Below are 113,026 nucleotides of genomic sequence, written 5' to 3' on the forward strand. Positions count from 1 at the left end.
CCGGGGTGAGTTCGAGGGCGATCTGTTCGAATTGCTGCCAGAAATGTCCTGCGTCAACGCCGGTACCGGGGAGAATCCGGTCGTTGATCAGCGCGTGCAAACGAGCGTCGACCTGCAGGCGGCCGGCCTGGATACGATCAGTCATGGGGAAGATCCTGTGTATCTGTAAAAACGCCGCCCGGACTCGATCGAGTGGGGCGGCGTGATGGAACAGTTCAATTACCTAGCCTGCTGCGAAGGGGAGAACCGGCGCTTGATCCGGTTCACACTCTATCCAGCCCTTCGCGGCATGCGGCTTAGTGGAACTGTTCTTCTTCGGTCGAACCGGTCAGCGCGGTCACGGAAGACTTGCCACCCTGAATGACGGTGGTGATGTCGTCGAAGTAACCGGTGCCCACTTCCTGCTGGTGCGACACGAAGGTGTAGCCGCGCTCGCGTGCTGCGAATTCTGGCTCCTGCACCTTTTCCACGTAGGCGGACATGCCGCGTGCCACGTAGTCTTGTGCCAGATCGAACATGTTGTACCACATGTTGTGGATACCAGCCAAAGTGATGAACTGGTACTTGTAGCCCATGGCACCCAGTTCGCGCTGGAACTTGGCGATGGTTGCATCGTCCAAGTTCTTCTTCCAGTTGAAGGACGGCGAGCAGTTGTAGGCCAGCAGCTTACCCGGATGCTTGGCGTGCACGGCTTCGGCGAACTTCTTGGCAAAAGCCAGATCCGGCGTACCGGTTTCGCACCACACCAGATCAGCGTAGTCAGCGTAGGCAATCGCGCGGCTGATGGCTTGCTCCAGACCCTTCTTGGTCTTGTAGAAGCCTTCGGCAGTACGTTCGCCAGTCAGGAACGGCTTGTCGTTTTCGTCATAGTCGCTGGTCAGCAGATCAGCTGCTTCAGCATCGGTACGGGCGATCACCAGAGTCGGCACGCCATAAACGTCGGCAGCCATACGTGCGGCAATCAGCTTTTGCACGGCTTCCTGAGTCGGCACCAGCACCTTGCCGCCCATGTGACCGCACTTCTTCACGGAAGCCAGTTGGTCTTCGAAGTGAACGCCACCGGCACCGGCGCGGATCATGGACTTCATCAGTTCGTAGGCGTTCAGCACACCACCGAAACCGGCTTCAGCATCGGCCACGATCGGCGCGAAGTAATCGACAAAGCCTTGATCGCCACGCTCGACACCCTTGGAGTGCTGAATTTCGTCAGCGCGGGTGAAAGCATTGTTGATGCGTTCCACGACCTTCGGCACCGAATCCACTGGGTACAGGGATTGGTCCGGGTACATGGCGGAGTATTCATTGTTGTCAGCGGCAACTTGCCAGCCGGACAGATAGATGGCCTTCACGCCAGCCTTGACCTGCTGCATGGCCTGACCACCGGTCAGCGCGCCCAGACAGTTCACGTAAGGCTCGTTATTCACCAGATTCCACAGCTTTTCGGCACCACGGCGGGCCAGGCTGTATTCGTTTTGCACCGAACCACGCAGACGTTCGACATCAGCGGCAGTGTAGCCGCGCTTGATGCCCTTCCAGCGGGGATTGGTGTCCCAGTCATGTTGCAGTGCAGCGATACGTTGTTCACGAGTCGACATGAGTGATTACCTCTAGCTTGCTTGGACGATGACCGCCATAGGCGGGTCGATACCGTCGGTGGGGAAGATGCACGGCGCTCTCGAACCTATTGATTCGAAAGTAAGAAGAGGGTGTCCGTACTGGATCCTGACGGACGAGATCCACTGGGTTGCGATCATGGGTACCTTCGCTTGCCAGTCCGTGGTTGCGTGAATCCATTATTCGCCAATTTTGTTTGCGATGCAGCAAAAAATTCAAACAAGCGTACGATTCAAACATTAAATGCGAGAAAGTGTTGTAGTCGTACAACTTTCGCTTACGATTTTTCAATATTTATCTTTTGCAATCATGGTGTTGTGATTGTTGTCCGGTCGGTGAGCGTGAAGGGGGGCTTGAAAGCCTGAAAGACCATCCCCACTTCATGGCAATCGACTAACGGAGGTTGCCATGCAACACGACAGCCAAGCAGATCAAAATATCAACGAAACCAATCTGAATGCCGATGCATCCGCCGCAGCAGATACACCTGAAGCGCAGATTGCAGAACTCGAAGCACGTCTGGCCGAAGCGCAGGCGGCTGTAATGTACGCTCGTGCGGAGGCCGAAAACATCCGTAAGCGTGCTCAGGACGATGTCGCCGCCGCACACAAATACGCAGTGGGCAAGTTCGCCAGCGAATTGCTGATTGTGAAGGATTGCCTGGAAATGGCGCTGAAGGACAACAGCTCCGTCGAAAACATCAAGATGGGCGTGGACATGACCCTGCGCAATCTGGGCAATGCTTTCGAGAAATTCCAGATCAAGGAAATCTCCCCGGCCGCAGGCGAAAAGCTTGATCCGAACAAGCATCAGGCCATGCGTACCGAAGTGGCGGACCAGGAGCCGAATACGGTGGTCAGCGTGATGCAGAAGGGTTATGTGATTGCAGAGCGTGTGTTGCGTCCGGCCATGGTGGTGGTGGCAAAGGCAGCTGAATAAAGCCTGATATTGCCACTTGAAACGTTAAAACGTATCCCCACTTTCAAGTCAAGGTTAATTGAAGCAGCTGGTGTAAGACTGGCTGGATCAGCAAGAAAACAGTAAAGGAATAGAGATCATGGGCAAGATTATCGGTATTGACCTGGGTACAACCAACAGCTGCGTGGCCGTGCTGGAAGGCGGAAACGTGAAGGTGATCGAGAACGCCGAAGGCGCTCGCACCACCCCGTCCATCATTGCATACACCGACGACGAAATTCTGGTTGGCGCACCGGCCAAGCGTCAGGCTGTGACCAATCCGAAGAACACCCTGTACGCAGTGAAGCGCCTGATCGGCCGCAAGTTCGAAGAGAAGGAAGTGCAGAAGGACATCGATCTGATGCCTTACGCCATCTCCAAGGCTGACAACGGCGATGCATGGGTAGAAGTGCGCGGCAAGAAGATGGCCCCGCCGCAAATCTCTGCAGAGGTGCTGCGCAAGATGAAGAAGACTGCCGAAGACTATCTCGGCGAAGAAGTGACCGAAGCCGTGATTACCGTACCGGCCTACTTCAATGACAGCCAGCGTCAAGCCACCAAGGATGCAGGCCGCATCGCTGGTCTGGAAGTGAAGCGTATCATCAACGAACCGACCGCTGCTGCTCTGGCCTTCGGCATGGACAAGCAAGAGAAGGGTGACCGCAAGATCGCCGTGTACGATCTGGGCGGTGGTACCTTCGATATCTCCATCATCGAAATCGCCGATGTCGATGGCGACATGCAGTTCGAAGTGCTGGCCACCAACGGTGACACCTTCCTGGGTGGTGAAGACTTCGACCAGCGTCTGATCGACTACATCGTGACCGAATTCAAGAAGGAGCAGGGCGTCGATCTGAAGAACGACGTGATGGCTCTGCAACGTCTGAAGGAAGCCGCTGAAAAGGCCAAGATCGAGCTGTCCTCCAGCCAGCAGACCGAAATCAATCTGCCATACGTGACCATGGATGCAACCGGTCCGAAGCATCTGGCCATGAAGATTACCCGCGCCAAGTTTGAAAGCCTGGTGGATGATCTGGTCGAGCGTTCCATCGAGCCGTGCCGCATCGCCATCAAGGATGCAGGCCTCAAGGTCAGCGATATCGATGATGTGATTCTGGTCGGCGGTCAGACCCGTATGCCGAAGGTCATCGACAAGGTGAAGGAATTCTTCGGCAAGGATCCGCGTCGTGACGTGAATCCGGACGAAGCCGTGGCCGTGGGCGCTGCGATTCAGGGTTCTGTGCTGTCGGGCGATCGTACCGACGTGCTGCTGCTGGACGTGTCGCCGCTGTCGCTGGGTATCGAAACCATGGGCGGTGTGATGACCAAGCTGATCCAGAAGAACACCACGATTCCGACCAAGGCATCGCAAGTGTTCTCGACCGCCGAAGACAACCAGAGCGCCGTGACCATTCACGTGCTGCAAGGCGAGCGTGAGCGTGCATCGGCCAACAAGAGCCTGGGCCAGTTCAATCTGGAAGGCATCCCGACTGCACCGCGCGGCACCCCGCAGATCGAAGTTGAATTCAACATCGATGCCAACGGTATCCTGCACGTGTCTGCCAAGGACAAGGCAACCGGCAAGGCTAACAACATCACCATCAAGGCGAACTCGGGTCTCTCCGAAGAAGAAATCCAGCGCATGGTGAAGGATGCTGAAGCCAATGCCGAAGAAGACAAGAAGCTGACCGAACTGGTGAATGCCCGCAATCAGCTGGAAGGCCTGATCCACTCGGTGAAGAAGACTGTATCCGAGCATGGCGACAAGGTGACTGCCGACGAAAAGGCCGCCATCGAAAAGGCACTGGTCGATGCTGAAAGCGTCGTAAAGAGCGAAGACAAGGCCGAGATCGAAGCCAAGTCCGAAGCCCTGATGTCCGCCTCGCACAAGCTGGCTGAAAAGCTGTACGCCGAACAGGGTGCAGCAGGCGCAGCCGGTGGCGCGCACGAAGCCGCAGGCGCCAAGGATGACGGCAATGTGGTGGATGCCGAGTTCACCGAGGTGAAGGACGAGAAGAAGTAATTCTCCCGGCCAGACAGGCGCAGCGCTGCCATGCCTTTGAGCATGGCCTCGCCTGCGCCTTTTTGCCTTAAGGAACAGAAATGGCAAAGAAAGATTTTTACGAGATTCTCGGTGTCAATCGCGATGCAAGCGATGAGGACATCAAGAAGGCGTATCGCAAGCTGGCGATGAAGTATCACCCGGACCGCAATCCGGATAGCAAGGATGCCGAAGACAAATTCAAGGAGGCCAAGGAGGCCTACGAGATTCTGTCAGATAGCCAGAAGCGCGCTGCATACGATCAGTACGGCCACGCAGGCGTGGATCCGCAGGCCGGCATGGGCGGTGGTCAGGGTTTTGGTGGCTTTGGCGATGCGTTTGGCGATATTTTTGGCGACATCTTCGGTGGTGGCGGTCGTGGTGGCCAGCGTTCCAATGTGTATCGCGGCTCCGATCTGCGCTACAACCTGGAAATTTCGCTGGAAGAAGCAGCGCGCGGTACCGAAAAGCAGATCCGCATCCCCACGCATGAAGAATGCGATACCTGTCATGGTACGGGCGCCAAGCCAGGTACCGAACCCAAGACCTGTGGCACCTGTCATGGTCAGGGCCAAGTGCGTGTCAGCATGGGCCCGTTTGCGATGGCACAGACCTGCCCGACCTGTCACGGCAAGGGCAAGGTCATCAGCGATCCATGCCGCCCGTGTAACGGCCAGGGACGCGTCAAAACCAACAAGACGCTGTCGGTGAAGATTCCGGCTGGCGTGGACGAAGGCGATCGCATCCGTCTGTCTGGCGAAGGCGAGCACGGCACCAATGGTGGTCCGGCAGGTGACCTGTATGTGGTCATGCACATCAAGGCGCACACGGTATTCGAGCGGGAAGGCAACGATCTGCATTGCGAAATGCCGATTAGCTTTGCCACGGCGGCACTCGGTGGCGAGATCAAGATCCCGACACTGGATGGTGCAGCCTCGCTGAAGATTCCGGCCGAGACACAATCCGGTCAGGTCTTCCGCCTGCGTGGCAAGGGGATCAAGGGAGTCCGCAGCGCGGTCACTGGCGATCTGATGTGTCATGTGGTGGTGGAAACGCCGGTGAAGCTCACCGAGCGCCAAAAGGAACTGCTGCGCGAGTTTGAAAACATCAGTCAGGAAGATGATGCTAAGCACAATCCGCGCGCCAAGTCCTTTATGGACAAGGTGAAGGACTTCTTTAGCTAATCAGCCGGCTGATGAGTAAGTAAAATACCCCGCAAGCAGTATATGCGGGGTATTTTCATTTGATGCGCATGAAAAAATGCCCTGATCAGAGATCAGGGCATTTGGCATCTACGAGATCAATTCGCAGCGGATTACGCGCGCTTCTTGAATTCGTTGGTGCGGGTGTCGATTTCGATCTTGTCGCCGATTTCCACGAAAGCAGCAACTGGCAGTTCGTAACCGGTACCCACCAGACGGGCAGGCTTCATCACCTTGCCGGAGGTATCGCCACGCACGGCTGGCTCAGTGTATTCCACTTCGCGCACGATGGTGGTCGGCAGTTCCACGGAGATGGCGCGGCCTTCGTAGAAGGTCACGTCGCACACGTCTTCCATACCGTCGATCAGGTAGTTCAGTGTGTCGCCCATATTGTCGGCTTCCACTTCGTACTGATTAAATTCGGTGTCCATGAACACGTACATCGGATCAGCGAAGTAGGAATAGGTGCATTCGCGGCGGTCGAGCACGACAACGTCGAACTTTTCGTCAGCCTTGTACACGGCTTCGGAAGCAGCGCCAGTCAGCAGATTCTTCATCTTCATCTTGACGACAGCTGCATTGCGGCCGGACTTGTTGTATTCGGTCTTCTGGATCACCAGCGGCTGGCCATCCATCATGGCGACGTTGCCGGAGCGCAGTTCTTGTGCGGTCTTCATACTTGAATTCCCTGCAGGAAAATGGGTAAGCGGTTGATAAAACGCAGCATTATAACTTGGAGCGGACAAAGTCCGCCAGATTGCCAGCAAGGTTTCCGATCTGCGCGAGCATGTCTGCCCAGTTTTGTGCAGCATCCGACAGGGCGGATTGATGCGCAAGCATCTGATTCCATGCAGTTCCTGCCTGGCTGGCATCCCCTATGTTCCACGCATGGATAAAGGCTTGCCAGTCTGAAAATGCGGCATCCGCCATGAATGGATAGAGGTGGCGAAGCAAGGAATCCAGTTTGTCGAGATGGGCAAGATCCTCGGTTGGATAGATATGCCAGACAAATGGAAGTGCAGCCCACTGTGCGCGGACGCAGGAATCCTCTCCGCGCACAAAGTTGATATCGCAACCCCACAGCACGCGGTCATACTCGGTTTGCGGCAGAAAGGGCAGGAAGTGCAGTGTCAGTGCCCCGGTCGTGATTGCATCTCCGGGCGAGTATGCGCCGCCAATCGCATGATTGACTGCGTGCCGCGCTTTGCCATCCGCCACTAAGACCGTTGCACCTGATCCTGCAGCGAGGGTCGTCAGCCAGGCGGGCAGAGCAGGATTTTCATAGCAGAAAAGCGATATCAGAAGATCATTTCGCCCCTGCAGCCACGCGTTACGCCAGTGCTGTCTGTCATCACAGTTAAATCGGTTGCGGCGATCTATCAGATCGCCCTCGCAGATCAATCCGCCCGTTTTGCTGGTAAATCCGGGGAAGAAGAAATACTGCGTCAGTGGAAAGCGCGGATGGCGCGAGGGCAGGCCGTGGCAGCCCTCCACCCAGTCTTCTGCTGACAGATATTCAAGATTGATCCACACCGGCGGGGTAGGGCGGGCGGCCATGCGGGCAAGCAGGCTATCCGGTAAGCCGCATGCGAAAGCCTCTATCACCACATCGCCACAGTCAGTCCAGTGGGTGCGCTGGTCATGCCAGTGCTCGATGGTGATCCCTTGCAGGGACTGTCGTGGTGCTAGGGGATCAATGTCCGGTTCCAGCACCTGAAAGCTCGCGAGGTCATCTACAAACAGGCGAATAGAGAACCCGAATTCGCGCTGCAATTGCCGTGCGAGCCGCCACGTCACGCCGATGTCGCCAAAATTATCGACAACCCGGCAAAAAATATCCCAGTTCTGTTTCATCGGACTATCTTAACGTGAGGTGAAGCGGGTGTGTGCTGGATCAATAAAATTGTAGTTTAACTACGAAATAATGGCAGAAGATGTGCAGTTGTATGTACAATGAGCTACGAGATACCTGAGTGTGGCGCATGATTTGCGACACCGAATGCGAATAACAAGAGAGGACATCACCATGCAGCGCAGTACCAAGATTGTTGCGACCCTTGGCCCATCTTCCACCGATGCAGCCGTGCTGGAGAAACTCATTCTGGCGGGTGTCAATGTGGTTCGCCTGAATTTCTCGCATGGCAAGCCGGATGATCATATTGGCCGTGCCGAACTGGTGCGCGAGATTGCCGCCAAGTTCAATCATCCTGTCGCCATCATGGTTGACCTGCAAGGGCCGAAAATTCGGGTCGGTAAGTTTGCCGAGGGCAAAGTGACGCTGGTCAATGGCGCCAACTTTGTCCTCGATGCCGCCTGCGAAATGGGTGATGCCACCCGTGTCGGGCTGGATTACAAGGAGCTGCCGAACGATGTCGAACCGGGCGCGGTGTTGCTGCTGGATGATGGCCGCATTGTGCTGACAGTCGATCGCGTGCTGGGACAGGAGATTCATACCAAGGTTAAAGTCGGCGGTGTGCTGAGCAATAACAAGGGGATCAACAGGCAGGGTGGGGGGTTGTCTGCTCCCGCGCTTACCGCCAAGGACATGGAAGATATCAAGGTGGCCGCCAAGCTGGAAGCGGACTATGTCGCCGTGTCATTCCCCAAGAGCGGTGCCGATATGTATATGGCACGCACGCTGCTGGCAGCGGCCGGTAGCAAGGCTGGTGTCATTGCCAAGATCGAGCGTTGCGAGGCCATTACCAATCTCGAAGAGCTGGTAGAAGCATCCGATGGCATCATGGTGGCGCGTGGTGATCTGGCCGTGGAAGTGGGGGATGCGGCCGTACCAGCACTGCAAAAGCGCATGATCCGCATCGCTCGTGAGAAGAACAAGCTCACGATCACCGCCACGCAGATGATGGAGTCGATGATTTCCAGTCCGGTGCCGACCCGAGCCGAAGTCAGTGACGTAGCCAACGCCGTGCTGGATGGAACGGATGCTGTCATGCTGTCTGCCGAAACGGCTGCCGGACAGTATCCGGTGGAAACCGTCGAGGCGATGGCCCGGGTGTGTCTGGAAGCCGAGAAGTCGTCCGATTACCAGCTTGACCGCGATTTTCTAAATCGTGAGTTTTCACGTGTAGATCAGTCGATTGCGATGGCGGCGCTGTTTACTGCCAACCATTTGCGTGTGAAGGCAATCTGTTCGCTGACGCAAACCGGTGCGACTGCCTTGTGGATGAGCCGCGTGAACTGCGGCGTCCCGATTTATGCCCTCACGCCTGAAGTATCCACCTATCGTAAACTGGCGCTTTATCGCGATGTATTTCCGATGATGCTGTCGCATGACTGCAATCAGCGACAGTTAGTGTCTTCTGCCGAAAAAGCACTGGTTAGCAAGGGACTGCTGGAAAGTGGCGACCTGCTGGTGGTCACGGTTGGCGATACCGTTGGTCAGATGGGCAGCACCAACACCATGAAGATTGTGCGGGTTGCATAAAGTAGTCAATTGACTGAAACCCTTACCCGACAATGGCCTGCGCGAGCGGGCCATTTGTTTTTTTGGCGCTGCATCTGCCTGATCTATAACGAAAACGAGCGTTTGACTTTTAATTGTAACGAAGTCCAATTATCATAGCGCGCTTTTCCCGCAATTTTTGAGGAACCCCCATGCGTAGATGGGAAGAACCCAAGAAGCCCAAGGCACGGATCGAAATCATCCCGATGATTGACGTGATGATGTTCCTGCTGGTGTTTTTTGTGCTGCTGAGTCTGAATGTGATTACCGCACGTGGCGTGAAAACCGCGCTGCCGTCGTCGTCTGCCTCGCAGGACTTGAAGACCCAGGACGTGGCCGTGATTTCACTGGGCAAGGACAACGAACTGCAACTGGCTGGCAAGAATATTGCCATGACCGAGCTGGTTCCTAGCCTCAAGGCTATGGAAAAGCCCGGCCGCAAGCTGGTGCTGATCGTGAACGCCGACAAGACCGTTGAATTCCAGCGTGTGATCGATGTCATGGACGAGCTCAAGGGCAACGGCTACGACTCGATTTCCTTCGCCACCAAGAAGAAGTGATGCATGAGCGTAATCTACCGACATCGTGATGCGATCTCCTTCGTGCCTGGCGCGTTGCTCGCGGCTGCGCTGGTGTTTGGCGGTTTCAAAAACGCCACATCGGTCAAGCCCAAGGAGAAAGATCCGGTTCAGGTGGCCCTGATCAATGAACAGGATATTCCGCCGCCACCTCCGCCGGAAGTGAAACAACCCACGCCGCCGCAACCGCAGGAACAACCGCAACCCACGCCGACACCGGAGCCTGTGCGTACCCCTACGCCGACGCCATCGCCGATTGTGGAGCCGATTCCGACACCGGTGCCACAGCCAGCCAAGCCGGTTGAGGCCAAGCCTGTGGAAGCACCTCCACCTGCTCCCGCACCTGCACCCCGTCCGGTTGCAAATGTGAATGCGGGTGACCAGTATGCCGCGACGCTGCGTCAGTATCTGGAGTCGCACAAGCGCATTCCGACTGGCCGCGAATACAGCTCGCTGCGTCCGGAAGGGCGAGTGGAATACTTTGTGGTGCTGGACCGTGAAGGCAATGTGAAGGACATGGGTATTCTGAACAAGCCAGAAGTTGCTGGTGCGACCCTGCTGGTTCAGGCTGCCAAGGATACGATCAAGCGCGCCAAGTTCCCGCCCTTTCCGGCGGATGCGTGGCCCAATGATCAGACCCACCGCTTTGAAGGCGGTATTAACTACACTGCTCCGGCTGAATGATCAGGCCATCCCTGATCCTGAACGAATTTTGAAAACCTGGTGACCGGATGATCCGGTCGAATTGACAGAGAGACTGACATGAACGTCCAACTGCTGCATGATCTTTCCTTCTACGCCATGTATGTGTGCGCCCTGATCGGCGTCATGGTGATCGTTGAACGACTGATCTTTTTCTTCGTAACCATGAAGCATGCCAAAGAGCTGGAAGCGGTGATGCACCATGATGTGCACAGCCTGGCCGATCTGCCGCAAGAGCTGGTGAACCGTGACTCCGTGCCGGTTGAAGTGCTGCGTGAAATGCTGGAAGTAAAGGCCAAGCTGAGCCGTCGCTCCGATCTGGAAGATATGTCCGACGCGATCTACATCGCTATGAAGGCCAAGCTGCATAGCCGTCTGTGGATTCTGGATACCATCGTGACCGCTGCACCTCTGCTGGGTCTGCTGGGTACGATTCTGGGTATTATCGACACCTTCAAGGTGCTGGCCGCCAACGGCGTGTCTGACACCGCAGGCGTGTCGCAAGGGATTGGTACCGCCCTGTTTGCCACTGCACTGGGTATTGCGATTGCGCTGTTCGGTCTGGTGTTTTTCAACCACTTCCAGGAACGCATCGACCGCATCAACGATCACATCAAGATTCTGTTGCTGCGCGCCGGTATCGGTACTGAGTTCAAGTAAGCCATACTTCTGCGCGGGGCGAGTCCCGTTGCACGAATATGATCTGGAAATGCCCGGCTTGTCCGGGCATTTTGCTTGGGGAAACGGCTACAATCATGGCTTATCCGGAGGAGACACGATATGAGCCTGACCCTGTATACCTATTTTCGATCATCCGCTGCCTGGCGCGTCCGTATTGCCTTGGCCCACAAAGGCCTGTCTTGGGAGGCTGTGCCGGTTCATTTGCTGAAAGACGGCGGCCAGCAGCATGGTGATGCATATAAGTCACTGAATCCACAAGGCTTGGTGCCGGCTCTGGTGACAGAAGCGGGTGATGTGCTGTCGCAGTCACTGGCCATTATCGAGTATCTGGACGAAGCGTACCCGGCGCAGGCTTTGCTGCCTACCGATCCGGTCGCGCGAGCCAAGGTGCGTTCGCTGGCCTTGCAGATTGCAGCCGATATTCACCCTATCAACAACCTGCGCGTGCTGCAGTATTTGAAGCGCGAACTTAGCGCATCGCAAGAACAGGTCGACGCCTGGATCCGTCACTGGGTGGATACCGGATTTGCCACGCTGGAAACGCAGTTGCTTGCTGCAGGTGCAACAAAGTATTGCTACGGTGATCAGCCAAGCTTGGCTGATGCCTGTCTGGTGCCACAGGTATTTAATGCCAGACGCTTTGGTGTGGATATGAGCAAATATCCGGTGATTAGTGCGATTGACGCACATTTGATGACATTGCCTGCCTTTGCAGAGACACAGCCTGCTCGGCAGTCTGATGCCGAATAAAGTGTTCACATCTGGCAAAATGTACTCGTGCAATGCACAAAAAATTGTCACAGGGTATTAGCACAGTTGTAACAATCTGATAGCATGCTTCGTTTTTCCGATTTTCGACAAATTTTGAGAGTGCGAAGCATGCAATTTCGACTGAAACCCGTGGCGCTGATCATTGCAGCGCTGGCCGCCCCCGTGTTTGCGGCTGACGAGACAACCAAGATCGGTGACGTGAACGTTCAGGGCGAAGGCTCTCTGGGCGGTGGCCTGATGGTCAAGGAAGATGCGCCGAAGTCGCGCACCACTGTGACCAAAGAAGCCATTGAAAAGAAGACCCCGACACAGAATCCGTTCCAGCTGCTGAATGGTCAGCCAGGCGTGAACGCGTTCTCGCAAGATCCGAGCGGCCTGTTTGGTGGCTCCATGACTGTACGCGGCCTGAGCTCCGCACAGATGGGCTTTACCGTGAACGGTGCGCCGGTGAATGACTCTGGCAACTTCAATGTCTATCCGCAAGAGTACGTGGATGGCGAAAACCTGGAAGAAATCTTCCTGACCCAGGGCGCCACCGATGCAGAAGCACCGCACATTGGTGCTACCGGCGGTAACATCGGTATCAATAGCCAGTTCCCATCCAGCAAATTCCGCGTGAAGGCTGTACAGACCATGGGTTCCTTTGGTCTGAGCAAGTCCTTTATCCGTCTGGATACCGGCAAGCTGGGCCCGACATCGTCGTACATCTCCTACTCACATGCTGAGAGCAACAAATTCCGCGGCGAAGGTAGCGCAAAGCGCGATCACGTCGATGGCATGACCCTGATCAATCTGGGTGGCGGTAGCCGTCTGTCGGCCAGCATTGTGTACAACAAGGCCATCAACCACTTCTTCCGTTCGCTGACGCAAGCCCAGTTTGCGCAGTACGGCATGACCTACGACTATGACACCACCTTCCCGGGTCGCACTGCGAAGCCGGGCGTGGCTGACAATGAGTCTAGCCTGAAGAATTACTACCAGCTGGCACAAAATCCGTTCGAGAACTATGTTGCTACCGCTAAGGGCAACTTCCAGCTGAACAACTTCACCCGTCTGGATATCGAACCGTACTTCTGGTACGGCTATGGCGGTGGCGCATCGGGTCAGACCGTTGCTGAAAGCACCGTGGGCAAGGATCTGAATGGCGATAAGGACACCAAGGATACCGTCTTGGTATTCAGCAGCACGCTGACCAAGACCTATCGTCCGGGTACAACCGTCAAGGTGAATCTGGATCTGGGTGCTCACCGTGTGGTGGCTGGTCTGTGGTACGAACGTGCCCGTCACTTCCAGACTAATCCGCAAGGTCTGGTGGGTGCTGATGGCAAGCCGGTGGATGTCTGGACACGTGACAACAACGTGACCTACGCCGATGGCCGCCAGTACAACTTCTCGCGTGACTGGATCACCATCACCGAAGTGAAGCAGCCGTTTGTGCAAGATACCTGGAACGTGAATGACCGCCTGCAATTGCAAGGCGCCCTGAAGTATCAGGACATTCAGCGTGATGGTACCAACGCACCGTCGAACAACACCCCGACCGCGTTCACCATTACCAAGAAGTGGTCCGATACCCTGCCGCAACTGAGCGCACGTTACCAACTGGATGACGAATCGCAAGTGTTCGGTAGCGTGGTGAAGAACTTCCGCGCACCAGCCAACTTCGTGCTGTTCGACACTCAGCGTCTGGGTGGTGCCGATCTGCAGCCGGAAACCAACATCAGCAGCGAACTGGGCTACCGCCTGCAAGCTGAAGATGCCAACTTCACTGCAACCTTCTTCCACTACGATTTCAAGAACCGTCAGGTTTCCCGTACCGATCCGGATAACGTGACCCGTACCTACAATGCTGGCAAGGTACAAGGCAACGGTCTGGAGCTGGAAGCGGCTACCAAGCCGGTGAATGGCTGGTCTGCATACGGTTCCGCAGCCTTCCAGGAAATCAAGCTGAAGGACAACTTCTCGACCTTCGCGTGTGCCAAGACCACCTGTACCAAGCCGACCGACATTACTGATATCAGCAAAATTCTGCTTGCCGGTTATGCACAGGTTGATCTGCCAACTGCAGGCAACTACATGGTTGACGCACCGCGCGTGATGGCTTCCCTGGGCGTGAACTGGGAACAAGGCCCGCTGGCGATTGGTGTGGCTGGCAAGTTTACCGGTCGTCGTTATGCCGATCTGATGAATACCGAAGTGGCACCGTCGTTCACCACCGTTTCGCTGAACGCACGCTACAAAGTGGGCAATTTCAGCGTGCTGAAGAACGTGGGCGTGACCTTCAATGCTGAAAACCTCGGCAACGAACACTACCTCGGTCAGATGAACACGGGTGTGACATCGACAAACTACACCGATGCCAAGGGTGTGGTGGTGAAGGGCAATGCCGCTTCCTACTACATCGGCGCACCGCGCTCGTTCAGCGTGAGCGTACGCGGCGAGTTCTAATTCGGTTACAACCTCTCAGGGCTGAGTGGACTAATGGGCTGACCTTCGGGTCAGCCCTTTTTCTTGTCCGTCCAGCAGTGGAAGATACTATTCATCCTCGCCGTATTCCCCGGCACCATAACCTGTCAGGCCCAGCAAAAGTCGAACCAGTTGATAGGCAATCCATGCCTTAACGCGACGCCAGCCACGGTGCATGGCGATACCTTCGGCATTGATATGCACGCTGTCGCAATAGCAGTGCTGGAGAATGTCATCTTCCAGTTCGCGCGCCAGGGCCCCGTGCTGAATCAGTACATTGGCTTCGCGTGCGGTCAGCAAGCTGAATGGATCGATGTTCGATGAGCCTACGGTAAGCCATTGCCGGTCAAATACGGCAGCTTTGGCATGCATGAGTCCAGCCTTGTACTCGAAAACCTGAATGCCTGACGAGCATAACTCGGGATACAAAAAGCGTGCAGCATGGAATATCAGCGCGTGATCGACCCTGCCTTGCAACAGGATAGTAACTGTCACGCCTCGTTGTGCTGCATCCTGCAAGGCGCGCCTGAATGAGCGCCCGGGCAGAAAATAGGCATTGGCAAGGGTAACTGCATGTCGTGCGTGCCGAATTCGCTGCAGGTAGGCGTGTTCGATATCCCGGCGATGACGCACGTTATCCCGGATCAGGAGAGAGGCGGGAACGTGGCCACAGGCCGCCGGTTGTGCGGGTGGGCGAGAGGCTGGCGGGTAGCTCAGTGCTTGAACATACCGTGTGCGTTGCCACTGTTGAGCCGAGCGCTGGCGGATCTCTGCGACAAGTGGCCCCCGAATCTGCACTGCGTAGTCATACCGTGGTGGCCATTCCGGACGATCCAGATCATCAATTATATTGATGCCACCTACAAACGCAGTCAGACCGTCAATGCAGACAATTTTCCGGTGCAGGCGCCGCAAACGCTGTCTGGATACCGACAGTCGCGAAATTTCTGGGCGGAAAAACAGTAATTCAATGCCTTGATGCCGCAAGTGTTCGCGAAAAGCGTCTGATAAGGCTGCTGAGCCAAATCCGTCCAGTAATGCGTGTACACGCACGCCGCGATGCGCGGCCAGAATGAGTGCATCGGTGATGCTCTGACCAGTGCTATCTTCCTGGAAAATATAGGTTTCCAGAAAAATTTCATGACGCGCAAGCGCAATAGCCGACAGCAGTGCCGGAAAGTATTCGGTTCCGGATTTCAGTAGCGTAATGTGATTGCCCGCCGTCAGGGTCATGGCTCATGGATTTCGAATGATGGCACTCAAAGGTATGTGATCCGATAAGCTAGACCACGGACGTCCAGTATGCACCTGTGCACTTTCGACGGCCACCCCGCGCGTGTAGATTCGATCCAGATTCAATACAGGCAGGCGCGCCGGAAAACTGGCGGCCACGCGGCCGTGTAAATACCGGTAGGCATCAGTTAATCCTGCGCCATGCAAGAGCGGCGTGCAGGCCTCCGCTTTCCAGTCGTTGAAATCGCCAGCCACAATCAGCGGCTCATGTTCATCGATATGATCGCCAATAAAGGCGGTGAGGAGTTCGAGTTGTTTGCGGCGGTCTGCGGCTCGTAAATTGAGATGAACACACACGGCGTGCAGCGGCGTGTCCCAGCAGGGAATGTCCAGCGATGCATATAGCAGGCCGCGTCGTTCAAAGCGGTTCAGGCTGATATCGACATTGTCCCAAAACATGATGCGATAGCGCGAAAGCAGGGCATTGCCGTGATGACCCGATCGATATTCTGCATTGCGCCCATAGATGCTATGGTGGTCTGCTGCCAGAAACTCATGTTGTGGTGCGTCGGGCCAGTCGGCATGCTGCCGGGCACGTGTGCGATGCTCGCCCTGTACTTCCTGCAGGAAGATCAGATCTGCATCCAGTTCATGAATAGCGGCGCGAATGGCAGGCAGGCAATGCTCGCGATTAAGCGGCGACATACCCTTGTGGATGTTCATGGTCGCCAGCGTCAGATGCCTGCTCATGGTTCAGCCCTATGCGTGACCTGCTACGGGATGATGAATATCGAATCGTTTGGCCATGTCCGGCAGCATTCTGAGTGCTTCCGCGTTTGACGGCGAAAATACCTTTTCAGCAGCCAGTGCATAGGGCAGCCATTGGTGAGCCTGATGTTCACGCGGACTGAGCACTGGCGTCAATTGTTCCGGTACCAGGAGGCCAAACACATGTTCCGTGTTTTCGGTTACGCCGGGGGCATAGCGGTGCCGCCAGACCTCGTAGATCTCCCAGCGGTTCTCGATGCCCCAATCCTGTAGCTGATATTGCGTTGCATCGATCCCCGTTTCTTCCTGCACTTCCCGAATGGCGGTCTGACGCAGTGATTCATCCGGGTCGATACTGCCGGTGACAGATTGCCAGGCATCGCGATAGTCGGTGCGCTCAATAATCAACGCATCCAGTTCAGGCGTATAGATCACAACCAGTACGGAAACAGGAATCTTGAACGGTTTCATGTGCATGAACGAAAGGAAAGTCTAGGCAAGTGTAGCATTGTCATGGCATCGCTTCATCGGAAGGTATCGAATGTCAGCTTGATGATCAGTGCAACCACCAGTCCGATGAACAACAAGCGGATGATACGTGTGCCACCCTTGAGTGCCAGCCGGGTACCCACCATTGCGCCCCCCATATTGGCCACAGCCATCGGAATGGCAAACTGGTACAACACATGCCCTGCTGGCATAAAGATAATCAGCGCGGCGAGATTGGTGGCTAGATTGACGATTTTAGCGGCACTGGTTGCGCGCAGAAAATCAAATCCGAAAAAGCGAATGAACAGAAAAATCAGGAAACTGCCGGTACCGGGGCCAAAGAAGCCATCGTAAAAGCCAATGGCGCCGCCAATTGAAAGCGCAATCAGCATCTCTTTGCGTCCAATGTGCTGCGGGCGGTGCAAGGCGCCAAAGTCTTTCTTGTGCATTGTGTACAGCAGCATCACGACAAGCAGGCCAAGAACCAGTGGCCGCATCCAGTCTTTGGGAACGCGTCCGGCTATTTCTGCGCCGCCCAGAGAAAAGACAAAGGCGGTGATGGCGGTGGCTATGACCAGTCGCCACGCCATATCCACCTTGCGTGCGTATCGCCATCCGGCAAGTGCTGTACCGAAGACCGATGAGAACTTATTGGTACCCAGCAGGGTGGCTGGCAACTGATTGGGTAAGGTGGCAAACAGGCCGGGAACCTGAATGAGCCCCCCTCCGCCTACCGCCGCGTCAATCAGTCCTGCAGAAAAGGAAAAGGCAATCAGGAGAAGGGTGTCGTTCATGAGGTAGCGGTGAGGTGCGCTCACCGCTACAGCGTTCACTGTCAGGCAGTCGAGCGTGTCATGTCGATAATATGGCTAATCTGGCGACCCACATGGGTGCGCAGACGATCTGTGCTCATCGTGTTGGCGCTGTTCAGGCAGTCGAATTCCAGTCGGTGCATGATGCACAGAACAAGTTCGGCGTCGATTTCTGCCTGTGCAGCGTCGGTCGACAATGGGCGCAGAATACTGGCGATACTGCTGACCAGACGGGCGCGATGCGCTTCCGCCTTGACTCTGAGGGCAGGTTCAAGTCGGTAAAGGTACAGGAAATTCAGCTCGACTGCGATACCTGTGGGGTGCTCAATCGTAATTGAGGTCAGGAAATCGGTCAGGATATCGGTAAAGTTGAGCTTAATTGCCGTACGAACTGACTCGTCATTGAACTGCTGCGGAGCGTATTGGGCCAGATAGTCTGCCATGGCCTTGAACACTCGCTCATGATCAGACTCCACTTGCGCGGTGAAGTGATCAAATGCCTGTTCAATCAGATCGGTCAGGCTCTTGAAAAAGTAGGTTGTCAGGGATAGCGGGACATCGGCTTCGGCAGCGATGACGCGATGGGTAACATTGTGCAGGCCAAGCTTAGCAATCGATACAAGTGCCGCGTCCAGAATGGTTTGGCGGGACTTTTCCCCTTTGGCTCGACGGCGTCGGACTGGCTTCGCGGTAACATGCTCGACCGGGACTTCAATAACAGACGGTTCCACTGTGTGTGCTCACTTCTGGGTAGCTTGAAAAGGCAGGTTGTGCTGTACTGTGTGACTTTAAAAAGTCAAGTTGAATTAAGGGCTCTTATCGGCCATCTTTTTTCGTTTGCCTGTTCAACCCATGCCTGGAGACAACTGTGTCCGGGAGGGTGTCCCTGTTGCGCTTTTTGCAAGTTTCCTTGCGCGCATTGTTTCGTTCACCTATGGTGCCGCCGGGACAAATATAGTGTTTTGTTATATTTTGTTTTTTACGAGCAATATATTAAAAGTTCTGCGCTGTTTTGCGCAAGTCCTCTGTTAGGTGCCGAAGATCGGAATGGCTGACGAGCGGTCTGTCAGCATGATAGAATTCAAAGGTTTTCCATGGTTTGGAAGATGATCAGTGGATTTGTGCAGGGAGACGTATCGTGCCAATTTTTGATTATCAATGCAGCGCTTGCGGTCATCGTGACGAAGTGTTGCAGAAGCTGTCGGATGCGCCCCTCAGCGTCTGTCCCGCCTGTGGCAAGGATGCATATGCAAAATGCCTGTCTGCAGCAGGGTTCCAGCTGAAAGGTTCGGGCTGGTATGCTACTGACTTTAAGGGTGGCTCGACTGCATCGTCCGCCCCTGAGCCTGCTCCGGCTGCGGCGCATGCATGTGGTACTGGTGGCTGTGGCGGGTGTGCGTAGTTCCGACTGAATGACAACGGCCGACTGTGGCAAAATCGCCAAAAGTTGGCCTCACCGGACGTGATGCAACGATGAGAAGATACTTTGTAACGGGTTTACTGATCTGGGTTCCGCTGGGTATTACGCTGTGGGTGATTAGTACACTTGTTCGCACCATGGATAGCATTCTGGTGCTGCTTCCACCGCAATTCCGTCCGGCAGAGTATCTGGGTCTGCATATCCCCGGTCTGGGTGTGGTGTTTGTCCTGCTGGTGGTACTGCTGACAGGTTTGCTGACGGCTAACATCCTTGGGCAGCGTCTGGTGCGATTTTGGGAAGAAGTCCTGAATCGAATTCCAGTCGTGAAATCCATCTACGGTAGCGTCAAGCAGGTGTCGGATACGGTGTTGTCTGATTCTGGTCAGGCATTCCGTAAAGCCCTTCTGGTGCGTTTTCCGCATCAGGATGTGTGGACGGTGGCGTTTCTGACGGGTAGTCCTGCGGCGGAAATTGCGCAGCATCTTGATGCTGAATACGTATCCGTCTATGTGCCGACGACGCCAAATCCGACCTCCGGCTATTTCATGATTGTGCGTCGGAGCGATACCATCGAACTGGAAATCAGTGTCGATGAGGCATTGAAGTACGTGATTTCAATGGGCGTGGTGGCACCAAAGCCATCGAGCCCGGCTAATGCAGTCACACCTGAAAAGTGTGTTAACTGCTGACATTGAATTTGCGCGATGTCCTGCATGCGGGTTGATTGAAGCGTGCGCGACATCGCTTTTGGTTTTGAACAATACATAGAATCTTCACAGGGTCATCCCGATGCGTACCGATTATTGTGGCTTGATTGACAAGCGTTTCCTGTCCCAGACCGTGACTGTCAAAGGTTGGGCTCACCGTCGCCGTGACCATGGTGGCGTGATTTTTATCGATCTGCGCGACCGCGAAGGTCTGGTGCAGGTGGTGATCGATCCGGATACCCCGGAAGCGTTCAAACTCGCTGACAGCGTGCGTTCCGAGTTCGTGCTGTCCATTACTGGTATCGTGCGCGAGCGTCCGGCTGGCACCTCCAACGCTAATCTGATCTCCGGCGAAATCGAAATTCTGGCCAAGGACATCGAAATCCTGAACGCGGCTGCAACGCCACCGTTCCAGATCGACGACGAAAACCTGAGCGAAATGACCCGTCTGCAGCATCGCGTGATTGATCTGCGTCGTCCGGCCATGCAGAAGAATATGCGTCTGCGTTACAAGGTCGCGCTGCTGGTGCGTAATTTCCTGGATAGCCGTGGCTTCATCGACATCGAAACACCGATGCTGACCCGTTCGACACCGGAAGGTGCGCGCGATTATCTGGTGCCGAGCCGTGTGCACGATGGCAGTTTCTTTGCGCTGCCGCAGTCCCCTCAGCTGTTCAAGCAGCTGCTGATGGTGGCGGGCTACGATCGCTACTACCAGATCACCAAGTGCTTCCGTGACGAAGATCTGCGTGCAGACCGTCAGCCTGAATTCACCCAGATCGACGTGGAAACTTCGTTCCTGAACGAAGAAGAAATCATGTCCATCATGGAAGACATGGCTGTTCACGTCTTCAAGGAAGCCATCGGCGTGGATCTGGGCTCCTTCCCGCGCATGCCTTACGACGAAGCCATGTTCTACTACGGCTCTGACAAGCCGGATATGCGTGTGAGCCTTAAGTTCACCGAACTGACTGACGTCATGAAGGATGTGCCGTTCAAGGTGTTCAGCGGCGCCGCAAACATGGAAGGTGGTCGTGTGGTTGGCCTGCGCGTGCCGGGGGGTGCAGCATTCAGCCGTTCCGAAATCGATGCATGGACACAGTTCGTTGCCATTTACGGCGCACGTGGCCTGGCCTGGATCAAGGTCAACGACATCACCAAGCTGAACGAAGAAGGCCTGCAGTCGCCGATCGTCAAGAATCTGACCGACGTCGCACTGAAAGCTATCATCGAACGCACTGGCGCACAGAATGGCGACATCGTGTTCTTTGGTGCCGACAAGACCAAGGTGGTGAACGAAGCCATCGGTGCACTGCGTCTGAAGATCGGTCACGAGAAGGGCGAAGCAGGCGGTTACTTCGTCAAGGAATGGCGTCCGCTGTGGGTGGTCGACTTCCCGATGTTCGAACACGACGAAGAAGACAATCGCTGGGTAGCCTGCCACCATCCGTTCACCTCGCCTAAGGTGGAACACATCGAGTTCCTCAAGACCGATCCGGGCAAGTGCCGTGCGCGCGCCTACGATATGGTGCTGAATGGCTGGGAAATCGGTGGTGGTTCGGTACGTATTCACCGCGCCGACATGCAATCCACGGTGTTCGACGCACTGGGTATTTCCGCCGAAGAAGCACAGAACAAGTTCGGCTTCCTGCTGGAAAACCTGCAATACGGTGCACCGCCCCACGGCGGTCTGGCCTTCGGTCTCGACCGTCTGGTTACACTGATGACCGGTGCCGAGTCGATCCGCGACGTGATTGCCTTCCCGAAGACTCAGCGTGCACAGTGTCTGTTGACCGACGCACCGAATCGTGTCGACGAGAAGCAACTGCGCGAGCTGCACATCCGGCTGCGCAACAATCAGCCGGTTGCCTAAGCCTGCAAGGGTTTAACGGAAAAAGCCAGTCAGCATTGCTGACTGGCTTTTTATTTGTCCTTGGACATCGCAAGGGTGCCGATGGCAAACAGGCACCCTGAAGCGATTACAGTGCGGTCGATGCGGCTTCGACTTCCTCAATCGTCTTGGCAATCGGCTTGCCCAGCACGCGCGCGCCATCCGCTGTTACAAGCACATCATCTTCGATACGAATGCCGCCAAAGTTGCGATAGGCTGCAAAGGCTTCGTAGTTGATGAACTCCTTGAACTTGCCTTCTGCTTGCCAGCGGTCAATCAGCGCCGGGATAAAGTAGATACCCGGCTCAACGGTCACGACCCAGCCTTCGCACAGCGGACGAGCCAGGCGCAAGGACTTGCGGCCGAACAGTGTGCTGCGCTCGAAGCCTTCGCCGTAGCCCACCAGATTTTCACCCAGACCTTCCATATCGTGCACATCCAGACCAATCATATGGCCCAGACCATGCGGGTAGACCAGGCCATGTGCGCCTGCGGCCACGGCTTCTGCACTGTCTCCCTTGTACAGGCCCAGTGCCTTCAGTCCGTCCACAATCACGCGGGCCGACAGATCATACACATCACGGAATGGCACGCCCGGCTTCATCGCGGCGATGGATGCCAGCTGCGAATCCAGCACGGCTTGGTAAACCGGCTTCTGCTGTTCGGTAAAGCGGCCGCCCACCGGAATGGTACGGGTGATATCGCTCGCGTATTTCAAGGGGCTTTCGGCACCGGCATCGTTCACCACCAGATTGCCCGCTTCCAGTGTGTAGCCATGGCCGTGGTTGTGCAGGATGTGGCCATCGCGGCTGAAAATGATCGGGTAGGCGGTTTCGCGGCCTTGCGAATTGGCCAGACCATGCATCAGGCCGACGACTTCCTGTTCACGCACACCGGGCTGGCTGGAGCGCATGGCCAGCATATGCATGCGCCAGGTGATTTCCAGCGCGTTCTCCATTTCGGCGATTTCCAGCGCATCCTTCACGGCACGCAGGTCAACCACTGCCTTGATCAGCGTGGTGGAGGGCGCGTGGGCATCTACTGCGACGTTCAGCAGTGAGGCTAACAGTAGGCGGTTATCAGCGCGGTACTGCGGCAGCGTATGGATGGTGCGTCCGGCTTGTGCGGCGCTTGCCAGCATGCTTTGCAGGGAGGCGAAAGGTTGTACCTGTGTGATGCCAGCGCCTGCAGCACGCTCCACAAGGCTCGGCAGCGGGCCTGTCCACACGATGCTGTCGATGTCGCCATCATCACCAAAAAGCGTTGTGGTGCCCGCGTCGAAATCAATGATTGCAGCCAGATTCGGTGCATCCAAACCAAAGAAGTACAGGAAGCTGGAATCTTGACGGAAATGGTAGATATTGTCCGCGTAGTTCATCGGGCTGTCGGCGTTGCCAAGGAAGAGAGCAATGCCGGTGCCGACGGTTTTGTTCAATGCTTCGCGGCGTTGGGTATAGGTCTGTGCAGGAAACATCGCGTGGTCCTTTACTTGGGGATGCTGAATGATACGTCGATGGCTGCAACAACACACGTTGCAGCGCATCGTGAAAGTGATAGGCACAGCAATTAAAATCTAGATTGCTGTAACTGAATCAGACTGTGTGCGCCTGCTCTGCCTTGGCAACAAATCGATTGCAGGTATGGCGCAGCAGGAAGCAGAGCCCGATGGCAGCTACGGTGAGGCCCGCAACCAGTGCGATCCAGAATCCTTCTGCGGCCATTGGCTTGGCAGGGGCCCATGGCGCCCAGGCGGGCGATCGACCGAGTACATAGCCCAATGGCAGGCACACAGCCCAGAATGCGGTCATATGAATGATCATGGGCGGGCGGGTTACTTTGTAGCCGCGAATCGCACTGGAGGTGGTGACCTGCGTCGCATCTGATAACTGAAAGATCGCCGCGAGAATCAGTAAGGTGGCAGCGCGTTCAGCGACTTGCGAATCAGCGGTATAAAAGCTGGCAATCGGCAGCGCAAACAGTGCAATCAATGAGGCTGAAATCACCGCCCAGATCAAGCCAAGTGATACCCCAGCCCACGCGCGATAACGTGCTTCATGCGGATCACCTTCGCCCATGGATACCCCCACCCGCGTGATCAGGCCAATGCCAAGTGACATCGGCACCATAAATACCAGCGAGGAAAAATTGAGTGCGATCTGGTGCGCAGCCACTTCGCGTGCGCCAAAATCGGCCACCAGCAGCGCCACCAGACTGAAGGCGCTGGCTTCGGCAAAGTAGGTGATGCCAATCGGAAGCCCGATCTTGGTGAGGCCCTTGATCACATGAAAGTGCGGGCCTTCAAAATGCGTGAGCGGCTGTGTCTCACGATATACAGGCGAGCGCATGACATGCACCACCATCGCAATCAGCATCAACCACACGCTGCTGGACGTCGCCACTGCGCAGCCAAGGCCGCCCATGGCAGGTAAGCCAAAGTGCCCGTAAATCAAGGCATAGTTCACCAGCACATTCCAGATCAACGCCAGAATGGACATCACCATCATCGGGCGCGTATGGCCAAGCCCGGCGCTGTAGCCGTACAGCACGCGATAAGCCGTAAATGCGGGCAGTCCCGTACTGATGATATTCACAAAATGCACTGCATCCGCACGCACATCTGCTTCAATCCGCATGCCGGCAAAGGCAAGCGTTGCGGCATTGGTGCAGACCACGCCGATCAATCCGGCAAATACGGCTTTCCATAGGGATTGCCGTACCAGCGACGGAATCTGGTCGAGCGTGCCTGCACCCACATGGTGAGCGACGGAGGGATTAATGGCCATCATCAGACCCATCAGGGTCACGATAATAATGGACCAGATGGAGGTGCCGAGCGATACGGCAGCCAGCGCATTGGCAGAATCGTGCCCGGACATGGCCACGTCGGCTACGCCCATGCCAATTAGCGCGACCTGACCGACTAAAATAGGCCAGGCGAGTTGCCAGAGCGCGGCCATTTCTTTAGGAAAATGGCGGATGGAGTGTTGGTGGTGCATAGCGGGCCGATCAGTTCATCCGTACAAAACCGGATTATCGGATCAAGTCCGCCAATCGTCACCCTTAATGTGCGGTTGCGTTCAGCGCAATCACTGCCTCGATCGCCAGTTTCTGGCCAAATCGTTCGTTCAGCGCCAGTAACTCATTGAGACTCAGGCCGACCAGCGCCAGGCTGCCATCATCGACACGATACAGTTCCGCATCCAGATACAGGGCGAGTTCGCGTACTTTAGCCAGTTCGATCATGGATTCGGGGCCACGACTTTTCAGGCGAGCCCAGTTCTGGCCGACAAAACGGCGTGTCAGGCTGTCTTTGTTCAGAATGGCGTCGCCACGTTGGGCACGAAGGGCAGGGGTGATTTCCAGGCAATCAAACATCGGTGTACTCCTGTTCTAGCGAGGCCCGACGTCGGGCGACGCTTTAGCGGGTTTCGGCCCCATGGCCCGCGCCCCGCAAGTTGTCTTAAATCGGCGCGTGCTGCTGATGGGGTGAACAGGAAAACCTAAAGGGGGCGTTTGGCAGGCAGGTAATAAAAAACCCGCCTCCTTGCGGTGGGCGGGTTATCGGTTCACTAGCAGTGAACCTCCGCTTTAGCCGCATTTATAACGCGCCCGCAAGCTGTTCACTCAAATCGGCGCAATGGACACAATATAATCATCACCGCAGAAGCTGTCAAGCGGGCTGAAATTGTGTCGGCGTGGGAGCAGGGCGCAAGACAGAACTTTTTATCGAATTTTTATACTGAAACATCAGGGAATGCCTTATCCTGCCCTTACTGGCCAATGCGGCCAGAATCAATGGTTGTAGAAATGGGTTTTCCCTGTTGCAGGCTGATGTCACAAATTGGAGCTGGTAGACCAATGAACATATTTTCGCGCATCCTGGCAGTTGAGGACGTGATGTTGGGTGTGGATGTCAAGGACAAGCGTAGCCTCTTTGAACAGGCTGCAGAGCGCTTGAGTAAACAGCATGGGTTAGCCGCAGGCATGATCCTGACGCGCCTGCTGGAACGTGAAAAGCTAGGGTCAACTGGAATCGGGCAAGGTGTCGCCATTCCGCATGCACGGGTGGACGGACTGAAAGAACCACTGGCCATGTATATGCGACCCGTCGCCCCAATCGGGTTCGAGGCGCCGGATCGTCAGCCGGTGCGTGATGTGGTGGTCTTGCTGGCGCCCGAACATGCCAATCGCGATCATCTGCGCATTCTGGCCGAAACAGCCCAGTTGTTCTCCGACCGAAAATTTCGGGAGAAGCTGGATGCGGCAGATTCACCTGAGCATGTGCGACAGCTATTTACAGCTGAGGTCTGAATGCCGTCGCGATTCTGGCGAAGCAAGCAGGTCTGATCCTGATTGCTTCGCGCGCACTCATCTTCCGACTTTCAGTGGCGCCGATTTCGATTTAAACAGCTTAATACCACTTCAAGTCACGTTGCATGATGCTGATCCTCATGACGTTGAGATCAGTATTTGATGCAGGAAATGTAGTAGTACCCGCCAAACCCCATGCGCACACCATTGTATTGCGAGCCAGGCCAAACCTGATTGCAATATTCCGGACCCACCTGCTGGTTACCCCAGATGCTGTAATAACGAGTTTCAGCGGCGGAGGCACTTAACGTACTTGCGAATAACATGCTTGCCAACAGGATTGCTTTTTTCATGCTGTACTCCTGAGTGATCAATCATTGATGAGGACGCATAAGGTTGCGTCAATGAACTCCTGCGCAAGAGTTGATTGATTCTATTGGTATTAATTTGGTAATACAATTTTTGGGAGCTGGTCTGTTGCGGATAGCATGAAGGCTAAGGTCGACTGCATGTATGAGCCGCGTCGATGTGCCGTTCTCCCAAGGCGCGGGGAGCAGCTTGGGCGCTGAATGCGCACTGATGGATCAAGCAGCAGGTGAGGGAGATTATTCCGGTGATCTGGAATCAATAAACAACGTCACCGGCCCATCATTCACCAGTGACACTTTCATATCAGCGCCAAATACCCCTGTAGGCACGGGCTTGCCGAGCGCAGCAGCGAGACTGGCCACAAACTGATCAAATAATGGCTTGGATACGGCACCCGGTGCCGCGCGGCTCCAGGACGGGCGATTGCCCTTTTTGATCGATCCGAACAGGGTGAACTGGCTCACGGCCAGTACCTCGCCGTTTACATCCAGAATCGAGCGGTTCATCACGCCCGCCTCGTCACTGAAAATGCGCAGCTTGATCAGCTTTTGCACCAGCCAGTCGATGTCGGCCTGCGTATCCTCGGCTTCGGCCCCAACGAGCAAAAGCAGCCCCGGGCCGATCTGCCCGGTGACTGCTTCGTCTACTGTCACACTTGCTTCGCTTACGCGCTGCAATAACACTCTCACCAGCGAATTTCCTTTTTATCATTGAGGGCCAGCGCACCGCGCACCACCGCGAAGGCGACCCAGATCCAGGCAACGATGGCGATCAGGATAGCCACGGGAATCCCGATAATCGTCACGCCGAAAATAAATGCCATAAAGGCCGAGATCACACCGGTCCAGAACACCTTCAGCCCCCAGCGGAAGTGGCTTTCCAGCCAGGTGCCGCGTGCATCATCCTGTTTCACATACAGCAGCACCGCAGCCAGGAGGCCGGTCGGCAGCGCGGTTACCAGCGAAATGCCAAGGCCAGCATAGGCGATCAGGGCAATATTGCGCAGCGGGCGTTCTTGATCTTCAGTCAGCAGCAGTTCAGACATGATGTGCTCCTTGGTGTGTGCTTGTTGTTGATGAGCACATCGTATGTCTTGCACTCACGCCCGGCATTCAATGTGAGACTGAATGCAAAAGGTGAGGGATGAACTGCAGCGGGCTGTGATTGGCGTTAACACTCCACAATATTCACCGGCACCTCGATCACATTGATCGCGAGGCCGCCGCGTGCGGTTTCCTTGTACTTCACATGCATGTCGCGGCCGGTGTCGCGCATGGTGCGGATCACGCGGTCGAGCGAGATGAAGTGATTGCCATCACCGCGCAAGGCCATACGGGCAGCATTGATGGCCTTGATCGAGGCCATGGCATTGCGCTCGATACATGGCACCTGCACCAGACCGCCCACCGGATCGCAGGTCAGCCCCAGATTGTGTTCCATGCCGATTTCGGCGGCGTTTTCTACCTGCGCAGGTGTGCCGCCCAGCACTTCGGCCAGTGCACCCGCTGCCATTGAACAAGCCGAGCCGACCTCACCCTGACAGCCCACTTCGGCGCCGGAGATCGAGGCATTGGTCTTGAACAGAATACCGATGGCGCCAGCCGTCAGCAGGAAGCGAACGATGCCATCGTCGTTGGCACCGGCAATGAAGTTGGCGTAGTAATGTAGTACGGCAGGCACAATGCCGGCGGCGCCATTGGTGGGCGCGGTGACCACGCGACCACCACCGGCGTTTTCTTCGTTCACTGCCAGTGCATACAGATTTACCCAGTCCAGCACCGTCAGCGGATCGCGCAGGGCGGCTTCCGGTCGGGACGACAATTGCTTGTGCAGATCAAAGGCGCGGCGCTTCACCTTCATGCCACCCGGCAGAATGCCTTCAGTGCGGCAGCCGCGCTCCACGCAGCGTTTCATCACCGACCAGATTTCCAACAACTGGGTGCGCACTTCGGCTTCGCTGCGCCAGGTCAGCTCGTTTTCCAGCATGATCTGGCTGATGGTTTTACCGTGGCGTTCGCACAGGGCCAGCAATTCGGCAGCGGTTTTGAACGGATGCGGCAGCGACTCTACGGTGGGCGGGGTAAAGCCACCCTGCGCCGCATGTTCGTCCACCACAAAGCCGCCGCCTACCGAGTAATAGGCGCGCTTTGACAGCTCATTACCCTCGGCATCGTAGGCCGCAAAAATCATGCCGTTGGCGTGGTAGGGCAGGGTCTTGCGTTTGTGCAGAATCAGGTGCTCGGACTCGATAAAGTCGATGGGATGCTTGCCCAGTACATTCAGGCGTTTGCCGGTGCGGATGGCATCGACCATGCCCGGCACGGCATCGGTATCCACTAGACGCGGCGATTCGCCCTGAAACCCCAGCAGCACCGCGATATCCGAGCCGTGACCCTTGCCGGTGGCACCGAGCGAACCGTATAGCTCGCCACGCAGCGAGGCCACTTTATTCAGCAGGCCATCATTTTCCAGACGGCGGACAAAAGTACGGGCCGCGCGCATCGGGCCGACGGTATGGGAACTGGAAGGGCCAATGCCGATCTTGAACAGATCAAACACGCTGATCGCCATGAGGGGTCTCCTGAGCCGGTGGGGCTAATGCTGACTTGGGTTATATAAATGCGGGCTGTGCCCGTCTGATGCGGGTGATTATAGGGGTGAAATCTGAAAATCTTGTTGTGCAGTGCGGAATAGATCAGCTTGGCCGGTAGGCGTCGTAGCGCACGCTGTCGCCTTCGTAGGCAAAATCCGGCTTAACACCATCCAGAAACGGCGCATGGCGCGGCCGCTTTACTACCACGCGGTCGCGTGCCAGTGCGCGGGCTGGTGTGAGCAACGCATCAGCATCTTCATCGGGGCCGACCACTTGCTGGAAAGCCTGCATGTCTTTTTTGGAAAGCGCGGATTTTTTGTGCTGATCCGGAAACATCGGGTCGAGGTACACCACTTCTGGCCGTTCGCCTGTCCACTGCGTAAGCACATCGTGCGTTCTGTCGACATGTAAGGTCATGCGTGCGACGATCTCGGCCAGTTCTGCCGATTGCGCCGCCCGCGCCAGACCATCCTCCAGTAGTGCCGCTGCCACGGGCGAGCGCTCAACCATATCCACGCGGCATCCCAGTGAGGCCAGCACAAAGGCATCACGCCCCAGTCCGGCTGTGCCATCCAGCACGTGCGGTGTGTGTCCGCCCTTCAATCCACAGGCCTTGGCCACGCCTTGCCCGCGTCCGCCACCATGCATGCGCCGCCACTGTGCCGCTCCCGAGGCAAAATCTACCCGAACCGGCCCCGGCGCCCCTTTGCCAAAGCTATGAATTGCCAGTCCATCCGTGTCCAGCATCAGCGCTTGTCCGGAATCGGGCAGCGCGGTCAGCACAGCAAAGCCATGACGGGCAGCGATCAACGCAGCAGCATCTTCAAAACCGGGGGCGGGGAACAGCGCAAGGGACATGGTCATCGAGGGCAAAATTCAATGCGGGCATTATCGCATTCAATGCGGGCCTTTGGCAGCGGTATCCGGGATGACGTGGCCCCGCCACATGTGGCGGGAGGGGGCGGGTTGAAGGGATGTCTGTTGTGGGAGTGGTGCATATTTGGAGCGTATCACGGCTAATCAAAAGATGGAGTGATATAGTCCGCGCCAAACGAATAATCAAAATAACTCACACATTCAGCATTTTGCGGAGGAAAAGAATTGAACGAATTGAATAAGCAATCCATCCTATCAATGAGCAAACACGCCCACGACTGGACAGAACACACCTATCAGCAGCATCCTGCCGTACGCGGTGGTGAAGGCTGGGCGGATAAGCAGCGGGTGCTGCTAGCCGATATGGCCCTGCATTTATTGCAAACTGCGCTGCGCGATGGAGAATTATCGGAAGAGATGCTCAAGCGGAATCTCTACGCCATTCTGACCATTTCTGATCAATTTATTGAGGGCCAGGATCTGAAATCCATGGCCGATGCGCTGTACTGATTACTTGGAATAAACATGCTGACGTATAGAAGGTCCACCGAGGCCGATATCGACGCCATGTCGGTGATTCGCCTGCTGGTCAAAGAGAATGTGCTGCGTGATCCCGGCAAGGTGACGCGTGGCATGTATGCCGACTATCTGGATAAGCTGGGACGTGGCTGGGTGTGCGAATCGGATGGCGTGATCATCGGGTTTTCGTATGCAGCCAAAGCCGATGCCTCGATCTGGGCGCTATTTGTCCATCCCGATCACGAAGGCAAGGGCGCAGGTAAGGCGCTGCTCAAACTGGCAACCGACTGGTTGTTTGCCGAAGGGGCTACCAAGGTAACGCTGGGGACGACTGCGAATACGCGTGCAGATTCATTTTATCTGGCGCAGGGCTGGCAGCGTGGCGAGATGCTGAATGCGGTTGAGGTGGGGTTTACGCTGGCACGACCCTGAAGCTGTTGATGTATTGATGATCCATCATTCTCGAGACAAATAGTATGCGCAATCTGGCAATTCCTCTTTGGGCTGCGACCTTATTTTTTCTAGCACCGCTGTGCACTCGCGCAGTGGAAGCTACGACTGCTGTCCGGGTCACGCCGCTGCTTAAGGCTTCATCCACCTGGCACGGTGAAGCCATTCAATACCCACAGGGACAAGCCGAAGTGACGGCCCTGCAGATCGAGATCGCCCCGGGCGGTGAAACAGGCTGGCATCTGCATCCGGTGCCATCCTTCGCCTTTGTGCAACAGGGTGAGCTACAGGTGACCTTGAAGGACGGCACCTTCAAGGTACTGAAGGCAGGAGATGCCTTTGCCGAGGTGGTCAATACCTGGCACAACGGCAAGAACGTGGGTAAGGAGCCGGTGAAACTGCTGGTGCTATATACCGGCGCGGTCGGGGTACCACTGACACGCAAAGCGGATCCGGAGTAGGGTGTGCAAGCGCGCTGGTAAATCGTACCAATTACAGCGTGACGCATGATGAGCGGACAGAACGATACGCCTTGTTGCAGAAGCCCTGCATGCTGATGCCCTGTTAGAACCGATCTGAAAGTCGGCTACTCTATCCGGGTGGTGTCGCGACTAGGGGAATAAGATCGGGGATGAGGGCGCAGCATCTGTGACGGCTTAAAGCAGATTAAAACCAGGCAAGGGGGTCGACATTGCGTAAACTTGCTAGGTTATTGGCGATTCCAACGAATCCTGAGCATATTGGGCTGATTGGAACCTTGATTGCTTTTTACACCCCTCTTGGATGCTGCGCAATATAGTCCCGCAGGACGCTATCCATCCGCGCCTGCCAGCCTTCGCCTGTTGCCTTGAAGTATTCAAGCACTTCAGGGCTGTAGCGAACGGAAACCAGCTGCTTTTTGCTGTCCGATTTCGGACGGCCGCGCAGTGCCTTCAGGGGCACCATGGACTGCAGTTGAGCATCAGTGAGAGGCAATGCATCTGGGTCGGATAATGCGGCGCGGGTGATGGCCTCGTCCTCAGATTCTGAGGGCATGATGATGGGGCGTTTAGCTGTGTTCGACATAATAGGTCACCTCGCGTCTGGTGGCTCGTCGTAAGCTGATGATTCTGCGGACATCTTCCCGATCAACAAATGCCACGTAGTAGACAATGCCGGTATCAGGTGCCAGCGCAATCATCCTGCACTCATCATAGGCGTATCGGTCATCTATCCAGACCAACGCGACATCCCAGTCCAGAGAGGCTGCCAAGGCCAAGGATAAGCCGTGCTTATCCTGGTTGGCGGCATCTTTGGCGGGATCAAACACAAAGTGCATGAATTAATGTAGCTACATTAAATTGAGTTGTCAATTAGCCAATGCGCATGCCCGGCACTGCACCGCTATCGGGCGACAGAATAAACAGCCCTTCGGCCATATCGCCGCTGGCGGCCAGCACCATGCCTTCCGACAGGCCAAATTTCATCTTGCGCGGGGCCAGATTGGCCACCATCACGGTCATGCGGCCGATCAGGTCTTCCGGCTTGTAGGCCGACTTGATACCTGCAAACACGTTACGGGTTTCGCTGCCGATATCCAGTGTCAGTTGCAGCAGTTTGGCTGCGCCTTCTACATGCTTGGCGTCAACGATACGGGCCACGCGCAGGTCGATCTTCGCAAAGTCATCAATGGTGATGGTCGGGGCGACGGGCTCGTAGGTCACGGCCGGTGCGGCTTCGACTTGCGGGGCGAGGGACTGCTTGTTGGCTTCGATCAGGTTTTCAATCATCTTCGGGTCGATACGGGTCATCAGGTGGTTATACGGCTGGATCGTGTGATCCAGCAACAGCGAGCCAGCGTCCTGCCAGGTCAGCGGCGCGACATTGAGGAAGGACTCGATGTCGCCAGCCAGCTTCGGCAGCACAGGCTTCAGGTAAATGGTGAGCAGTCGGAATGCGTTGATCAGAAGCGAGCACGCGCCATGCAGATCAGCTTCGCGGCCTTCCTGCTTGGCCAGTTCCCACGGCTTGACCTGATCCACGTACTGATTTACTTCGTCGGTCAGCGCCATGATGTCGCGCAGCACGCGGCTGTATTCGCGGGCTTCATAGCCGTCTGCCAGGGAAGACGCTGCGGATTGCAGGCGCTCGATCAGTACATTGTCCGGCAGGGATGCAGCCAGCTTGCCATCGAAGCGCTTGGCGATGAAACCGGCGGCGCGGCTGGCGATATTGATGTACTTGCCCACCAGATCAGCATTCACACGGGCCACGAAGTCGGTCAGCGACAGATCGGCATCTTCGATATTGGCGCCCAGTTTGGCGGCGTAGTAGTAGCGCAGCCATTCCGGATTCAGGCCGATATCCAGATAGGAGCGGGCAGTGATGAAGGTGCCGCGCGACTTGGACATCTTCTGGCCGTCCACGGTCAGGAAACCGTTGACGTTGATGGCGGTCGGCGTGCGATGGCCGGAGTATTTCAGGATCGCAGGCCAGAACAGCGCATGGAAATACAGGATGTCCTTGCCGATGAAGTGGTACAGCTCAGCATCGGAATCTGCACCCCAGTAGGCATTGAAATCTTCGCCGATGCGGTCGAAATGATGCTTGGTGGCGGCCATGTAGCCGATTGGCGCATCCAGCCACACGTAGAAATACTTGCCCGGTGCATCCGGAATTTCGAAGCCGAAGTAAGGCGCGTCGCGGCTGATGTCCCAGTCTTGCAGACCGGCTTCAAACCATTCGCCCATCTTGTTGGCGGCTTCGCGCTGCAGGCGGCCCGGTTCGCGGGTCCAGGCGGACAGGAATTCGCCGCACTCCGACAGCTTGAAGAAATAGTGCTCGGACTCACGCAACTCAGGCGTGGCACCGGATACGGCCGAGAACGGGTTCTTCAGTTCGGTTGGGGCATAGGTAGCGCCACAGACTTCACAATTGTCGCCGTACTGATCCTTGGCGCCGCACTTCGGGCATTCGCCCTTCACAAAGCGGTCCGGCAGGAACATCTGCTTTTGCGGATCAAACAGCTGGCTGATGGTTTTCACGGCGATCTTGCCGTCGGCCTTCAGGCGACGGTAGATGTCGGCGGACAGCTGTTTGTTTTCCGGCGAATTGGTGTGATAGTAGTCGTCAAAGCCGATATGGAAACCGGCAAAGTCGGCCACGTGTTCGTCATACATGCGTGCAACAAACGCTTCCGGGGTCATGCCCTGCTTTTCGGCATTGATCATGATCGGGGTGCCGTGGGTATCGTCACCGCACACATAGTGCACAGTGTGGCCACGCATCTTCTGGAAACGCACCCAGATGTCGGCCTGAACATAGCCCACCAGATGGCCGAGGTGAATCGCGCCATTGGCGTAGGGCAGGGCGTTGGTTACCAGGATTTTGCGCGGTGTCGATGCGAGGGTCATGTCGGCACTCTTGGAAGGTTGTCATCAAGCCCGCGATTATAACGGATAGACGCCTGTTCGCGTGCGCCATGACAGGGGGGATCGTGTAATCCGACGAACGCCAATCAATTGCCTGACCGGATTGATCAGGATCAAAGACCGGACGTGCGGCTCAGCGATTGAATATAAAGCTGGTAGAATTCGCCCCTTTGTAATTTTTGGACAGACATACCATGACCGTTCAAGTCGTTGACTATCGCGCCCCGGATGCCGCCGCCCGCTTTGCACAATCCCTGCATGAGACAGGTTTTGGCGTGCTGAAGAACCATCCGGTGGATCAGGCGCTGGTGGAATCCATCTACGCCAACTGGCTGGATTTCTTCAAGAACGGCAACAAAGACGACTTCGCCTTTGACGTTGAAAAGCAGGACGGTTATTTCTCCAGTGCAATTTCCGAAGTGGCCAAGGGTCACACCGTGAAAGACATCAAGGAATACTTCCACATCTATCCGTGGGGACGTATTCCCGATGCACTGCGCGAGCAGATTCTCGATTACTATCAGCGCACCAGCGCCCTGGCCGCAGAGTTGCTGGGCTGGATTGAAGCCGAAGCCCCGGCTGATGTACGCGCCCGTTTCACCGAGCCGCTGCCCAGCATGATCAACAACACCCCGAACACGCTACTGCGTGTACTGCATTACCCGCCGCTGCGTGGTGATGAACCGGAAGGGGCGATTCGTGCGGCTGCGCATGAAGACATCAATCTGATCACTGTTTTGCCTGCCGCCAATGAACCGGGCCTGCAAGTGCTGAACAAGGAAGGTCAGTGGATGGATGTGCCGTGTGATTTCGGTACGCTGGTCATCAATATCGGCGACATGCTGCAGGAAGCCTCGGGCGGCTACTATCCGTCTACCAGCCATCGCGTGATGAACCCGAGTGGCGAAGGCCGTTTCAAGTCGCGGGTGTCGCTGCCGCTGTTCCTGCATCCGCGTGGTGAAGTGGTGCTGAGCGAGCGCTACACCGCGCGCCAGTATCTCGATGAACGTCTACGCGAACTCGGCGTAAAGATGTAAAGTAACGGCGATTCAATCGCCGTTTTTGCTTTTTGGGCTGCCGATTCAGGTGACGCCCCCGTTTCACGCATTCCCGTTTTCAGAAAGAAGGTTACGATGTCGTCCGCCGAGCACATCCTGTCAGTTCTCAATGCAGTGGTCGATCCCGAGATCGGTCGGGACTGGGGTTCACTCAAGGCGTTGCGCGAATTGCGCATGGATGGCGACATTGTGTCCTGCCGGCTGGTGCTGCCTTTCCCGGCGCGTAGCCGCCATGATGCGATGGTGGCCGGTTTGCAGCAGGCGCTGCGCCATTTCAATCCGCAGCTTCAACTCAATGTCATCGTCGAACAGCAGATCGAAGCGCATACCGTACAGCGTGGCCTGACGCCGCTGCCGGGTGTGCGCAATGTAATCGCTGTGGCCAGTGGCAAGGGCGGCGTGGGCAAATCCACCACCGCCGTGAATCTGGCGCTGGCGCTGGCGGCCGAAGGCGCCAAGGTGGGCGTACTGGATGCCGATATCTATGGCCCCTCGCAGCCGCAGATGCTGGGTCTGAACGGGCAAAAGCCGAATTCGCCGGATGGCAAATCCATCGAACCGCTGCTGGCGCACGGCCTGCAAGCGATGAGCATCGGGTTCCTGATCGACGCCGATCAGCCCATGGTGTGGCGTGGCCCGATGGTCACGCAGGCGCTGATGCAATTGCTGAACGATACCAAGTGGCAGGATCTCGACTATCTGGTGGTCGATCTGCCGCCGGGCACAGGCGATATCCAGCTCACGCTGAGCCAGAAAATCCCGGTGACCGGCGCAGTCGTCGTCACCACCCCGCAGGACATCGCCTTGCTGGACGCGCGCAAGGGCATCCGCATGTTCGAAAAAGTGGGCATTCCCATCCTCGGCATCGTCGAAAACATGGCGGTGCACGTGTGCTCCAACTGCGGCCATGCCGAGCCGATCTTCGGTGAAGGCGGCGGCGCAGGCCTGAGCGAGGAATACCACGTTTCGCTGCTCGGCCAGCTCCCGCTGGAAATGCACATCCGCCTTGCAGCAGACAGCGGCGCACCAACCGTCGTCAGCGCGCCGGATTCACTGGCTGCACAGACTTACCGCAAGATCGCCCGCTCTGTGGCCATTAAGGTCAGCGAGCGTGCCAAGGATTTCTCCGCGCGCATGCCGAAGATTGTGATTCGGAATAGTTGATTAACGTTATCAAGCGCCATTTAGGTGAATATTCGAATGGATAGTGTGAAGGAAGTAGTGGGAATTTGCCTTTCCATCGGCTTTATTGTGATGCTTCTTTTGGTGCTAGGGGTGATCGTACGATTTTCGATTATTTCTCCATTGTTGACTCGAGGAGAAAGAAGTCGACTTCGAATCCCAGACGCCGAGGCCGTTGCAAAAGTGGTTGGGCTGCTTCCAAGTGAAGGGCTCGTGAATTTCTATAAAGTGTGGCCCCATCTGCAGAAATCCGAGTTCTATCTCTTAGACCCGAAATCTAGGCAAAAGTGGTTTTTCGGCGCATTCATTCCCTTAGCAGGGATAGATGTGGAAGAATGCATTAAACTAAGCGGAAAGCACGGAATTCCTATCGCAGACGATTTGAACAAGGGAATGTACTTTGAGCAACCGGATGGTGGCATCATTCTTGTTTCCCCCCAATTTGAGGATGGAAGTGCAAGGGTTGCAAACTCTATCCACGAGTTGCAGAACTTCAAGTATTCCGTGCGTTAATGAACATAACGCATTGAGGAGCCCCTCGTGAAGTGTCCATTTTGCGGTTCAACGGATACCCAGGTCGTGGATACGCGCCTGTCGGAAGAGGGCGACAGCATTCGTCGCCGCCGTCGCTGTACCGCCTGCGACAAGCGTTTTACCACCTTCGAGACCGCCGAAGTGCGTGCGCCGCAGGTAGTGAAGCAGAACGGCAATCGTGCCGATTACGATGCCACCAAGATTCGTACCAGCTTTATGCGCGCGCTGCACAAGCGCCCCGTGCCGACGCAGCTGGTGGACGAAGCCATCGAACGCATTAACCAGCGCGTGCTGGCCTCCGGCGAGCGGGAAATTGATTCGCGCCGGCTGGGCGAGATGGTGATGAATGAACTGGCCAAGCTCGACAAGGTGGCGTACATCCGCTTTGCGTCCGTGTATCGCAGCTTCCAGGACGTGGACGATTTCCGCGATGTGATCCGCGAGGTCAGCAAGAATTGATCGCTGCACCCGCTGAATTTACTGCCCAGAATCACCAATTCATGGCGCGCGCGCTGCAACTGGCTGCAGCCGGGCGCCATGTGTCTATTCCCAATCCCAATGTCGGCTGTGTGCTGGTGCGCGATGATGTGATCATTGGCGAGGGCTATACCCAAGCCGATGGTGGTGATCATGCCGAAGTCACGGCGCTGAAAGATTGCCGCAACCGTGGGCTCGACCCTGCGGGGGCCACTGCCTATGTGACGCTGGAACCCTGTGCGCATTATGGCCGCACGCCGCCCTGTGCGCTGGGTCTGATCAACGCCCGTGTTGCCCGCGTGGTGGCTGCGCTGCAAGATCCATTTCCGCAGGTGGCGGGCAAGGGGCTGGCAATGCTGGCTGATGCGGGCATCGCGGTGCAATCCGGCCTGATGCAGGTCGAGGCCCGTCAGACCCTGCGTGGTTTTTTATCGCGCATCGAACGTGGTCGCCCGTGGGTGATGAGCAAGATCGCCGCGAGTCTCGATGGCAAAACGGCGCTGGCCTCCGGCGAGTCAAAATGGATCACCGGCGCAGCGGCACGGCAGGATGTGCAAACCCTGCGCGCGCATGCGGCAGCCATCCTGACGGGTGTGGGGACGATACTGGCCGATGATCCGGCGCTCACTGTGCGCGAATACCGGGGTGATGCGTGGACCTTATCCCGTCAGCCGGTGCGCGTGATTGTCGATTCGCAGTTGCGTACGCCCGCGTCGGCGCGTGTGCTGCGCGAGCCAGGCCAGATCTTGATTGTCGCGGCAGCAAATCATCCCGAACGTGCCGATGCCTTGCGTGCGGCTGGTGCAGAAGTGCTGGTCTTGCCGGATGCGCATGGCCGTGTCGATCTGCCAGCTTTGCTTGCCGAATTGGCTGCACGGCGTCTGGGCGATGTGATGGTGGAGGCCGGCGCGACGCTCAATGGCGCGATGCTGGCGGCAGGGCTAGTGGATGAACTTGTGCTGTATCAGGCACCTGTTCTGCTGGGGAGTGCCGCACGCTCGATGGCGGCGTTCTCGCTGGATACGCTTGCAGACAAGCGCGGGGCACGCTGGGTGGATACCCGGATGGTGGGCGCCGATGTTCGCCACACACTGCTATTTGATGCGACAATTCGATTGTAAATTTTGATTTTCGCACTTGTGTTTTTTGCAGTTTGACCCGACCTAAGGTCAATGGCTGAAAAGCCTTGCATGGCCTACACTGGTTGTACTGACTGGTATTGCGTAGGCACGAACAATCTGGAAGGACGAACATGTTTACTGGCTTGGTTGAAGCAACAGGCACAATTGGCACCGTACAGCCGATTGATGGTCATGGTCTTCGCGTGATGATTGTCACCGAAGATATGGATCTGACCGATGTGCTGATTGGCGAAAGCATTGCGATTGATGGCGCGTGCATGACGGTCATCAGTAAAACCGAGCGTTCGTTCAAGGTCGATGTCTCGGCCGAATCCCTGCGCTGCACGCATGGCCTGGATGATCCGGGTCGCGTGGTGAATCTGGAACGTGCGCTGCGACTGGGCGATCGTCTGGGCGGGCATATGGTGTCCGGCCACGTGGATGGCGTGGGCGAAGTGCGCAAGTTCGAGCAGGTCGGCGACTGCGTCAAGATGGTAGTACAGGGCCCGAAAGCGCTGGCGAAATATCTGGCGACCAAAGGGTCGATTGTGGTGAACGGCGTGTCGCTGACCACCAATCTGGTCAAGAACGTGATGGATCGCTGCGTATTCAGCTGCAATCTGGTGCCGCATACGCTGGAATGCACCAACCTGCGCCTCCTTGAAAAAGGCGCCAAGGTCAACCTGGAAGTGGACATGATCGCGCGCTATGTCGAGCGTCTTATGCAAACCGAAGATGAAGATCTGTTGTAAAGTGCGGGTTTGATGCCGCACTTTTGAGTGGAAGTCGATGACGATTGCAACTGTACCCGAGCTGATCGCTGATCTCGCAGCCGGTAAAATGATTGTCCTGATGGACGATGAAGATCGCGAAAACGAAGGGGATCTGGTCATGTGCGCCGAGCACGTGACCCCTGAAGCGATCAATTTCATGGCCAAGTTTGGCCGTGGCCTGATTTGCCTGACGCTGACCGAAGACCGTTGCCGTCAGCTCAATCTCCCGCTGATGGTGTCCAATAACGGTACACCGCACGGCACCAATTTCACGATGTCCATCGAGGCTGCCGAAGGCGTCTCGACTGGCATTTCGGCAGCAGACCGCGCGCATACCGTGCAAGTAGCCGTGGCGAAAGATGCCCGCCCGCGCGATATCGTGATGCCGGGGCATATCTTCCCGCTGATGGCAAAAGAAGGCGGTGTACTGGCGCGCGCAGGCCATACCGAAGCAGGCTGTGATCTGGCTCGCATGGCGGGTGCGCAACCGGCTTCCGTGATCTGCGAAATCATGAACGACGACGGCAGCATGTCGCGTCTGCCCGAACTGATTCCCTTTGCTGAGCAGCATGGACTCAAGATTGGCACCATTGCCGACCTGATCCAGTACCGCAGCCGGACCGAATCCCTGATCGAACGTGCAGGCGAGCGCACTGTTACCACCCCTGCTGGCGAATTCAAGCTGGTGGCTTTCCGTGAGCCATCGCGTGGTAATACGCATCTGGCACTGGTGCTGGGCGATATTCAGTCCGATCAGGATACGCTGGTGCGGGTGCATGAGCCGCTGAGCGTCATCGACTGGATGGATATGGGCCAGACCCGCCATTCCTGGGGCATCTACCGCAGCCTGGAAGCCATCAAGGCAGCCGGCAGCGGCGTGGTCATTCTCCTGCATCGTCCTGAAGGTGGCGACGATCTGCTCGCGCGTGCCTTGCCCGAGCTGGCACTGAATGTGCCGCAGAAGTGGGATATGCGGACTTACGGCATCGGCGCACAGATGCTGCGCAATCTGGGTGTCCGTCGCATGAAACTGCTGTCGCCCGCCCGCAAGATGCCGAGTATGGCTGGCTTCGGGCTGGAGATTACCGGCTTTGTCGAGCCTGTCTGACCCCTCCCTTCGGTTTTCCTTTGCCCGGTTCCGGCCGGGCAGGTAAATGCGGTTCACCGTTTGCGCGGGCTAAACTGACCAGCCGCTTTGACCGTTCTGGCATAGTCCAGTAAAATCAACCGTTTTGCTCTTTGCCTTACACCCATTGCAAGGATTTATCATGCCGCGTCACGCACACCTCTCCGAAATCGAAACCAATCTGGACGGCAAGGGCCTCCGCATCGGTATCGTGATGAGCCGTTTCAATAGCGATGTGTGCGAAGGCCTGCTGGTCGCCTGCCTCGATGAGCTGAAGCGACTCGGCGTGCGCGATGAAGATCGCTTGCTGACCACCGTGCCGGGCGCACTCGAAGTACCACTGGTGCTGCAAACCATGGCAGCTACCGGCAAGTTTGATGCCCTGATCGCACTCGGTGCCGTCATTCGCGGCGAAACCTATCATTTCGAGCTGGTTTCCAACGAATCTGGTGCGGGTGTCACCCGCGTGACACTGGACAGCAAGCTGCCGATTGCCAATGCCATCCTGACGACCGAAAACGATGATCAGGCGCTGGTGCGCATGCAGGAAAAGGGGGCGGATGCAGCACGCGTGGCGGTAGAAGCAGCCCGTCTGCAAGAAGCACTGAAACAATGGGCGGCCGAACGTGCGTAAGCACGAGCGTATCATTTGAAGAGCAAGCGGAATAACAAGGAAGTGGCCATGACCGACAAAACATCTGCCCCGAAGGATGCCGACAAGGCGCCAAACAAGTCGCCGCGTCGCCGCGCCCGTGAATACGCTGTACAAGGTTTGTACCAGTTCCAGCTGACCGGTGATTCGGTGGGCACCATTGAGCGCTTTCTGCGTGATAGCAGCACCGCGTTTAACCGTGCCGATGAAGGCCTGTTCCGCGAGATTTTCTACGGTGCGATGAATGCCCGCGAAGATCTGATGTACCGGATCGAGCCGTGTCTGGATCGCTCCGTGGACGAAGTCAGTCCGGTGGAAAAGGCGATTCTGCAAGTCGCTGCTTTCGAGCTGCTTAACAAGCCGGAAACCCCGTACGCAGTCATCATTAACGAAGCAATCGAGCTGGCCAAAACCTTTGGCGGTACCGATGGACACCGCTTTGTGAATGGCGTGCTGGACAAGCTCGCGGTTGAAGTTCGCGCGGCAGAGGTTGCGCAAGGCCGCAAGCGCAAGTAATCTACTGCGCAGTCAATAATAGAAGAGGGTGAAGGGTATGGCGATAGGCGAATTCGAGCTGATCCGCCGCTATTTCACCCGCTCTTCAGCCAATGCCGTTCTGGGCATTGGCGATGATGCCGCCCTCGTGGCACCGTCTGCCGGTATGCAACTCGCCATCGCAGCGGATACCATGGTCGAAGGGCGGCATTTCTTCCCCGGCACCGACCCCCACTCACTCGGCTGGAAAGCACTGGCAGTCAATCTGTCGGATATGGCTGCAATGGGTGCTGATCCACGCTGGTTCACTCTCTGCCTTACCCTGCCATCTGTTGATGAGCGCTGGCTCTCCGGTTTTGCCGAAGGCCTGTTTGCGCTGGCGGACCGCTTTGGCGTCAGCCTGATCGGTGGCGATACCACTTCCGGCCCGCTCTCCATTTCCATCCAGATCATCGGTGAAGTGCCCGTTGGCCGCGCATTGCGACGTTCAGGCGCGCAGGCAGGCGATGATGTCTGGCTGAGTGGTGTGACAGGTGCGGCCGCGCTGGCTGTGCGTCAGCGTATGGGCGAAGTTGTGGTGGGTGACCTGGAGCGCGAGTTTTGCGCCGGAAAACTGGATCGCCCCGAGCCCCGAGTTGTGCTTGGCCAGGCACTTCGTGGCATTGCAACTTCAGCAATTGATGTCTCCGATGGCTTGCTGGCCGATCTCGGGCACATTGCCAAAGCATCCGGGGTTCAGATTCTGCTGGATCAGTGGGCCATTCCGCTGCCGCCCTTATCGGTGCGTGCCGAATTGCTGGATGAACTGGTGTTGTCAGGCGGCGATGACTACGAGCTGGTGTTTACTGCGCCTGCATCCCGCCGCACGCTGGTTGAGGATCTTGCCCTGTCTGCGGGTGTCAGTCTCACGCGTATTGGTATGGTTGAAGCGGGCAACGGTGTCGCATTATTCGGTCGGGACGGTCACATTGTGCAGCCACACAAAGCTGGATTCGATCATTTCCTGAATTGATCGTTACATCTGCTCCCCTCAAATAAAATCAGGCTCCCTAGGGAGCCTGATGCACATCTTCAGTTGAATGACAGCAAATTACTGTTCTTGCTGCGATTCGTTGATTTTCTTGATGTAGGCATTCTGTTCGTTGATCGCTGCATTCGCCTTGCCGATAGCGGCTTGTGCCAGCTGGTTTTGTTCATCGACGAACTTCTTGATGCACTCGGAGTATTCCTTGACGCGGCGCTGGAACACTTTGCGCTGGTTGTCGCTGGCGAACTTGCTAATTGTGTCCGGTTGCTTGCATTCCGGTGCTGCAGGTGTAGCGGCGGTCGGTGCAGCATCTTCTGCATAAACTTGGGCGATCAGACCGAGCATCAGAATCGCGATCATTTTTTTCATGTATCTGCTCCAGGTGTGATTTGGATTTCGTGGAGGCGATTGTAGTCGCTTCGACATAAATCGGACAGTGGCAAATGCATATTGCTGATGCCAATCAAATGCTGTGTCTCACAGCGCATTCAATGGGAGCTTCAGATAACTGATCCCATTTGCTTCTGCGGGTGGAAATTCTCCCGCCCGAATGTTGATCTGAATCGAAGGCAGAATCAGTTGCGGCATGCTCAGGGTGCGATCACGGGCTTCACGCATGGTCACAAACGCTTCCTCATCTACCCCGTCGTGAACATGCATATTGGCGCGGCGCTGTTCAGCCACCGAACTCTCCCACTGTGCACCGCGGCCAGGCGGAGGATAGTCATGACACATGAACAGACGCGTATCCAGTGGAAGCGACAGTAAGCGCCGAATGGATGCATAGAGTTGGCGCGCATTGCCACCCGGAAAATCGCAGCGAGCGGTGCCTACATCTGGCATAAACAGGGTGTCCCCCACAAATACCGCGTCACCGATCTGATAAGCGACATCAGCGGGTGTATGACCCGGAACCTCCATCACGCGAATGGATAGATCGCCCGCATTCAGCGTATCGCTTTCATGAAGCGTGCAATCGAATTGTTTACCATCCGGTGCAAATTCACTCCCCAAATTGAAAACTTTTGCAAAGGCACGCTGAACTTCGGTAATCTTTGCACCAATGCAGATTCGGCCACCGATGTGCTTGCGTAGATAAGCCGCGGCGGAAATATGATCTGCATGGGCATGCGTTTCAAGCAACCACTTGATCGTTAATTGTTTTTCGTGAACGAAGGCAATGATCTGGTCGGCTTGTTTGGTAGATGTTCTGCCCGACTTCTGATCAAAGTCGAGAACGGGATCGATGATGACCGCCTCTCCCTTTGGGGCATCGTAGACCACATAACTGATTGTCCAGGTTTGTGCATCGAAAAAAGCTTCAACATTGGGTGCTGGCATGTGATCTCCTCTTGGTCTGGGATGAAATATTAGACCGAAAAGGCATATATTACTTCCTGAAAGTTATCTTTGATTTGAGGTGAATAAAAAAATCAACCAATAAGCACGATATGAGTGAGGAAATTCGACCGTGTATACCGAAGCAGCATCGTTTTTCAGGACGTTTGGCAATCAGGATCGTCTGGCACTACTGAATGCCCTGGATCAAGCATCCATGACCGTGACGGAAATGGAGCAGCGTACAGGCATCCGCCAGCCAACACTTAGTCAGCAGCTTGCTGTTCTGCGTCAAGCAGGGCTGGTGGAAACCAGTCGAGATGGCAAGTTTGTGCATTACAGCCTGACCAGTGGCCGAGCCCTGATTATGCTGGGCATGATGCGACACATGTTCGAGCTGAGTATGATGGCCGAGCCCTCTGTTGCGGCCGGGTGTGTGCAGCATGAAGCCATCACCCTAGAGGGAATAGACGATCAGATGCCCAAAGCCGCCTGACCTTCCCGAACAATGCAAAATCCCCCGGTTTCGATGAGTCCGGGGGATTTTTTGTATCTGGTGCCGGCTTTTCTACCTTTCAAGCGTATTCACTCAACGCTCGCCTCGCAAATTGTGCATTTCGCTCCCCGTTTTCTGCATGTGGTCGCAATCAGGCAGTACTGGACAGACAGTCCTGCCATGATTCACTCATCAAAACACGGCAACGTAAGGAGTAACACCATGAAATCACTGAGTTTATCTGCCCGTCTGGTCACTGTCGTTTGCGCCTTGATTGTGTCCCTGACCTTTATGCAAGGTTCGATCAAGATGTTCGACATCACCCAGCCTGCTGCTGCATCACAGCAACTCGTTTAATCACCTGAGCAAAACCCTTTTACGCATTTAATAGGAGCATCATCATGCAAACCCTGAACCTGTCTTCCCGTCTTGCCATGGCCATGTGTGCGCTGTTTATCTCCCTTGCAGTAATGCAAGGCACGGTGCAAATGTTTGAATTGCCAGCAGATCAACCCATTAGCCAGCTCACAGCTTAATCAAGAAAAGGAGTTGTATCATGAAATCGCTGACCCTAACCAAGCGCCTTGTAACGATCACCTGTGCACTCATTGTCTCGGTTGTGTCGTTTGCCGGAACGGTGGAAATGTTTGAACTGAATTCCGTCGCAAAAGCAAGTGTGACCGAGGTGCGCGCATGAGAAAACACACTCGCATCCTCTGTGTTTGCGCTGAGCTAAGCAAAATTGCCGGATGGGCAGGTAGAATGCCGCTTTCGTCTCAACTGAAGGGCGTTTCATGCTCGGCTTTCTGCCTCCCGCAATCCGTCTGGCGATCTCAGCAGTCCTGCTGACCCTGAATGTCGTAATTTGTTCGGTCCTGATTGTTGGACTGGGATTATTCAAACTTGTCCTGCCCGTCAAACCTGTTCGACAGGTACTCGACCGTATTCTGAATACCATTGCCGAGCAATGGATTGTCAATAATGGGTTCTGGATGGCACTTGCCGGTAAGATCGACTGGCAGGTAGAAGGTCTGGACGGCCTGCAGTACAAAGGCTGGTATTTGGTTGAATCCAACCATCAGAGCTGGGTGGACATCATTGTCCTGCAAAAAGTCCTCAATCGCCGCATCCCCTTTCTCAAGTTTTTCCTCAAGCGAGAGCTGATTTATATCCCGTTTATTGGCCTGGGATGGTGGGCGCTCGACTTTCCATTTATGAAGCGCCGTGATGCAAACTGGCTCATGAAGCATCCGGAAAAGCGGGGTGAAGACCTTGAAACCGCTCGGAAAGCGTGCGAAAAATTCTCGCTTGTTCCTACGTCGGTGATGAATTTCCTGGAAGGCACCCGGTTTACGCCTGCTAAGCACGCCAAGCAAAAGTCGGCCTATCAGTATCTACTCAAGCCCAAGGCTGGTGGAATCGCCGCTGCAATGAATGCGATGGGTTCGCGTTTTAACGCCTTGGTAGATGTGACCATCTATTATCCGGACGGCATTCCGACGTTTTACGATTTACTGGCAGGGCGCATTAAGCGCGTGGTGGTAAATATCAAGCAGCACCACATCCCTGCACATTTGTGTACGGGAGACTATCTTGGCGATTCGGCATTCAGGAAGCAGATGCAGGAGTGGCTGCATGAACTTTGGCTTGAAAAGGACGCAGTGCTGATTGAGCTGCGCCGGAAATATGGTCAACCGGACTGAGTCGGGAGGCGGGCCGGGCGGTCAGTGACTACACCAGAGACGGGCCTTTACGTAGCTCGTCTCCGAATTCCTCCATTTCTGACGGGTGAATACCCAGCTCTCCGAGTACGGCCTGCTCGGCCTGTGGCCAGCCCAGATCCAGTTCATTCAATACATGGGCACGTAGTAAGTGCTCTGCCAGACGTGCCGTACTCACTAGTCGTGCTGCTTCGCGTGAAACAGACTCATGCTTGCCAATCGCTGCAAAATCGTGGTGCATCAGCACGCCTTCAGCGAAGTGCTCGGGCATAAACCATGTTCTTGCCAGCAAATACCCCACCACCGTATGTGCCGTGGCCCGGCTCCGTTCCTCTATCTGGGTAAAATTCACCGGATCGGCCATGGCACGAGCCAAGGTATTGATGTAGCTGCTGAAGCGTTGCGCCAGCACCGGAATACCGCTATCCCTGAATAAGCAGAACAAATACGCCTGATCGGGTCGGCAGAGATGCCACGTTTTTGCCGCCTGACTGGCAATACTGCCAATTCGCCCTGATTCTTCCCAGAAGGTATGCAAAATGGGAGGCAATGGCAGCAATTGCTTGAGTGCAACGCTCGTGACAATGCTTTCCAGATTGGCAGCTCCAAGCACCGTGACAGCATCCTTAAGCGAATCCAGTGTTCTGCCTGCAAAGCCTGGCGAGTTAGCTACTTTGAGCACGGCCGCAGCCAGACCAATGTCTCGCCCAATAATCTGCCCGAGCGTTTGCAGGTCAGCTTCTTTGGCTTGCGCAGCGCGAAAGTCCGCCAGCACGGACGGCAAGGGGGGCAGCGTCAGGCTTTTCAGGAGCTTGTCGGTTTTTGCTTCGTTCAGATCGGCAGACACGATCACGGCCTTGGCAGAGGGAATGTTCTTCAGTGTAGGACACTGGCGGGATTTGTCTTGATATTCCATTTTGGAATTTATAGATCATCTGTAATTACTGTACCCAAATCTGACGGATCTCTACACTTCGCCTCCATATTCAAATCAAGCTGGAGTACGTTGGTGAAAAAGTTGGCTTTGACAGTGGTATTGATCGCAAGCGTGCTGTCAACCGGCGTACAGGCTGCCGGACGTGAATTGCTGAATGTGTCCTATGACCCGACTCGAGAGTTGTTCCAGGACTTTAATAAGGCTTTTTCGGCGTATTGGAAAAAGACCGCCAATGAAGATGTGACTATACGGCAGTCCCATGGTGGCTCTGGTAAGCAGGCACGTGCGGTGCTGGATGGTCTGGAGGCGGATGTCGTGACACTGGCGCTTGCCTACGATATTGACGAGCTCTCCGCTAAAGCGCAGCTATTGCCGGCCAACTGGCAGTCACGTTTGCCGCAGCGCGCATCACCTTATACATCCACCATCGTGTTTCTTGTGCGCAAGGGGAATCCCAAGCAGATTCGGGATTGGGGGGATCTGGTGCGTCCCGGTGTGCAAGTTGTGACGCCTAATCCAAAAACATCTGGTGGTGCCCGCTGGAATTACCTCGCTGCGTGGGGGTGGGCGGTTTCGCAACCCGGAGCCAGTGACAAAACCGCACGGGACTTTATCGCCAAACTTTACGGTAACGTCAAAATTCTGGATACCGGCGCCCGTGGTGCAACGGTGACGTTTACCGAACGTGGTCAGGGCGATGTGCTGATCGCTTGGGAGAACGAAGCATTCCTGGCGCTCAATGAAGCCGGTGGCGCCAATAAATTTCAGATTGTGGTTCCCAGCAGCTCTATTCTGGCCGAGCCGCCCGTTGCCGTAGTCGATAAGAATGCGAACAAACACGGTACCGCCAAGGTGGCGCAAGCGTATCTGCAGTATTTGTACAGCCCGGTTGGTCAGGAAATTGTGGCAAAGCACTACTATCGTCCGACGGACGCTACGGTTGCGGCAAAATACGCCAGTACCTTCCCCAAGTTGAAACTGTTTACGATCGACGAAAAATTTGGTGGCTGGCAAAAAGCGCAGAAAGCCCATTTCGACGATGGTGGTGTATTCGACCAAATCTATCGTCGCTAAATCTAATTGCTGCGCCATACGAGAGTCAGCCAGCTGCATCCCAACGCCCGCCCGACAAGCGGGCGTTTTTACTGACTCAGTGATCACCACTTGGTGGCATTTTTTGTATTTGCTGTTTTGTCCTCACGCGCTTCCTTGTCTATAACGAGACTCTGAAAGGTGTGACCAATGAGCCAGACAGATAACTCATCAGAATACAGAGGCAGCAGGGCCAATACGCCCGATCTGGACTGGAGCCAGGTTGGCGAGACCGTGCTGATTCTCGAGGTGGTGGCTGGACAAGTGATGGCCGCGATGCGCGATAGCGAGGATTCGGTCGATCATCTGGCGGCAACCTTTACCAGCATGGGCGGCTATGTTCGCAACATGAGCGAACTGGTACGTGAAATACCGACGACCCCCGAAAACGCCGCCCAGAAGGCTGCGCTGCTGGGGATAACCGAGCAAGTCGGCTCAATGATGAATCAGGCTGTGGTGTCCTTCCAGTTCTACGACAAAATGGTGCAGCGATTGTCACATGTCGTGGATGGCTTGGACGATGTAAGCGATTTAATCAGCGATCGTGCACGTCTGTATGTGCCAACTGAATGGGCTGCGCTGCAGGCGAGGTTTCGCTCGAAGTTCTCAACGATTGAAGAGAGGGCTTTGTTTGACGCAGTATTGCTGCAAGGTGTTCCTGTAAAGGCTGCGCTAGAGAACTATGTGGCCGCCCTGCAGGATAAGGGTAACGATATCGAACTGTTCTGATCAGCCTACATGCCTTTCAAACCGAGTCCTGCACCAGAAGTTCATGTCCTGGAAAGCCTGATTGTCTTTAGCAGGGTAAAGGTCGCGGTTTGGCATCCGGAGGGGGCGTGCTGGCAGGTGTCTCCCGGATTGAATCTTTCACTCGGATTGCCAGAGAGCTGGGGCGAGTGGTCCAGTGATGCATGGAGCCTACTCCTGCACGATGATGACCGCGCCAATGTGCTTGCAGCACTACAATCTTGCACAGACGGCCAATCCATCAAGCTGGTCAATGTCCGAATCAAACGTCGCGATATGGGCTGGTCGTGGTTCAACTGCAATTCCTTCTCTGCTGGCAAGCAGCCAGTCCTCGTGTTCGATGATGTGACCATTGCGAGACAGGACCGAGCAGCGCTGCTGGATAGTCATGTCAAATTGCGCGGTGTATATGATGCTGCGCCTGCCGCCATTATTTTCTGGGGCAAGGAAGGCCGGATTTCCGACTGGAATCCGATGGCTGAACGCATGTTTGGCTGGTCGACTGACGCCATGATCGGTCAGAAGCTGGTTCCCATTCTGATCGAACCTGCTCATTACGATGCGTTTGCGGGCGCCGTCAATTTTGCTGCGCGTGGCCATCAGGTCGGTCAGGTGACGTGTCGCTCGCTCAAGCAGGATGGCAGCGTCATTCATTGTGACTGGCGAACGGTGGCCATATACGGGGCGTCCGGCAAACTGAGCGGCTTATTGTCACTGGTCACCGATGTAACTGACATGATTGCAGCGCAGGAAAGCCTGCTGCGAGCTAAAGAGCAAGCGGAGTCACTTAATCGGGCCAAATCCGAATTCCTGCTGGTAATCGGGCATGAACTCAGGACACCGCTGAACGGCGTACTGGGGATGGCGCAGGTGCTTGAAAGCATCGCATCCGAAGAAGAACAGACCTATATCCAGCCCATCCTCACCTGTGGCCGTAATCTGCGCGATATCGTAGATTGTGTGAACGACTATACCTCCATTGATGCGGTTACGCCGGAAGACGTGCGGGAGGCGTTTGATCCTGATGATCTCGCCGCCAATCTACTGGATCAATTTCGCGCCGCAGCGACGGAAAAGGGGTTGGCACTGTCGGCTACACTGGCGGCTTCTGTGCGCCTATCCGGGGATAGACGCGGCATTGAGAAGATCCTCAGAATCTTTATCCAGAATGCCATCCACTTCACTAAAAACGGACATGTTCAGGTGACCAGCGCAACGGAGGGAGGGGACGGGGCGCCAGTCACGCTTCGACTCTCTGTGCAGGATACCGGTATCGGCATTGATGCCGAGCGGCTGCCCAATCTGTTTGCACCGTTTTCCCATGCGCAGGATGTCAAAACCAGAGCCCAGGGGGGCATTGGTCTCGGACTCGCCCTGGCGCGCAAGCTGGCCGATCGCATGCAGGGTCGCCTTATTGTGAGCAGCGAGCTCGGTGTCGGATCGACATTTTCATTGGAAGTCGAGCTGGCGTCTATCTGACGGGCTTGCAGGCTCAGTCACACTATGATCGAATGCCAGCCATTCAATGGTCAGGCAAAAATCAGCATGCATCTTCCGCATATCGAGTCATGGGCCGAACAAGCCCATACCCTGTTCGAACTCATTAATCCCGGCTTTCCGGATCGTGCCGATGAGCAATATCAGGCCTTTCTGGATGAATTGGCCGCGCACGATGACGATGAATTCGCCAGTACAGTTGATCTGATGAATGTCGTGAAAGACATCATTGATGGCGAGTCGGCATGCCAGCTGAATTGGCGTGCAGGACCCGAATTCGTGGAAGGTATGTTGCGCGTGCTTGAAGGCATGGGCGAAGAAATTGACTGGGGTGTGGACGATCCACTGGATGATGACTGGCTCAAGGCAATGACTGTACCAGAACTGGTACTACGTGCCGCCGATGGTTTGCAGGATGCAGGCTATACGCTGTGGTGCTGGCAAATTGATCAGGAGCATTTTCTGGCCTGGCTGACGCAATCAGTATCCGAGAGCGAAATGGCCAGTTTGGTGGATAGTCTGGGTCTGGGTGTTTGCGTTGCAACAGATTTATTTTAGTAAATAAAATCAAACGATTGCGAATTTTGTTCTGCGGAAAGTCTATGGCATGATGTTGCTGTGCAGCACACTTGCGAGCGCACAACTGTCATGATTGGCTGGCAAGCTGCGCACATATTGAGATCGGGTGTATGTACCGGATCTTGATCACTTTGAGTGTGTGCAGGAGAACATCATGTCAGCCATTTTCTTGCAAAATCGCCATGTAAACCACGACACCGTTCGGGTGAGGTATGCATGGTTGCCGATCCGCAGCTGGTCAGGCTTTTCCCCATTCTATGAGCGTACGGGTTGGTACTGGATGCGAAATGTTCGCGAGGTATCAATGGGGAATGGGCGCTGGATGGCCCACTCCGATTTGAACGAGTAGCGAAGGCGCTTTCTGTGCCCCCATCACCTGGGCAGGGGAGAATCCGCTCCCCTGAATGCCCAGCGAAACGCATTCAGGGCCGATGGTTCGTAAATCGTTTGATGGAGCTCTTGTGGCATCTCATCGAAGCGATGGCGAATACCCGCATGGTTGCCGTGGCGGATCATACCGGCATACGATTTAACGCTGTCGTCATTGCCGTTGCCGCTGCTTGATAGGTAGATCGTGGCTGTGAGATCCGGATGCGTCTTCAGAAAAGTCGCAGTGTCCTGTGTCAGCTGGCTGTTGTTCCACCATAGCGAGGGATCAATGGCGATATAGGCGCTAAACATCTCAGGTGATGCAATCAGGGTCTCAAGGGCAAACAAGCCCGCCAGCGATTCCCCGACAATCGCGCGTTCAGGTGTCACCCGGTAACGAGATTCAATGACTGGAAACAGCTCGTCCCGAATGAAGGCACGAAATGCTGCCGAACCGCCTGTACGCAAGGCGATTTTGCGATCAGCTTCTTGGGTAGACGGGCCTGTCAGGTCTCGCCTGCGTTCGGTATTTTCGATACCTACCAGAATAAACGGGCGCATGGTGCCATTGGCCAGAGATACCTGCATGAGTCCTGCGACATGCAGGAAATCTTCTGCCATGCCGCCATCCGGCATGTAAATGACGGGCAACTGGGCATTCGGGGATTCGCGATAACCTGGCGGGACATAGACATTGATACGCCTGATTTCGTTCAGATGCCGCGAACTGATCGTAAATGATTCTCCCAGCGTGATTGGTTGAGGTGCTGTAGCGGAAATCGGCTGGCGAATCGCTGGTTGCTCGCAATATGCATAAATTGCAGACGCACCGAGGATTGCCGCCGTGACTGCGCTCTGTTGCCACTTTATCAGACTGTTCAATTCACTTTCCCCTCTGCTTGTTCTTGAGCCGAATGCTGGCTGATCGGAAACAGCATCTTAGCGTTGCAAAGGATGACCGCCATGCATAAAAGCGGAAAAGTCTTCACAGGTATTTCCGCTTTATGGCGCGCTATCAAACCAGATCCGGCGAAAGTCTAACCAACCGCTTGCGTTGAGACAGAGCCCGTTCATCTGTGGAGGCGCAACTGCATATTGGCGGGTGTGAAGCAGAGGGATCATCGACGCCTCCGCAGTGAGTTGCCGGAAGGCTTGTTCGAGCAGCTGATGTTGATCCTCGATGCGAGACGTGCCGGATGCCGCCATCACGCTACGCTGCAGGTTGGCTCGCTGGTCTGCAGATAGCCAGGCATGGAGCATCGAATTGCCGTTCAGGATGTCTCGCAATCCAAATCGAATGTCGTCCAGCACCAATTCGTAGCCGATGGCGATATCTGATTGATGCCACGCTTGCTGTCCGTGGAAATCATCATAGTCCAGAAGGGAAAGCACAATCCGGTAGCCTTTATCTCTCAGTGTAGCTGCAAGATGCTCTGCGAGCTGCTGGCTACCGTCCTGTTTCGGACTGATCATGTGCAAGGTCGCAGGCGTCAGTCGTGCGCCAGTCTGTCTATCCTCGACGTGCAACCAGTCGGGCAGAAAACCCTGTGCAAGCGGACGCTGGGTCATGACCGAGAGCGGGATAACGCTTTGACGAAGTAGATGGGCAAATGCTTGTCTTGATTCAAGGCTGGCAAAGATAGGGGATGCGGGATTCAAGATCGCGAAATCGCATCCAAGCTCGGGTTGCTGCAGCAATTGCCAGTCCGGTGGGATAGCTTGATCAGGTAAGGCACGGAAATGACTGTCAAATTGACGAGCATGCATCGCCGGCAAGGTGTTAGATGCCTCCAGAAACCAGAGTTCGACCTGATCAAGGAGTGTGCGTTCGCGAAAATACCCATCGAATCGGGATAGGCGTGCCTGCCAGGGGGTATTCCGTTCTATTCGGAATGCGCCTGCAGAAACGGGGCGCTGACTGAAATCCGCTCGCAGCCAATCATCTTCCGGCACAACCATGCCTGCGCAGCTGGCCAGCAAATTCGGCAGGAGATGATCTGGCCTAGAAAGAAGCAAGTGAATGGTATCCTGTGTGGATCCAATCGTCTCAATATGGGCAAATGATTGCCGATGCGGGCCTTCGGTGATGCGGGCTCGTTCGAGGGTGGACACAATGTCGCGCGTGCGAATGCGGCGGCCATCATGGAAATGCAGGCCGGGACGCACATTGAAAGACCAGTGAATGCCAGCCGCATCATGTGTCCAACGGTGAGCGAGTGCGGGACGTAGCTGATGCAGCTGCTCGTCGTATTCGACAAGTCCACAACCGACTTGTCGCAGGATATGCAATTCAGGCCTGCGATTTGCCTGTAGGGGATCAAGGCTGGTCAGGCTGCGATGAAAGGGCATGCGCAATACGGTACCGCTAGATGCATCTATGCAGGTGGACAGCAGCATGCCGAGGGCATCCAGACGCGCGCGTGGCACCGTCTCCAGAAATGCGGTATCTAGCTTGCCTGCTTCTATGCGTGAGCGGATGTGCTGAAGTCGGAGTGCTGACGGTTCTTTTAGCAAGTCGATCTGTGTCCGGCGTCCGCGCCCGCGCCCCGGAATTCTGCGTATCCAGCCGAATGCTTCCATTTGCCCAAGTAAGAGTCGGGCATTGCGCACACTGCAGCACAGCATATCTGCGATGGCGTGCATATCCGGTGCCGGGCAAGCGGGCAGGTTCTGGTGCAGTCGCTGGTATTGATCAATCAGTCGCATTGATGCGGGAAGGAAAAGGCCGGTGACCGTGGCAGGATAAATCAGTTCAGCCTATTGCGGGGGAACATGCTATCAAATGCATCTGACGCTTGCTAAAGTGATGTGGAGGCGTGAGGAAATATATATGAAGCGGTACGCATGGGGATGTGTATTGATTGTGCTCTGCTGCGCGCATGCGCATGCGGCGTTAGCCACGCTGCGGGTGGGTTTTAGTAATAACAAGCCGCCTTATATTTTCGAAAAGGAACGCCGAGGGTTGGAGTACGATATCGTGGTATCGGCACTTGTAGAGGCAGGATTCGAGGTAAAGCCCTTCTTTGCGCCGATTGAGCGCCTTCATGTCATGATTGCGCACAGACAACTTGACGCTATCACCACGACCAATTCCCAGTCCGGGCTGACGCTTGCTTATTCCGATCCGTATATCGAATATCAGAACTATGCAGTCGCCTTGTCAGCACGAAAGGTAGAGCTCAATCAGATGGCGGACTTGGCCAACTACTCGGTCAGCTCATTTCAGCGTGCGCGAAAGTTGCTCGGACCAGAATTCGAACAAGTCATGATCAATCATCCAAAATATGTGGAAGAAGGTGATCAGGGTGTTCGGAATCTGCTGTTATTTAGTGGGCGAGTTGATGTGGTTGTGGGCGAGCGCCGTATTATCGAATGGTTTAGTGCCAATCGGCCTGGTAAGGTGAATATGCGGCAGCCTGTCACGTGGTACAAATTGTTCCCACCGACATCGTATTCGGTTGGATTTGTACGTGCAGACTATCGCGATCTGTTCAACGTGGCTCTGGCCGGCATTCGTCGCAAGGGGCGCTACGCAGACATTGAGCGGCGTTATGAAAACGATTAAGCGTACTTGGCGAGGTACTTGAAGGAGGGCTGCGATGCAGGTTGGCGGTCCGGGCACGCGGCATGAATTCACGATGGCGTCGATAGTGTTTGAAATGCAAGCGCCAGACATGCAAAAGCCCGATCCTGAGATCGGGCTTTTGACTTGTGGTGGCGTCCCCACGGGGATTCGAACCCCGGTTATCGCCGTGAAAGGGCGGTGTCCTAGGCCTCTAGACGATGGGGACCTGGCCTGTTTGAATCAGATTGCATACTGCACAACACTGACTCGAATACTTGGTGGAGGTAAGCGGGATCGAACCGCTGACCTCTTGCATGCCATGCAAGCGCTCTCCCAGCTGAGCTATACCCCCAAGGTATTTTGATACTTGGCAAAACAGATGGTCGGGCTGTTTTGTTGCATCCGGTATCGCTACCGGCAATGGCTGACGCCATGTTTTGGCGTCCCCACGGGGATTCGAACCCCGGTTATCGCCGTGAAAGGGCGGTGTCCTAGGCCTCTAGACGATGGGGACAGTGGCCTTCGAGTTGAAGCAAGTAACCGTGAGGTCAATCTTTGCTGCATCTCTGAATTTTGGTGGAGGTAAGCGGGATCGAACCGCTGACCTCTTGCATGCCATGCAAGCGCTCTCCCAGCTGAGCTATACCCCCGAAATTCGTCTCTTCCGGTTCGCTGCGACAAGCGCGGTGCGTTTCAGAAGAGACGCGCATATTAAGCAGATTTGCACATTCTGTAAAGCATTTCGTGCAAAAAATTTTACCAGAAGCGATACCAGGCACGTGTGCCGAAGATCTGGTTTTCGGTTAGTATCGAGTTCGGGTAGTTTGTTTTCAAGACCTTACGTGCATCATCGGCCAGCTCTTTCTGGTTCAGGCGATCGTAAGATGCCGCCATAATCAGTAGCGCAACTTCCACACGATTGGTGGTACCGTAGTTTTCAATGACATATTTGGAGCGATTAGCGGCAGCCAAATATGCCCCGCGACGGTAGTAGTATTTTGAAATGTACAGTTCACTATCGGCCAGTGCCGTGATCAGGTAGGCCATGCGATCACGCGAATCTTCGGCGTACCGGCTATTGGGGAAACGATTCACCAGATCATGGAAGGCTTCGAAAGATTCCTTGGCGGCCTTTGGATCGCGCTCGGCCATATCCTGATTGGCGATTCTTGCAAAGAAGGATTTGTCTTCGATAAAGTTAATCAGACCCTTCAGATAGTAGGCGTAGTCCGCGTTCTGATGGGTCGGATGCTGCTTGAGGAAGCGATCCAGACTCTGCAGCGCAGCAGCGGGTTCCTGATCCTTGAAATTGGCATAGGCCATTTCCAGTTCGGCTTGCTGGGCATAGCTACCGTAAGGATACTTGGCGATCAGCTGCTCGTAGGTTTTAACTGCAAGCTGGTAATTTGAGTTATCCAGCTCGGTCTTGGCACTTTGATACAGTTCTTCCGCACTGGCGTGCTTGATCTTTTCTTTATCCGGGTCGGTGCCACACGCTGTTAAAGCAAGTGCGAGCATGACGGCGAACAACGGTACAATGCGTTTCATGGAAAACCCTGTATCAAATTCTCAGACAGAAGCCGAAGATTATAACGATTCGGATGACAGAATCGCACTCGAAGTGCCACAAGATTGTGCTGGTGGACGCCTCGATGCGGTTTTGGCGCGACTATTACCCGAATTTTCCCGCAGCCGTCTTGCCAAATGGATCACCGATGGCAAGGTGTTGCTGGCTGGAGCAGCTGTTCAACCCAAGACAAAAGTCTGGGGCGGCGAGCTGATCGAGGTCGATATTGAACCCGACCCGCAGGAGCAAGCCTTCGCACCCGAGCCCATCGACTTCCCCGTGATTCACGAGGATGCTGCGATCATTGTCATAGACAAGCCTGCAGGGCTAGTAGTTCACCCTGCTGCAGGAAACTGGCAGGGTACACTACTCAATGGCCTTTTGTATCGTTATCCGGAACTCGGACACATCCCGCGCGCGGGCATTGTGCACCGGCTGGACAAGGATACCAGCGGGTTGATGGTGGTTGCGCGTACGCTGGCCGCCCAGACCGACTTGGTGCGTCAGCTGCAGGCCCGCACGGTCAAGCGCCAGTATCTGGCGATTGCACAGGGCGTGCTAACGGGTTCGGGTACGGTGAATGCGCCGATTGGACGGCATCCGCGAGATCGTTTGCGCATGGCGGTCGTGCCCACCGGCAAGCCCGCTGTCACGCACTGGCAGGCAATTGAACAGCTCGATCGTCATACGCTGGTGGAATGCAAACTGGAGACAGGGCGGACCCACCAGATTCGTGTACATATGGCGCATATTGGCCATGCGCTGGCGGCTGATCCCGTGTATGGCGGTAAGGGCATGGCTGCAGAACCAGAAGTGGCGGCTGCGCTGAACGTGTTTGCGCGACAGGCACTGCATGCCTTGCGTCTGGGGCTGGTGCATCCTGTGTCCGGCGAGCATGTGCAGTGGGAAAGCCAGATGCCTGATGATTTTTCGACCTTGATGGCTGCTTTGAGGACACCTGCATGACTGACTGGCTGAGCGCAGCACTGGTACCCGACTGGCCTGCACCAACGCATGTTCGTGCGATCTCGACGACGCGGGCAGGTGGCGTGAGTGAGGGCGACTTTGCCGGCTTCAATCTAGCGACGCATGTCGGGGATGCGCCTGACGCCGTCGCGGCCAATCGTGCAGCACTTGCCACCCATACAGGTGCGGCTGCGGGTTGGCTGGATCAGGTACATGGCACGCGGGTGGCACATCTCGATACGCTGGATAGCCATGTGGTGCCGGATGCCGATGCCAGTGTGGCGACGCTCCCCGGACGTGCTGCTGTGGTGATGACAGCGGATTGTTTGCCGGTGCTGTTCTGCGACGAGGCGGGTACGGTGGTGGCCGCTGCACATGCTGGCTGGCGCGGACTATGCGGTGGCGTGCTAGAAGCAACGGTGGCTGCCATGCAGGCGACATCTCCGGTGATGGCGTGGCTCGGGCCTGCCATCGGGCCGGATGCGTTTGAAGTCGGCGGTGAGGTGCGCGAGGCCTTTATGGCGCATGATCTGGCGGCGGAAGCGGCCTTCAAACCGGGAACGCATGAAGGTAAGTGGCTGGGTGACTTGTACTTGCTGGCACGCCAGCGGCTGGCCTCAGTTGGTGTCTCCGCCGTATATGGTGGCGGGTACTGTACGTTCAGCGACGAACGCTTTTTCTCCTACCGCCGTAGTCGTCAGACGGGGCGGATGGCGAGTGTGGTGTGGATTGCGCAATGAAAGACGAGTTACTCATGCAGAGCGCATTTGGCAAAATTTTCATTGATGCCAAGCAAACAGAGTTTGGAGTCATTAGAGAAAGCAGTAAGCCGCATCCGATTGAATTGGCAGGGATGCATGTTTTTGCGGAAGATGGCTGTGGTAACTATTTCGTGCAAATGGCTAACAAGATTTATTTTTGGGATCATGAAACGGGTGACCAGATCTTACTCGCGGATTCCCCTGAAGTTTTTCTAAATGGGTGTAAAGAACCTACCGATGTAGATATGCTGACCGTGAAAGTTGAATCAGCTTGGATCGATCCGGAATTTGCCAAGCTATTTGGCGTTTCACTTAAGTCGTGATGTTGAATGAATGCTCACTTCACCTCTTTCGCCGCCGACACCCGGTAATACAAGCCCATCGGATCGTTGTGCAGCACTTCAAAGGTGCCGGTGAGTTCAATGGCATCGTAGCTGTAGCGAATCGGAGCGGCGGCGCGCACTTCGATGACTTGCTCGGGGCCGCCCGGCAGGCAGAATGCACAGGTGGGTGGCGTGGCGGTCAGGATAAAGCGGCTCTGCTTTTCGCCCATGCCGAGCGGCAGCATAAAACCATGCAGCTTCACTACCTTGTTATGCAGTGACTCGATCTGCTTGTCGTACGTGACCACATCGTCTGTTTTGCCCGTATCGACCTTGACCATCGCCAGCGTCTTCCACGACACAAATCCGCTCTTGTCCTCAACAGGCTTGCCCACGACTTCAGTCACGCCAAACATCGCATTGCCCTTGGGCGCGGGGCCAGCGGGCAGATTGCCGGGTAAATGGTCGCCTGCGATGCTTTGGAGGCAGACGAGCAGGGCGAGGAAGGGAAAGTGACGGGCGATCATGTCGAATGCTTTCGGATATCTAATCTAAATGTCTCACTGATTCGCCAGCACCAGCGCAATATCGGTGCGATAGGCACGGATGGCGGGAATCAGGGCGGCGAGGGTGCCGGTGACGGGGGCGGTCAGCAGGATCAGCCATTCAGTGTTGAGCCAATGCCAGCCGGTGAGATGCAGTGCAGGCGCGAGCTGGAGATGGCCCGCACCGCTTAGCGCGAGATGACCGAGTCCCAGCCCGGCTAGCGTGCTGATCCCGGCCAGCAGCCAGCCCTCCAGCAGAATCACCATCAACAGTCCGGATGGGCTGCAGCCCATCATCCGCATGACCGCGAGATCGTGGCGGCGGGCTTCCAGTGTGGTGTACAGCGCCACAAACATCGACAACAGGGCGGAGACGGTCAGAATCACCGCAAAGCCGCGAAAGGCCTGCAAGCCAATCCCGACGACATTCAGCAGGCGCGCAGATTCCAGCGCAGGCGAGGTCGCTTGCAACTTGCTTTCGGCATTGATCTGGCGCGGGAGTTTCAGCACCGCGAGCGGCGTGGTGTATTGAATCAGCAGCGCGGTGATCTCGCGATCGGGATCGCTCGATGCAGGATGTTTGTCATGATGTTCATGCACAGCCCAGACGCTTTCCAGACTGGTGAGTACCAGATCGTCCAGTATGGTTCCCGTCGGGGCCAGAATGCCTGTTACGCGATAGGGATGATCATCGTGATGCTCGCCGCCTTCGCCCAGCCCATGACTGCCAGCAAAGGTCTGGCCGGGCTGCCATCCGGTGTGACTGGCGACATTGGCTCCCAATACGACCTCTAGTGGCGCCTGCCACAGGGCGCCGCTCACCAGCTTGCCTTCGTAGAGCTCGATATAGTCGGGCGTGGTACCGAGAATACGATGTCCGGCGGCGCTATCGCCCATGGAGATCGGGATGGCCCGCGCAATCAGCGGGTGACGTGCCAGCTGGTCGGCTTCGGCCTTGGGGATATTGCCGGTGGGGATGTCGGCCTGATACACCGACGACAGGATCAGCTGCAAAGGACTGCCTTTGGCACCGACCACCAGATCAATGCGCTCGCCATCGCGCAGCATGCGATCCTGAAGCTGGGCATCGAATTGCAGGATCAGTACGACAGTCGCTACACCCAGTGCCAGCAACACGATATTGAGTACACTGTGCAGCGGGCGGGACAGCACCTGTCTGAGCGCGAGTCTAGCCAGATTCATGATGCGGCCCCCAGATCAATCTGTCGGGGGAGGCGAGCTTTGACGCGGCTATCGTGGCTGGCAATGAGCAGGGCGGCCTGATGCGAGTGTGCTTGCTGAATCAGTAGATTGATCACAGCGTCGGCCGCTGCATCGTCGAGGTTGGCTGTGGGTTCGTCCGCCAGCAGCAAGCCCGGTGCATTGATCAGCGCACGGGCAAGGGCGACGCGCTGGGCCTGTCCCTGCGATAGAGCGGCCGGACGGCGGTTTGTCAGCATATGGATATCGAGCGCATGCAAGAGCGTATCGATCCGTGCCGGATCGGGCGGGAGACCTGCAAGGTGCCTAGCTAGCGCGATATTCTCGGTCGCGTTCAGGCTGGCAATCAGATGAAAACGTTGCGGTAAGATGCCAATATGGCGGCCTCGGAAGCGATCCAGTTGGCGGCTGTTTAATGAGGTCAACGATTGATCGTGTACGCGGATGTTCCCTGTCTGTACTCGCAGCATGCCGCAGATCAGCGACAAGAGCGTGGTTTTGCCGCTACCGGACGGGCCACACAAAACAGCGGTTTCACCGGCTTGCAGGGTGATATAGGGAAAGGACATGCGCGTACCATTCGCATACGCATGACTGAGCCCTCTGACCTCCAGCATGCCACCCCCTTGTTCGATTATCTCGTACTCGCGCGGTTTGCCTGCATGGCGCTGACGAGTGTGCTGACATTGTATCGCAGCATGTCGACCACATGATCCGCGCCCTGACCCGGTGCTGAAAGCGCATCGGTATAGAGTTTGCCCCCCGGCTTGAGTCCCGCCTCGCGGCCAATTTGTTCCATCAGGCGCGGATTGGCAATGCTCTCGATAAACACCGCTTGAATGCCGGAAGTACGCACTTGCCGCACCAGCTGTGCGATATCGCGGGCGCTGGGTTCGGATTCGGTACTGATACCTTGGGCAGGCAGCAAGGTCAGGGTGTAACGCTGTGCCAAATACGCCAGTGAATCATGTTGCACGATGGCACGACGCTGTGTGGCGGAGAGCGCGGCGAATTGCTTGCTGGCTTGTTCGTCCTGCTGCTGAATCGCCGCAATCAGGCCATCGGCGCGGCTTGCAAAAAGCGTTGCGTGCGCTGGATCAGCCTTGCTCAGCCCTGCCTGAATATTGCGCACATAGGTCATCAGCCGCTTGGGATCGTGCCAGGCATGCGGGTCGGCAATACCGTTTCGCAGCAGCGCTTGAATGCCGACAGAGGCGACAATCTGGACGCCTTTGAAACGAGAGGCTTGCAGCAGGCGCATCTGCCATCCTTCAAATCCCAGTCCGTTCAAGACCAGTACCTGTGCCTCGCTGACCTTGCGTACATCCTGCGGCGAAGGTTGATAGACGTGGGTATCGCCATTGGCGCCGACCAGCGTGGTCAGTTCGATATGTTCGCCACCAATGCTGTGCGCCAGATCGCCCAGAATACTAAATGACGCCACAACCTTGATGGGTGCGGCGTGAGCCAGTGTGCAAATGAGCGCAAGGCAGATCGCCCGTGCGCCGTAAACCATCATACGCATATCAGTTTTCCAGATGCCGGTGCGGCAACAAGCGTTGCAGCAAACCGCCCTGTGTCCCGACAAAAATCGACGCACAGTACACCAGTCCCGCGCACAGAATGATGGCGGGTCCGCCCGGCAGGTTGGCGTGATAAGACAAGAGTAGCCCACCATAGGCGGACACCAGCGCTACGCCAACCGCGACTGCAATCATGCCCGGCAGTTCGCGTGCCCAGAAGCGTGCGGTGGCTGCGGGTAGCATCATCAGGCCCACGGCCATGAGTGTTCCCAAAGCCTGAAAACCAGCCACCAGATTCAAAACTACCAGAATCAGAAAAGCGAAATGCGCCAGCGAGCCACCGCCGCCATGCACACGCAGGAAGTCAGGATCAAAGCTGTCGACCACCAGAATGCGGTAAGACAATGCCAGCGCAATCAGGGTCAGCGAGGCCACGCTGGCCAGAAACAGCAGGGCAGGGACGTCGACCGCCAGCACCGATCCAAACAGGATGTGCATCAGATCGACGTTATTGCCCCAGCGCGAAATGATCAGCACGCCTAATGCCAGCGAGATCAGGTAGAACGCCGCAAAGCTGGCATCCTCCTTCAGGCGCGTGGCGCGGGAGACCATGCCGGAGCCAAGGATGACGACGATCCCGGCCAGTAGACCGCCAATACTCATTGCGGTCAGCGACAGGCCGAATGCCACAAAGGCAATAGCAGCACCTGGGAGAATGGCATGACTCATGGCATCACCCGCCAGACTCATGCGGCGCATGACCAGAAACAGGCCAATGGGCGCGCAGCTCAGTGCCAGCGCCAAGCTGCCTGCCAGTGCATTGCGCATAAAGCCGAATTCGGCAAATGGTTGCCAGAATAATTCGTACATGAAGTGTCCTTGTCAGGTCGCTGGCGTAGTTTCGTCGCGATGGCATACACCGGCCCCATCTCGCCAGTTCTCGGCCATGGCATTGGCACGAGCCAGATTGTGATCGGTCATGACCTCTGCGGTAGGCCCCCAGGCAATGGCTTCGCGTGCCAGCAGCAGCGTATGCGCAAAGTGGTCGCGTACTTGCTGGAAATCATGCAGAACAGCAATGACGGTACGACCTTCTTCGCTGAAGCGCTTAATCAGGCGCAGCAGATCGACACTAGTGCGATGATCGAGCGCAGTAAAAGGTTCATCGAGCAAAATGAGCGGTGCATCGTCCAGTAAGATGCGCGCAAATTGCACGCGCTGGAATTGTCCGGCCGACAGCTCCTGAATCAGGCGATCACCAAAACCGCCCAGACCGACTTCCTCCAGCGCATGTTCGGCACGCTGACGGGTCTGTCGCGAGATCCGGCCAAACCAGCTGCTGCGGCGCCAGTTACCCAGTAACACAGAGTCGCGCACCGAAATCGGAAAGCTTCGATCGATGTCTGCCAGTTGCGGCAACCACGCCAGTTCCCGCGCCTTGCAGGCGCCAAAGCGGATGTGGCCATGATCGGGCTGAATGAGTCCGGCTATGGCTTTCAGCAGCGTGCTTTTTCCCGCACCGTTCGGGCCGACAATCGCCGTGGATTCACCAGCAGGGAAGGCACCACTCAGATGGTGCACGACAGGATGACGGCGATAGGCCAGCGTGACATTGTCGATGTGGAGTGCAGTACTCATGCTTGCGCTCCCATGGCCCACCACACCGCCAGCCACAGCAGGATCAGCGCAGGTAGGACGATGATCAAACGTTGAAAGGCAGAGAGGGCAAGCAGTGAGCCCGGCTTGATTAGCGCATGGCTATGCCCACGGTGTTTGTGCAAATCCCCGCCGTGCGTGTGCGAATGTGCGTGCCCGTGATCAGTGTGGCCCATGGCATGCTCCTTCGCTGCAATGGCTGCACACACCATGTACTTCGATGTGCTGAGGCGCAATCTGGAAGCCGTTTGCCACGCCAATGGCTGCGAGCAGGGCCGTCAGTTTGGGCTCTTGTGTTTCGAGTACATGCTTGCAATTCGAACAGATCAGCATCACCGATTGATGCGGATGCGTGAAAGAATGGCAGGGGACAAAGCTTTGTGTGGAATCGAGCTTGTGCACAAGTCCAACCGATACCAGAAAATCCAGTGCACGATAGACCGTCGGCGGAGCCGCGGTCGGGCGTTCCTTCTGGATGGCTGCGAGGATGTCGTATGCCTTGCACGCTCCTTCTGCCTTAAGTAGCAGAGACAATACTTCGCGACGCTGACTGGTCAGCTTTTCGCCTCGCACACTGCACCATTGATCGGCAGCGCTAAGGGCGTCATCCAGAATGGGATTGGACATCTGTTCTGATGAATGATGGGTGAAATGTTATAAAGTAACACATTTTACCCTGATTTGCCATGTTCAATCGGCAGGCGGTTCGGCTGGGGGCGTTGCAGCCGTATGGAGTGCGTTCAAACGCGCCATTTCCTGTGTAATCTCACGCCGCTTCAGTAAAACCCACACACGCAAGACAGTGGGGAAGATGCCAATCACCACCAGAAGCAGGATACCCGCAACAATCTTTCCCGCTGCCATCATGGCAATCGCAAACATTGCGATGACATATAGATATGCAATCCACATGACCATGAAAAAGAGCCCTTCACATTTGGAAAGGCTCCATTTTAGCTGGCTGACATACAACTCTGTAATTGTTCAGCGTCGCATCAGGCACGTTGATCAAGCATGCGTGTGGCGATTTGCTTGATTGTCCAGTCGTCGTGGCGTGTAAGGCGATCGAGAATTATTTGAGCTTCCTCGATTTTACCCTGATCAATCAGTCCCTGTGCGTGTGCGAGTTCATCCATACCGTCGAGCAGAAAGGTGGGCAAGTCGTTGGTAAAAGCCGGCTCGTTTGCCGTCTGCCGTACGTCGGTAATCGAGACCTGACGTGTAGATGTCGCGGCTGCATTTCCCGGCAACTCTGTGACAGGGGTCAGTGTAAATGTGGGGGTATCTGGCACATCGTGAGGGGCATCGACGGCTTGGATCTCTTCGGCTTCTGGTTTGACATCATCAAATGGTTGAAGGGCTGCATCGTGTATCTGTGGCTCAAGTTCAAAGACAATATCGTCGGAGGCAACGATTTTGGGCTGTAATTCGCTTGGTTCGATGTCTAGCGCCTGCGCCATTGAGACGACTTTTGCCCACAGCGCTTCGCTAATAAAGCGGGTTCGGAATTCGCGTGCAGTTTGGATAAACTCGTTCCGTTGCTTGTGGGCGCAATAAATGTCGAAAAGGCGGAGCCATCCATAAACCGTGGATGGGGACTTTTCGATTTCATGGCGAATAATATTGATGGCCTGATTCACAAAACCCGCTTCAAGCAGCAGGTTGATTTCTTCATTTAAATTATTCGCTTCGTTGACACTAGTTGATTCATCTGGCGGAACTGATTGCGAGACAACCGTGATGACAGGTGCCGGCACTTGCGCAGGCTCAGCCTCCGGTTCTGCCGGCTGTAAACTCGCTTGCGCATCACGACCGGGATCACTGCGGTCGCGACGGCGACGCTCCGACGCACCGGGTACGCGTGCCGGGGCATCAGTGCCTGCGAAAGCGTTTCGCCCTCTTTCGAAATCGATCACGGTTTGCAGGTCAGCCTCGTTCACCATTCGGCGCTTGCGATTTTGTGCTCGTAATGAGAAAAAGATTGCCACAATGGCCAGTGCAGCGGCGCCTACCGGGAGCCACTGCTGCAGCGGATCTGGTTGTGCAGCTTCGAGGGCTTTCTGGGCTTCGGCACGTGCTTTGGCAACGGATAGCTCGCGCTTGGCGATTTCACCTTGCAGGAATGCGATTTGACGCTCCTGCTGCTCAATGCGCCGGACGGTGTCTTTCTGGCGGGCAGTTACCTCCGCTAATTCATCGTAAAGCTTGCTCTCGCGCTCACTCATTTTGCGCAGCTGTTCGCTGGCTTCCGTCCCTTTGTCGGCCTGCTTGCTCCGCTTGCCGGGCGCGCCGTGTGAGAGCGTAAGGCGTGGCTCATTACTGTCTTGGTTGCCAGGTTTGGACGGGGCGGGGGCTTTTGCAGCGGCTGGTGCGGGCTTGGGTGGTGTCTGCTTGAGCATGCTGGCATCAGCTGGCTGCTGTTGCGCAGACTCAGCCTGGATCAGCAGAGAACGTGTCGCCTCCTTGTCGCGAGGTGGAATCCCCAGCTCTGACTCGGTGGGGAGGCGCAGTTGCACCCCCGGGGTGAGCAGATCGTAGGCGCCTTGCTGAACCTGCGGATTGAGTCGCTTGGCTAAATTGACAAATTTAACGCGCAAAGGACGTTCATTGGGAAAGAAAAAATCTGCCAGCCATTTGAGCGATTCTCCTTGGTGAACCTGCCAGGTCTGACCAAGTGTGGGTACATTCAAAGGGGCTGGCGCTGCGGACACCGGCGGCGCAATGGGTTGAACCGGGGCGTTCGCTACGACAGATGTCGTGGTTTTGTTATCGCTGGCCGAGTAATTTTGCGGGTCAAGCAGAACAGTGAAATTACGAGTGACATTTAATTGGTTGCAGTGCAGCACAATTTTGATCTGCACCATCGGATCAATTATGCGATTGGCGGAGCTGACATGCAGTATGCCGCTGCTGCCATCTCCGTCGGTTTGCCAGCGGTAATGCATGCCGCGCTGGAAATCGCCCTCCTCGGCATCGATCCTGCGTGTATCCATGCAGGCATCGTCAATGACCTCGCCCGGAGACAGTGCGATGAACAGGCTGGCCTCGAAGGGTTGCCCGAGATAGGAGTGAACCTTGAAATCCCCCAATGCAACGGCATTTGCGGGCACGAGTGCTGCGCCCAGCAAGGCTGCAATGGCGGAGTGCAATACGGTTCGTTTAAAAAATGAACCAGCAGTTATTTTTATCGAAGTATTGCACTGATCTTGCTTGGGCGAATAAATGCCGTTTTTATGTTTGATTAGGGTATCAGGCACAACAAGCTCCAAAGGGTTGCCGCCGTTTATGGTGTTTGCATATCGGCAATCCTGATTGACGCGCATGGCATTAAATGAAAGCCAGTTGCATGACGGTTTCATTTATTTATACCAGTACACTTGCCCTTTAGCACAGACCGCTCATGTATCATTTAGCTGGCGTGCATATTTTTTGGTGTATTTTGCAACAAAAAATGCCCGCGTAATTGCGGGCATTAATTATACGAATATTATAAATAACTACTTTATTTAGGCGGCGCGCTGGCTGATGACGTCCCAGTCAACCAGCAGCCAGAATGCTGCCAGGAAGTTCGGACGGCTGTTGCGGTAATCGATGTAGTAAGCGTGTTCCCACACATCGACAGTCAACAGTGCGGTATCAGCTGTCGTCAGCGGCGTACCTGCAGCGGAAGTATTGACGATGTCCAGCGAACCATCCGCTTTCTTGACCAGCCATGTCCAGCCAGAACCGAAGTTGCCGGCTGCAGCTGTGTTGAATGCCGTCTTGAATGCGTCGAACGAACCCCACTTGGCATTGATCGCGTCAGCCAGTGCACCTGACGGCGCACGCACTTCGCTGTTCGGATTGGGCTTGAAGCCCAGCCAGAAGAAAGTGTGGTTCCAGACCTGAGCCGCGTTGTTGAACAAGCCACCTGCCGGTGCCTTCTTCACGATCTCTTCCAGAGAAAGCGATGCGTTCTCTGTATCCTTGATCAGGTTGTTCAGGTTGGTGATATAAGTTTGATGGTGCTTGCCGTAGTGGTATTCCAGCGTTTCGCGGGACATGTGCGGAGCCAGCGCGTCCAGTTCATAAGGCAGTTTTGGCAGTGTATGTTCCATCTTGGATATCTCCTGTCGGTGCGCCGGGGGCGCATGAAGAAAGTCGGGCAACCTTGAGAGGATAGCCGATCATGGCGGTTGCGCCAATACCTGACTAAATTACTTTGCTATTGCACGGGCGCTTTGTTTGCAATGGACAAGGCAGTCCTGCGGCCAATGCGGTATGATGGACGCTATCCATACACAAAGATGAACAGCCCGCCATGACCTGGTTGTCTATTGTCCTTGCCCTGCTGCTAGAACAGTTTCTACCCATTGCCAAATCCAACCCTGTGCACAGTAGCTTCAAATCGTTTGCTGTCACGATCGAACGCAATTTCGATGCCGGGGAATACCGGCATGGGGTGGTTGCGTGGTGTCTGGCAGTCGCACTGCCCGCGCTACTGACATTGGCCGTATATTGGGGCTTGCATGCCGCTCTCCCCCTGGCTGCGTGGGGGTTCTCGTTTGTTATTCTGTATCTGACCATGGGGTTCCGTCAGTTCAGCTCGGCGTTTTCGGGTATCTCCGAGGCCTTGAAAACAGGCGAGATTGATGTCGCTCGCCGCTATCTGGCCGCCTGGACGCGTCAATCCACCTCAGAACTCGATGTAAACGAAATTTCACGCCTGGCCATCGAGCAAGGGCTGATCGATGCGTACCGTCATGTGTTTGGTCCTCTGTTCTGGTTCTGCTTGCTTGGGCCTGCGGGCGCCGTGGCATACCGCGCCGCTACAATTGTCGAACGTGAGTGGGGCGAGCGGTTTGTAAGGGTTGACGAACAATTCGGTGCCTTTTCGCACAGAGTGGCATGGTTGATCGACTGGATTCCGATCCGTTTGACTGCGGCTAGTTTTGCGCTAGTGGGGGATTTTGTCGATGCCGTATATTGCTGGAGAGGGCAGGCTGATCGCTGGCTTCACGAGGCGTATGGCATTTTGCTGGCTGCTGGCGCAGGGGCAATCGGGGTGCGCATTGGTTTGCCCTTGCGACAGGATCATACGGTCAAGTTCCGACCGGAATTGGGCGTAGGAGAGTTGGCTGACCCCGAAGCCCTGGCAGGGGCGGTCGGATTGGTCTGGCGCACGGTGATTTTCTGGCTGTTTATTGCGGCACTCGTCACTATCGTATTGTGGTTCTAGCTAGGCGAAGCAAAAAAGTTGCAAAGTGTGTCAACCGGATACGCATGAGGCACGTTAATGACGTCATGCACGTTCGAATAACGGATGGCATACAAGCACACTATCTACCGGTTAATTCGCAAGGAACACAAATATGTCCAAAATCATCGCTGCCCTGATCGCCGCTTCCGTTGCTGTGACTGGTTTTGCTGCAGACGAAGGTACCGCACCTGCTGCTCCGGCCAAGCACGCCAAGAAGCATGTCAAGAAGCATCACAAGGCCAAGAAGGCTGCAAAGGCTGCTGCTCCGCAGATGTAATCGGAGGCGTCATCAAGCGCAAAGGACGACCGAGGTCGTCCTTTTTTTGTACGTGCCGCCCTCATTCAGTCGTGCAAAGCAATGCCTGAACTATGCTGAGAAGATCTGCATTACAAGGAGAATCGGCATCATGACAAGCATGCACAGACCCGGTGCCAGGTTTCGCGTTCAAATCAATCCGACGGGAAAGGCAGCCGTTTCCCGCCCGATGGTGCGTACGGTGAGCGGAAGCTCACGCATTGTAGCCATGATCGGTATGATGCTGTACTGGGGTGTGTGGAGTGGCTGGATGGATTGGGGAAAGACAGGACTGGATGCAGCCATGTTTGTCTGCCTGCTCTGCCAGATTCCCCTGTTATTGCAATGGCTCAGGCGCTCGAGAGTTCGTTAAGCGGCCAGCGAGGACGTACCTTGAATGGCCCGGCCGGGCGCGTTTCTCCAAGCCGCATGGCACCTGCAAATGCGATCATGGCACCATTATCGGTGCAAAGATCTAGCGGCGGATAATAGACCTTGAACTTGCGGCGTACGGCCAGTCGATCAAGCTCAGCACGAAGTTGCCGATTAGCACCCACTCCCCCCGCGACAACCAGCTGAGACATACCTGTCTGCTTGAGAGCCGCCAGACATTTTTTGCTCAGTACCTCAACAACTGCTACCTGAAATGCTGCGCAGATATCTGCAATGGTGGTCTGGTCAAGTTGATCACCCTGCTTGTTTTTGAGTGTGAGTACGGCCGTTTTGAGACCTGCAAAGCTGAAGTCCAGATCGCCCGAGTGCAGCATGGGGCGGGGAAGCTCGAAGCGTTGCGGACTGCCGGTGTCAGCCAGCTTGGACAGGGCCGGGCCCCCGGGATAGCCAAGACCCAGCAGTTTGGCTGTTTTATCGAATGCCTCACCGGCAGCATCGTCTAGCGTCTCTCCGAGGATTTCATACTGACCAATACCACGTACCGCCATAAGCTGTGTATGACCACCGGATACCAGCAATGCTACGAACGGGAAGTCCGGACGCGGCTCGGCCAGTAGTGGCGAAAGCAAATGGCCTTCCAGGTGATGTACGCTGATCACCGGTTTGCCGAGTGCGACGCCCAGGCCGTTGGCCGTGGCTGCTGCAACCATTAAGGCGCCCGACAGACCGGGGCCTTCTGTGTAGGCGATGGCATCGATATCGCCAAGCTGCTTGCCGGACTCTTTCAGGCATGCATCCGTAAGTGGCAGTACGCGGCGGATATGGTCGCGCGATGCCAGCTCGGGTACTACGCCACCGTATTCGGCATGCATGGCCATTTGCGTATGCAGGTGATGAGCCAGCAAGCCAGACTCGGTGTCGTACAAGGCCACACCTGTTTCATCGCAAGAGGATTCGATTCCTAATACCAGCACAGTGATGTTCTCTATCTTTCGTTTAACTGAGCTTTCTCAGCAATAAACCCTTGAGGTAATCACCCTCCGGGAAGCTCAGCGCGACGGGATGATCGATATCGGCAGTGAAGCGCTCAATGATTTGCGCATCAGCATGTGCATCCCAAGCTGCACCGACAATGATTTTCTGAAATAAATCTGCACTCATTCCGCCGGAGCAGGTAAAAGTGGCCAGATAGCCACCCGGGCGCAACAGTTTGAATGCCCACAAATTGATATCTTTGTATGCACGCGCCGCACGTTCGACATGTTGCGCAGTGGGGGCGAACTTGGGCGGATCGAGAATAATCAGATCGTAGGATTTGCCCATGTCGCGCAGTTTGCGCAAGTGCTGAAACACATCTGCTTCCACCCATTCGGCACAATCGGCATTGAGATGAGTGTTCAGTGTCAGATTGGTGCGTGCTGCAGCGATAATCTCGGGTGAGCTATCAATCGACGTGACATGCTTTGCGCCACCAGCAAGCGCGGCCAGTGAAAATCCGCCGGTATAGCAAAAGCAGTTCAGCACCTCGCGGTCACGGGCGAGCTCTCCGATGCGGCGACGATTCTTGCGCTGATCGAGATAGTAGCCCGTCTTCTGACCCGCTGCGATATCTACGCGGTAGCGCAGGCCATTTTCCTCGATGTCTACGCTGGCCGGCAAGGTTCCGCGCAAGAGGCCTGTTTTCGGCGGGAGGCCTTCCAGTTCTCGGACATCGGCATCGGAGCGCTCGAATATGTGTGGGATACCGGTTTCTTCGGTCAGGATATCCAGCAAGGTTTCACGCCAGTATTCTGCGCCCGCCGATAAGCATTGCACAACCAGCATGTCACCATATTGATCGACCACGACGCCGGGCAGTCCATCTGATTCGCCATGTAATAATCGGGCTGCATTGCCATGAGACGCCAATTCACGGCGTGCGGCAATCGCACGGCGAATCCGTGTACGGAAAAACGACGCGTCTACGGGCTCATTTTCCAGAAAGCTCCAGACGCGAACGCGAATTTGCGAGGTATCGCACCAGGCGCCCCAGCCTAGAAAGCGGCCATCATGGGCGATGACACGTACTGTTTCACCCGCTACGGGTTCGCCTTCGGTTTTGGCAATGGCACCAGAAAAAATCCAGGGATGACGGTGTAACGAGGATTTCTCGCGCCCCGCCTTGATGTGAACGGTCATGGTCATATCAGGCTTTCGATCAGCCTGCCGGAGGTTCGGCAGACAGTAACTGTCGTGATTTCGTCAAGTAAGGACATTCAAACTCATGTAAGAATGCCGAGTAACCCTGCATTATGACGGCAGGGCTTCTACAGGTCAAAGCTGGTGGTCAGATAGTACCAATGTGCATTTAATGATGATGCGCGGCTAATTTCGGGTTACAGAGAAAAAGCCGTGTCAGCGTGTGCACTCACGAGTGCGGATAATTGTGCGGTAAGTAACCCGTCATCACGGGTGTTTCGCCAAACATGATCCGCGTATTTGTAATGAAATCCGCCGGAACGTGCCGCTACCCAGATTTCGCGGTTGGGTGTATGGCGATTGATGATCACCTTGGCGCCATCATCGAAAGATAGTTCCATGACACCACCTGTGACATTGATGTCGCAGTCAATGGATTGCGCATCAAGCGCCGATTCAATGCGTTCGAACATGGCATCGGCCAGCTCGAGGAAGTCGCTTTCGTTCATTGGCAGAAAAGGAGAGAGGTTGTTAGTATCTGACATTCTGCCATAAACACAGATCAAGCTCTCTCATGAAAATGCCCGTTCGCCTCATTCTGGCCACTTTGACCGCTGTGGCATTGCTTTCTGCATGTGGCTTTAAAGGACCGCTCACCATGCCACCTGCGGAGCCATCAAAAGCTTCAAGTAAATAAATTAGCGCCGTTAGACGTAAAAAAGCCCGCGATTCACGCGGGCTTTTTGCTGCAACAGACTCGAGTTACTTCGAGTTGCTGACCATGTATTCAACGGCAGTGCGGAACTCTTCATCGCTGCCTGCAAAGCCACCCTTAGGTGGCATGGCGTTTTTGCCCTTGATTGCGCTTGCAACCAGTGCGTCGAGACCCTGACCGACGCGTGGAGCCCAGGCTGCCTTGTCACCAAACTTCGGTGCGCCTGCTGCGCCGGTTGCATGGCACGCCATACATACGCTGTCGTAGATTTCCTTGCCCTTGGCGGCCGGATCAGCCTTGGCTTGTGCGCCACCAGCAGCTGCACCTGGTTCGGTGAACTTGGCACCGCCAGCATTGCCCATGAAGGCAACGGCACGCGCGACTTCATCATCGGTCAGATCGGCTGCGCCACCCTTGGCTGGCATGGCATTGAAGCCCTTCAGTGCGTGATCAACCAAGGTCTGGAAGCCCTTGCTGATGCGAGCGCCCCATGCAGCAGCGTCGCCAAACTTCGGCGAGCCAGCCAGACCCGCGCCGTGACAGGATACGCACACGCTTTCGTAAACGGCCTTGCCTGTACGGCTACCAGGTGGGCCGGATTCATCCAGCTTGCTCAGACCTGCAGGTTGCAGACGCGCTGCAATGGCTTCGTTGGTCATGGTGCCGCTGGCGGCGTTGGTGTTGATGCCACCGGTAATCAGTTTGACGATCAGGCTGATGAGAATAATCAGGAGGATCAGGCCCACGAGAGCGGGCACGACCATTCCAATCGCACCTTTTCCATTGTCGTGGTTCGCGCCGTTCGGTTCGCTCATGCTGCCATCCTTATATAGGGTTCGGTTGGTCGAAGAATTCGTAAACCCTGCGATTATAGCGGGATTATGGACGATCATAAACCTGTATGGCGCAGTTGCTGGACGGCGTTGTGAAAAGGCGCTATGCTTTCGGCCTCTCGCGCAATGCACCCATAGCTCAGTTGGATAGAGTGTCAGTTTCCGAAGCTGAAGGTCGCAGGTTCGATCCCTGCTGGGTGCGCCAGAATAATCAACGGGTTACAACTGAAAGGTTGTAGCCCGTTGTCGTTTTTGGGGTGCTGGGTATGACAGGGGGTATGACATGGAATTGACGTACTTTGCTTGTCGCTGCAGGATTGAACAGCGTTAGGATCTGCAACTAACTTCATGTGATTAGATTTTGCCTTGGCTGGCGTCTTGATGAAGGTGCTCAACTTAGAGGTAATAAATTATGTGCGGGTTCGAAGGCTTGTACTGGTTGTCGTCGGTTTTTCGGCCTGAACGGAAGTTGATCCAACTGTCATTGTCAGGCAGCATTGCTGCTGGTCACCATCCGTTCAATCTCTAACGTCACACATTTCCAAACAGATCGATTACCCGCAAAGTGCTTAGCTGGGGATTAATGGTCATACCATTTGTTAGTGGAAATGTTTGTTCGTTAGGATGGCTACTCTGTCCTGATGCGCTTACTCACGGTAGCGCCGACGTACGGGCAATCGAAATTCCTTTGCGAGCCTGATCCAAGCGTGCCCGAGCCGCCGCAATATTCTGATTTTCGGATTGAGCCCACTCAATAGGCGAAGGTATTTCTAGGTCGTCAAACTTACTCCACCACGAGGTGAACTCATTGAACGATTGGTGCATAGCGGACTTGACCGCAACATTGCAGGTCCATGAGGTATTTTAGCTTTGTAGCCGGCCTTCTGCAAAGCGAGGGAAAGGGTAGGCGACTAATCGAGAGGGAAGGTATTGCGACGCCTGAGTCAAGGATTGACAGATAGCCCGCTTCATCCACGATGACTCCCTCAATCTAATCAGCTAAGCGGCGATAGGTCAGTTCCCCAATTTCTACGAAATATGGCCACTGACTGTTTAAAAAAATAAAGGAAATGCTGTCATGACAAAGTCTCTCGTAGATCATGCAGTTGAACAGTTGGCCCGGCACTGGGCAGTGCCTTTTCTGCCCGGTCAGTCACATTTCGATGTGGCTATGCGTTATGCCCTGGAACAGTTTGAGACGACATTACGTGGAACTGCATATCAAGCTGACGAAACCTCTAAGATAGTTGTTCCTCTCGATATTGGGGAAGAGGAACGAACTGCTTCCCTTATAGGCTTTCTCAGTTCTTCGTTGAGCACTTTCCATCTTCTCGGGGCGTTAGGAGGCCAAGATGCGAATCTTGCCGAGTTGAAATGGGGTATCCAAGGAAAGGCCGCAGAGTCCCGAAGTGGCGGAGATTTTGGTCTGGCCGTTGAGTTTGAAGGACCGGATGCTCAGGTCTACTTTGCATTGGCTTTTTTTCAAGCCAAGAGTTTGGACTCAAAGGGCATGCTTGATGTGGGGCGGGCAGCGAGCGCCTATAGGAGGGATGGAGCAGATTTGGGGCTGAGAAATAGAGCCAATTGCCAGCTCTATGAGTTCCTCACTGCGCCAGAGAAGATGCAGGACAAAATGCCAATCCCTGGGGGATTTCAGCTGTTAAACCTTATATTCACCCAAAATGACGGACAGGTCGCTAGCGGAAGCGATGCCAACTGGGTTCATTATGTGGGGTGGGACAAGGTCAACGGCAACGCACTTTATGTGCCCCTGAAAACGGTCGTTTCAAAGCTGCGTCAAAAATTTGCTACCGCTGACCCCAAATTTCCGGCTGCTGGAAACAAATGGTGCAGTGACTGGCCTGGCGGCAAGCTGAATCTCGGGGATGAACTTGGGAGTCTTCATGACCTTTTGCGGATCGAACACATATGTGCCGGAAAGAACTGGTTGCATGTCAATGCACCAACTGCGGAAACGTTGATCGGGGAGCTTATGAAGCTAGGGCAGAGATGGTACTTTGCGGGGCGTGCTGGAGCAGACGGGTTGGCAGCTAATTTGGCGGCGCGGAACGACACCGTTTTCAAGGCGCCGACCGCGCCCGCGATTGAGGCGGCTCAAGCGAACGCTTATGAGGCCGCCAAGACTCTAGACAATACTCAGTCAACAAGCCCTAGCATGCCGTAACAATCGAAATCATCTAGTCAAAATTCTTGACGCAACGACAACCATTGCGTTGCAGAATTGTTCAACGTCCAGAAAGATTAGAAATCCGCAGCCTTCCTTCGGTCATTTAATCGGATCGGTACCGCAAGGAAGGCGAGCGAATTTGGACAGTAACGCTTTGTCATGAGTTCGAACATGGCGTGAACTGCTTCATGACAGGAAACCCGTCGGGGTTATCCCAACTTTAGCTTTGTGGGTAGCCATGCTGGATTCCGTCAAAAGTCTTCCATTTATTATCGTGGCAAACCCGCTGTTAGTTTTCACTTACGGGCATAATCGCTCATAAAAGCGTCCGAGAGAAAGGAGATGTGCCACATCGAACTTCGTGCGAATTTCGGTCAGTTTGGTCTCAAGTGCCGGCGTCAATGGCCCTTTCAATAGTCTCAATACCATCGGTGAAGGTGTGCAATACCGTACGAAACGTCAGAGTCTTAGCTGCCGGTGGTGGCTGCTCAGCTGACCGGCCGGTGATTAGTTGATTCCCAACGCTGAGCCGACACGAAAAAAGCTATGTAACTCCCATGCTAACCTCCTCTTCGAAGTAAATTTTAGGATTTGAGGGCGTTGTGAATAAGAGGAAATGACAGGTAATATCCTTGATATAAAACTTCCATGTTTTATGCACTTCTTTTAAAAACTTAATATCGGTGATGATGTATGTCGATTGCTTTTATTCACTTATCGGACATCCACTTCGGACAGGAGAAGGGTGGCACGCTTGTAATCCACAACGATGCCAAAGAACGCTTAGTCGAGGATATTGAACGAGAAGTCAAGAAGCTTCCCGAAGGTATAGCAAGGGGGATAATCATTTCCGGGGACATCGCGTACGCGGGCAAGCATGACGAATATGCTGATGCGGGGAAATGGCTCGACCGGGTCGCGAATGCCGCCGGTTGCGCAATTACCGATATACAAGTGGTTCCTGGCAACCACGATATCGACCGTGATAGGATTTCGGCGGCAACCGCTTGGATGCTTCAAGAGATTGCTGACAAAGGCGAGTCAGAATTAGACAGGTTTCTGAGTTCGCAAATGGATCGTGAGCTCCTGTACGCAAGATTCTCGGCCTACCAACCATTTGCCGAGGCTTACGGATCACCGCTTGACAACCTAGGAGGTTTTACCGGTAATCGCATCGTCCAACTCGCACCGGGTCGATCCTTGCGTTTTATAGGGATGAATACCGCTCTTACCTGCGGCAATAAGGACCAGGAAGGGAGACTTCTTCTTGGTGCCCGTCAGCGGGTGCTGCCGCTCACTCCCGGTGAAGAGTTGGTGGTCATCGCGCATCATCCGCTGAGATGGCTTCAGGATTCTGAGGACGCACAGAAATATCTATCCAATCGAGCTCGGGTATTTATCACCGGCCACGAGCATTCGCCGTCGGTCAAGGTCGACTCCATCGAAGATGGCTGCGATCTGATGCTTCTTCAAGCAGGTGCGACGGTTCCACCCACCGCCGACGAGACTTTTACTTACACCTACAATATCCTGGAGTTCGATTGGGATGCCAAAACCGATGCTTTGATCGTAATCGTCCATCCCAGAGTGTGGTCGGAAGACAAGAAAAACTTCCGAACCGATGAAGACCGACTAGACGAGATGCAGCCTCGATACTTCCTTGGATGTCCAAACTTCCGCCAGGCAAGTCGGGTGCCCTCTATGATGCCAACGAAAGCGGCTGATACCATGCAACCCACGGTTACGGTGCCAGTTGTTCAAGAGGCGGGAGTCATCGAAGTGAGAAAGGAGCCGTCAATGCCGGCGAAATTCTCGCTTCTGAGACTGAGATTCTTCCGTGACCTGAGCGGCGCCCAACGCTTGCGTGTGCTAGTGGACTTGAATGCCTTGCCGGACGACTGGCGGGAACTTCTGACGCATAGTATCGAGGTACAAATCCTCGATTCCCTGCAGCGCACTAACCGCCTCGATGACCTTGAGGTAGCCATCAATAAGATCGAAGCCGAACACATAAAACAGGAGGGCAAGGAACATGGTTAATATCGCGAAACACATCCGCATCTTTATCACTGACCCATCGGACGATCTCGTCGATAAGCGTACCGCCGCGATCACGAAACTCACTGCCGCCCTTAGCAAGAAAGGTCGCCTGCCGGAAATTCTTCAATTGGCCAGTAGCGTTGCAGCCGGAGTGATTGACCCAAATAGGCTTAGTACGACCTTGGCTACAGAAGTTGAAGCTGCGATTAAGGAACGCAGTACCGCTTTTGATCGGGATGGAAACGAATTGGAAGTCCTGATCTGTCTGCTCCTTGCCATGTGCCTGCGCCTGGAAAATCACGAAGCCGGTGCCACACTTCAATCGTCAAACGAATCTTGGGCTGCAGCGGTATGGTCGGCACTTTCCTTTCAACCATCCCGGTCCGAGCCCAAACTTGAAGCGCTGCGCCATGAATTGATGGCCAAGGCTCAGGCTCTAGTTCTTGCCTCGGGTGAGAACAGCCGTAGGCGCTTGGAAGTACCCGACTTCTCCATCGAGGGTGGAGACGAAAGTGATGACGAGGATGAGTCCCAAGAGGATGATATCGCCCAGTTCAAAGAGGACTTTATGGCAGGTACTGAAGCGACGATTGAGGCGCTACGTACGAATGCAGACCTTGACCGAGAAGAACTCGATCTCCTTTGGTGGGCCCTAGGGGACTGGAGTGGCCTCCTAGATATGAGGTTATCCACCTTGTCCGCTCCCACCGCCGCCGTAACCTGCGGAATCGAGATTGGCCGTGCTCTACGAAAATTGCCTGCGTCGGCTCACAAGCATCTTGCGCTTCGGAATATTACCGAAGACGCTGAGCCTTTAAACCTACCTGAATTGATCGAGGCCATCGGTACTCAAAAAGAAAAACTACTCTCGGCATTTGCCAATCGGCAGTGGCTTTCGGAATTCCCTGAAGTATTCCCGCTGCTTCATGCATTGCAGACAGGAAGAACATCCGCTGACGGCTCCAATCAGAAACGCTCGCTGCGTGACTGGGGCGCCCGAGCGTTGCTAGAAACTTCAATATTGTTTGTGCGTGCCAACGATAGGGCTGAATAATTATGCAAGAGGGATGTGGCCGTCCAGAGTGCACCGTTGCCCAGACAGGCAAGTGCCTCCTCAACAACGATCCTGCAACCTGCGCCGAGAAAATCGGAACTCTGGTTAGTCTTGGCGACGGCGAACTCGACATCGAGGCGGAGCTAACCACCCGTCTAGAACCACCCAAGGTAAAGCCAAAATTTCCGTCCAGTTTCACCCTCTCGCCCGATGAAACTCGGAACTTAATGTCCGAGCGCTATTGTCATGTCGTGGGAATCCTCGGAGCTCCGGATGCGGGAAAGACCGCCTGCTTGGTCAGCCTCTACCTGCTGCTAGGTCGGGCGAAGTTAGATGGCTTTGAGTTCTGCGATAGCCGTACTCTAATCGCTTTTGAAGAAATCGCTCGAGGTGCCAGGCGCTGGGACAACGGCCATATTCCCGAGCAGATGACCAGCCACACGAAACTCGCCGACGAGCGGGCGGCTGGATACCTGCATCTCCGCCTGCGCGCTGACGCAACTGGTCAACGCGTAGATCTGCTCTTGCCCGATCTGCCAGGGGAATGGACAAACACCCTCATCGACAACAACCGGGTTGACCGGCTCGACTTCTTGAAATCGGCGGACGTCCTATGGATCATGCTCGACGGCAGAAATCTCATTGAGACAGCAAGCCGTATGCATGCAATCCACCGAGCGCGTCTGCTACTCCAGCGGGTCGCAACCTTCCTTTCTCCTGTAACGCCTCCAGTCCTTCTGGTCATCACGCGGCTCGATTTGGGCAAACCCGCCGAGAACACGCTCGAGAAACTGGTAGATGAAGCAGCCTCGCTCGGCATCAAACTGCGAATTGCGCACCTGGCATCATTTGCCGACGGCGCGGAAATTGATGCGGGCACAGGGATTTCCGATTTGCTGCTGCATACGGTCAGCCCGAAGGAATCCCTAACCAAATTTTGGGAAGATGAAGAAGGTCGAGACGGACATCGATCTGTTTTGCGGTTTCGGAAATTGGGAGCGACGTTTTGAAGGCAAATTCAATTGTGCTGGTTGGCGCACCAGACTCCGGCAAAACAAATTACCTTGGGCGACTTTGGGCTGCACTACGCGCAAGACAAGGGAGGCTGGCAGCTCCCGAAATTCCACCTGACATCCAGTATGTGGAACAAACGCTCGAACACTTGATGCATGGAGACTTCGCACCGCGTTCCGACAAAAGCTTGGCAGTTAGTCGGCACAACTTTGTGGTTCCAGTCAAACGAACTGATGTTAGTGATGTCGATGGGTTCAGTATCGTTGTTCCGGATGTTTCCGGCGAATTATGGAAATCTGCAGTAGAGACCTTCGAGATTTCCGAAGAATGGATGGAGCAACTTCAACGCTCAGTTGGAGCGTTGCTGTTTGTCAGGGTGCTGTCCAATCAAAACGTGACTCCGCTTGATTGGGTGACTGCAGAAAGGCTCTTGAAGCTGCATCCGGCGGTCGAGGACGAAAGCCACAAAATTCCGACACAAGTGATGTTGTGCGAACTGCTGCGTTTTTTGGAATACACGCTGCAGCCGTGCAATGAAGGTACACTCCCTCGCGTTGCAATCGTCGTTACAGCTTGGGATTTACTCGATGCGGAGCTACGGGCTGCAGGTCCGATGGCCTACCTGCAAACCGAATACCCACTTTTCGTGGGTAAATTGGCGGATACTGAGAGAGTGGAAGTCAAAGCATTCGGCGTCACTATTGTCGGTGGCGACTTCGAGGATCAGGAATTCCGTACAGAATTTCTTGAGAATGGCGATCTTCAGCATGCTGGGCACTGTGTCTTCGAATTGGATGACAAGATAATGGAGGAAGCAGATTTGACCTATCCCGTTGCTTGGTTGGTCGAGCCACTGCAAAAAACATGACCGAGATTCGGATTGACCAGCAGATTCACGGCTACCGCTACGGACACGAGCTGTTGGGCTCAACGCTCAAACTCGCGAGTACGGATCAAGATGTAGTCGATCGCTTGTCAGATATATCCGGCCCCCTCCGGCCCAGCGAGACTTTCGAACCATACCTAACCGCTTATCCTCTGCCAAGCCGGAAATACTATGTGTTGGCCCGGACATGGCAAGATTTGGATGCGCCCCGCGCAGGTTGTGTTCTGACGCGAAGTCTAATCGTCCCCATGGACGACTGGGCAACAATGACATCCCCGGCGGTACTTCTCCAATGGATGACGCCGATATCCCCGAACGAACTAAACATCGAACCTCAATACATAAAGCTCTTGGGTAAAACGCTACCGCCTGTCAATGACCGGCGCATTGCTGAACTGTTCGAAGCAATATTTTTGGAGAGCCGCCAAGCAACAGTGATGTTCGATGTACCGGAGGCTGAAGTTATTGCGCTGCGCCTGCTATCCGCCTTGTGGCCAGCCTTGCGAAGCAATTTCTCCATATGTACGTTCGCCCTATCCCCTAGGACACTGCACGAGTCTAAGTTGTTCGACCTCCTGTTTGCTCCGAAAGCCGCCCGTCCGCGCTTTACGGACTGGGCCGGGCGACGAATTGAGGGTGGCACGTCTTCTGGTACATCACGCCATCGATGGACCGACGCAACGGCCCAGCGAGTCTTCTGCTCACCGGAGCCTAGTCTTACGGGATTGGATTCGCTTGGCGCAATGAAATCCGACCGGAAGGGGGATGAAACGGCGCTACGGCTGGTTCTCCTATGGAACGAACTGCTCGAAAAATCGAAGACTTCCCCCTCTGCCGTGCTCGGCCTCCTCGACATCCTCAGTTCACAAGGGATGACCTTTCGGGATGCTTCTGATGAGTTGCTTCCTTTGACGGAAGCTAGTGTCCAATTGGCAGTAGCTCATTTCCGGCCGAGCGAAGCTTGGACTTTCCTAATTGCGCTCCTTGGAAAGTTTTCCCCGCAATTGCCTCCCAAGGCATTAATTCGCAAGATTCGAGACGGCGCTGTTGCACTGACGCAAGCGGACTTTACTGCCACAGTTCATTTTTTTGCTGCTCAACGCGATGAGGCTCGCCCTGTTCCGGCTTTGATTGCTACTGGCCTAGGAAATGGGTTGGCAAGCCAAGATATCCCAGTCCTTCGTGATGTGGCTGAAAAACTCAGCAGACAAACGCTTTGCCTGCTACTTGCCTACAGCCCCGCATTCGCTGCCTCGGTAGCACGATCGGTTGATGTCATGGCCAGTAGCGAATGGATACAGAGTATCGTCAACACCCTAAGCATTCGTGACGCCAGCGTGAGGTGCAGGGCACGAAGGAATTTCCTTCCTAGGCTCGACAATGCGGCCCAGGCGCCCCTATTAGAGCCGCTTCTCGCGGAGATGAGCCCGTTGGCACTTGCTGCGGCTGTTTCGCTCATTTGGGAAAAGACCAAATTTTCCGTCGAGGCCTTCGATGAACCATTTTGGCGCGCCGCCCGTGGTGAAGAGAGACTCCAAGCGCTACGCGAGGCGATTCTCTCGACTAAAGAGACCGACGAGTCCAATCGTTTCCTCGCTAGCACTTTACGGCTCGATGAAACCGACGTTAACTGGGTATGTTTGGAGAGAGGTTTGAACTCTGAACGTATGACTGAACTGCTCGCTAGGTTACTGGAAAACAGCGATGAGCACTCAATTCAAGCAATCACGCGGCGAACTGACATTACTCGCCTCCTCGTCGATAAGCTGAGACAAAATTCCTCCCGTGCAGCAACTCAGATTGGACGCCTGCTAGTGACAGGACAATTGAATGTCGAGGAACTGCTTAGAGCTGGAAACGAGATACTTCCTTATGTTGCCGAAACTATTCGATCCGACCTTGTACACACAATGTTGTTTAGAGGGTTTGCCGAGGGCGGCCCGTCGATCACCCCACGATTGGTGGACGTCATTGCAGTCTTAGCTGACCATGTCGACACCTATCAAATCGTCCTTGCTGCAACATCTCCTGAGATCAACTCCAACCAGATTGGCGAAAATGTAGCGCTGCTCGGTCAAACCAAGGGACAGCTACGTCACGAAATCATCTCGCACATTGGAGTGCTCACGGATCGCTTGGTCAACCGCCGTGGCAATTATCTGAGTGCCCAGGCTATCGAAGTGTGGGCCTGTCTCCTTGCCGAATCCGGTGACGTTAACCAACAAGCACAAATCGGCGCAGCCGCAACCGTACTCTCTTATGCACTTCGAAACGTCAATGGACCACACAGTCCTCTGGTCGTGGCAGCCTTCCCTGTTATTTATAAACAATTGCGAGCAGAACAAGATCCGCCGCCAGGGCTGTTTGCGTCTTTCTTCTTCCAGGATTGGGATCGATGTCGAACGGCGCGCAAGGACATAGTCGATGCATACATGCGCTCGTCTTGGCCGCCCGCTGATTTGTTGCTAGCCGCCAGCCGGGCTGGCGATGGCCCCCGGGTGTTAAAGCGGGTCTCACGTGAATACCGTGGATCACAATATATAAAGGCCATCGCTGACGACCTTTACCGATTTCCTGATTCGGTGCGCTGGGCGCTGATCCAACAACTCGAAATATTCAACTCTGATCCGTCACCATTTTTGGACAAGTGAATCCCCCCTGTTTCTGCACTATTTCGAGCTTCTGTTTAGCTCCTTAAATCAGCTGCAGGGTGTGGGATTCTCGAATGTCAGCAATGGCCGACATTCAGTCACACCCCCACCAACTCCCCCCACCTCGTCGTATACCGTGGTGACCGCCGATCCTGCCTCATCCGCCAGATCGGCTTCACCCCGGCACTCGCCAGCTGAATTGAACCACGCCCGAATTCCCCATTAATCCGATCCATCACCGTCATCAGCCGTTTACGCCGCTCCAACTCCACCACATCATCCAGCAACGACGGCTGCGCCTGACTCCGGTCAATCAGATCCATCAGCATCACCCCCGCCTTCTGATATGCGAAGCCTTCCTTAAAAATGCGCTCCAGCCCAAACAGCGCATAGTACGTCAGCAGTAACGTATCGTCCGTGGCACTTGGCAGCGGCACAGTAATTCCCTTGCTGTACTGCGGTTCCTTCTGGCTGAACGGATTGGTCCGGATAAAGACATTCAGCGTATGCGCCATGGATTGCTGCGACCGCAGCTTTTCAGCGGCACGTGCGATGTAGGTGGATACGGATTCCTGAAGCGAGGTCAGATCAGATACATAGGTGCCAAAGCTGCGGCTACACAGAATCTGCTGCCGCTTTTCCGGCGAATCCTGCATGCCGATACACGTCTCTCCACGCAACTCGCGCACAGTGCGTTCAAGTACAACTGAGAACTGCTGGCGAATCCAGTTAGGCGAAGCAGCGCGTAGATCGGCCACAGTCATGATCTGCATGCGGTTGAGTTGAGCGCTCATTTGTCTGCCAACACCCCAGACTTCGCTGACATCCGTTTCGCGCATGATGGCAGTGATTTCATTCGCCGGAAGCGATGCTAGATCGCAGACACCATTCAAAGCTGGCCGCTTCTTTGCAAAATGATTAGCCAGCTTGGCGAGGGTTTTCGTCGGGGCAATGCCGACGCACACGGGAATGCCTACCCACTGTTTTACTCGGGCGCGAATCTGCTGACCGTAATCATTGAGGTCCAGATGCGGGAATCCGCTCAGGTCGAGGAAGGATTCATCGATCGAATAGACTTCTTGTTCCGGGCTGAACTGGCCGATGACCGACATCATGCGCTGGCTCATGTCGCCATAAAGCGCGTAATTGCTACTGAAGGCCTGAATCGGATGCTGGCGGCAGAGTTCTTTTAGCTGAAACCACGGCACGCCCATCTTGATACCGAGCGCTTTGGCCTCCTGGCTACGCGCCACCACGCAGCCATCGTTATTCGAGAGCACGACGATGGTTTTGCCTTCGAGCTTGGGATTGAACACCCGCTCGCAGGAGACGTAGAAGTTGTTGCCATCAATCAGCGCTAGGCGTGACGGAAACGCCGAATAGTCGATGTCACCACACCCCATACTGTCAACTCCTGTCCTTCCTGAATATCGATCACTGGAAAATCCGGATTCTCCGGCACGAGGCGGACAATGCCGTTGCGCAGGTAGAGACGCTTCACCGTCATCTCGCCATCGAGCACGGCCACTACAATGTCGTCATGCCGTGGGGTGAGTGACTTATCGACGATCAGCACGTCTCCTTCGTAGATGTGCGCGTCCTTCATCGACTCGCCTTTGACCCGGACAAAATACGTCGAGGCCGGATGCTCGATCAGAATCTCGTCGAGACTGATGTCCTCATCCATATGGTCGGCGGCAGGCGATGGAAAGCCTGCGGCGATCTTGCTGCTGGCAATGGGTAGACGTACCGTGTTTGCACCGGGTATCAGCTGCACGACGTCATGCTCGCACTGACGTGGTAACGACACTCCGCTATGTCGGATCTGCACGGCTTCTGAAGTTGCTTGCTGGCTCATGGGACTTCCTGTGAAATAACGGATACACCGGTCAATTATAGAAAGAGAACGTACGTTCTCTAAATATATCGCAAATCAACATGTGCACAAACTACCGTCCGACTTCCCGTGAAGAATTGATTGAACATTTCGGCGTGCCGACTCAGGCGGAATTCCCTGACTGGCGCAGTGAGGCCTGGCAGGACTATCAGGCGCCGATCATTCTGGGAGATGGGCAAAAGCGGGAAGCGCGACTGGCGAGTTATGCCTTTGTACCAAAGCAACACATCCCGCCCGGCGTGAAGCGCTTTAGCACCATGAATGCGCGCGCGGAAACGATTGGTGAGTTACGCAGTTATGGCCGTTTCTGGCGGAGTGCACAGTTGTGTTTGGTACCGATGGTGGGATTCTACGAGCCGTGCTACGAATCCGGCAAAGCGGTGCGCTGGCATATCGGACTAGAACACGATGCACCTTTTGCTGTCGCCGGACTCTGGCGGGAGTGGCAGGAGCAGGATGGCAGTCTCTGCTATGCGTTCACGCAGATCACCATCAATGCGGATGATCATCCGGTGATGAAGCGGTTTCACAAGCCGGATGACGAAAAGCGGTCGCTGGTCATTGTGCCGGAGTGGGAGTATGACGATTGGCTGGGGTGCCGAAATCCGGAGGTGGCGAGGTCGTTTTTGAAGTTGTTTCCGGCGGAGGGGATGGTGGTTAGGGCTGCAGCGTTGGCGCCGAGAAATAAGGCGGCAAGCGGGCCGGTGTCGGGGGAGTTGTTTTGATCTATTGGGGAATCAATTTGCTAATTTCCCTGATCCGGCCCTGAATAGCAGATACTTTAGGGTGCTTGCCAGAATGCGGTGCAAATTTTATTTAATCCGGATATTAATTGTTCCTTTTTATTTCTAGGTACTTTCCAAAAGCGATCCCCAGTTCGCTGCCCACCTAGTGAATAAATTAACTTATGTATTGGAATAAATGTGGTGTTGTGGATGTAATTAATTTGTCTAATTCTTATGTGATATTCGAATTCGTCTAGGTATATTTTTGCCATTCCAAAAGAATATGCCGTACTCCATTTAGAATTAATGGTTGAAGATGATTTTTGAGAATTCTGTAATTTACTGTTGATTGCCTGAATTTCAATTTCTACTGCGCGCTTTGCCTGTGTCTGCATTACTTCTAGGTCTGGATGATGAATCCAGTTCTTGTACTCCACGCCCGAAATGACGGCTTGATGGAGGGTATCCCATGTGTCTACCTCAACTAGACTTAGATTGATTTCAAGTGCTGGTTCATTGTGAAGGATTATTTTATTTCGCTTTTCTTCGTCCACAAAATGAGTTACTGCGACTTCGATGAAGTATCGGCTTATTTCATCAATGCCTATTGCGTCAGGCCTAATATCGCCAAGATGCTTTTCGAGCGTAACTTCCTCAAAGTGAATGAGTCGTTCATTTTGAGTCTCTGTACGACTAACCAATGCGTCATTTAATGCACGGGAGGAGTAAGTTTCACTAAGAATTGGAAGCATCATCTTTGATTCGCTCTTTATCATCTGCTGTGCGGCGAGGTGAAGCGCAGTCATTGCACCAGATGCACAGTCTGATCCGCTGGCATGCGCAAAATGCCAAGCTTTCACATTTCCCTTTTTGGCAACCAGACTATGTCCGCATGCGGGGCAGTAACATTCACAGGCTAATCCGCGTGGTACATCTTGAATGGCAACGGAATTGCCGGCCTGATCTAGTGCGAAGTACTGAAGCGTGCATGAAAGTTCCATATACTGTCTTCCTTTGAAGTAGGTGTTGATATACGGAACTCAGTCTGACGAGGTAAGTGATGGATAAACAGGGTGAAAACCGGTTTGAAACCGGTTCGGTTAGATTTCAAGTTGTTGATTTTTTTTGAAAATGCTAGCGCAGAGTGGAAAGGCAAAAAGCGGATGCAGTGCGCATCGCTTTTGCGAGCCCTCATTCGGTTGTACAGGAAATATCCTGAAAGAGAGGGATTTCAGGGGGTCGAAATCGTAGAAGAAATGGAACTAGAAGCGGCGACCGGCTGCCTGGGTAGCCCTGCCAAACCTGCTGATCCTGACAGGATCAGAAAATTTGCAAGGGAGTTGTTCAAAGATCTTCAAAAATGTTTTGATGAAAAGTTATCAGGCATACAGCAAAGACTATCGGAAAAAGGATTTGCAGAATCTATTCGCCTTTTTAAATTTGAGAGTACGGGTGGACCAGGAAACCCAAGTCTGTACGGAATTGAATTTGAAAGTATTCCTGAAATAAATATTTCTACTCGCTCGGACTGTTTGCCGGATCCCTCAAAATTTCCATATGTAACCTATCGAGAAGATGATGTAATAGCAAAAGGTAGGCTGATAAATGTTTTTAGATTGGGGATGAGGCTTGAGGGGGTAGGTAAGTGGATGACAGTTTTGTGGTTGGTTTTTCTATTGGGGGTATCTGTACTTTTTGGCGTCCTGATTTTGATTCAGGTTTTTTATCTGAAACATAAGCTGGATGATGTGAGTATTTTATTCAATGCAGCATTGATTTTATTCTTTGTTCATCATTTTAAATTTGTTGTTTCGCTTCCTGCGGTAAGGGTAGCACTTGCGCCAGGATGGCTACAAAATGAAGAGCGCGATTTGATTGTGAGTTGGGGAAAGAACCCCGGGCAGCCGGCGGTTTTGAAGTTGATTCGATATGGGGCCAATTGTCCGATATGCGGTGGTGAAATACGCTTGAGAGCTGGGCGCATTAGATTCATGGGGCGGATAATTGGAGCGTGTGAGAATTCGCCGCGTGAGCATGTGTATAGCTTTGATCATGTCATGAGGCGAGGGAAGCTTCTGGTTGATTATTGAATTGACCAGTACGGTGAGCCCGAGCCAGAAGGTGCCTCGCTTTTACTTAAATGTAGTGGCAGTAAATTAGAGACGCAGTCAGCGCGATTAAGAGCATTGCCCACATTGGCAATGAAAAATACATTCGACATCCGTGGAAAAGGATAGAAATTATAAAGCGAGTGATCGGAAAAGGTTTGTTCATGGAGTGACCTTTAATTTTGCAGTGATATATGCACCATCGGGCCATTCATCAAGGACGTAAAATCGGAAATGATCAAGGTGCGCCTGTGACAGTTCGCCAACATGCGTAGCCTTGCCGTTTTTTCCTTCAAGCCTCAGCTGTTTCAGTCGTCCGAAGTTTCTTGCCAATCGGGCAGCAAATTCTTGGTCTGGGCAAAGGTAGTCGATTCGCGACCATCTCCGGTCCCTCTTGATCAGAGCGATATAAGCGCCCAGAACGGCCTCATAACGTTTGTCTGTCTTGATTTCGCGCTCGATTTCCACGGCAATGCATTGCCCTTCGAGATTGATCATTTCGCCATCGGGTATTTTGGACAAACCGGTTCCCATCATCATCCGTGCCGGCTTCCAGGCAGACCATCCCAGTTTTTCGGCCCGAATGCGCGCTTTCTGCGTCGCAATTTGATGTGGCACAAAAAGAGGGCTGATCTTAGATGATTCCCACGGTGAACGTTGCTCAGGGTCTTCTGATAGATCCCATGCATATGCCAGTCCCTGTGCGGTGATACCGTATAGGACACTGCGAACCACTCCGCGGTGACTGGGGATGAAAACCGTACCCGAATTTACATACCCAACCTGCTTTAGTTGTTTCATCAGCGCATAGGCAGCTGGGTAGGCGATGGCTAATAGATGTGAGATCACATCGACGGTTGTCCAGATTTCATCGCGTAGGAATCTAAGTGCAGTTCGGCGCTTTTCCTCCGCGCGAGCCATGCGTTTGGCAGGGTCGGCGATCAAATGTTTACTCTGCCTTGTACGGCGATTGCTGGACGTGCCGCCGGCAATTGTCTTCTCTGAGATCGTGACCTTTTCCCCTTGATTTTCGCTCGCTGTGTGATCGTTCATTTCACTGATCCTCCAGCGAGAAAAAGTCAGGAATCTTGCGCTGTCCGTTGATAGAACGAACTGTTAGATGCTCAGGTGATCCGCTCACATCTTGGTTGCCATTTGATGGCGCAAGTGTCGGTGAAATCGCGTGGCGGCTTTTTTGAACCTTAAGGGCACTGACAAAACATGCCTTGGCGATACCTTGCCCAAACAGCAGGCCCCAGCCGGACGGCAGGTTGGTGAGTTTGTTGGTGTCAAAAAGATAATGTTCTCCCTGTCGCACGGAACGTTCGCCATCGGAGGTTTCACCTAAGCCTGGATTGCGTTTGAGAGAAATGGTCGGATCATCGACGAGAATGGTCCCCGAACGCCGCGCCAACCATTCTGCTGTATCCGGATCTTCAACGCGGTAAACCAGTTTGCAGGGCGTGTTTTCGATAATGGTGGCTGCAACCATCTGCGGGTCGAGTCCAGCCGGGCAATCGCGCAAGTCCAGAAAACTTTGGTATGCGAGTATCACGCGCATGCCTTTGTCCCGTGATGCGGCCAGACCCTGGATGATGGGGCGGCTTAAGTGATATCTGGCTTCATCTGCGACCACGCACACGGTCTTGAGATCGCCCGCAAGCCGGTCCCTTGCAGACGCCAGTTGCTGGATTCGGACAAAAATCATCTGCTGCGCACGGCGAACAGATGGCAAGGTCATCGACCCCACCACGTAAATTGCCCCGCCATTTTGTATCATGTTTGCCAACGAAAATGCCGAGGTTGGTGCATTGATTGCATGCAGTCGCGCCAATTCACCCAGCTTGTCGATAAAACCCGGTGCCTCTTGAATCCAGTATTCGTCGGTTTCGAAGTGCTGATGCAATTCTGCAAGCGTGAGTTGCTGAGCAGCCGCCAACATCGCTGCAGCGCGTGCAGCTTTCCGATTTTTAGCGGCGTAGAAATCTGACGGCGCGCCAGTGTCACCGAGATCTAAGGCCGAAACGAAAAGCTCTTCAACTTCATCGGCCGATGCACCCTCAATTAAGTTGATTTGATACGGCGACCCCGGTAGCAGACGAAGAAAGTGATAATCAGCAACGTATCTGACGCAGGCCGCAAATACGGCATGCGGTGCCCATTCGTCATCTTTTGGATCGAGGTAAACCAGAAGTTCTTTTCTACCGATACTTTGTGTGCTCAGGCATTGAAGCTTGCGTCCTTTGCCCGAGCCCGTGGTGCCTACAACGCTGACATGAGGCAGTGGCCCTTTCCAGTAAATGGCTTTGCCTCTGACATCTAGGCCCATGAAAAAATCTGCGTTCGCTCCGCCGCGGTAATGCTCCCGTGGGTCAGACGGCTTGCGTGGTGGAGGCAAAGTTGCAGTGACGCTCCTGACATCGGTGCGACCACTGCGTACTGATTCGCTAGGGCGAGTGAAAAACACAAGCTTATGGCTAAGCCACGGGCTACAGAAGCGGTACCAAACTACCGCCAAACCCAAACCGACGGCACATGCAGCAACCCATATCCATGCGTCAATCTGATCGTAATTGTCGCCGAATTCCACAATGGCTAATCCAGCGATACCTGCACTGCTTGCATAGCAAAGGACTTCGCTTTTTAGGTACGCCTCACGGCAAAAGGTTTCAACTGCTGCGGGCGTGAACAGCCCGGCCATAATCCCTGACAATGGCAGCCAATTGCTGGGCAAATGCAAACTTGGGGAAATTGGTTGCATATCATTTCCCTTTGCCAAACAGCTTCTCGTGAAACGCATCACACTTGACCTCGATTTGGGCCAGCTTTGTGCGCGGATAGCACAGGTTGAGCAATACGACGTAATGCGAAAAAATGATCTGTTTGGGAATCCACAGAATGGCGTCCAACATAGCTGACCTCGGCGATACGGATTGGTGAGAGACGCTTCCATCCTATCCTCGAGACATTCAGTCATAAAGATAAAAATAACAATAACATTCTGATTTATAAAGATATTCGCATGAATTGGCCGTCCAGGAAAATCTAAATAAGTCCAACCAAGTCCGAAATTCAGAGTGAAGAAAATTAGCGCGGAGATGTGTGCTGTGTGTCTTTCCCGCAACCCGCACGCCGCCCACGGCGTCGGGTGAAGGGTAGGGGGCGCCGAAGCGGATGAGCCGGCAGCCAGCGAAGATGGCGTCGCCGAGCGAAAGTTGGCCCCAAGGCCAGCGCTCGCGCACGGGGGGCGAAGCCCACCCCCGCCGAAGACGCGCAGCGGCGCTCGGCTACCCGCCTTGAGGCATTGCCTAGAGGCAATGGACATCAACGAGGCGCATAAGCGCCAATGTTGATGGAGGTCGAGCGTCCAGCGAGATGCATGCGGCAGCATGCACTAGGCGCGAAGATCGCAGATCCAGCGGCGCAGCCCCGCAAGGCGGGTAGCCGAGCGCCGCAAGGCGCGGAAAAGGCGGGGGCGGTAGTTGAACCTGGATCTGCCCCAGCAGGTCAACCAGATCGCAGCAAAGCCGCGAGGCGTCTTGCGTCGCGATCAGCGTAGCGGTGGTGGCAGGTTCGTCCACGAGCTGCGCGCTCGTGGACCTGCTTGGTAACATGATCTCGCGACATGCATCTAACGAAAGCATATCGCGAGAGCTCTTGCGGTTTTAGCGAGGTCAAAATTCAACTGTACGCGGATGCCATCCAGCTTCAGCGAGCGATACGGCATCATGTGCGGTGACGACAAAGTGGTCGAGCAATCGGATTTCCACTAGGTCAAGTGCTGCATGTAAACGGTCGGTAATGCGATGATCTGCTGCGGATGGCGAGCAATCACCACTCGGATGGTTGTGCGCGCACACTACCGCGCCTGCATTCAGCTGCAGGGCACGACGGGCGACCTCACGCGGATGCACGCTCGCTTGAGCCAGCGAACCAAGAAACATTGTTTCGCAGGAAATCAACGCATGACGATGAGTCAGAAATGCGACGTGAAATTCTTCCCGCTCCCCCATGCCCAGCCTTAGCCGAAAGAACGCCCGAAAATCATCTGGTCGGTTAAAGACTTGGCTGTCCTTGCTGTAAGCTGCGCGCGCTTCTAAAACGGCCAAAGCAGCTGCAATCAGCGCATCGCCTTGCTCATCTGCTTGTGGGTGAGCCTCCGGGAGTTCGAGGGCAGCGCCCTCGTTCATATCAATTGCTGCTGGAAAATTGCATTTGCTGTCTTCATGATCTCGCCTTTCATGTCGTGGAACATCTGCTTGTCGGAGCCGCCTCAACGGGGCAACAGAACGGACAGCGAGACATGCAAGGGGGCGCCTGGAAGCCGCAGCGCAAAGGAGCGTAGCGAATGCGAACGGGTGAGGACGAAGCGAAGTGGCCCCTTGCGGGGCGAGAAGGCTGTGCGACACGTCGGTAAGAGGCGGACCGTCAAGCGGTGGTCATGAATCGAAAGTAAACGAGAAAGTGCCCTGAATACGACTAGTTTTAATGCTGAATCGAGGAATCACGGCGAAGTGCAAGCAATCTTCTGCTCCAAGCGTCGAATGTCACGGCGGATGTTCAAAAGACATCTATGGTCGCTTGGCGTTTTTGCAAATGTAACGAAACCAAACCCAGTGGGGTGGTGCAATTTTCCGTGGCGCCCCCGTTCGAAATGCCATCCAGCACGCAGCATTCCCTTGATGAGTTGGTTGATGTCTTTATTTTTGCTGTATTGCATGACTGATCCTCGATGGCTGTGTTGGAGCCTGAGGATCAGTTTTAGAGGGAGAATAGTCCCGACATGGAACAGAAGGTTTTTGCCAAAAACTTAGGGCGTAAGCGGGTCTCGGGCATGTTGTTTTTCCCGTTCAATCAGATAGGACACGATAGGATGCCTACCATGGTCGATTGCAACCCACAATGCATCAAAGCGTTCTAGGCTTTTGGGGCGCATCAAGGTCATATCTGGATCTCCATGATTTCCCCCTGGATGCTCAACGAGCATTCTGAAAACATCCAGATCCCCTGTTTGTGCAGCAAAAAGCGTTGGCGTCCATTCCGCCACATCATGTTCTTCAACACGGTAGCGCCTGTTAGCATCGGCCCCACCAATAAGCAGGGCCTGAATGACGGCCCGATGATCGGCTGCTGGACGAATGAAGTAATCGCGCACGCCCTCCCATAGTCTTCGGTTACGGTCGGATGCTTTCAGTTTACGCAGAAGGTCATGTCGGCAATGAGCAAGGTCGGCATCAAGCACGCCCCCCTTCTTGGCATCGTAAACATCTCCCCGAATTTTGCCTGCGAAAAATGCTCGCGACTGCGAGTAATCATTTCTGTGTAAACTGCCATGAAATAAGGACATCGCATAGCACAATGCGGAAGGACAGTAGTCACAAGGTGCTTCAACGTTGGCTCCAAGCTCAATCAAGCGAGCTACGGCGGGTGCATTGGCCATTTCAATGGCAATTTTCAGAGGCGTTTCACGCATGGTGGACGCGGGCCGGTTAACAGTTTCTGGTGTCAGATCCAATCCCAACAAATATTCCATGATGATCGTATCCTTGCGATCACAGGCGCGACGCATCGCGTAGGACAAAGGGCCTTCGCCAGATTCTGGGATGAAATCATTGGGGTTGCCACCAGCGGCAATCAATTGCTGTACTTCGCCCAGTGTTCCTTCAAAAATCGCCACCATGAGTGGTGTTCTTCTCGTGCGGCCTTCGGCATATTTAGTTTTCTGGTTTGGTTTTGCCAGATGTTGAGTACCAAGATGGAAGGCATAGTCCTGACCACGGTATTCCGTTGCCGGAGGAATTCGGTCCTTTGCCTTTTGCGGGTAAAACTTCTGCTCAAAGGCGAAAGCAATTCGCCGCGTTTCTTGATCATCTAGCGGACGCTTAGGGCCTCGATTCAAGCCTAGCATGAAGGTTTTGTCCCAATACGCATTGGCGGCATTCTTGTCGCCAACGCCAACTGCGTACAACAAGGCCTCATTCAGGATTGGATGCTGATTTTGTCCCACACACCACCAAGCACCATCCACTGCACTGGCATACAGTCGAAGTGCTGCTTCTCGTTTGCCGAGCAGTGCTTCACCTCTTGCCAAAAACCAATCGTGGACAGGCTGAAAGGAGGTCTTGAATTGCGCAGAGGATCGCCGAATCAGTTGCCGAAGTTGCTCTAGATTTTCTTGCAGCGCCAATGCATCGTGCGGTCGAATGTCGAAAAGTTGCTCAATCTCCTGAAGTAGCGGGATTAGCAGCGCCGCAGGAGGCCAATTATCAGGGTTCAGAGCAGCCCTATTCATAGTATCCACCGTCTGTGCGAGAGTCCATGGATGTTGCTTCCGAAAAACGTAGTCCCGTCGAACGCCCTCCCGGATTTCAAAGGAAATTGACTGTAGAGCGCATGCGACAAGTAGCCATCCCGTTAGAAAATGCAAATCGGACTCCGTCACTCCTGAACCGAGAATTGCCTTGACCTTCGGGGCATACGGCCAAACCAGCTTGCCAATTGGTTCGCCCGCTAGCCAACGTTCAATTGTTCTTGGGTCCGCATCAAGCTCATTGGCTAGTCGGATCAGCAGGGTTTGCTCTGCAATGCATGTCCGGCTGGCGGCTAATGCAAGCCAGCTCTTGAAAGGGCCATCCAGCCAGGCATCCACACTGCCGCCATTTCGGTGACGAACGACCAAACCCAAGAAGCCCGAAAGCATGGGCATGGCAAAGTATTGTTGAAAGAGTGTGCTACCTTGATTAAGTGGCAGAGGAGAGATATCAACGTGTTGAGCCAGGAATTGCAATGCTTCGCGTGTTTTAATCCACGTACCCTCAAAGAACTGAGCCCACTCATACCCACAATCTGCGGCAAGCGCCTTGGTACAGGCATCTTCAATGTCTCGCATTACATCAAAGGCGGAAGCTTGTCGGTCTCGGGCCTCCGCTGCCAGATCATCCAGATTTTTGTCTAAGCCACATTCAACAAGATAGCTACGGTACCCCCCGAATTTGATTACGGTTCTTAATGCTTGCCCAAGACGGGGAATTGCGGTTTCTTTTGTAGTCATGTTGATGAGAGCGGGAAACCCGCTCACTCCCTATTAGCGTTTGCTGCTCTTAGCCACCGTGCTCTGGGCTCGAGCGGCAAAGCTTCCCTTGGATACGGTCCCGCCATTAGACTTTGCTGTGGCACTTTGAATGCGTGCTGCGGCACCAGCGGTCATCGGGGTAGTAGATGTAGAACGCGTTGTCGATTTTGAAGACATTTTATTTCCTTTCGAGTTGATCGTGCCAAGTGACACAGCGCCATCTTGAGAGAATTCGCGCTGGGCTTCACGACATGATTCCGAAGGAAATTCCTAATTTTTTGAAATCACATGAACTGCGGAATTAAATAAGCTGACCCAAGTTGCTTGTTTCGCATATCAAGCCAGGACCGGATGCGGTTTTCAGTAGATTCCTAGCCTGAGTAAGACTCAGCGCCCCAAGTATAAGTCCAGCAAGTGGAAGAGCCACAACGCGTCACTATCCCCCCGAACGAACACGAACACCCCCTTTAGGGGGTGTTCGTGTTCGTTCGCGGCTACGGGGTCACAACCAATTCAAAACAAGTGACCTGTCAGGGAGAATATTGAGTCAGCTATCCAAGCTACGCTACGCCTCTTGAAAGAGCGCCTGAGATCCGCCACACATAGTCACCTTGAGCCGCTAGGATACCGGCGTGTACCAGTGCATCTTTCGCACGCCGGAATGCCATGCGCCGTGCGTCCCCAGTTGGCATTGCCATGAAAATAGCGGCTGCGTAGGTTTTTTCTCGCCAACTTTTCTCAAGTACGCCAAGAACAACCCCGCCATCTCGGCAATGAATATCGAAGACCTCGCGCAAATCAACACCTGACTCAACTTCAAGCTCAGCAAGAGTTTCCAATGCAATCATAGCCGCAGCACCAAGCGGCCCCTCCCGGCGGCACACGTTCGACTCAATCAATGGTGTGACCACGCATGATTCAATGGTTTGAATCCCATCCGTGTGTTGATATTGAATCGCCTTCAAAGCAAAGGAATGGGTAAGACCATCCTCTCCGTCTTTGCATTTGGCCAGCTTCCAGGTACGTGCTTCACGATCTCGAGAGAGTTCAATCACAACATCAAGTGCACCGCTCAGACTACTATGCCCGCGCAGTCCGGCAGCACTGTTTTTCCCTGCATGATGGATAAACAATACCAGGCCCCCCACTTCACGTTGAATCTTGCTGGCCGCTGCAATTGCGCGGCTCATGTCGACCCCGTTATTTTCATCCGCACCAGTCATTGCACGGTTCAATGTATCAAGTGCTACAACCGCCCCCTCCGCGCCATGTGCTTTCAGCGTTTCGATGAGTCGATCTGGATCATCGCCTGACAAGAGATTGAAAGAATCGGTGATGAAACGCAAATTACTTCCTGAAACCGCACCATGCTGGATACAGTATGCATTGAGGCGCTTTTGCAAACCGGCAACGCCTTCAAGCGCTACGTAAATAACTGGTGCTCGAACTGTTGGATAGGAAAACCAGGGCGCTCCATCGGCGACCGCAGCCAACAGGTCGAGTGTCAGAAAGCTTTTCCCCACGCCTGGCGGGCCAAAAATAGCTGCCAAACCAGTCTTGGGCAAAATGCCCTGCACAACCCATGCCAGAGATGGCATTTCCATCAAGTCGGTTGCTGTCATCAACTCAAAGTGACAATATTTTCGCCCCGTCATCCCCACTCCCGCCTCGTATTGATGATTGCGTGCCATGCGCTCAAGACGCTTGCCCAGCCAACGCCTGTATTCCATATCCTCGTTAGTCATTTGCAACTCCCTCATCCACCTGAAGTAGCGCGCGGATATCACTGACCCGCCATGCCGTGATGCGCGGCCCCAACTTCACAGATTGCGGATATCGCCCGCTCTTCACTCCTGCCCACCAGGTCGATTTCGACACAGGGATGGGCCCCCCCGGCCCAATGATCTGTGTTAAACGAACAAAACCTTCAGCGGGCAACTCTGCACGTTGTTTTCTCACATCAGCCTCCAAAAAAGGTAACAAACTCATTTTGGATGAATAATTTTTTGTTTAAAATCCACTGGTTAATTTCACGCAAAAATAAAAGGTCACAAATGGGACGTCCTACAATTGGGGAAGCAGGCACGTTTAGAAGAGCCTTGCTGCAAAATATTCTGAAGGAAATTAAACAGATTTCTGGCTTAACGATTGATGCACTGGCAGAGGCACTTGCCCTGCCATCCAGAAGCGGCGAAACCGTAAGCCCAGAGATGTTGCGCCAATATTTTTCCTGCCTGAAAAGCGTCAGCGAGCAAAAAATCTTTGCAGTCGTCAATGCAGCAGAAAAGTTGGGTTGGTCCGGCCCAGTGACCCGCGCCGTTAAGGGTAATTTTTTAGAAGAGATGATGATGGGGACGGGCTTTGGCGGTTACCACGCCCAAGACTTGAGTCGTAAACTTGAATCAATCGGCAACGACCCGCAGAAACTTACAAAACAAGGGTTAGCGCGCATAAAGGCGGGGGTCAATAAGCTATTAGAAGCTGGCTGGGCCGAGCAAGATGTGGCTTTCATGGCGATTGCCACACTTGAGAATTCGATTGACCCTTACGACCTTTCCGGAGGCGGGGGACTCTTGTCCAATCCGCCGCAGATGCCAATATATCGCCCAGGTATCGCTCCTGCACAATCGATTGGATTTGCGTGGCAGTCCTGTACCATGCGTGAAATGACTGAAATTTTTCGATCGCAAAGCCTAGCCAAAATCGCCCTTAGTTAGTTTGGCGCTTATGGCACATGCCATGGCAGCCACCTTCACCAGATCTGATCAAGCGGGACTCGGCAACCGAGAACTCTAAGACGTCCAGCTGTTGGACAGCTCTTCTGCCTGCTTGAGTACCTTCTCATACTTGACCCGATAGCCACCGAACACCCCCATACTTCGTCTGGTAAAAGCAGCATATGTTCTGACTCTCCCTGGAAAGCCTCGCGTCTGACCCATGTATAGAATGGGTGGCCATTTAGGCACATCCACGGCGATGGCGTAAATTCCACCCCTTTTAGGCACCGCGATTGAAGTCGACAAACGACCACTGCCGAGAACGAAATGTGCTTCAGCATCGACAGCCTCATGATAATCGAGCATCCCAGGATTGCACTGGAGTTGGATTCAGGTTGTTGATCTCAAAAGACTGGAAGTTTCCATTCATTCCAATGCGGTTTAGCAGAGCTAAAATGGTGTCGTGGTTTGGCATCGTGCAGCAAGCTCGGAGTCTGAATCCGAAGAGATGGGTTTGGATGCGGCGAATTCACTGGTCCCCTCATCAGTCCGAGAAGAAAGATGAATCTGAAGCCATGGAAGACTGGGTAGTTCTATGTCATAGGCTTGTACTGCATGAAAATCACTAGTTGATTGTTGACTGTGCTTGGTGAATATGGGAGAATTCCTGCGTACGAGATGGCTATGGAACTGGGTATGTTGATCACGCCGAAAACGATTTCCCTGAGTGACTTAACCGAAAACTTTGATGAAGTCGCCAAAGACCTTCCAAATGACTTTGATTGGCGGTATGTGACTGTTACACGCAAGGACAGTAATGGTCAGTCAAATGAATATGAGGTTCTGAGGATCGCTAAATGTAAACGTGATGACGTCCTGAGCCAATACTATCCAGTTACCTGGATGAGTATGAAGAAGAAGACTGCCGAGAAGTTGAGGTTAGTGACCTATCTTGGTGTCAGCTTGATAGTAAAAAATCGAATCAGTACGGTGCAAAACGTAATTATTGAACCACGAGAGGGTTCAATTAGAGTTATGGAACGCATCGTCAATGAAGATGGGGATGAGAAGTTGCTGCACTTCATCAAGAATGGCTTGCTGTTTAAGACCATTAATCAGAATCGTATGTCGATTGATGATCTTATCAATCAAGAAGCGGAAAAAATGCAGGCTTTGCTAGATACAGCTCAGGCTTCGCTAGATAAAATACGGGCTGTCACCAAATCCTGACGAACCAGTTTATCAATCTGGCAGTAATTTAATCTCATTATCATTTTCAATTTAATCGAATCTGGAAGTAATCTAGAGGCATAGTTGCGCCTTGAAAATTTAGATTGATTTGACACAAGTAGAATGAACCCAATCCCTTAACCTTAAAGGAGTGCTGCTGTGAAAGTATCTCGAGTTGACATGAATGAGTTTGCTCAGAACCCCTCTGCGTATTTTGATATGATTGACGACGATGAAGCAGGGATTATTATCACAAAGGAAGCGAAGGGTAAGAAATATGACTACGTGGAAATTCAGCCATTTGAAAAGAAATTCAGAGAAAGTAGCTACAATAGTATAGATATTGATAAGTTCTGTGACGAACCAAAACCCAATTTGACGTTGGTTGCTAATGGCTCGACGGATTGGGTAGTAAGGAGTGATGGAGTATGCAAGTATCTTATTTGCCAATCAGAAGAAATATCAATCTACATTAAAGAGGTTAAAAATTTTGATCCAGATAAATCACCAGTGGCACGGGAAAGACGCAAGAAAAATCAGGAAATTGAAGAGCTTTACGATCAAAATGAAGTTCTGGAAAAGGAATTGAAAAAGGCCCTGGAGCAGGCTGATATGGAGAAAAAAGAAAAGGAAAAAATTATCGAAAGGCTCAATCAAGAGATAATAAGTCGTAATGCTATCATTGATAAGAGTGAATGTGGCACTTTTCAAATTCCTGAACATTCAAATATACCAACAAGCAAGATTGAGGAGCGGCTTGGCAATTCTGCCAAGGTTAATAGAAAGGCAATTAGGAGGCGTTACTTTCTTTCTAGTTCAAAAAAGAAGCACAAAGCTAAATGAGGTCAATGCATGAAAGCTGATGAGCACTACTTACCGCACAACCCGGATGCCACGCATGGCAGGTTGGCAGCAATGATCATGACCTTGCTGGCGCTTTGGGACGTTCAGCAGTGTGATATCCCTTTGCTTCTTGGGCTGCAGGCCGACCAGAGCCAGTACCTAGAAATGCTGCAAAAAGGTACGGTAGATTCCTTACCGCCTGAATTGTACCAGCGGTTTTCAGAGCTTTTATGTTGTCACAGTTTACTCAAAACGCTTTTCCCGGGCAGGGCTGACCTTGCATATTCTTGGATGAGTCAGCCAAATCATGCATTTGGTGGTGAATCACCAATGGCAATAGTTATTCGGGATAAGACTGATGGATTGAATTTAGTTCGGAACTATCTTGAAGACCAATGTTAAAAAAGGCTGATCTAATGATCAGCCTTTTTTCTAGTGCACCATTCTATTTGCAATGAGTGAGTCAGCCAGACGTACTGTCGACTCAATCAATTGTTGGCTGACCTTTCCCCACAGCAAAGTAACCATCAACGGCTCTAACAAACTAGAGGGGTTTCGCTTGTCCGGTTTACGGGATGTGCAAGCCGCAGGCATTCCTTCAGATAGTCCCGGGTATCCGCGTCCGTTGAGTAGAAGAAGACCCCTTTGACGCCACGGGTAGCAAGAACCCAGTAGATATTTTTTAGAATTTCGGTCGGATCGGGATTATTCGCGCTCTTGAAGCCTTTTTTTAGCTTGGTATCATGCGAGTGTTGTAGCTGTCCACGCCAAGCCTGTTGCTGGCGATCCCATATCAGATCCGGCCCGATAATCACACCAACATAATCAAACTCAAGTCCCTGAGATGAGTAGATGCAGCCGACCTGCCTTGTCTGCGGGTCAGTAGCCCAAAGATAAAAGGGATGCTGATCGGCCGCCGGCTTGTCCTGTGGATTATCTTCCCATTGTTCTGGTGGCTTTTCATTCCAGGGTGCTGACCAAGTACCGATTGCCACATCGTGTGTCAGCGTGTGATGACCCGGATTGCTCTTGTTTCTCCCCGGGTCAGACCAAGGCCAGCAGAAACCGGCTAGCATCCTAGCGTCATGCCCGCATTGCCGCCGGCTTAGTACGAGCTCTTCCAGCGCTTCGGGGGTATCAACAATCCTAACTTCATATCCTTGCTCCGGATCCCGGTATCCCGGGCTTTCATCCGGATAGAAAACCTTCTCCAGCCAGTTGATATAGCGATTGCCACTGCAGCATCTGAACTGTTCGGTCAGCGACACTTTGATCAATCTGTGAGTGACCGTATTGTTACTCAACTCTTTGGCAAAGTTTTCCAGTTGCTGACCGCTACAAGATTCTGTCGGATGGATGATCTGGCGGTCATCAATAAAGAAGACGCAGGCTTTTGCGCTCTTCATGGCTGTTTTGAAGTTACCCGGTTTTTTGGTCCGATGGGCTTCGTCAAAGATCAGCGTGATGGCCTTGAGCTGGTCATCTTTGTAGTACTCTGGGAAAAAATAATTGATGACATTTTTCAAAGATCCACCTTGAGCATGCGCATTCTGGATCAGTGATTTTGAACCGACGGCATACAATGCGGTGACCGACTGCCTGATCAAATGACGGAGCAACGTGAGTGCCAGAACGCTTTTGCCCGTACCTACACCACCATCAACCACAATGTGATATTTGCTAACCTTGCCATTTGCCGATCGGCCTGGATGCCTGGCGTGCTCAAGGGCGCCAAGAATCATTTCCATGATGATGCTCTGGCTTTCAGCGAGGGGGAAGCTGAAGCGGTTATCCAGCAGATCCTGCAATTCAAAAAAAAGTTTATGACTGAACCTGACTTCAGGCTGGAGAAAGCGTTGTGGGTGAGCAGGTGATTGCAACTGTAGTTCACGGATCTCTTGCATCGCCGTGCGGTAGCTTTCTCCGCTTGCTCCCACAAGTGGCGCGATGAACATCGCCTCTGCGGCACTGGGATCATCGGATAGCACAGAATGCTCGATGGCGTGAAAATTGTGCAAAAAGGCAAATGCACGAACCAACGTTGGCTGATCCTGGCCAAGGTCCAGACAGGCTTCAATAGCAGTCTTGTATGCAGCGGCTTGTACGGATGGATGTTGGGACCGGTATTTTTCCTGCCGCTCCACCTTATCGTCGTCTTTATAAGCAGGATGGATCTCATAAAGATTGCTGAGTTTCTTCCTGGTGATACCGGCAGCACTCCACTGCTTCAGTTCGACAACAATAGCCACATCACGATTGCCATCATGACCAAGGATCAGGCAGTCCACGCGCTCCCGGGTAATGGGCAGCAGGTACTCCAATAGCACCACTACCTCGTCGTCCAATTCGGCCTGCTGCAGAAAATTAGCCAGTGCCGGCAACGAATGGCGCCAGGCACCCTCTTGGCCAAGCCCTGCTTCGAGGTCCATGTCCTTCTGTCTGTCGGCTAGTAAACGTACGGTGGCTTCGATCCGGTCCGGTCGTGTGGAGTCCACAAATTCACGGAAGGACTGGCATAACAAGGCGGATGAGGTGGTCATGGGCATGGTTGAAGGGTGATGTCTGGGCCAATATGGTGTTGATGAGTCAAGGTAAGACTGGACTTTATTACTATGCTAAGTGACAGGGAGGATGTCAGATGTGAACATCATCCGGGGCTGCTCTATTGCTGTAAAAAGTACGATTTCGTACCGAATAGTTTTTCCGTTTGATTCTGGAGTTTTTCCTGTGTCTGCGCATTTGGTCGGGAGCTCGGGCAGCAGGTGGGCCATCAGGAAACATCTCGTATGTCATGCTAACTCAGGCGCTGGCCAGTTACCGACTACTGCAGTTTACTGCGGAAGTAGTCGGCAGTTTCCTGATCAGTGCAATAAAGGTAGCAACCTTTGAGTCCACGCGTCATCAGGGTTCGATAGGTGTTTTTGATGATGCTGTCTGCCTTGGCCGTGGTTCCTGTCGGGTCTTTTTTGACCTGGGTTTTATATCCCCTGATAGTCTGATCCATTGATGAACGTTGGGTCGCATCAGTGATGACCTTACCATCCCTTACGATCAGGTCGGGCCCGATGATGACGCCGATATAGTCGACCTCCAGTCCTTGGCTGGTATGGATACAGCCAACCTGATCAATCGAGTCTGGGGCGATGATCCATACCATGCTGTTACTGGCCAGATTCCACTGGCGGCGGTAGTTCTCGCCGATCACGATATCCAACTGGCTGGTATCAGTTTTGCTGTTCCATGGCCAACAATAGCCAGCAACTACCCGTGCACGGTTCTTGCTGTTCTTTTTGACAATGGCAGCATGCATGGCTTCCGGTGTGTCAAAAACCTTGAATTGGTAGCCTTTGGTATCCAGATGGGTGTTAGCGGTTTCGCGGATGTCGAGGATATTGTCCAGCCATGCCATGTAGCCGTCTGATCCGCTGCAACGAAATTGCGATGTCAGTTCGAATTCATGGACTGTTGCGCCCTTGGCAGCGGCCCAATGCCGAATCTGTTCTTTGGAACCGATATCGCGGAAGGTAACCCGCTGATCCTCGTCGATGAAGAAAACCGTGCACTTGGCGGCATTGATCAACTCCTTCATCTGGTTCTCACCCTTGTTGTTGAACATGCCACTCTTTTCGGTGAGGCGGTGAGACTCATCAACCAGCAGCAGGTCGAATGTATTCTGTTCCATTTCATGGAACCCATCGGAACCGGCGAACAGGCTGTTGAAACGGGTCTGTTTCACTGTGCCGGTCAGCTTTGCCTTGTAGACATGGCGGGGTGCGGCATTTTTGGAAACATACTTGAGCGCCATGCCTGCCTGCAGCAGTTTGACCAGTAGGTTGATAGCAATGAGCGTTTTGCCTGTGCCAGGCCCACCTTCAACGATGATGACCTTGTGCTTGCCTGGCGCCGCTGCTTGGGCAATTTCCTTGATGCTTTCAAAGACCAGTTTCTGATCGTTGATTAGGGCAAATTCGCTGTTGCCCTTCATCAGCTTAGCCAGAGCATCAGCCAGGGCCTTGGATGCACCGATTTTGCTGGAGATCAGCTGTTGCAGCACCGCTTTGTCGTCACCCTTTTGGATATGCTTGCTCAGGAAGAGTTGCAGCTTTTCCAGCTCATTGATTCCGCGGCGGAAAACCGGCGCCAGCTCGATGTATTCCTTGAAGCGATCGTCGAGAATGGCTGTGTCAGCCTCGGGATAGTTGTGCAGATAGGCGCAAGGCCATATCCGTATATCCCCGGAGGCCACCGACTCATTGAATCCTTCAAACAACGTGGCGTAGGACCAAGCTTGGTAAGAAGGATGAAGGGCCTCATTGAGTCCGCCACCCAGCTGGGTTCGAATGATGGCATCCTTGGCAGTCAGTTCGATCGCCCCCCACTGCTTGAGCTCGATAATAATGGCTGTCCTCTGGCCATTGGAATCGAATCCCGTGAGAGTAAAGTCGATACGGCTCATCGATTGGGGGGCGAACAATTCGATACCGACGCCAGCATTTGATGGAAGACGATCGTCCCTAAGCACCTTGGCCATCTCTTGCAGGGAGTTCTTCCATGAGAGCTTTTCCTGACTGCTGACTCTTTTACCGGTAATGGCTAGGTATTGGGTCTCAATCAGGTCTTCGATGTACCTGTCCGAATCTTTCAGGAATTGCCGCTTGTCAGCCTGATAGATCAGGGTGTGCGTCGGGTTTGAAGTCTGCATTCAGATCTCGTTGTATTTCTTGCTGGAGGCGCGCGCTTTGTCGGCAGGGTATTTTTGAGCATTCAACTGCAGTTTCTGGCTGGCGGCCTCGTTCAGATCAACACCCAAAACGTCGGAAAGACGGACGAGGTAAAGTAGAACATCTGCCAGTTCTTCACGAACCTTTCCTGCAGTACTTGGATCACGACCTGCTTCTATCGATGCAGACTCGGTCATCCACTGGAAAATCTCAGTCAGCTCACCGACTTCGCCTGATAGGGCCATCACCAAGTTTTTCGGGGAATGGAATTGGTGCCAGTCGCGCTCTGTCGCGAAGTCATCCAAGGCAGCAGCCAGTCGGGCGGTTTCTACCAAGGGCATAGCGACGATATTTATGTTCTTGTTGGTCATTAAGTTAGTTCTCAGAATTGATCGACAAGGCTATTTTGCCTGCTGGCCATCATTTGAGTCTAAAGGTCAATCTCTGTCGGCGGCGCTGGAAATGCAAATCGCGTTCGCGCCATCGTCGCCAGTGAGACATAAGTGCAGCGCGTAGATCAGGTCGGGGTGGACATTGCTGCACGACCAGATTTACTGCTTCCTGCTTGAATTCAATTGAGAAAATTCTGTGGCTCATGAACACCTTCGAATGGATGGTGTTAAGTTAGCACCGATGTCGGTATCCGGGCTCATTACGTCTACTAAAGACGATAACATTCCAGAGGCAGGCATAGAGCGCATATTCAATCTTGGCGTAACCGATAGCTCTGAGTCAATCACGTTGATGCGGACTATTTGCTGCACGCATTGACGCGTTAGCGATGCGAGCAACCTTAGGTGTGGAAAATCTTTTAGAGGGGTTGCTATGGGGATTACATTTTCCTGAACAGGCATATCGGTGGACTCGTGACAATTACCTTCCTGGGGAGCCTCTGAATAAGACGGTTTAAAAATTCTGTATCTAGTCAGATCAATGACTTGAACATGCTTGTCGCGCAGAAGCGTGATTTGTTCAGAGTTCCCCTAGGGGAGTTGCTCAAACATTTGAATGGTAATACCGATTTTTGGCAATACCGGAAGTTTCATGGATATCGCTATTAGGTGCCTCTATAAAGTTTTGCGGAAATAAATAATATTGTTCGCCAAATTTGGCGTCGAACCAGACTCACACCCGGCCAAAGCCGTCCCCAGTGAATCCAGTGCTCGACACCTCATCTCCCAGTGGCCGTACCGCGCATACAAATCCGTCGCCGACTTTTCCTTGGGCGCATGTGCCAGGATGGTCCCGACCATCCCCTCGTCAAAGCCTAATTGCTGCAATCGCGTGGCGACCGTACGCCTGAGATCATACAAAGTCCACCGCCCACCGGGGAGGTTATACAGATCAATTTCATTGCGTGCACGACGCGTCACCATACGACGCGCGACGCGCGCCTTATACTGCTCGTCGGTTTCACTGCGATCGCGATGAAACTGACGACAAACTATGTCCGTTCCTACATTGTCGCGGCGTACAGGGGCATTCTCTTTGATCGCTGCTGGAAATACAAAATCATTGAGCCGCTGAGCCTCCATGATTTCCAGTTGTTTCATGGCAAAGTCGCTCAGGTAAACATGATGCATCCGCCGCTTTTTCATGCTGCCCGACGGGATGATCAACAAGCGTTCACTTTTCACAATCCACGCCCAGCGAATGCGAATTGTTTCGCTGGCACGTATGCCTGTTGCCAGCATGAAGCGCATCATGCAAATCCCGGTCAATGCCTGTGTGGATTTGGGTAGTCGTTCATGCAATAGCGTGACCAATTCATGGAATTGGAGCGCACGACCGGCTTTATCATCCTCTGCTTCTTGGCCAATGACTTCCTTGCCATGCTTTTCCAGATATGCGGCTGCATTGAAAGTTTCCGGGGCCTGATGATGGTTGGTGGTACGTGTTTTGACGGGAACCTGCATACGTAAGAGCGGATGGGTGTCCGAACACAGGCCGCTCTGTTCGGCCCATTTCATCACTCTGACCAGCAGGCTGATCGCTGCGCGCGGGGTGCTGGACTTTCCTTTTTTGGCCAGCTCATTGTAGTGAGCCATCACCGGTTGTTTGTTGGCATCCTTAACCTTAACCGAGCCAATCGCAATGGCGACGTGGCACTTCCACCGTGATCGGGTCACGGCGCGATTATGTGGATCTAGCAAGGGGCCCTGCGATTGATCGTACAGCTCATAGAGCTGATTCATACTAATCTCGCCGGTTTCTTGAACGGCATCCGCCGCTTTCTGTTGCTCTTCCGCTTCGATCTCGGCTCTCGGATCGAGTCCTTCGGCACGTTGATTGCGGTACGTGATGGCCAGGTTGCGTGCATCGGCCAACTGGATCGCGGGGTAAGTGCCAATGCGCAATTTGATGGGCGGATCACCCCGTTTTTCCTGGTAAACGAAATACCAGGTTTTTCCGGAAGGACGGATGCGCAGCCTGAGCCCATCGCCATCATTGAGCCAGTCTTCCCGCTTGTTTTCCGTTAAGCGGGCGTTCTTGACTTCAATCGCGGTGAGCAAATTGGAGCGGATTGTTTTGGTGGCCATGGCGTCGCTGGGTATGACAGGGGGTATGACATCATAGCACGCTGGAGGTGGATATTGTCGGATTTTCTTGGATGAAAATTTCTTAAAAAATCATTTAAAACAATTAGTTAAAAAACTTAGCTGGATTTTTTTGGACTTCAAAAAACACGATTAAACTTCATTCCGAAGCTGAAGGTCGCAGGTTCGATCCCTGCTGGGTGCGCCAGAATAATCAACGGGTTACAGCTGAAAGGTTGTCGCCCGTTGTCGTTTGGAGCGGATTAGACCTGTTCTGGGTGTAAAACTGACTTTCACTCGAATACATGTAAGCTTCAAGGGTTAGATTCCATTCGTCCTTCCGCTATCACCAACGCATGAGCCATGTTTCAACCTCTACAGGAGGATAGGCCAGGGGGAGCTGACAAAAAGTGCCGCACGCATTCCCTGCCAGGCAGTACCATTGTGGCCATGACCTCACTTCACTATTTGAACGGCTATCCTGCTGCTCTGCTCGAGCGCATCCGGATCCTGCTTGAGCAAGACCAGCTTGGTGCATGGCTGGAGCATAAGTATCCGGCGTGCCACGATATTCAAACCGACAAGGCGCTCTATCAATATGTCGCTGAGCTGAAGCAGCGATTCCTGAAAAACGCGCCGCCTGTTGCCAAGGTTCAGTTCGACAGTCAGCAGCACCCGGTGAAGGGCACGCTTGGTACTAATACTTTCGTGTCACGGGTGCAGGGCGGGAAGCTCAAGCGCAAAAACGAAATTCGCATCGCCTCGTTATTCCGCGACGCACCGGAAGCATTTTTACGGATGATCGTGGTTCACGAGCTGGCGCATATCAAAGAAAAAGACCATAACAAGGCGTTTTACCAACTGTGCTGCCATATGGAGCCGGATTACCACCAACTGGAGTTTGATGTCCGGGTATGGCTGACCTGGCGCGAGCGTGCGTAGGTTGCCATCGTTCTATTTGAAAGCGGCTATCCGACCACTCAGGTCGAACGTGTGATGTGGGTTGCTCGTGTAGCTCGAACTAATCAGGTGAACAGCCACTTGTGTTCAAACAAATCTCTCCGTCCTCTTGAGATTTACGTCACTGACATCATCTATGTCTTTCATTTAACACGCCGTCAGTTTTTGCAGCGTACCAACCATACAATCAGGAAAAACATATGTCTATTCTCGTTAACGGCGTCGAAATCTCCGAAGAGATGATCAAGGCTGAGCAACACCACCATGCCGATGCATCCGAGCCGCGCGAGGCGACCATTCAGGAACTGATCCTGCGTGAACTGTTGCTGCAAAAGGCGCGCGCCGAAGGTTTGAACACCGGGAATCCTCAGGAAGCCATTGAGGCCTTGCTGGATAAGGCGATTCAGGTGCAGCCGGTAGATGAAGCTACCTGCCGCGAGTTCTACGAGCAATATCCAGAGCGCTTCAGCAGCGGCGAATCTGCTGTGGCAAGTCACATCCTGTTCTCGGTGACGGGTCATGATGAGCTGGCCAATACGCTGACCAAATCCAAGGCCGAAGGTGTGTTAGGTGAAGTTCAAGCTGCGCCATCGCTGTTTGCTGCGCTGGCCGAGCAACATTCTTCTTGCCCATCCGGCAAGGAAGGTGGCAACCTTGGTCGCTTCGGTCGCGGGCAAATGGTGCCTGAGTTCGAACAGGCAGTGTTTAGCACCGAGGCAGGCCACATCACGCCGCATCTGGTGCAAACTCAGTTTGGTTATCACATCATTCAGGTGAACGAACGCAATCTGGGTGAGCAGGTCAGTTTTGATGAGATCAAAGAACGCTTGCAGCAATACCTCACCAATATGGCTGGCAACAAAATGATGCATCAGTACCTGAGTGGTCTGGTGGAAGCCGCCAAGATTGAGGGTTACGCCATGCCTGCGCTGTAATGCATTGAATGCATCCCTGACTGCGACCAGGGAATCTCGGACGATTCCTTGGTTTGTGCGGTCAGAAGATGTCAGTGTCTAACATAGGGGGAGATCGGCTGCTGATGCTTTCCCTTACATATACCGCCGCCATATAAGCTGCCAGCCGGTCGATATTGGCATGGCTCCCCATGTACTCAAGGGCGCGCCGCCATGATGCTGCCACTGCCATGCCCATTCGCTCGAACCTGCATGGTAGCGAGCCTCCAGCCAGGTGCGTTTGCTAGCATCCACACAATCTCGGTCGAGCATCGCAGTCAAATCAAGATGATTGATTAGCGCATCCTGCCAGTTAGCACGTACAAACACACTGCGGGAGGTGGGAGACAACTGCTGGTCAGCCAGCCAATGCCGGTACTGGAGATAGGCCGGCAAAGGCCCCCTTTGCAGTTGTCCCCAACCCACCGTATCCAGCGCAGCACTGCTGGCATGGTATTCGAGTGTCAGCGATAGTTTACTGGCAGACGTCCAGGTTGCCCCTGCTGACACTTGATTGTGCCAGCGTTCGGGGGTGTCACCCGCCTGTCCGGTTGCCTGGGCCAGCCAGTTGTGCGACCGCCCACCCGTCCACTCAACAAACAGCACAGTCGCATCATTGAGGAGACCGCTCAGATTGGCACCAAACTGAACTGGCTGACCCGCTTCGTGGTAGATCAGCCATTGTGGTGCAAGGCCGGGTGACCATTGCTGACTTGCTGTGAGCAACCAGCGATCCGATCCATTGCTTGCGCCCCAGTCGGCCTGCCAGCCACCGGTATCTGCATGATTGGCCAGTTTGGGGGAGTAAACGCCAGTGAGTGATCCGCCCTCCCAGAGATACTGGCTACGCAGCATGACGCTGCCCAGGCGATTTTCTCTGAGGCTGGCCGGATCTATCGATACCGGTGCGCGCACCGCGTGGGCTCGGAAAAAGTCGTTCGGGTTGAACCCTGTTGCAACGCCTTGATGCAGGTTGATTCGACCCGCATCAAGCATCCAGGCGGGCGAGACTTTCCAGCCCAGCCAGGCCTCTTTCAGCGTATTGATGGCATGGTCGCCCTCTGCGGGCGTCATGACATCCAGCCGGTCGGCAGCATACAGTCGCCAGTCCGACGCAGGCGAGTGGTCGAACTGCATATCCAATGAGATGCGGCGGTTAGCGCTATGGCGCTGCCATGCGCGATCCATGCTTTGTCCGGTCGCCAGCTCCGTAAACAGCCGCCAGTCACGCGCGGCAATGGTTTGTTCCGGCGCTTTGTCGGCGAGCGCGAGGGCGTCTAAATCTGGTTCATCGGCATGCGCTATGCAGCAGCAGACGGCCAGCATGAATAAGCCAGTGTGTCTCATTCTGGCTTGAACCTTGGCAGATAGTCGCGCTGCAGCCAGGTTTCAGGTACGTCACGTTTTACCCAGTCTGAATAACGCATCACGGTGACCCAGTCAGACTCCAGTCCATCAATAATGACGGTTTCAGTTGGTCGCTCGATCCCGAAGAGCTTCTGGTATTTCCGGTAATAGGCAGATTTCAGTAGCTTGCCGCTTTCCGCATAGAACTTTGCCTTGATCGGGCGTGCGCTGCTGCTGTCCACCCACATCTCGATGCGATGGTAAGTGGCATCATCGTTGGCTGCGCGTAATTCCAGTTTGCTGGCATGGCGCGTCTGTTTCTCGCCATCGGTGACGTCCTCATCCGTTGCGCTGATGGCTTTGTAATCACGTGCAAAATTCACTGTGACCACATCGCCATTGGATGCCTGTCCAAGCAATCGCTGCTGTGGCGACAAGCGAATACTGGCCTTGCTCGACGGATCGAAAAACCAAAGATCCTTTCCATTAAACAGAATCAGCTTGTTGGCATCTCGAGCAGGAGCAATATAGCGTACCAAACTGCGGAACTGACCGCTTTGTGCATCGGCCTTGGAATAGATCACCAAGGTGCTGCTATCAGTTTGTTTGCCTTGCCGGTACTCAGTCAGCGTGTTGGTCAAACCAAACGGGAAATCCGGATTACGTACTGCATCGCTTGCGGCAAGCATCTCCTGCGGGCTAGAGGCCGCTTGAGCACACGATATGAGCAGAGCGAAGCCTGCTGCCATCCACATCTGTTTCATGATCTCTCCTCAAGCGTGACGCAGCGCATCGACAATCATCCACTTGGCCGCCCGTCTGGCCGGCCACCAGGCCGAAAACACGGTGACACCAACCATGCCAACTACGCTGCCAATTAGCAAGGGCACGTCTTCGCCGATCCGCACCAGAATCAGGTAGGCATACGAGTACCCAGGCGGCGTCCACGACCAGCCGCTGTGGTTGATCAACCAGGCCAGCACCAGTGAGGCAATGAGTCCGACTGCCGATCCGATCAGACCCAGCAGCAGCGCTTCGCACAGGAAGAGTCTGCGAATGCCACTGCGGCGCAGGCCGATAGCACGCAGCGTGCCGATTTCGACTGTCCGCTCGACCACGGCTGTGCTCATCGTGTTCCCGATGGAAAACAGTACGATCACCCCGATCAGCATGGCAATGAAGCCGAACATGGAATCCATAAATTCATTGGTCTGGCGATAGATGGGGTTGAGGGTCTGGAAGTCGAGTACATCCAGTTCCGCGGCAGAAAAATGCTGAGCCAGCAGCGCAAAAATGCGCGCCCGTGCCTGCGGGATCTGGCTGGTATGACGCAACTGGATCATGATGGAAGTGACTTTTGGCTCGCCACTGCCATAAATCAGACGCTGTGCCTGCTGCAAATGCATCGCCATATAGACATCGTCCAGCGCTTTGATGCCCATATTGTTGGCTTTTACAACCTGAAGGCTGGCTACATTTGGCGCCCCGTGAGAGGTTGCTGCCAGCATTTCGATGCGATTACCAGCGGTTGACTCATGACTCTCCTGTTGGCTCAGGCTGGCGATGTCGTCGGGCAGATCTGTGCTGCGAGGTGCAGGTTTCTGGGCGGTTGCGTGACACTGATCTGCTTTGAGCAGGTCACATAGCTGCAATTTGCGCGCCACGCCGGTTCCGACCACCACAGCATCCGTTGATGCATCTGCCAATGGCAAGGGCTGGGCATAACTGACCACGTTATAGTCATTCCATGTGAGCATCTGGTTTTGCTCTGCCGGAACCAAGCCGGTTGCCATGACTGAGCGCGATACGCTGGCCGAGAAATTACCCGCAATGCCGCCTAGCTGAAGGGTAGGGGTGACGACTGTCAGCATCGGGGATAGTTCGGGATCGCGCCTCAGCGCTTCGATCATGTGCGCATAATCGGCAATGCCATAAGCGGATGGATTATCGCCGCCATCGAGAAAATAACCCTTCCGCTGGATTTGAAGATGTCCGCTGTGCTGGACAAAACCGGTTTGCGATCCGTACATGATGTTGGAGCGATAGCCACCAAACAGCAAAATGGCGACGAGTCCGACCACCATGGCCAGCAAAGTTGTCAGGGAGCGGCGGCGGTTACGCAGCAGGTTTCGCAGGGCGAGTGACCACATGTTCATACTGCTACCTCCGTACGCAAGCGATCGATTTCGATGCAGGTAATACGGCCATCCTGAATGTAGATCACGTCGTCTGCTTCGGCGAGCACCTTGGGATCATGCGAGGAAAATACAAATGACACCTCGCGCTCACGCTGCATATGGCGCATGAGTGTGATGATGTCGGCACCGGTTTGGGTGTCTAGATTGGCGGTTGGTTCATCGGCAAGCACAAGCTTGGGCCGGATCGCCAGTGCACGCGCAATGGCGACCCGTTGCCGCTGTCCGCCAGATAGCTGTCCGGGACGGTTGTCCATGCGATTGCCAAGGCCGACTGCATCGAGCAGTTCACGCGCACGTTCGCGGCGTTCCTTTGCACCAATGCCGGACAGCACCAGGGGATATTCGACATTTTCCAGTGCGCTCAGGACGGGTAGCAGATTGAAGTTCTGAAAGATGAAGCCGATGTGCCGCGCCCGGAAATCGGAGAGCGCATCGTCTGATAATCGGGCAACATGTTGCCCGGCTACGATTACCTCACCTGCATCGGCCTGATCAATGCAGCCGATGATATTCAGTAGGGTGGTTTTGCCACTGCCGGACGGGCCGGAGATGACGGTAAATACA

116 protein-coding genes, 5 tRNA genes and 1 riboswitch (2 of these 122 running past the window's edge) are annotated in these 113,026 nt (G+C 54.3%); of the genes, 56 read left to right on the plus strand and 65 right to left on the minus strand.

All coding sequences use genetic code 11. The features are described from left to right. Positions 1–145, minus strand: the 5' portion of a protein-coding gene (locus KSF73_09360; GenBank protein ID MBV1775922.1) for a malate synthase G. 2,021 nt of this gene lie to the left of the window's left edge; the window shows 145 of its 2,166 coding nt (coding positions 1–145); it begins with the start codon at positions 143–145; its stop codon lies off the left edge, out of view. Between the two features lie 151 nt (positions 146–296). Continuing rightward, complete coding sequence (gene aceA / locus KSF73_09365; GenBank protein ID MBV1775923.1) at positions 297–1,595, minus strand: isocitrate lyase; 1,299 nt, start codon at positions 1,593–1,595, stop codon at positions 297–299. A 427-nt stretch (positions 1,596–2,022) separates the two neighbouring features. Here aceA and grpE point away from each other — a divergent pair, with 427 nt between their 5' ends. The 3 genes from grpE to dnaJ all read left to right on the plus strand — a co-directional run bounded on the left by grpE (position 2,023) and on the right by dnaJ (position 5,796). After that, positions 2,023–2,553: a nucleotide exchange factor GrpE gene (gene grpE, locus KSF73_09370; protein MBV1775924.1), complete on the plus strand. Its 531-nt coding sequence runs from the start codon at positions 2,023–2,025 to the stop codon at positions 2,551–2,553. Between the two features lie 118 nt (positions 2,554–2,671). Continuing rightward, entirely contained in the window at positions 2,672–4,594 is a 1,923-nt protein-coding gene (dnaK, locus tag KSF73_09375; protein MBV1775925.1) for a molecular chaperone DnaK, read from the plus strand. 80 nt (positions 4,595–4,674) lie between these two features. Next, positions 4,675–5,796: a molecular chaperone DnaJ gene (gene dnaJ, locus KSF73_09380; GenBank protein ID MBV1775926.1), complete on the plus strand. Its 1,122-nt coding sequence runs from the start codon at positions 4,675–4,677 to the stop codon at positions 5,794–5,796. 131 nt (positions 5,797–5,927) lie between these two features. Here the strand turns inward: dnaJ and efp are convergent, their stop codons facing one another. Further along, positions 5,928–6,491 carry an elongation factor P gene (efp, locus tag KSF73_09385; GenBank protein MBV1775927.1) on the minus strand — a complete coding sequence of 188 codons (564 nt, stop codon included), beginning with the start codon at positions 6,489–6,491 and terminating at the stop codon, positions 5,928–5,930. Between the two features lie 49 nt (positions 6,492–6,540). After that, the gene (gene earP / locus KSF73_09390) at positions 6,541–7,668 is read right to left on the minus strand and encodes an elongation factor P maturation arginine rhamnosyltransferase EarP (GenBank protein ID MBV1775928.1); all 1,128 of its coding nucleotides are present in this window, start codon (positions 7,666–7,668) and stop codon (positions 6,541–6,543) included. 172 nt (positions 7,669–7,840) lie between these two features. Between earP and pyk the strand changes: the two genes are divergently transcribed. The 6 genes from pyk to KSF73_09420 all read left to right on the plus strand — a co-directional run bounded on the left by pyk (position 7,841) and on the right by KSF73_09420 (position 14,454). Further along, positions 7,841–9,256 carry a pyruvate kinase gene (gene pyk, locus KSF73_09395; GenBank protein ID MBV1775929.1) on the plus strand — a complete coding sequence of 472 codons (1,416 nt, stop codon included), beginning with the start codon at positions 7,841–7,843 and terminating at the stop codon, positions 9,254–9,256. A 170-nt stretch (positions 9,257–9,426) separates the two neighbouring features. After that, complete coding sequence (locus KSF73_09400) at positions 9,427–9,834, plus strand: biopolymer transporter ExbD (GenBank protein MBV1775930.1); 408 nt, start codon at positions 9,427–9,429, stop codon at positions 9,832–9,834. 3 nt (positions 9,835–9,837) lie between these two features. Further along, the gene (locus KSF73_09405; protein MBV1775931.1) at positions 9,838–10,536 is read left to right on the plus strand and encodes an energy transducer TonB; all 699 of its coding nucleotides are present in this window, start codon (positions 9,838–9,840) and stop codon (positions 10,534–10,536) included. A 78-nt stretch (positions 10,537–10,614) separates the two neighbouring features. Continuing rightward, on the plus strand, positions 10,615–11,214 hold the full coding sequence (locus KSF73_09410; protein ID MBV1775932.1) for a MotA/TolQ/ExbB proton channel family protein: 600 nt from the start codon (positions 10,615–10,617) through the stop codon (positions 11,212–11,214). Positions 11,215–11,340: 126 nt separating this feature from the next. Further along, positions 11,341–11,985, plus strand: a complete 645-nt coding sequence (gene maiA / locus KSF73_09415) for a maleylacetoacetate isomerase (protein MBV1775933.1) — start codon at positions 11,341–11,343, stop codon at positions 11,983–11,985. A 129-nt stretch (positions 11,986–12,114) separates the two neighbouring features. Then, the gene (locus tag KSF73_09420; GenBank protein MBV1775934.1) at positions 12,115–14,454 is read left to right on the plus strand and encodes a TonB-dependent receptor; all 2,340 of its coding nucleotides are present in this window, start codon (positions 12,115–12,117) and stop codon (positions 14,452–14,454) included. 87 nt (positions 14,455–14,541) lie between these two features. Here KSF73_09420 and clsB read toward each other — a convergent pair whose 3' ends face one another. From clsB to KSF73_09445, 5 genes are read right to left on the minus strand one after another with little or no spacing between them, the layout of a single operon-like run. Beyond that, positions 14,542–15,705, minus strand: a complete 1,164-nt coding sequence (gene clsB / locus KSF73_09425) for a cardiolipin synthase ClsB (protein ID MBV1775935.1) — start codon at positions 15,703–15,705, stop codon at positions 14,542–14,544. 3 nt (positions 15,706–15,708) lie between these two features. Next, complete coding sequence (locus tag KSF73_09430) at positions 15,709–16,455, minus strand: endonuclease/exonuclease/phosphatase family protein (protein MBV1775936.1); 747 nt, start codon at positions 16,453–16,455, stop codon at positions 15,709–15,711. Between the two features lie 9 nt (positions 16,456–16,464). Continuing rightward, entirely contained in the window at positions 16,465–16,944 is a 480-nt protein-coding gene (gene nudB, locus KSF73_09435) for a dihydroneopterin triphosphate diphosphatase (protein MBV1775937.1), read from the minus strand. Positions 16,945–16,997: 53 nt separating this feature from the next. Beyond that, positions 16,998–17,756 (minus strand): TSUP family transporter, encoded by a 759-nt coding sequence (locus KSF73_09440; GenBank protein MBV1775938.1) that lies wholly within the window; start codon positions 17,754–17,756, stop codon positions 16,998–17,000. A 41-nt stretch (positions 17,757–17,797) separates the two neighbouring features. Continuing rightward, positions 17,798–18,505 (minus strand): hypothetical protein, encoded by a 708-nt coding sequence (locus tag KSF73_09445; protein ID MBV1775939.1) that lies wholly within the window; start codon positions 18,503–18,505, stop codon positions 17,798–17,800. 407 nt (positions 18,506–18,912) lie between these two features. Here KSF73_09445 and KSF73_09450 point away from each other — a divergent pair, with 407 nt between their 5' ends. The 3 genes from KSF73_09450 (at position 18,913) to aspS (ending at position 21,774) form a co-directional block, all read left to right on the plus strand. After that, positions 18,913–19,176 (plus strand): zinc ribbon domain-containing protein, encoded by a 264-nt coding sequence (locus KSF73_09450; GenBank protein MBV1775940.1) that lies wholly within the window; start codon positions 18,913–18,915, stop codon positions 19,174–19,176. 71 nt (positions 19,177–19,247) lie between these two features. After that, positions 19,248–19,883: a DUF502 domain-containing protein gene (locus KSF73_09455; protein MBV1775941.1), complete on the plus strand. Its 636-nt coding sequence runs from the start codon at positions 19,248–19,250 to the stop codon at positions 19,881–19,883. Between the two features lie 94 nt (positions 19,884–19,977). Then, positions 19,978–21,774, plus strand: a complete 1,797-nt coding sequence (aspS, locus tag KSF73_09460) for an aspartate--tRNA ligase (protein ID MBV1775942.1) — start codon at positions 19,978–19,980, stop codon at positions 21,772–21,774. Positions 21,775–21,880: 106 nt separating this feature from the next. On the opposite strand, the gene KSF73_09465 is transcribed toward aspS, so the two are convergent. The 3 genes from KSF73_09465 to KSF73_09475 form a co-directional block, all read right to left on the minus strand. Further along, positions 21,881–23,266: an aminopeptidase P family protein gene (locus KSF73_09465; protein ID MBV1775943.1), complete on the minus strand. Its 1,386-nt coding sequence runs from the start codon at positions 23,264–23,266 to the stop codon at positions 21,881–21,883. Positions 23,267–23,384: 118 nt separating this feature from the next. Then, complete coding sequence (locus KSF73_09470; GenBank protein MBV1775944.1) at positions 23,385–24,788, minus strand: MATE family efflux transporter; 1,404 nt, start codon at positions 24,786–24,788, stop codon at positions 23,385–23,387. 64 nt (positions 24,789–24,852) lie between these two features. Further along, positions 24,853–25,167, minus strand: a complete 315-nt coding sequence (locus KSF73_09475) for a hypothetical protein (GenBank protein MBV1775945.1) — start codon at positions 25,165–25,167, stop codon at positions 24,853–24,855. Positions 25,168–25,359: 192 nt separating this feature from the next. Then, positions 25,360–25,438: riboswitch (SAM riboswitch) on the minus strand. A 161-nt stretch (positions 25,439–25,599) separates the two neighbouring features. On the opposite strand from KSF73_09475, the gene KSF73_09480 reads away from it, so the two are divergent. Then, positions 25,600–26,103, plus strand: coding sequence for a PTS sugar transporter subunit IIA (locus KSF73_09480; protein ID MBV1775946.1), 504 nt, complete (start codon positions 25,600–25,602; stop codon positions 26,101–26,103). Between the two features lie 152 nt (positions 26,104–26,255). Here KSF73_09480 and KSF73_09485 read toward each other — a convergent pair whose 3' ends face one another. The 5 genes from KSF73_09485 to KSF73_09505 form a co-directional block, all read right to left on the minus strand. Continuing rightward, entirely contained in the window at positions 26,256–26,456 is a 201-nt protein-coding gene (locus KSF73_09485) for a hypothetical protein (protein ID MBV1775947.1), read from the minus strand. 252 nt (positions 26,457–26,708) lie between these two features. Next, positions 26,709–27,161 (minus strand): D-tyrosyl-tRNA(Tyr) deacylase, encoded by a 453-nt coding sequence (gene dtd, locus KSF73_09490; GenBank protein ID MBV1775948.1) that lies wholly within the window; start codon positions 27,159–27,161, stop codon positions 26,709–26,711. Beyond that, a complete protein-coding gene (locus KSF73_09495) occupies positions 27,158–27,517 on the minus strand; it encodes a hypothetical protein (protein MBV1775949.1) in 360 nt (119 codons plus the stop codon). The genes dtd and KSF73_09495 overlap by 4 nt, the downstream gene beginning before the upstream one ends. Positions 27,518–27,642: 125 nt before the next feature. Next, positions 27,643–29,043 carry an L-serine ammonia-lyase gene (locus KSF73_09500; protein MBV1775950.1) on the minus strand — a complete coding sequence of 467 codons (1,401 nt, stop codon included), beginning with the start codon at positions 29,041–29,043 and terminating at the stop codon, positions 27,643–27,645. A gap of 124 nt (positions 29,044–29,167) precedes the next feature. Next, on the minus strand, positions 29,168–29,929 hold the full coding sequence (locus KSF73_09505; protein MBV1775951.1) for a class I SAM-dependent methyltransferase: 762 nt from the start codon (positions 29,927–29,929) through the stop codon (positions 29,168–29,170). A gap of 237 nt (positions 29,930–30,166) precedes the next feature. On the opposite strand from KSF73_09505, the gene KSF73_09510 reads away from it, so the two are divergent. The 3 genes from KSF73_09510 to KSF73_09520 are packed head-to-tail and all read left to right on the plus strand — an operon-like array spanning position 30,167 to position 31,371. Further along, complete coding sequence (locus tag KSF73_09510; GenBank protein MBV1775952.1) at positions 30,167–30,451, plus strand: hypothetical protein; 285 nt, start codon at positions 30,167–30,169, stop codon at positions 30,449–30,451. Positions 30,452–30,508: 57 nt separating this feature from the next. Next, positions 30,509–30,892 carry a GNAT family N-acetyltransferase gene (locus tag KSF73_09515; GenBank protein MBV1775953.1) on the plus strand — a complete coding sequence of 128 codons (384 nt, stop codon included), beginning with the start codon at positions 30,509–30,511 and terminating at the stop codon, positions 30,890–30,892. 44 nt (positions 30,893–30,936) lie between these two features. After that, entirely contained in the window at positions 30,937–31,371 is a 435-nt protein-coding gene (locus KSF73_09520; protein ID MBV1775954.1) for a cupin domain-containing protein, read from the plus strand. 307 nt (positions 31,372–31,678) lie between these two features. Here KSF73_09520 and KSF73_09525 read toward each other — a convergent pair whose 3' ends face one another. From KSF73_09525 to metG, 3 genes are read right to left on the minus strand one after another with little or no spacing between them, the layout of a single operon-like run. Beyond that, a complete protein-coding gene (locus tag KSF73_09525) occupies positions 31,679–31,975 on the minus strand; it encodes a BrnA antitoxin family protein (GenBank protein MBV1775955.1) in 297 nt (98 codons plus the stop codon). Further along, positions 31,959–32,228, minus strand: coding sequence for a BrnT family toxin (locus KSF73_09530; protein MBV1775956.1), 270 nt, complete (start codon positions 32,226–32,228; stop codon positions 31,959–31,961). Before KSF73_09530 ends, KSF73_09525 begins: the two co-directional genes overlap by 17 nt. 34 nt (positions 32,229–32,262) lie before the next feature. Next, a complete protein-coding gene (gene metG / locus KSF73_09535) occupies positions 32,263–34,302 on the minus strand; it encodes a methionine--tRNA ligase (GenBank protein ID MBV1775957.1) in 2,040 nt (679 codons plus the stop codon). Between the two features lie 212 nt (positions 34,303–34,514). On the opposite strand from metG, the gene KSF73_09540 reads away from it, so the two are divergent. From KSF73_09540 to thiL, 10 genes are all read left to right on the plus strand, one after another. Then, positions 34,515–35,357, plus strand: a complete 843-nt coding sequence (locus KSF73_09540) for an isopenicillin N synthase family oxygenase (GenBank protein MBV1775958.1) — start codon at positions 34,515–34,517, stop codon at positions 35,355–35,357. A 96-nt stretch (positions 35,358–35,453) separates the two neighbouring features. Further along, positions 35,454–36,542 (plus strand): iron-sulfur cluster carrier protein ApbC, encoded by a 1,089-nt coding sequence (gene apbC / locus KSF73_09545; GenBank protein MBV1775959.1) that lies wholly within the window; start codon positions 35,454–35,456, stop codon positions 36,540–36,542. A gap of 36 nt (positions 36,543–36,578) precedes the next feature. Continuing rightward, complete coding sequence (locus tag KSF73_09550) at positions 36,579–37,073, plus strand: hypothetical protein (protein MBV1775960.1); 495 nt, start codon at positions 36,579–36,581, stop codon at positions 37,071–37,073. Positions 37,074–37,100: 27 nt separating this feature from the next. Continuing rightward, entirely contained in the window at positions 37,101–37,553 is a 453-nt protein-coding gene (nrdR, locus tag KSF73_09555) for a transcriptional regulator NrdR (GenBank protein MBV1775961.1), read from the plus strand. 41 nt (positions 37,554–37,594) lie between these two features. Further along, on the plus strand, positions 37,595–38,692 hold the full coding sequence (gene ribD, locus KSF73_09560; protein MBV1775962.1) for a bifunctional diaminohydroxyphosphoribosylaminopyrimidine deaminase/5-amino-6-(5-phosphoribosylamino)uracil reductase RibD: 1,098 nt from the start codon (positions 37,595–37,597) through the stop codon (positions 38,690–38,692). A gap of 131 nt (positions 38,693–38,823) precedes the next feature. Then, complete coding sequence (locus KSF73_09565) at positions 38,824–39,444, plus strand: riboflavin synthase (protein ID MBV1775963.1); 621 nt, start codon at positions 38,824–38,826, stop codon at positions 39,442–39,444. Positions 39,445–39,481: 37 nt separating this feature from the next. Beyond that, positions 39,482–40,573 (plus strand): 3,4-dihydroxy-2-butanone-4-phosphate synthase, encoded by a 1,092-nt coding sequence (gene ribB, locus KSF73_09570; GenBank protein ID MBV1775964.1) that lies wholly within the window; start codon positions 39,482–39,484, stop codon positions 40,571–40,573. A 160-nt stretch (positions 40,574–40,733) separates the two neighbouring features. Further along, positions 40,734–41,225 carry a 6,7-dimethyl-8-ribityllumazine synthase gene (gene ribH / locus KSF73_09575; GenBank protein MBV1775965.1) on the plus strand — a complete coding sequence of 164 codons (492 nt, stop codon included), beginning with the start codon at positions 40,734–40,736 and terminating at the stop codon, positions 41,223–41,225. A gap of 48 nt (positions 41,226–41,273) precedes the next feature. Next, positions 41,274–41,759: a transcription antitermination factor NusB gene (gene nusB, locus KSF73_09580; protein MBV1775966.1), complete on the plus strand. Its 486-nt coding sequence runs from the start codon at positions 41,274–41,276 to the stop codon at positions 41,757–41,759. A gap of 43 nt (positions 41,760–41,802) precedes the next feature. Continuing rightward, positions 41,803–42,750 carry a thiamine-phosphate kinase gene (gene thiL, locus KSF73_09585; protein MBV1775967.1) on the plus strand — a complete coding sequence of 316 codons (948 nt, stop codon included), beginning with the start codon at positions 41,803–41,805 and terminating at the stop codon, positions 42,748–42,750. A 78-nt stretch (positions 42,751–42,828) separates the two neighbouring features. On the opposite strand, the gene KSF73_09590 is transcribed toward thiL, so the two are convergent. Both KSF73_09590 and KSF73_09595 read right to left on the minus strand, forming a co-directional pair. Then, positions 42,829–43,134 carry a hypothetical protein gene (locus KSF73_09590; protein MBV1775968.1) on the minus strand — a complete coding sequence of 102 codons (306 nt, stop codon included), beginning with the start codon at positions 43,132–43,134 and terminating at the stop codon, positions 42,829–42,831. Between the two features lie 108 nt (positions 43,135–43,242). After that, positions 43,243–44,106: an MBL fold metallo-hydrolase gene (locus KSF73_09595; protein ID MBV1775969.1), complete on the minus strand. Its 864-nt coding sequence runs from the start codon at positions 44,104–44,106 to the stop codon at positions 43,243–43,245. A 130-nt stretch (positions 44,107–44,236) separates the two neighbouring features. Here KSF73_09595 and KSF73_09600 point away from each other — a divergent pair, with 130 nt between their 5' ends. From KSF73_09600 to KSF73_09610, 3 genes are all read left to right on the plus strand, one after another. Next, positions 44,237–44,599 carry a metalloregulator ArsR/SmtB family transcription factor gene (locus KSF73_09600; GenBank protein MBV1775970.1) on the plus strand — a complete coding sequence of 121 codons (363 nt, stop codon included), beginning with the start codon at positions 44,237–44,239 and terminating at the stop codon, positions 44,597–44,599. A 556-nt stretch (positions 44,600–45,155) separates the two neighbouring features. Next, entirely contained in the window at positions 45,156–45,296 is a 141-nt protein-coding gene (locus tag KSF73_09605) for a hypothetical protein (protein ID MBV1775971.1), read from the plus strand. A 97-nt stretch (positions 45,297–45,393) separates the two neighbouring features. Continuing rightward, on the plus strand, positions 45,394–46,302 hold the full coding sequence (locus tag KSF73_09610) for an acyltransferase (protein ID MBV1775972.1): 909 nt from the start codon (positions 45,394–45,396) through the stop codon (positions 46,300–46,302). 28 nt (positions 46,303–46,330) lie between these two features. On the opposite strand, the gene KSF73_09615 is transcribed toward KSF73_09610, so the two are convergent. Then, positions 46,331–47,236, minus strand: a complete 906-nt coding sequence (locus KSF73_09615) for an HDOD domain-containing protein (protein ID MBV1775973.1) — start codon at positions 47,234–47,236, stop codon at positions 46,331–46,333. 90 nt (positions 47,237–47,326) lie between these two features. On the opposite strand from KSF73_09615, the gene KSF73_09620 reads away from it, so the two are divergent. The 5 genes from KSF73_09620 to KSF73_09640 all read left to right on the plus strand — a co-directional run bounded on the left by KSF73_09620 (position 47,327) and on the right by KSF73_09640 (position 51,521). Then, positions 47,327–48,331 (plus strand): sulfate ABC transporter substrate-binding protein, encoded by a 1,005-nt coding sequence (locus KSF73_09620; GenBank protein MBV1775974.1) that lies wholly within the window; start codon positions 47,327–47,329, stop codon positions 48,329–48,331. Positions 48,332–48,499: 168 nt separating this feature from the next. Next, positions 48,500–49,078 (plus strand): hypothetical protein, encoded by a 579-nt coding sequence (locus tag KSF73_09625; GenBank protein MBV1775975.1) that lies wholly within the window; start codon positions 48,500–48,502, stop codon positions 49,076–49,078. Between the two features lie 9 nt (positions 49,079–49,087). Continuing rightward, positions 49,088–50,575 carry a PAS domain S-box protein gene (locus KSF73_09630; GenBank protein ID MBV1775976.1) on the plus strand — a complete coding sequence of 496 codons (1,488 nt, stop codon included), beginning with the start codon at positions 49,088–49,090 and terminating at the stop codon, positions 50,573–50,575. Between the two features lie 24 nt (positions 50,576–50,599). Next, positions 50,600–51,151: a hypothetical protein gene (locus KSF73_09635; GenBank protein MBV1775977.1), complete on the plus strand. Its 552-nt coding sequence runs from the start codon at positions 50,600–50,602 to the stop codon at positions 51,149–51,151. Between the two features lie 175 nt (positions 51,152–51,326). Continuing rightward, positions 51,327–51,521 carry a hypothetical protein gene (locus KSF73_09640; protein ID MBV1775978.1) on the plus strand — a complete coding sequence of 65 codons (195 nt, stop codon included), beginning with the start codon at positions 51,327–51,329 and terminating at the stop codon, positions 51,519–51,521. A 23-nt stretch (positions 51,522–51,544) separates the two neighbouring features. Here the strand turns inward: KSF73_09640 and KSF73_09645 are convergent, their stop codons facing one another. Both KSF73_09645 and KSF73_09650 read right to left on the minus strand, forming a co-directional pair. Beyond that, a complete protein-coding gene (locus KSF73_09645; GenBank protein MBV1775979.1) occupies positions 51,545–52,423 on the minus strand; it encodes an alpha/beta hydrolase in 879 nt (292 codons plus the stop codon). 120 nt (positions 52,424–52,543) lie between these two features. Then, complete coding sequence (locus KSF73_09650) at positions 52,544–54,247, minus strand: SgrR family transcriptional regulator (GenBank protein MBV1775980.1); 1,704 nt, start codon at positions 54,245–54,247, stop codon at positions 52,544–52,546. Positions 54,248–54,371: 124 nt separating this feature from the next. Between KSF73_09650 and KSF73_09655 the strand changes: the two genes are divergently transcribed. Next, positions 54,372–55,106: a transporter substrate-binding domain-containing protein gene (locus tag KSF73_09655; protein ID MBV1775981.1), complete on the plus strand. Its 735-nt coding sequence runs from the start codon at positions 54,372–54,374 to the stop codon at positions 55,104–55,106. Positions 55,107–55,256: 150 nt separating this feature from the next. Here KSF73_09655 and KSF73_09660 read toward each other — a convergent pair. The 5 genes from KSF73_09660 to KSF73_09680 form a co-directional block, all read right to left on the minus strand. Next, positions 55,257–55,332: transfer RNA gene (locus KSF73_09660), tRNA-Glu, on the minus strand. Positions 55,333–55,382: 50 nt separating this feature from the next. After that, positions 55,383–55,458: transfer RNA gene (locus tag KSF73_09665), tRNA-Ala, on the minus strand. Positions 55,459–55,544: 86 nt separating this feature from the next. After that, a tRNA-Glu gene (locus KSF73_09670) sits at positions 55,545–55,620 on the minus strand. A 60-nt stretch (positions 55,621–55,680) separates the two neighbouring features. Further along, positions 55,681–55,756 (minus strand) — tRNA-Ala (locus tag KSF73_09675). Between the two features lie 106 nt (positions 55,757–55,862). Beyond that, positions 55,863–56,624 carry an outer membrane protein assembly factor BamD gene (locus tag KSF73_09680; GenBank protein ID MBV1775982.1) on the minus strand — a complete coding sequence of 254 codons (762 nt, stop codon included), beginning with the start codon at positions 56,622–56,624 and terminating at the stop codon, positions 55,863–55,865. Positions 56,625–56,652: 28 nt separating this feature from the next. On the opposite strand from KSF73_09680, the gene rluD reads away from it, so the two are divergent. From rluD to KSF73_09695, 3 genes are read left to right on the plus strand one after another with little or no spacing between them, the layout of a single operon-like run. Next, entirely contained in the window at positions 56,653–57,639 is a 987-nt protein-coding gene (gene rluD, locus KSF73_09685) for a 23S rRNA pseudouridine(1911/1915/1917) synthase RluD (protein MBV1775983.1), read from the plus strand. Further along, positions 57,636–58,379, plus strand: coding sequence for a peptidoglycan editing factor PgeF (pgeF, locus tag KSF73_09690; GenBank protein MBV1775984.1), 744 nt, complete (start codon positions 57,636–57,638; stop codon positions 58,377–58,379). Before rluD ends, pgeF begins: the two co-directional genes overlap by 4 nt. Further along, positions 58,376–58,723, plus strand: coding sequence for an SMI1/KNR4 family protein (locus tag KSF73_09695; protein MBV1775985.1), 348 nt, complete (start codon positions 58,376–58,378; stop codon positions 58,721–58,723). The genes pgeF and KSF73_09695 overlap by 4 nt, the downstream gene beginning before the upstream one ends. 14 nt (positions 58,724–58,737) lie before the next feature. On the opposite strand, the gene KSF73_09700 is transcribed toward KSF73_09695, so the two are convergent. From KSF73_09700 to KSF73_09750, 11 genes are all read right to left on the minus strand, one after another. Beyond that, positions 58,738–59,250, minus strand: a complete 513-nt coding sequence (locus KSF73_09700; GenBank protein MBV1775986.1) for a DUF3299 domain-containing protein — start codon at positions 59,248–59,250, stop codon at positions 58,738–58,740. Between the two features lie 33 nt (positions 59,251–59,283). Continuing rightward, positions 59,284–60,471, minus strand: a complete 1,188-nt coding sequence (locus KSF73_09705; GenBank protein MBV1775987.1) for an ABC transporter permease — start codon at positions 60,469–60,471, stop codon at positions 59,284–59,286. Continuing rightward, the gene (locus KSF73_09710) at positions 60,468–61,058 is read right to left on the minus strand and encodes an ATP-binding cassette domain-containing protein (GenBank protein ID MBV1775988.1); all 591 of its coding nucleotides are present in this window, start codon (positions 61,056–61,058) and stop codon (positions 60,468–60,470) included. The genes KSF73_09705 and KSF73_09710 overlap by 4 nt, the downstream gene beginning before the upstream one ends. Positions 61,059–61,123: 65 nt before the next feature. After that, positions 61,124–62,014: a zinc ABC transporter substrate-binding protein gene (locus tag KSF73_09715; protein ID MBV1775989.1), complete on the minus strand. Its 891-nt coding sequence runs from the start codon at positions 62,012–62,014 to the stop codon at positions 61,124–61,126. Between the two features lies 1 nt (position 62,015). Beyond that, positions 62,016–62,882 (minus strand): metal ABC transporter permease, encoded by an 867-nt coding sequence (locus tag KSF73_09720; protein ID MBV1775990.1) that lies wholly within the window; start codon positions 62,880–62,882, stop codon positions 62,016–62,018. 12 nt (positions 62,883–62,894) lie between these two features. Further along, positions 62,895–63,650 (minus strand): metal ABC transporter ATP-binding protein, encoded by a 756-nt coding sequence (locus KSF73_09725; GenBank protein MBV1775991.1) that lies wholly within the window; start codon positions 63,648–63,650, stop codon positions 62,895–62,897. Continuing rightward, complete coding sequence (locus KSF73_09730) at positions 63,647–63,844, minus strand: hypothetical protein (GenBank protein MBV1775992.1); 198 nt, start codon at positions 63,842–63,844, stop codon at positions 63,647–63,649. The genes KSF73_09725 and KSF73_09730 overlap by 4 nt, the downstream gene beginning before the upstream one ends. Continuing rightward, on the minus strand, positions 63,831–64,295 hold the full coding sequence (locus KSF73_09735) for a transcriptional repressor (protein MBV1775993.1): 465 nt from the start codon (positions 64,293–64,295) through the stop codon (positions 63,831–63,833). Before KSF73_09735 ends, KSF73_09730 begins: the two co-directional genes overlap by 14 nt. 63 nt (positions 64,296–64,358) lie before the next feature. Then, positions 64,359–64,550 (minus strand): hypothetical protein, encoded by a 192-nt coding sequence (locus KSF73_09740; protein MBV1775994.1) that lies wholly within the window; start codon positions 64,548–64,550, stop codon positions 64,359–64,361. Between the two features lie 113 nt (positions 64,551–64,663). Then, positions 64,664–66,817, minus strand: a complete 2,154-nt coding sequence (locus KSF73_09745; GenBank protein ID MBV1775995.1) for a hypothetical protein — start codon at positions 66,815–66,817, stop codon at positions 64,664–64,666. Positions 66,818–67,174: 357 nt separating this feature from the next. Next, on the minus strand, positions 67,175–67,765 hold the full coding sequence (locus tag KSF73_09750; GenBank protein ID MBV1775996.1) for a superoxide dismutase [Fe]: 591 nt from the start codon (positions 67,763–67,765) through the stop codon (positions 67,175–67,177). Between the two features lie 203 nt (positions 67,766–67,968). On the opposite strand from KSF73_09750, the gene KSF73_09755 reads away from it, so the two are divergent. The 3 genes from KSF73_09755 to KSF73_09765 all read left to right on the plus strand — a co-directional run bounded on the left by KSF73_09755 (position 67,969) and on the right by KSF73_09765 (position 69,575). Further along, positions 67,969–68,886 (plus strand): CobD/CbiB family protein, encoded by a 918-nt coding sequence (locus KSF73_09755; GenBank protein MBV1775997.1) that lies wholly within the window; start codon positions 67,969–67,971, stop codon positions 68,884–68,886. A gap of 133 nt (positions 68,887–69,019) precedes the next feature. Next, positions 69,020–69,184: a hypothetical protein gene (locus KSF73_09760; GenBank protein ID MBV1775998.1), complete on the plus strand. Its 165-nt coding sequence runs from the start codon at positions 69,020–69,022 to the stop codon at positions 69,182–69,184. Positions 69,185–69,314: 130 nt separating this feature from the next. Beyond that, the gene (locus KSF73_09765; GenBank protein ID MBV1775999.1) at positions 69,315–69,575 is read left to right on the plus strand and encodes a hypothetical protein; all 261 of its coding nucleotides are present in this window, start codon (positions 69,315–69,317) and stop codon (positions 69,573–69,575) included. Here the strand turns inward: KSF73_09765 and tsaD are convergent. The 4 genes from tsaD to KSF73_09785 all read right to left on the minus strand — a co-directional run bounded on the left by tsaD (position 69,553) and on the right by KSF73_09785 (position 73,303). Next, the gene (gene tsaD / locus KSF73_09770) at positions 69,553–70,569 is read right to left on the minus strand and encodes a tRNA (adenosine(37)-N6)-threonylcarbamoyltransferase complex transferase subunit TsaD (protein ID MBV1776000.1); all 1,017 of its coding nucleotides are present in this window, start codon (positions 70,567–70,569) and stop codon (positions 69,553–69,555) included. The two genes, KSF73_09765 and tsaD, sit on opposite strands and share 23 nt — an antisense overlap. 22 nt (positions 70,570–70,591) lie before the next feature. Next, positions 70,592–71,773: a class I SAM-dependent methyltransferase gene (locus tag KSF73_09775; GenBank protein MBV1776001.1), complete on the minus strand. Its 1,182-nt coding sequence runs from the start codon at positions 71,771–71,773 to the stop codon at positions 70,592–70,594. Positions 71,774–71,970: 197 nt separating this feature from the next. Further along, positions 71,971–72,282, minus strand: coding sequence for an iron donor protein CyaY (gene cyaY, locus KSF73_09780; GenBank protein MBV1776002.1), 312 nt, complete (start codon positions 72,280–72,282; stop codon positions 71,971–71,973). A 253-nt stretch (positions 72,283–72,535) separates the two neighbouring features. Then, positions 72,536–73,303, minus strand: coding sequence for a c-type cytochrome (locus tag KSF73_09785; protein ID MBV1776003.1), 768 nt, complete (start codon positions 73,301–73,303; stop codon positions 72,536–72,538). A gap of 146 nt (positions 73,304–73,449) precedes the next feature. Between KSF73_09785 and KSF73_09790 the strand changes: the two genes are divergently transcribed. The 7 genes from KSF73_09790 (at position 73,450) to KSF73_09820 (ending at position 83,154) form a co-directional block, all read left to right on the plus strand. After that, positions 73,450–73,526: transfer RNA gene (locus tag KSF73_09790), tRNA-Arg, on the plus strand. Positions 73,527–74,399: 873 nt separating this feature from the next. Then, complete coding sequence (locus KSF73_09795) at positions 74,400–75,506, plus strand: hypothetical protein (GenBank protein MBV1776004.1); 1,107 nt, start codon at positions 74,400–74,402, stop codon at positions 75,504–75,506. 696 nt (positions 75,507–76,202) lie between these two features. Then, positions 76,203–77,549, plus strand: a complete 1,347-nt coding sequence (locus KSF73_09800) for a metallophosphoesterase (GenBank protein ID MBV1776005.1) — start codon at positions 76,203–76,205, stop codon at positions 77,547–77,549. Next, a complete protein-coding gene (locus KSF73_09805; protein ID MBV1776006.1) occupies positions 77,542–78,603 on the plus strand; it encodes a hypothetical protein in 1,062 nt (353 codons plus the stop codon). Before KSF73_09800 ends, KSF73_09805 begins: the two co-directional genes overlap by 8 nt. 2 nt (positions 78,604–78,605) lie before the next feature. Beyond that, positions 78,606–79,613: a hypothetical protein gene (locus KSF73_09810; protein ID MBV1776007.1), complete on the plus strand. Its 1,008-nt coding sequence runs from the start codon at positions 78,606–78,608 to the stop codon at positions 79,611–79,613. Beyond that, complete coding sequence (locus KSF73_09815) at positions 79,610–80,485, plus strand: hypothetical protein (protein MBV1776008.1); 876 nt, start codon at positions 79,610–79,612, stop codon at positions 80,483–80,485. The genes KSF73_09810 and KSF73_09815 overlap by 4 nt, the downstream gene beginning before the upstream one ends. Positions 80,486–80,751: 266 nt before the next feature. Continuing rightward, positions 80,752–83,154, plus strand: a complete 2,403-nt coding sequence (locus KSF73_09820; protein ID MBV1776009.1) for a hypothetical protein — start codon at positions 80,752–80,754, stop codon at positions 83,152–83,154. Positions 83,155–83,252: 98 nt separating this feature from the next. On the opposite strand, the gene KSF73_09825 is transcribed toward KSF73_09820, so the two are convergent. Together KSF73_09825 and umuD are read right to left on the minus strand one after the other, a co-directional pair. Then, the gene (locus KSF73_09825) at positions 83,253–84,557 is read right to left on the minus strand and encodes a Y-family DNA polymerase (protein MBV1776010.1); all 1,305 of its coding nucleotides are present in this window, start codon (positions 84,555–84,557) and stop codon (positions 83,253–83,255) included. Beyond that, positions 84,512–85,012, minus strand: coding sequence for a translesion error-prone DNA polymerase V autoproteolytic subunit (umuD, locus tag KSF73_09830; protein MBV1776011.1), 501 nt, complete (start codon positions 85,010–85,012; stop codon positions 84,512–84,514). Before umuD ends, KSF73_09825 begins: the two co-directional genes overlap by 46 nt. A gap of 80 nt (positions 85,013–85,092) precedes the next feature. Between umuD and KSF73_09835 the strand changes: the two genes are divergently transcribed. Then, positions 85,093–85,776 carry an SOS response-associated peptidase family protein gene (locus tag KSF73_09835; protein ID MBV1776012.1) on the plus strand — a complete coding sequence of 228 codons (684 nt, stop codon included), beginning with the start codon at positions 85,093–85,095 and terminating at the stop codon, positions 85,774–85,776. 56 nt (positions 85,777–85,832) lie between these two features. On the opposite strand, the gene KSF73_09840 is transcribed toward KSF73_09835, so the two are convergent. Next, the gene (locus KSF73_09840; GenBank protein ID MBV1776013.1) at positions 85,833–86,777 is read right to left on the minus strand and encodes a hypothetical protein; all 945 of its coding nucleotides are present in this window, start codon (positions 86,775–86,777) and stop codon (positions 85,833–85,835) included. Positions 86,778–86,849: 72 nt separating this feature from the next. Between KSF73_09840 and KSF73_09845 the strand changes: the two genes are divergently transcribed. Continuing rightward, positions 86,850–87,866 (plus strand): hypothetical protein, encoded by a 1,017-nt coding sequence (locus tag KSF73_09845; protein MBV1776014.1) that lies wholly within the window; start codon positions 86,850–86,852, stop codon positions 87,864–87,866. A 180-nt stretch (positions 87,867–88,046) separates the two neighbouring features. On the opposite strand, the gene KSF73_09850 is transcribed toward KSF73_09845, so the two are convergent. The 8 genes from KSF73_09850 to KSF73_09885 form a co-directional block, all read right to left on the minus strand. Continuing rightward, positions 88,047–88,937, minus strand: a complete 891-nt coding sequence (locus KSF73_09850) for a replication-relaxation family protein (protein ID MBV1776015.1) — start codon at positions 88,935–88,937, stop codon at positions 88,047–88,049. A 1-nt stretch (position 88,938) separates the two neighbouring features. Beyond that, positions 88,939–90,645, minus strand: coding sequence for a TraM recognition domain-containing protein (locus tag KSF73_09855; GenBank protein ID MBV1776016.1), 1,707 nt, complete (start codon positions 90,643–90,645; stop codon positions 88,939–88,941). 1 nt (position 90,646) lies between these two features. After that, positions 90,647–90,796 carry a hypothetical protein gene (locus KSF73_09860; GenBank protein ID MBV1776017.1) on the minus strand — a complete coding sequence of 50 codons (150 nt, stop codon included), beginning with the start codon at positions 90,794–90,796 and terminating at the stop codon, positions 90,647–90,649. A 762-nt stretch (positions 90,797–91,558) separates the two neighbouring features. Then, complete coding sequence (locus tag KSF73_09865) at positions 91,559–92,074, minus strand: hypothetical protein (GenBank protein MBV1776018.1); 516 nt, start codon at positions 92,072–92,074, stop codon at positions 91,559–91,561. A gap of 314 nt (positions 92,075–92,388) precedes the next feature. Then, positions 92,389–92,604, minus strand: coding sequence for a hypothetical protein (locus KSF73_09870; GenBank protein ID MBV1776019.1), 216 nt, complete (start codon positions 92,602–92,604; stop codon positions 92,389–92,391). Positions 92,605–92,694: 90 nt separating this feature from the next. Beyond that, entirely contained in the window at positions 92,695–94,935 is a 2,241-nt protein-coding gene (locus KSF73_09875; protein MBV1776020.1) for an ankyrin repeat domain-containing protein, read from the minus strand. Positions 94,936–95,516: 581 nt separating this feature from the next. Beyond that, the gene (locus KSF73_09880; GenBank protein MBV1776021.1) at positions 95,517–96,701 is read right to left on the minus strand and encodes a helicase RepA family protein; all 1,185 of its coding nucleotides are present in this window, start codon (positions 96,699–96,701) and stop codon (positions 95,517–95,519) included. Further along, positions 96,694–96,945, minus strand: coding sequence for an AlpA family phage regulatory protein (locus tag KSF73_09885; protein ID MBV1776022.1), 252 nt, complete (start codon positions 96,943–96,945; stop codon positions 96,694–96,696). The genes KSF73_09880 and KSF73_09885 overlap by 8 nt, the downstream gene beginning before the upstream one ends. Here KSF73_09885 and KSF73_09890 point away from each other — a divergent pair. Continuing rightward, positions 96,864–97,673 (plus strand): hypothetical protein, encoded by an 810-nt coding sequence (locus tag KSF73_09890; GenBank protein MBV1776023.1) that lies wholly within the window; start codon positions 96,864–96,866, stop codon positions 97,671–97,673. The genes KSF73_09885 and KSF73_09890 overlap by 82 nt on opposite strands. A gap of 75 nt (positions 97,674–97,748) precedes the next feature. Here the strand turns inward: KSF73_09890 and KSF73_09895 are convergent, their stop codons facing one another. Further along, positions 97,749–98,039: a hypothetical protein gene (locus tag KSF73_09895; GenBank protein ID MBV1776024.1), complete on the minus strand. Its 291-nt coding sequence runs from the start codon at positions 98,037–98,039 to the stop codon at positions 97,749–97,751. A gap of 318 nt (positions 98,040–98,357) precedes the next feature. Between KSF73_09895 and KSF73_09900 the strand changes: the two genes are divergently transcribed. The 3 genes from KSF73_09900 (at position 98,358) to KSF73_09910 (ending at position 100,148) form a co-directional block, all read left to right on the plus strand. Continuing rightward, positions 98,358–98,903 (plus strand): hypothetical protein, encoded by a 546-nt coding sequence (locus KSF73_09900; protein MBV1776025.1) that lies wholly within the window; start codon positions 98,358–98,360, stop codon positions 98,901–98,903. 180 nt (positions 98,904–99,083) lie between these two features. Further along, positions 99,084–99,746, plus strand: coding sequence for a hypothetical protein (locus KSF73_09905; protein MBV1776026.1), 663 nt, complete (start codon positions 99,084–99,086; stop codon positions 99,744–99,746). Positions 99,747–99,755: 9 nt separating this feature from the next. Further along, a complete protein-coding gene (locus tag KSF73_09910) occupies positions 99,756–100,148 on the plus strand; it encodes an MbcA/ParS/Xre antitoxin family protein (GenBank protein MBV1776027.1) in 393 nt (130 codons plus the stop codon). A gap of 134 nt (positions 100,149–100,282) precedes the next feature. On the opposite strand, the gene KSF73_09915 is transcribed toward KSF73_09910, so the two are convergent. From KSF73_09915 to KSF73_09930, 4 genes are all read right to left on the minus strand, one after another. Further along, on the minus strand, positions 100,283–102,292 hold the full coding sequence (locus KSF73_09915; GenBank protein MBV1776028.1) for a DUF2075 domain-containing protein: 2,010 nt from the start codon (positions 102,290–102,292) through the stop codon (positions 100,283–100,285). A 275-nt stretch (positions 102,293–102,567) separates the two neighbouring features. Further along, positions 102,568–104,448: a DUF2075 domain-containing protein gene (locus KSF73_09920; protein MBV1776029.1), complete on the minus strand. Its 1,881-nt coding sequence runs from the start codon at positions 104,446–104,448 to the stop codon at positions 102,568–102,570. Then, a complete protein-coding gene (locus KSF73_09925; protein MBV1776030.1) occupies positions 104,449–104,808 on the minus strand; it encodes a nucleotide pyrophosphohydrolase in 360 nt (119 codons plus the stop codon). 726 nt (positions 104,809–105,534) lie between these two features. Continuing rightward, positions 105,535–107,007 (minus strand): tyrosine-type recombinase/integrase, encoded by a 1,473-nt coding sequence (locus KSF73_09930; protein ID MBV1776031.1) that lies wholly within the window; start codon positions 107,005–107,007, stop codon positions 105,535–105,537. A gap of 447 nt (positions 107,008–107,454) precedes the next feature. Between KSF73_09930 and KSF73_09935 the strand changes: the two genes are divergently transcribed. Next, positions 107,455–107,946: a M48 family metallopeptidase gene (locus KSF73_09935; protein ID MBV1776032.1), complete on the plus strand. Its 492-nt coding sequence runs from the start codon at positions 107,455–107,457 to the stop codon at positions 107,944–107,946. A gap of 257 nt (positions 107,947–108,203) precedes the next feature. Next, the gene (locus KSF73_09940; protein MBV1776033.1) at positions 108,204–108,899 is read left to right on the plus strand and encodes a peptidyl-prolyl cis-trans isomerase; all 696 of its coding nucleotides are present in this window, start codon (positions 108,204–108,206) and stop codon (positions 108,897–108,899) included. A gap of 114 nt (positions 108,900–109,013) precedes the next feature. Here KSF73_09940 and KSF73_09945 read toward each other — a convergent pair whose 3' ends face one another. The 4 genes in view from KSF73_09945 to KSF73_09960 are tightly spaced (at most 17 nt apart) and all read right to left on the minus strand, a layout consistent with a single transcriptional unit that may run on beyond the window. Continuing rightward, positions 109,014–110,243, minus strand: coding sequence for a hypothetical protein (locus KSF73_09945; GenBank protein ID MBV1776034.1), 1,230 nt, complete (start codon positions 110,241–110,243; stop codon positions 109,014–109,016). 17 nt (positions 110,244–110,260) lie between these two features. After that, positions 110,261–111,028 (minus strand): outer membrane lipoprotein-sorting protein, encoded by a 768-nt coding sequence (locus KSF73_09950; protein ID MBV1776035.1) that lies wholly within the window; start codon positions 111,026–111,028, stop codon positions 110,261–110,263. A gap of 9 nt (positions 111,029–111,037) precedes the next feature. Next, positions 111,038–112,420, minus strand: a complete 1,383-nt coding sequence (locus tag KSF73_09955) for an FtsX-like permease family protein (protein MBV1776036.1) — start codon at positions 112,418–112,420, stop codon at positions 111,038–111,040. Continuing rightward, positions 112,417–113,026: the 3' portion of an ABC transporter ATP-binding protein gene (locus KSF73_09960; protein ID MBV1776037.1), read on the minus strand. Its footprint extends 98 nt past the window's final position; only the last 610 of its 708 coding nucleotides appear in the window; its start codon lies off the right edge, out of view; its stop codon occupies positions 112,417–112,419. Before KSF73_09960 ends, KSF73_09955 begins: the two co-directional genes overlap by 4 nt.

It is taken from the genome of Burkholderiaceae bacterium DAT-1, assembly GCA_019084025.1.
Lineage (GTDB): Bacteria > Pseudomonadota > Gammaproteobacteria > Burkholderiales > Chitinimonadaceae > DAT-1.

Coding starts and splice junctions, on each gene's coding strand:
- metG (MBV1775957.1), bottom strand. CDS start 34,302: ATGACCCTCGCATCGACACCGCGCAAAATCCTGGTAACCAACGCCCTG.
- KSF73_09900 (MBV1776025.1), top strand. CDS start 98,358: ATGGAACTGGGTATGTTGATCACGCCGAAAACGATTTCCCTGAGTGAC.
- KSF73_09705 (MBV1775987.1), bottom strand. CDS start 60,471: ATGAATCTGGCTAGACTCGCGCTCAGACAGGTGCTGTCCCGCCCGCTG.
- KSF73_09810 (MBV1776007.1), top strand. CDS start 78,606: ATGCAAGAGGGATGTGGCCGTCCAGAGTGCACCGTTGCCCAGACAGGC.
- KSF73_09800 (MBV1776005.1), top strand. CDS start 76,203: ATGTCGATTGCTTTTATTCACTTATCGGACATCCACTTCGGACAGGAG.
- KSF73_09905 (MBV1776026.1), top strand. CDS start 99,084: ATGAATGAGTTTGCTCAGAACCCCTCTGCGTATTTTGATATGATTGAC.
- rluD (MBV1775983.1), top strand. CDS start 56,653: ATGGAAAACCCTGTATCAAATTCTCAGACAGAAGCCGAAGATTATAAC.
- efp (MBV1775927.1), bottom strand. CDS start 6,491: ATGAAGACCGCACAAGAACTGCGCTCCGGCAACGTCGCCATGATGGAT.
- KSF73_09465 (MBV1775943.1), bottom strand. CDS start 23,266: ATGTTTCCTGCACAGACCTATACCCAACGCCGCGAAGCATTGAACAAA.
- earP (MBV1775928.1), bottom strand. CDS start 7,668: ATGAAACAGAACTGGGATATTTTTTGCCGGGTTGTCGATAATTTTGGC.
- KSF73_09480 (MBV1775946.1), top strand. CDS start 25,600: ATGGGTTTTCCCTGTTGCAGGCTGATGTCACAAATTGGAGCTGGTAGA.
- KSF73_09500 (MBV1775950.1), bottom strand. CDS start 29,043: ATGGCGATCAGCGTGTTTGATCTGTTCAAGATCGGCATTGGCCCTTCC.
- KSF73_09400 (MBV1775930.1), top strand. CDS start 9,427: ATGCGTAGATGGGAAGAACCCAAGAAGCCCAAGGCACGGATCGAAATC.
- KSF73_09530 (MBV1775956.1), bottom strand. CDS start 32,228: ATGCACTTTGTGTTTGATCCCGCCAAAGATGCCGCCAACCAGGATAAG.
- ribH (MBV1775965.1), top strand. CDS start 40,734: ATGCCGCGTCACGCACACCTCTCCGAAATCGAAACCAATCTGGACGGC.
- KSF73_09910 (MBV1776027.1), top strand. CDS start 99,756: ATGAAAGCTGATGAGCACTACTTACCGCACAACCCGGATGCCACGCAT.
- KSF73_09430 (MBV1775936.1), bottom strand. CDS start 16,455: ATGAGCAGGCATCTGACGCTGGCGACCATGAACATCCACAAGGGTATG.
- KSF73_09525 (MBV1775955.1), bottom strand. CDS start 31,975: ATGTCGAACACAGCTAAACGCCCCATCATCATGCCCTCAGAATCTGAG.
- KSF73_09630 (MBV1775976.1), top strand. CDS start 49,088: ATGCCTTTCAAACCGAGTCCTGCACCAGAAGTTCATGTCCTGGAAAGC.
- KSF73_09410 (MBV1775932.1), top strand. CDS start 10,615: ATGAACGTCCAACTGCTGCATGATCTTTCCTTCTACGCCATGTATGTG.
- KSF73_09540 (MBV1775958.1), top strand. CDS start 34,515: ATGACCGTTCAAGTCGTTGACTATCGCGCCCCGGATGCCGCCGCCCGC.
- KSF73_09695 (MBV1775985.1), top strand. CDS start 58,376: ATGAAAGACGAGTTACTCATGCAGAGCGCATTTGGCAAAATTTTCATT.
- KSF73_09895 (MBV1776024.1), bottom strand. CDS start 98,039: ATGCTCGATTATCATGAGGCTGTCGATGCTGAAGCACATTTCGTTCTC.
- KSF73_09440 (MBV1775938.1), bottom strand. CDS start 17,756: ATGAACGACACCCTTCTCCTGATTGCCTTTTCCTTTTCTGCAGGACTG.
- KSF73_09565 (MBV1775963.1), top strand. CDS start 38,824: ATGTTTACTGGCTTGGTTGAAGCAACAGGCACAATTGGCACCGTACAG.
- KSF73_09505 (MBV1775951.1), bottom strand. CDS start 29,929: ATGACCATGTCCCTTGCGCTGTTCCCCGCCCCCGGTTTTGAAGATGCT.
- KSF73_09785 (MBV1776003.1), bottom strand. CDS start 73,303: ATGAGCGAACCGAACGGCGCGAACCACGACAATGGAAAAGGTGCGATT.
- KSF73_09655 (MBV1775981.1), top strand. CDS start 54,372: ATGAAGCGGTACGCATGGGGATGTGTATTGATTGTGCTCTGCTGCGCG.
- KSF73_09885 (MBV1776022.1), bottom strand. CDS start 96,945: ATGAGTTTGTTACCTTTTTTGGAGGCTGATGTGAGAAAACAACGTGCA.
- KSF73_09520 (MBV1775954.1), top strand. CDS start 30,937: ATGCGCAATCTGGCAATTCCTCTTTGGGCTGCGACCTTATTTTTTCTA.
- KSF73_09680 (MBV1775982.1), bottom strand. CDS start 56,624: ATGCTCGCACTTGCTTTAACAGCGTGTGGCACCGACCCGGATAAAGAA.
- dnaK (MBV1775925.1), top strand. CDS start 2,672: ATGGGCAAGATTATCGGTATTGACCTGGGTACAACCAACAGCTGCGTG.
- KSF73_09610 (MBV1775972.1), top strand. CDS start 45,394: ATGCTCGGCTTTCTGCCTCCCGCAATCCGTCTGGCGATCTCAGCAGTC.
- pgeF (MBV1775984.1), top strand. CDS start 57,636: ATGACTGACTGGCTGAGCGCAGCACTGGTACCCGACTGGCCTGCACCA.
- KSF73_09805 (MBV1776006.1), top strand. CDS start 77,542: ATGGTTAATATCGCGAAACACATCCGCATCTTTATCACTGACCCATCG.
- KSF73_09640 (MBV1775978.1), top strand. CDS start 51,327: ATGTCAGCCATTTTCTTGCAAAATCGCCATGTAAACCACGACACCGTT.
- KSF73_09875 (MBV1776020.1), bottom strand. CDS start 94,935: ATGACTACAAAAGAAACCGCAATTCCCCGTCTTGGGCAAGCATTAAGA.
- KSF73_09825 (MBV1776010.1), bottom strand. CDS start 84,557: ATGGGGTGTGGTGACATCGACTATTCGGCGTTTCCGTCACGCCTAGCG.
- nusB (MBV1775966.1), top strand. CDS start 41,274: ATGACCGACAAAACATCTGCCCCGAAGGATGCCGACAAGGCGCCAAAC.
- KSF73_09590 (MBV1775968.1), bottom strand. CDS start 43,134: ATGAAAAAAATGATCGCGATTCTGATGCTCGGTCTGATCGCCCAAGTT.
- KSF73_09870 (MBV1776019.1), bottom strand. CDS start 92,604: ATGCAATACAGCAAAAATAAAGACATCAACCAACTCATCAAGGGAATG.
- KSF73_09715 (MBV1775989.1), bottom strand. CDS start 62,014: ATGCGTATGATGGTTTACGGCGCACGGGCGATCTGCCTTGCGCTCATT.
- KSF73_09485 (MBV1775947.1), bottom strand. CDS start 26,456: ATGAAAAAAGCAATCCTGTTGGCAAGCATGTTATTCGCAAGTACGTTA.
- KSF73_09475 (MBV1775945.1), bottom strand. CDS start 25,167: ATGTTTGATTGCCTGGAAATCACCCCTGCCCTTCGTGCCCAACGTGGC.
- KSF73_09420 (MBV1775934.1), top strand. CDS start 12,115: ATGCAATTTCGACTGAAACCCGTGGCGCTGATCATTGCAGCGCTGGCC.
- KSF73_09775 (MBV1776001.1), bottom strand. CDS start 71,773: ATGACCGTTCACATCAAGGCGGGGCGCGAGAAATCCTCGTTACACCGT.
- grpE (MBV1775924.1), top strand. CDS start 2,023: ATGCAACACGACAGCCAAGCAGATCAAAATATCAACGAAACCAATCTG.
- umuD (MBV1776011.1), bottom strand. CDS start 85,012: ATGAGCCAGCAAGCAACTTCAGAAGCCGTGCAGATCCGACATAGCGGA.
- KSF73_09795 (MBV1776004.1), top strand. CDS start 74,400: ATGACAAAGTCTCTCGTAGATCATGCAGTTGAACAGTTGGCCCGGCAC.
- KSF73_09835 (MBV1776012.1), top strand. CDS start 85,093: ATGTGCACAAACTACCGTCCGACTTCCCGTGAAGAATTGATTGAACAT.
- cyaY (MBV1776002.1), bottom strand. CDS start 72,282: ATGAACGAAAGCGACTTCCTCGAGCTGGCCGATGCCATGTTCGAACGC.
- apbC (MBV1775959.1), top strand. CDS start 35,454: ATGTCGTCCGCCGAGCACATCCTGTCAGTTCTCAATGCAGTGGTCGAT.
- KSF73_09950 (MBV1776035.1), bottom strand. CDS start 111,028: ATGAAACAGATGTGGATGGCAGCAGGCTTCGCTCTGCTCATATCGTGT.
- KSF73_09935 (MBV1776032.1), top strand. CDS start 107,455: ATGACCTCACTTCACTATTTGAACGGCTATCCTGCTGCTCTGCTCGAG.
- KSF73_09635 (MBV1775977.1), top strand. CDS start 50,600: ATGATCGAATGCCAGCCATTCAATGGTCAGGCAAAAATCAGCATGCAT.
- KSF73_09470 (MBV1775944.1), bottom strand. CDS start 24,788: ATGCACCACCAACACTCCATCCGCCATTTTCCTAAAGAAATGGCCGCG.
- KSF73_09915 (MBV1776028.1), bottom strand. CDS start 102,292: ATGCCCATGACCACCTCATCCGCCTTGTTATGCCAGTCCTTCCGTGAA.
- nudB (MBV1775937.1), bottom strand. CDS start 16,944: ATGAAACCGTTCAAGATTCCTGTTTCCGTACTGGTTGTGATCTATACG.
- KSF73_09765 (MBV1775999.1), top strand. CDS start 69,315: ATGACAAGCATGCACAGACCCGGTGCCAGGTTTCGCGTTCAAATCAAT.
- KSF73_09760 (MBV1775998.1), top strand. CDS start 69,020: ATGTCCAAAATCATCGCTGCCCTGATCGCCGCTTCCGTTGCTGTGACT.
- KSF73_09925 (MBV1776030.1), bottom strand. CDS start 104,808: ATGCCCTTGGTAGAAACCGCCCGACTGGCTGCTGCCTTGGATGACTTC.
- KSF73_09850 (MBV1776015.1), bottom strand. CDS start 88,937: ATGAACGATCACACAGCGAGCGAAAATCAAGGGGAAAAGGTCACGATC.
- KSF73_09720 (MBV1775990.1), bottom strand. CDS start 62,882: ATGTACGAATTATTCTGGCAACCATTTGCCGAATTCGGCTTTATGCGC.
- KSF73_09495 (MBV1775949.1), bottom strand. CDS start 27,517: ATGTCTGAACTGCTGCTGACTGAAGATCAAGAACGCCCGCTGCGCAAT.
- dnaJ (MBV1775926.1), top strand. CDS start 4,675: ATGGCAAAGAAAGATTTTTACGAGATTCTCGGTGTCAATCGCGATGCA.
- aceA (MBV1775923.1), bottom strand. CDS start 1,595: ATGTCGACTCGTGAACAACGTATCGCTGCACTGCAACATGACTGGGAC.
- KSF73_09945 (MBV1776034.1), bottom strand. CDS start 110,243: ATGCTGGCCGTCTGCTGCTGCATAGCGCATGCCGATGAACCAGATTTA.
- KSF73_09595 (MBV1775969.1), bottom strand. CDS start 44,106: ATGCCAGCACCCAATGTTGAAGCTTTTTTCGATGCACAAACCTGGACA.
- KSF73_09920 (MBV1776029.1), bottom strand. CDS start 104,448: ATGCAGACTTCAAACCCGACGCACACCCTGATCTATCAGGCTGACAAG.
- KSF73_09865 (MBV1776018.1), bottom strand. CDS start 92,074: ATGAACGAGGGCGCTGCCCTCGAACTCCCGGAGGCTCACCCACAAGCA.
- KSF73_09740 (MBV1775994.1), bottom strand. CDS start 64,550: ATGTTTGCGATTGCCATGATGGCAGCGGGAAAGATTGTTGCGGGTATC.
- KSF73_09650 (MBV1775980.1), bottom strand. CDS start 54,247: ATGCGACTGATTGATCAATACCAGCGACTGCACCAGAACCTGCCCGCT.
- KSF73_09755 (MBV1775997.1), top strand. CDS start 67,969: ATGACCTGGTTGTCTATTGTCCTTGCCCTGCTGCTAGAACAGTTTCTA.
- KSF73_09860 (MBV1776017.1), bottom strand. CDS start 90,796: ATGTTGGACGCCATTCTGTGGATTCCCAAACAGATCATTTTTTCGCAT.
- pyk (MBV1775929.1), top strand. CDS start 7,841: ATGCAGCGCAGTACCAAGATTGTTGCGACCCTTGGCCCATCTTCCACC.
- KSF73_09550 (MBV1775960.1), top strand. CDS start 36,579: ATGGATAGTGTGAAGGAAGTAGTGGGAATTTGCCTTTCCATCGGCTTT.
- KSF73_09625 (MBV1775975.1), top strand. CDS start 48,500: ATGAGCCAGACAGATAACTCATCAGAATACAGAGGCAGCAGGGCCAAT.
- KSF73_09955 (MBV1776036.1), bottom strand. CDS start 112,420: ATGAACATGTGGTCACTCGCCCTGCGAAACCTGCTGCGTAACCGCCGC.
- ribD (MBV1775962.1), top strand. CDS start 37,595: ATGGCGCGCGCGCTGCAACTGGCTGCAGCCGGGCGCCATGTGTCTATT.
- KSF73_09700 (MBV1775986.1), bottom strand. CDS start 59,250: ATGATCGCCCGTCACTTTCCCTTCCTCGCCCTGCTCGTCTGCCTCCAA.
- KSF73_09455 (MBV1775941.1), top strand. CDS start 19,248: ATGAGAAGATACTTTGTAACGGGTTTACTGATCTGGGTTCCGCTGGGT.
- KSF73_09730 (MBV1775992.1), bottom strand. CDS start 63,844: ATGGGCCACACTGATCACGGGCACGCACATTCGCACACGCACGGCGGG.
- KSF73_09840 (MBV1776013.1), bottom strand. CDS start 86,777: ATGGAACTTTCATGCACGCTTCAGTACTTCGCACTAGATCAGGCCGGC.
- KSF73_09880 (MBV1776021.1), bottom strand. CDS start 96,701: ATGACTAACGAGGATATGGAATACAGGCGTTGGCTGGGCAAGCGTCTT.
- clsB (MBV1775935.1), bottom strand. CDS start 15,705: ATGACCCTGACGGCGGGCAATCACATTACGCTACTGAAATCCGGAACC.
- ribB (MBV1775964.1), top strand. CDS start 39,482: ATGACGATTGCAACTGTACCCGAGCTGATCGCTGATCTCGCAGCCGGT.
- KSF73_09515 (MBV1775953.1), top strand. CDS start 30,509: ATGTCGGTGATTCGCCTGCTGGTCAAAGAGAATGTGCTGCGTGATCCC.
- KSF73_09855 (MBV1776016.1), bottom strand. CDS start 90,645: ATGCAACCAATTTCCCCAAGTTTGCATTTGCCCAGCAATTGGCTGCCA.
- KSF73_09710 (MBV1775988.1), bottom strand. CDS start 61,058: ATGTCCTTTCCCTATATCACCCTGCAAGCCGGTGAAACCGCTGTTTTG.
- KSF73_09940 (MBV1776033.1), top strand. CDS start 108,204: ATGATCAAGGCTGAGCAACACCACCATGCCGATGCATCCGAGCCGCGC.
- KSF73_09605 (MBV1775971.1), top strand. CDS start 45,156: ATGAAATCGCTGACCCTAACCAAGCGCCTTGTAACGATCACCTGTGCA.
- KSF73_09615 (MBV1775973.1), bottom strand. CDS start 47,236: ATGGAATATCAAGACAAATCCCGCCAGTGTCCTACACTGAAGAACATT.
- KSF73_09820 (MBV1776009.1), top strand. CDS start 80,752: ATGGACGACTGGGCAACAATGACATCCCCGGCGGTACTTCTCCAATGG.
- KSF73_09930 (MBV1776031.1), bottom strand. CDS start 107,007: ATGGCCACCAAAACAATCCGCTCCAATTTGCTCACCGCGATTGAAGTC.
- KSF73_09725 (MBV1775991.1), bottom strand. CDS start 63,650: ATGAGTACTGCACTCCACATCGACAATGTCACGCTGGCCTATCGCCGT.
- KSF73_09735 (MBV1775993.1), bottom strand. CDS start 64,295: ATGTCCAATCCCATTCTGGATGACGCCCTTAGCGCTGCCGATCAATGG.
- KSF73_09750 (MBV1775996.1), bottom strand. CDS start 67,765: ATGGAACATACACTGCCAAAACTGCCTTATGAACTGGACGCGCTGGCT.
- KSF73_09405 (MBV1775931.1), top strand. CDS start 9,838: ATGAGCGTAATCTACCGACATCGTGATGCGATCTCCTTCGTGCCTGGC.